We start from the raw sequence: 112,350 nt of genomic DNA, 5'->3' as shown, positions 1-112,350 counted from the left end.
GACGCCGCGCCGGGCGGCATCGGGGGACGGGGGCGGGGTGGGATCAGCAGGAGGCGCGGTGAGTGAGAACCATTGTGGGGCAGAGGTTTCGGGTAGCGGGGCGGCATACTCGGAGTCGGCGGTGGGCTGCCGACGGAGGCTCGTGGGCGAGGGTGTTGAGGATTAGGAGCCGGGTATCTGGTCGAGTTGTGACCAGAGTTGTTGTGGGCCTGCGATATTCACGCCGAGCGGGGTCAGTCGGGCGCGGAGGCCGCGGTCGGCGGTGACTACGGTGATCGGGGCGATGCCGTTCTCGGTGGCGGAGGTCGCCTCCGCGACGATGGTGTCGTCGCCCGAGCCGGGGGCGGCTACCGTGCGGACGGGCGAGAAATCTTCGGCGGCAACGGGTTTCGTTGCGCCCTCAAGGATGACGAGGATGGTGGAACCGGCGGGTAGGTGTCGGGTCCAAGCGGCGAGGCGGGTGAGGAGGCGGCGGGCGGCGGCGGGGCGGTCGCGCCACCAGCCATCGGGGCGGGAGCCGATCACGTTGGCGGCGTCGATGATCCAGAGGCGAGGGTCGGTGGTCATCGGGCGGTCACCTGGCGACGGATGTCGAGGAGGTGGTGGCGGAGTTCGTGCTCGGTGTGCAGGGCGATCCAGCGGAGCGAGCGCAGCGATTCCGCGGGGTAGGTGAAGACGAGGGTGCGCTCCCAGTCGGCCTCGCCGAGGCGGTTCAGCGCATTGGCCAGGAGCAGGGCGGCGTCGCGGAGTTGCCGAGCCACGTCCTGGGGGCGCTGGTCGGCGTAGCCGTCGTGGTCGACGCGCTCGTCGCGGCCCATGGGAGTGGCGGTCGGGGTGTCGGTGCGGCGGGCGGCGAGCACGCGTTCACGCATGACCAGCAGGACGTCACGGACGTGACAGGCGTATTCGAGGGGCGACCACACGCCGGGATCGGCGCGCCGCCGCAGCAGCGACGGGTCGAGCGCCAGCAGCTCGGCGTAGTCGGCCGCGTAGGCGACGGCGCGATCCGCGACCTCGGCGGCTCGGGCCAGGTCGTAGTCGAATCCGCATTCGGCGCAGGCGTCCACGGGCTCACGGTATGCCAGGGCCCGCGAGCCGCCGCGACGGGGCGGCGCGGGAACGGCTGCGGTCCTGTCGGACAACGGTTTTCGTTCGGCTCCCCGATCGCGGGGAGTGTGCGAGCATAGTGCCCATGCTCATTGTGGTCACGCGGAGCGGCGGGCTCACCGGTAAGCCGAAGACCGCCGAACTGGACACCGCCGGACGCGACGACGCCGCCGAATGGGAGGACCTCGCCCGGCAGGTGCTCGCCGCCGGGTCGGACACCCCGGCGACGCCGGTCCCGGACGGCTACGTGTACCGGATCGTCGTCGACGGGCGAACCGTCGAATGCGCCGATCCGAACCTGACGCCCGAACAGCGCCGCTTGATCACCGGCGTGCTGCAATCGGCCCAGTGACGTCCGATTCGTTCAAGACCTTCCGCGGTCGTGGGCGCTTTACTGAGGCGACCACGAACGGAAGGAGTCTCGTATGCGGATCGGCATCGCCGCCGTCACCCTCGGGGTCGATGATCTGGAACGGTCGCTGCGGTTCTACCGCGACGGCCTGGGCCTGACCACCGAAGGCATCATCGGCACCGAATTCGCCAGGGACGCAACCACTCCCGGCGGCGCGGTGGCCATGTTCACCCTCGCCGACGGGCTCATCCTGTCGCTGTACGGCCGCGCGGACCTCGCCCTGGACGCGGACATCCCCGTCGAACGCGTCGCCGGGTCGCCGATGAGCCTCGGCGTCTTCGTCGACCACCGCGACGACGTCGATCACACCCTCGAGCGCGCCGAACGGGCGGGCGGGCGGATCGTGCGAGCGCCCCTGGAACGACCATGGGGCATCTACGCGGGCTACTTCGCCGACCCGGACGACCATCTGTGGGAGGTCGTGCACTTTATGGGTGGGACGGCGGGTTGACTCACTCCCCCGGCGAGAACAGCTCGGCGCACAACCGCGCGAACTCCGAGTAGGTGAGCTTGCCGTTGAGGTCGTAGTCCAGTTCGTTCAACAGCTCCCGGATCTGCTCGCCGCTGCGCTTGCCGCCGACCGCCCGCACCATCGCCTCCAGCTCCCCCACCTCGACGGCCCCGCTCCCGTCCTGGTCGAAGACCCGGAACACCGCCTCGAAATCCTGTTGCTCGGCCACGGGTTCACTATCGCAGATCGCGCGCTCACCGCCGATAGCGCGTGGTCCCGGCCGAATCACGGGTATTGCTCACCAGTTTGGCGAAGCATTCGTCGGCGACGATGCCGTGGTCGTCGCACCAGCCGTTGGCGGGCGCGGCGTCGGGGAAGGTGACCCCGGCGACGGTGACCCACCAGCCGCGCAGGTCGAAGGTCTGCCATTCGTCGCTCCAGAGCAGCCGGACCTCGGGGTAGCGCAACCGCAGACGCAGATGCTGATTCAGGATCTCCACGGCGGACCAGGTGACCACGCGACCGTCCACGTCCGGGGCGACCAGCCCGATCCGCTTGGACGACAGTTGCGGCACCCAGCGATCGGCGAGGTCCTGGGCGATCACGGCCCGGTCGGCGTCGGCCTGCGCGCGCAGGGCGTCCAGCGCGGCGGACTCGGCGTCCCCGGCGGTGGCGGCGGGTGTCCCCGCGCTCGGCGCGCTCCCTGCCGCCGCGTCACGGTATTCGCCTTGCGCGGGACCGTGACTCGTGCCCGCGTCGGCGCATTCGACGAGCACGGTGCGGCCGCCGCCGATCGCCTGCGCGCTCGACCCCGATCGGCCGTCGAGCGAGGTCGGCAGCCGCCAGAAGGCGCCGAGCGGAAACCGGAATTCGTGCTCGACGGAGACGGCGGGGTCCGGGAGGTACAGCGGTGTGCCGGAGAAGTCGAAGACGCCCGAGGCGACGGGATGACCGCCGTCGGTGAGACTGATCCGCAGCGCGTCGGTGGAGACGATGTCGCCGTGCGGGCAGCGGGCCCGCAACTCCATGCGGACGACGAGGCCGCTCTGCTCGGTGCGATACCCGACCGGCGTCAGCACGGGCGGCTGCCCGCATCGGGTGACCGAACGCGTTCCGGCGCGGGGTGTTTCGCCCTCGGTGGGGTAGTTCCACGAGGATGCTGCCGAATCGCTCATCGGGGTGGTCCGATGGGTGACCCACCAGGTGGCGTCGCCGGACACCACGAGGACACCGACGACTACCAGCACGGGGAACCAGACCCCGCCGTGCCGTGCTGGTTTGGTCGAATTCGTCTCTCGCACAGGCGAAGTCAGTCCCGCTGGACGCGCAGGCAGAGCCGCATCCGCCCCTTGCCCGGGCTGGCCCGAATCCGCCCCTTGCGCGGGCAGAGCCGAATCCGGCTCTCGCGCAGGCAGAACCGCATCCGCTTCCCACGCGGACAGGGCCGCATCCGGCCCTCCCGCGGGCAGTGCCGAATTTGCCTCTCGCGCAGGCACAGCCGAACCCGCTTCCCACGCGGGCAGAGCCAAGTTTGCCCCTCGCGTGGGCAGAGCCGAGTTCGCTTCTCGCGCGGGCGGAGACGAATCTGCTTCTCGCGCACGCAGATCCAGGTACATCAGGGTCTGGGCGGCTCGGAACAGGGGGAACGCTATGGCTGTCGCTAGCAGGAGGTACAGCGGGACGAACACCACGACCGTCGCTGACGGGAGGGTGATCGTGACGAGGCCGATGGGCACGAAGGATACGGCCAAGACGGCTGTCATCAGGATCGCCCACAATATGTGCAGCGCGAGGATGCGGCCGAAGCACTGGCGTACCAGGGTGGCCGAACGTTGTAGTGACGCAACGACTCCCAGGCCCTCGAGGGTCATGACCACCGGGGCCAGACCGAACAGCACCCCGAGGGCGAAGACGGCGATTCCGACGACCGGCAGGACGACCAGATTGCCGCCCGCGAACAGGATCACGGGCAGCGCGAGCCAATCCGGCGCCAGGATCAGGAGGTAGAACACGACCATGAGGCGGCACAATGGCAGGAATCTCGGCCGGACCCGCGCGATCACCGCCCCGAGCCCGACGTTCTCCCCTCGGATCGCGTGCTCGGCCGCGACGACGCACACCCCGTTGATCGCCGCGTCCGCGGGAATGCCCACCGCGAACAGCGCCGCCACGAACACGGCCAGCGTCCCGAGCATCGCGGCGACCAGACCGTTCAGCGAACTCCCGGCCCCCGAGACGGCGAAGCCGATCACGGACGTGCACACCGACCACAGCGCGACCAGCGCCACGACGATCGCCCCGAATGTGAACCCGATCGACACCTTCCAGTTCAGTCGCGTCGCGCCGATCGCGCCGCCGACCAGATCGCCGAACGACATCGGCCGCGAGCCGAACGTGTTGTCCCGCAAGCCCATTGGGTGCCTCCCCAACCGCCGGGCCGCCGCCGCTCATCCGCGGCGATCCCGCGGTTTCGATGCTATCCAGGGTGCGGGCGCGCGTCCGTCGTCCGTTCGGCCGACAGGTGCGCCGGAGCCGTGAGCAGCCGGTCGAGGTGGTCGCGCGACCAGGCGCACAGGCCGTGGACCGTGCGGAGCAGGTCGCGGCCCGGCTCGGTGAGGGTGTAGTCGACGCGCGGGTTGGGGGTGGCGTGGTCGAAACGGGTTATGAGCGCGTGGTTTTCGAGGCGGCGCAGGGTTTGGGTGAGCACCTTGGCGCTGACGCCGGGGAGAGCGCGGTGCAGTTCGCGGAAGCGGTGGTGACCCGCGGCGATCTGTTCGAGGGTGGCCAGGGCCCACTTCGTGGACAGGACGGCGTGCACGCGGCGGGCGATCGCGTGCGCCGGATGGTCCTCGGCGTTCTCGGGCATGGGCGGTTACCTTCGAGTGCGTACTGTCGGGAGCGGTGCGGTCACCGTAGCGTGCGCAATGTGCGAATCCTGAAGACCTATGCCCGGTTGTTCGTGGCCGATCTCGACACGTCGCTGCCGATCTACGAGGAATTGGCCGGGGCAGCGGCCGATCTCCGCGTCGATTTCGAGCGCGCCGAACTCGCGGCCGTGGGCGACTTCCTGCTCATCGCGGGCGAACCCGAGCACACCGATCGCTATCGCGGCACCGTCGGGCCGGTGGTGGTCGACGATCTCGACGAGCTGATCGATCGGCTCCGCGCCGCGGGGGCCGTCGTGCGCGACGGCCCCCGGATCAGCCCGACCGGGCGATTCGCCTACCTCCGGCATCCGGACGGGGTCGACATGGAGTACGTCGAATGGTCGCCGGAGGTGCGGGCGCGGGTGCTCGGCGACGACGCCTAACCAACCGCGACCTTGCCGCGGGTGGTGGTCTTGCGGGCCTTGGTCGTCTTGCGGGCCGGTTTCGGATCCGCGGCGGGCGCGGCGGCGAGGACCTCGCGCAGGAACTGACCGGTGTAGCTCTCGCCCACGGCCGCAATGTCTTCCGGGGTGCCCTCGGCCACGACCGTGCCGCCGCCGGAACCGCCCTCGGGGCCCATATCGATCACCCAGTCGGAGGTCTTGATGACGTCCAGGTTGTGTTCGATGACGATGACCGTATTGCCCTTGTCGACCAGACCGTTGATCACGCCGAGCAGTTTGCGGATGTCCTCGAAGTGCAGACCCGTGGTCGGCTCGTCGAGGATGTAGACCGTGCGGCCGGTGGACCGCTTCTGCAATTCGGCCGCGAGCTTGACGCGCTGGGCCTCGCCACCCGACAGCGTCGGCGCGCTCTGCCCGAGCCGGACATAACCCAGGCCGACGTCGACGAGGGTCTTGAGGTAGCGGTGGATCGAGGTGACCGGCTCGAAGAACTCGGCCGCCTCCTCGATCGGCATGTCCAGCACCTCGGCGATGGTCTTGCCCTTGTAGTGCACCTCGAGCGTCTCGCGGTTGTAGCGCGCGCCGTGACAGACCTCGCACGGCACGTACACGTCGGGCAGGAAGTTCATCTCGATCTTCAGCGTGCCGTCGCCCGAACACGCCTCGCAGCGGCCGCCTTTCACGTTGAACGAGAATCGGCCGGGCTGGTAGCCGCGCACCTTCGCCTCGGTGGTCGCCGCGAACAGGGTGCGGATCTTGTCGAACACGCCGGTGTAGGTGGCCGGATTCGACCGCGGGGTGCGGCCGATCGGGGACTGGTCCACCTGCACCAGCTTGTCGAGATGGTCGAGGCCGTTGATGCGGGTGTGCCGACCGGGGACCTGGCGCGCGCCGTTGAGCTTGTTGGCGAGCACCGTCGCGAGGATGTCGTTGACGAGGGTGGACTTGCCCGAGCCGGACACGCCGGTGACGGAGGTGAGCACGCCCAGCGGGAAACTCACGTCGATGCCGCGCAGATTGTGCTCGTTCGCGCCGACGACGGTGAGCTGCTTCTTCTTGTTCACCGGCCGCCGCACCAGCGGCACCTCGATGCGTTCGCGGCCCGAAAGATACGCTCCCGTCAGCGAATTGGGGTCGGCGAGCAGGCCGGGATACGACCCGCTGTAGACCACCTGGCCGCCGTGCTCACCGGCGAGCGGGCCGATGTCGACCACCCAGTCCGAGGCGTGGATGGTGTCCTCGTCGTGCTCGACGACGATGAGCGTGTTGCCGAGATCCCGTAGGCGCGTGAGGGTTTCGATGAGACGGCGGTTGTCGCGCTGATGCAGGCCGATGGACGGCTCGTCGAGCACGTACAGCACGCCGACCAGACCCGAACCGATCTGGGTGGCGAGCCGGATGCGTTGCGCCTCACCGCCGGACAGCGTGGCCGCCGCGCGCGAGAGCGTGAGGTACTCGAGGCCGACGTCGAGCAGGAAGCCGAGCCGGGCCTGGATCTCCTTGAGCACCTGGCCCGCGATGGCCGCCTCGCGCTCGCCCAGTTCGAGGGAGTTGAGGAACCGGGAGCAGTCGCGGATGGAGAAGTCGCAGACCTCGGCGATGGACTTGCGGCCCCCTTCCGCGTTCAGGGTGACCGCGAGGATCTCGGGGCGCAGGCGGGCGCCGTGGCAGACCGGACACGGGACGTCGCGCATGTAGCCGTCGTAGTGTTCCTTCATCTGCTCGGACTCGGTGTTCTCGAGCCGCCGTTGCAGGAAGGGCATGACGCCCTCGAAGTCGGCGTAGTAGGACCGCTTGCGGCCGTAGCGGTTGGTGTAGGAGACGTGCACCTGATCGGAACTGCCCTCCAGCACGGCCTTTCGCGCCTTGGCGGGCAGCTGGTTCCAGGGGGTGTCCATGGAGAAGCCGATCGCGTCGGCCACGCCCTGGAGGAGGCGGTTGAAGTACTCGGCGGTCTGGCCGCGCGACCACGGCGCGATCGCGCCACCGGCGAGGCTCAGCTCCGGATCGGGCACCACCAGATCCGGGTCGACCTCCTTGCGGATGCCCAGGCCCGCGCAGTCGGGGCAGGCGCCGTAGGGCGAGTTGAACGAGAACGAGCGCGGCTCCAGATCCTCGATGTCGAGGGGGTGCCCGTTGGGGCAGGCCAGCTTCTCGGAGAAGCGGCGTTCGCGGTCGTGGGCGTGCTCGTCGCGGTCGACGAAGTCCAGCACGACGATGCCGTCGGCGAGCCGCAGCGCGGTCTCGATCGAATCGGTCAGGCGCTGTTTGGAACTCGGCTTGACGGCGAGGCGGTCGACCACCACCTCGATGTCGTGCTTCTCCTGCTTCTTCAGCTTGGGCGGGTCGGTCAGCGGATACACCACGCCGTCGACCCGCACGCGCGAGTAGCCCTGGGTGTTGAGCTGGTCGAACAGGTCGACGAATTCGCCCTTGCGCGTGCGCACCACGGGGGCGAGCACCTGGAAGCGGATGCCCTCCTCCATCGCCAGCACCTGGTCCACGATCTGCTGCGGGGTCTGTTTGGCGATCAGCTCACCGCAGACCGGGCAGTGCGGGGTGCCCGCGCGGGCGTACAGCAGGCGCAGGTAGTCGTAGACCTCGGTGATCGTGCCGACCGTGGACCGCGGGTTGCGGTTGGTCGACTTCTGGTCGATCGACACGGCCGGGGACAGGCCCTCGATGAAGTCCACATCGGGCTTGTCCATCTGGCCGAGGAACTGCCGCGCGTACGCCGACAGCGACTCGACGTACCGGCGCTGCCCCTCGGCGAAGATGGTGTCGAACGCGAGACTCGACTTGCCGGAACCGGACAGCCCGGTGAACACGATGAGGCTGTCGCGGGGCAGGTCGAGATCCACCCCCTTGAGGTTGTGCTCCCGCGCTCCACGCACCGTCAGGCGATCCGCCACAGGCCGTCCCTTCTCACTCGTGTTCGGCATCCAGATTCATCCCGGCCGCCATGCTAGGCACACCCACCGACAAGTTCCGGCGCGCAGGCGCCGACCAGGCGCGAAGCGGGATCTCGGCGGACGCCGACGGATTGCCCGGCCGCACGACAGCGACCGCCCACCCAGAGTACCCACCCAACCCCACCACCCCCAGGCGCACGAACCCAGCCGCACCCTTTATCCGAATCCGCACCCGTTGTAGGGCCCTGTACGGGGTGCGGATCCGAATAAGGGGTGCGGCTGGGTTCGTATACCTGGGTTCGTGGGGCTGGGGACACGCCCGGGGGATGGGCGGGGGTGGAGTGGGCATTCGGCGGGTGTAATGAACGTCGAGCGGTACCCGATGAAGTGCCCGAGCCACGACCGGCTTGATCCATGTCCCGTTGCAGTGACACCGATGATCAGGGGGTACGTGTGGAAGCAGGTGACGAGCGGTACCGATTCCTGGTGGAGCACAGCCCCGACGGGATGATCGTGCACGAACGCGGCGTCATCGTGTACGCGAATCCGGCGATGGCCCGGTTACTGGGCGCCGACGGGGTGGAGCGGCTCATCGGGCAACCGCTCGCGCGGTTCCTCGATCGCCAGTCGGCCCTCGTACTCGACCGCACCGGCCTGGCCGCCGACACCCCAAACACCGCAACCCAAGCGGCCACCACACCAAACACCGCAACCCAGGCCGCCGCCACGCCCGACCCCGCGACGCCAGCCGCCGCCACGCCCAACAGCGCTACCCGGGCCGCCACCACGCCCGAGACCGCACCCCAAACCGCCGCACATAACACCGCACCCCAGGCCGCCACCACACCCAACGCCGCAACCCGGGCCGCCGCGACACCCGAGACCGCAACCCAGACCGTCGCCACACCTGACACCGCACCTCAGGCCGCCACCACACCCGACGCCGTGCCCCGGGCCGCCACGACACCCGACACCGGTACCCAGGCCGCCACACCCGACACCGCAACCCAGGCCCCCACCACACCCAACCTCGTGACCCGGGCCGAGGTGACCCTGCTGTGCTGGGACGGGAGCACCGTGCCCGTGGAGGCCGTGTCGGTCGCCACGGTGTGGGAGGGGCGCGCGGCGTATCAGGTCGTCGTCCACGATCTCACCGCGCAGCGGCGGGCCGAGGCTGGGCAGCGGCGGGCCGAGCAGCACTACACCACCGTTGTGTCCCAGCTCGAGGAGGGGGTGGTGGTGATCGATCGGGCGGGGCGGATCGAATCGATCAATCCGGCGGCCGCGCGGATCTTCGGGCGTCCCGACGACGATCCGGTGGGCCGGACCATCGACTCGCTCGGGCTGGATCTGCTCGATGCCAATGGGCAGCCGTTGGCGATGGCGCGGCATCCGGTCGCGCGGACGCTGGCCACCGGGGAGACCATCTCGCGGTATGTGTTCGGGATCGATCGGGCCGACGGGCAACGTCGGTGGCTGTCGGGGTCTAGCCGATTGCTCAATCCGGGGGATCCGCACTCGTCGGCGGTGTCGTCGTTCAACGATGTCACCGAATTCCGTGCCAGCAGAAGGCAATTGGAGTATCAGGCCACGCACGATCCGCTCACCGGGCTGGCCAACCGGTCGCTGGTGCTGGCGCGGCTGGCGGCGGCGCTGGGGATCAGCGAGGAGCGACCGGTCTCGACGGTGTTGTTCATAGACCTGGACGGGTTCAAGCGGATCAACGACACCCTCGGGCACGCCATCGGCGACACCGTGTTGCAGATCGTCGCGCAGCGCTTGCAGCGCGGGCTGCGGGCCGAGGACGTGGTCGGCCGGATCGGCGGCGACGAGTTCCTGGTGCTGCTGTCGGGCAGCACGACGCCCGCCGACCTGGATCGGCTCGTGGCCCGGCTGCGGGCCGGCATGGCCGAGCCGATTATCGCGCGCGGGCATCGCATTCGCGTCGAGGCGTCGATCGGCGTCACCCCGCTCTGTCCCGGCGACGCCCGCAGTCCCGAAGCCGTGCTGCACGATGCGGACGTGGCGATGTACCGTGCGAAACCGAACGGTCATCGTGAGGGCGACGCCCTCGGGCGGAGACCGAACAGCACCCACGCGTCCTGAAAGACCCGCCGATGATTCTCGAACACGCGCTGCTTCCGGTTTCCCCTCATCGCACCGCGGAGTTCGAGGCGGCCTTCGCCGAGGCCCGCGCGCTCATCGCCGCGACACCCGGATTCCGCTCGCTCACGCTGTCGCGATCGATCGAGAGTCCGGGCACCTATCTGCTGCTGGTGCAATGGGATCGAGTCGAGGATCACACCGAGGGATTTCGCGGCACGCCGCGGTACGAGCGGTGGCGGCAATTACTGCACCACTTCTACGAGCCCTTTCCGGTCGTCGAGCACTTCACCCCGGTTCTCGACGCGACACCACCGAACACCGGCAGCGCAACACCACCGAACACCACCGACGCGCACCCCCGCACCGGGCACGCGACACCACCGAACACCACCAACGCGCACCCCCGCCCCCGGCACCCGACACCGCCGGGCTGACCTCGGGTTACGGCGAGTGCGACGAACCCGAACTAGACTCGACAACTCTGTTTTCTGCTCGCGCGCGGCCCCCATTTCCGGCCGACTGTGGTGACAAGGAGTTCCATTTTGCCCGACCGCCTCACCGAGGACAGACAGGCGAACGACCGCGCGGCGGAAATCGAGCGCGAGCAGGTCCACCTCGCCCGGCTGTACCAGCGGCTCGACGAGATGCGCGCCTACGCGCAGCGCCGACTACGGGAAGTGCTGCTCGAAACCGGCGGCACCCCGCAGGCGCGCAGCGAACGGGAGTCGTTCACCCAGCTCTATTCCGAGGATCTCGCGAAATACGATGCGGCCGAACACGGTTTGTGTTTCGGCCGGATCGATCTGGCCGACACCGAGAACGACGCGCAACGCTATATCGGCCGCCTCGGCATTCTCGACGAGGACCACGATTACGCGACGCTGTTGCTGGATTGGCGTGCCCCGCTAGCGCGTCCGTTCTATCTCGCGACGACCGCCAAACCGGACGGGGTCACCCGGCGGCGGCACATCCGGTCCCGCAATCGTGAGGTCACCGCGGTCACCGACGAATACCTCGATCTCGACACCGCCCAGCGGGCCGGAGCCGTGGACTCCGACGAGGGCGGGGTGGGCAGCGAGAGCGCGCTGCTGGCCGCGCTGAACGCCGCCCGCACCGGGCACATGAACGACATCGTCGAGACCATCCAGAGCGAGCAGGACGCCATCATCCGCTCCGAGCACAAGAGCGTGCTCGTGGTGCAGGGCGGTCCGGGCACCGGCAAGACGGCGGTGGCACTGCATCGTGCGGCGTATCTGCTGTACACCTACCGGCAGCAGCTGGACAAGGCCGGGGTGCTCATCATCGGGCCCAACACCACGTTCCTCGACTACATCGGACAGGTGCTGCCCTCGCTCGGCGAGACCGGGGTGCTGTTGTCGACCATCGGCAATCTGTATCCGGGAGTGCGTGCGACACTGGAGGATTCGCTGCGCGCGGGCGAGCTGAAGGGTTCGCTGGACATGCTCGAGGTGCTGAAGAAGGGCGTGCGCGACTGGCAGCAGGTGCCCGGCGAGCCGATCCGGCTGCGCTTCGACGGGTACGACCTCACCCTCGACCGCAAGATCGTCACCAAGGCGCGCGGGCGGGCCCGGTCCTCGCGGCGGCCCCACAATCTGGCGCGGCCCGTGTTCGCGGCGTCGGTGGTCGACGCGCTGACCGAACAGCTGGCCCAGACGATGGGCAAGGATCTCACCGGCGGCCGAAACCTGTTGAGCCAGGCCGATCTCACCGAGATCCGCGACGAGATGCGCGCCGACGCCGAGATCCAGCGCGCGATCGCCGGGCTGTGGCCGATCCTGTCACCGCAGGAGGTGCTGGCCGGGCTGTGGGCCGATCCGAAGCGGCTCGCGCGGGCGGCCGATCAGCTGTCCGAGGAGGATCGCGCGGCGCTGTACCGGCCCGACGACGGCAACTTCAGCGCCGCCGACGCGCCGCTGCTGGACGAGCTGGCCGAGTTGCTGGGCGTCGACGACACCGAGGAGCGCGAGCGGGCCCGGCGACGCTGGCGCACCCAGCTCGCCGAGGCGCAGGACGCCCTGGACATCCTCACCGGTTCCGCGCCGCAGGATCTCGAGGACGAACTCGATCCGGAGATCCTCATGGCCTACGACCTGATCGACGCGAGCCAGCTGGCCGAGCGCCAGCAGGTGCGGACTCGTCAGACCACCGCCGAACGCGCCGCGGGCGACCGCACCTGGACCTACGGGCACGTGATCGTCGACGAGGCCCAGGAGCTGTCGGAGATGGCGTGGCGAATGGTCATGCGGCGCATACCGAATCGCTGGATGACCGTCGTCGGCGACGTCGCCCAGACCGGCGACCCCGCCGGGGCATCGTCGTGGCAGCGGATGCTCGAACCGTATGTGGCCAACCGCTGGAAGCTCACCGAGCTGACGGTCAACTACCGCACGCCCGCCGAGATCATGGCCGTCGCCGCCGACGTCCTCGCCGCCATCGACCCCGACGCCACCGTCCCCCGCTCGGTGCGCGAATCCGGTTGCGCGCCCGAGGCTTTCCACGTCTCGGCCACCGACCGGCCCGAGCGGGTAGCGAAGCTGGTGGCCGAGGAGGCCGACCGGCCCGGCATCACGGCCGTACTCGCTCCGCACGCGCTGGTGCCCGAATTCGCCGACCTCGCGGGCGATTCCGTGCGGGTGCTGAGCGTGGCGGAGGTCAAGGGCCTGGAGTTCGACGCGGTGGTCCTGGTGGAACCGCAGGGGATTCTGGACGAGTCGCCTCGGGGGCTCAACGATCTGTATGTCGCGTTGACGCGCGCGACGCAGCGGCTGTCCGTGGTGCACAGCGCGGAGTTGCCGGAGGTGCTGGGGGCGTTGCGGGGGTGAGGAAGCCCTGTGCTCCGGCCCTGGGGGCCGAAGCACAGGGACAATGAAGCCCACCCCCTACAGGAAAGCGCTCAGCTCAACCCGGCGGGGCCTGGGGACGGGCCTCAGCGGACGGTGTGGACGATGAGGACGTCGGTGCGGGACTTGCGGGCCACGTCGGAGGGGACGGAGCCGAGGAGGCGGCCGGCGAGGGTGTTGAGGCCGCGGTTGCCGACGACGAGGAGGTCGGCGTCGAGTTCCTTGACGAGGTTGAGCAGGGATTCGACCGGCTCGCCGACGATGGCGCGTTCGACGATGTCGGTGGCGCCCGCGGCGGTCGCGCGGTCGCGGCCCGTGCGCAGGATCTCGTTGGTGGGCGCCGAGCCGCGGACCTGGTAGGCCTCGTCCTTGAGCACATCGGCCGCCGCGGCGACGTCCCGATCATCGGTCGGGTAGTAGGCGCAGGCGATGTAGAGCGTGGCGCCCGCGGCACCCGCGAGTGCCGCGGCCTTCTCGACGGCGACGTACGACGAGTCGGAGCCATCGGTACCGACGACAATGGTCCGATAGGCGGTCATCTGTCCTCCAAACGTCCAAAGGGATCGGATGCCGTCGCGATACGCCCGTACTCCCGGGTAACGCGCGGCAACTGCGCTAGACGATAACCTTTACGGCACCGGAAATATCCCGAATCGCAACACATCACACCGGCGCGTCGAGTAACGCTCGTCACCGCCACCTGCCGGTTTCCGCTCACGAACCGAACGGTCTTGCGCCACTGGGATTTTCGTCACAATCCGCCGCGAGCCGTCGGCCTCGCGCACGGGAGGGACCGGCGAGTAGTGACGATTCACAATGCTCGCCGGTGCCCCGCGCGAAATGCCTCAGCCGAGATGGAAAAGCGGCCCGGTGATGGTCAACCCCAGATCCCGGGTGTGCGCGAAGAACGCGAACAGCATCAGACACGCACCCGCCAGGGCCACATTCTTGTTGAAATTCACCATCTCGCCCTGCCGCGCCTGCGGATCGGACTCCTTCCAGAACGCGTGCATCAGGAACGCGGTCGGCAGCAGGAACACCAGCAGCAGGAGCGCGCCCAGATCGGCCCAGATCCCCAGCAACACACTCAACCCGCCGAGCAGCAGCAACACCCCGGTGCCCAACACGGCCAGCCGCGCCGACGGCACACCCTTGCTCGCCGCGTACCCGCCCATGGCCTCGGCCTGGGTGAGGTGGCCGACCGCCGAACTCAGGAACAGCAGGACGAACAGGATCCGCCCGATCAACACCACTACATCCATCGCCAACTCCCGTCGTTGTCGGCAACTCACCTGTCGACACGGGGAGTACCCGAATTCACGCCGGGCCTATCGAACTCCGCGCGTATTCCAGCGGCGGCATTCCGACCTCGGCGGCGAACTCGCGGGAGAAATGAGCCTGATCGAAGTAGCCGAGGTCCAGCGCGAGCGCGGCCAGATCGCCGGTCCGCCCCTCGGCGAGCAGCTGCGCGCCGTCCTGTAACCGGTAGCGTCGCAGCACCCATTTGGGCCCGGCCCCGACATATCGGCGGAACAGCCGTTGCAGCGTGCGGACGGGAATGCCGAACCGTTCGGTCACCTGGTCGACGCGGGTGAGGTCGCGGTCGGCCTCCATCGCCGCGATGACGCGCAGCACCAGCGCATAGGACTCGTCGGCCGGGACGCGCCGCGCCGCGTCGGCGAGGAACCCCTCGACGACGTCGCGGCGGTCGGTGGCCTCGGTCGCCGACAGCACCTTCTCGGTCAGCCCGACCGCGTCGGGCAGCACATCGGTGAGTTCGACCGCGGTGTCGCGGAACGAGCCGACCTCGAGCCCGGTGAAGGCCCCGAACCCGCCGGGCCGGAACTTCACCCCGAACGTCTCCCCCAGCCCGGACAGCTCCCGCGTGTACTTCACCGTGCAGACGCCGTTGACCCAGCCGCCGGAGCGGGAGTGGGTCCGCTCGAAGGTGACGTTGACGCTCGGGAAGGGCAGCACCTCGGCGGTGTAGTCGGGCCGCCCACGCAGATCCCACGCGACGAACCAGTACCACTCCACGAACCGCGCGGTCTCCTCTCCGGCGGGCAACCGGCCGAGACTGCGGTGCCGCTCCTGTTCGCGCGGCCGCAGAATGCCCTTGGCCACCTCGGGCGGCGGCACCGGAACCCGTTCCGGCGCAACGGCTTTCGTGGACCCCTCCCCCGGGGTCACGACGGATTCCCGGCGTGTCGCGTTCTTACAAGATCCGCGCGGCCCGGCCGGGCAGAGTGGGAGCCATGACGAACACAGTGAATCCGATTCCCGAGGGCTACCACTCCATCACCTGCTTCCTCGCCACCTCGGACGCCAACAAGGCGATCGAGTTCTACCGGGCCGTCTTCGGCGCCGAGGTGCTCAGCCGCAACGATCTGCCCGACGGACAGGCCGCGCACGCCGAACTGAAGATCGGCGATTCGACCATCCAGGTCGGCATGCCCGTCCCCGAGCACGGCCTGCGCGCCCCGGCCGACGACTGGGTGCACACCAGCATCGTGCACTACTGCCCCGATGTGGACGCGGTGACCAAGCTCGCCCGCGAACACGGCGCCCGCCACGTCGACGAGCCGGCCACCTTCGTCACCGGCGACCGCTACGGCGCGGTCATGGATCCGTTCGGGCACCGTTGGGTGGTGATGACCCGCGTCGAGGACGTGCCGCGCGACGAGGCCGAGCGGCGCGTGAACGAGTGGATGGCCCAACAGGGCTGAGCCGCAACTCATTTCAGCCCGGCCGCGTCCATTCCCCGCAGCTCCTTCTTCAGGTCGGCGATCTCGTCGCGCAGGCGACCCGCCAGCTCGAACTGGAGTTCGCGGGCGGCGTTCATCATCTGGGCGGTCAATTCCTTGACCAGATCGGCCAATTCGGCCCGCGGCATGGCCTTGATGTCGCGGCCCTCGTAGACACCGGCGCTGACCGCGCGGCCGGGCTCGCCCTGAGCCCGGCGGCCGCGGCTGGCGTTGCGGCCGGAGCCGCCCACCTCGACCACCTCGGTCTCGTCGGCCTCGCGGTAGACCTGATCGAGGATGTCGGCGATCTTCTTGCGCAACGGCTTCGGGTCGATGCCATTGGCCTCGTTGTAGGCGATCTGCTTGGCGCGGCGGCGTTCGGTCTCGTCGATGGCCTGGCGCATCGAGTCGGTGATCTTGTCGGCGTACATGTGCACCTCGCCGGAGACGTTGCGCGCCGCGCGGCCGATGGTCTGGATGAGGCTCGTCGTCGACCGCAGGAAGCCCTCCTTGTCGGCGTCGAGGATGGCCACCAGCGACACCTCGGGCAGGTCCAGACCCTCGCGCAGCAGGTTGATGCCGACCAGCACGTCGTAGTCGCCCAGCCGCAGCTGCCGCAGCAGCTCGACCCGGCGCAGCGTGTCGATCTCCGAGTGCAGGTAGCGCACCCGCACGCCCATGCCGAGCAGATAGTCGGTGAGGTCCTCGGCCATCTTCTTGGTGAGCGTGGTGACCAGCACCCGCTCGTCGCGCTCGGTGCGCAGCCGGATCTCGTGCACGAGGTCGTCGATCTGACCCTTGGTCGGCTTGACCACGACGTGCGGGTCGACCAGGCCGGTCGGGCGGATGACCTGCTCGACGAATTCGCCGCCGGTCTGGCCCAATTCGTAGGGGCCGGGCGTGGCCGACATGTACACCGTCTGCCCGATGCGGTCGGCGAACTCCTCCCACGTGAGCGGGCGGTTGTCGACCGCGGACGGCAGCCGGAAGCCGTATTCGACCAGGTTGCGCTTGCGCGACATATCGCCCTCGTACATGCCGCCGATCTGCGGGACGGTCACGTGCGACTCGTCGATGATCAGCAGGAAGTCGTCGGGGAAGTAGTCGAGCAGGGTGGCCGGGGCCGATCCGGCGGGGCGGCCGTCGATGTGGCGCGAGTAGTTCTCGATGCCCGAGCAGAATCCGACCTGGCGGATCATCTCCAGGTCGTACTGGGTGCGCATGCGCAGCCGCTGGGCCTCGAGCAGTTTGCCCTGGCGTTCCAGCTCGGCGAGCCGCTCGGCGAGTTCGACCTCGATGTCGCGCACCGCGCGTTCCATCCGCTCCGGCCCGGCGACGTAATGGGTGGCGGGGAAGATGCGCAGCCGGTCGACCTGCCGCACGACGTCGCCGGTGAGCGGATGCAGATAGTAGAGCGCCTCGATCTCGTCGCCGAAGAACTCGATGCGGACCGCGAGCTCCTCGTAGGACGGGATGATCTCGACCGTGTCGCCGCGCACCCGGAAGCTGCCGCGGGTGAAGGACATGTCGTTGCGGGTGTACTGCACGTCGACCAGCAGCCGCAGCAGCTTGTCGCGGTCGACCTCGCCGCCGACCTCGAGCGGGACCGAGCGGTCGAGGTAGGACTGCGGCGTGCCCAGGCCGTAGATGCACGACACCGAGGCGACCACCACGACGTCGCGGCGCGAGAGCAGATTCTGCGTGGCCGAATGCCGCAGCCGCTCGACGTCGTCGTTGATCGAGCTGTCCTTCTCGATGTAGGTGTCGGTCTGGGCGATGTACGCCTCGGGCTGGTAGTAGTCGTAGTAGGAGACGAAGTACTCGACCGCGTTGTGCGGCAACATCTCCCGCAGTTCGTTGGCCAGCTGGGCGGCCAGCGTCTTGTTGGGGGCCATCACCAGGGTCGGCCGCTGCACGCGCTCGATGAGCCAGGCCGCGGTGGCCGACTTGCCGGTGCCGGTGGCGCCGAGCAGCACCACGTCCTTCTCCCCCGCGCGCAGGCGGCGCTCGAGCTCCTCGATCGCGGCGGGCTGATCGCCCGCCGGGCGATGCTCGCTGACCACCTCGAACCGGCCGTCCGCCCGCTCGATCTCGCCGATGGGCCGGAACTCCGAATGCGCCAGCGGTGTGTTCCCCTCGGCGGGAATCTCGGTTGCGAATGCCATGTCACCAAGCCTAGGACGACCCACCGACAACAAACAGGAGCTCGCTCGCCGGGGGCCGGTCGGAGCGACGCGCCTAGACGAGGGCGTGACTCATCTCACGTTTCAACACGGCGAAGCATGGGTTGCCCACACCTCCCGAAGCGCGCGAGACCAGGGCCCGAGAGACCGCCGCCGAGTCCGAAACGGGAACATTCGCTACCCCTGGGCAATTGACACGGCACGGCCGATCCAAGGACGACGGCACGCCGCGAGCCGACGAACGGCGAATTCCGACACACGAGCCGGTCACACCGAAAAGCACTGCACCCGAACACTTTTCGAGAAAGCTCCGCGAAACGGGCACGCCGGAACGCCGCATCCGGCACCGCGTTCGGGCCGAACCCTCCTGCGCGGCAATATCTTCGGCCCACTCGCCGGATCATCCCGCCTTTTCCGCCCCACCCTCGATGCCCACCCTCCGACGGCGAGAAACGGCACCCCGACGTACCGGCTCCGGGCAGCACGCGAGCAATGCCGCCACACCCGCCTCACTCGAGGTTGCTGGCCCCCGTCGAGCACCACCGCGGCAACGAGAATCGGCCACATTTCCCCCGCACTGGATTGTCCGAATTGTCCGGTGCCCCAAGCCGGCTCACCGGTGATAGCGATTCCGCGACAGGACAATTCCGGTCTGTTCACGTTCACACGCCGGGGGTTGCTGGGGTGTACTCTGATCCGGTCCGAGATTCGGCAAGGATCGAGAAGGGCGGCGCGTCATGGCCGGTTTTCATCTCTCACTTCTCGCGATGCCCGCGCTGGCCGGACTCGTGGGACGCACCCGAGCCCCGCGCAGCACCGCGTCCGATGGAGTAGTACCCATGTTGTTCTCGAAGCGACCCAGTGGTGCCGGTTCCACCGCCGTCACCTCCCCCGCGACGCCCGCTCCCCACCGCCCCCGCGTGGAGTACGTGGATCTGAGCGACCTCACCAGGACCGATGCGCGCGGCTTCGTGCATCCGGTGGACAGTTGCCATGTCGAACCGTTCGGTTTGTATCTGGTGTGTCCCGCCGACATCCCGCCCAACCGCTACACCGAGACCTGGGTGCTGCCCGACCTCTCGCTCCAGGTGACGATGCATCACGTCAACGCGTGTCACGATCGGGATCCCATCTACCACATCTACGTGGGCGAATTCGCGCGCATCGAGCCCAAACGCTGGCGGGCGGTCTACCACTACATCGATATCGTCGCCCGCAACGGCCGCGTCCCCGAACTGCGCGGGGTCGACGAGCTGTTCGCCGCGCACGCCGCCGGGCACGTGGATGCGGCGACCGCTCAGCAAGCCTTCGAGCGCGCGACCGCGGTCGTCGACGGCATCGCCTCCCACGATCACCGCTTCGAGAGCTGGCTCGCCACCCGCGGCGTCACGCTGAGCTGGCTCTGAGCCGCGCCGGCCGCGCGGGCATAATCGTCTGCGCGGGCGAGGCGTTCGCCGGTGCTGGAACCGGACGCGAGAGGCGGCGTGGATGACGGGGGCAACGGATCAGGCCGGGGTGGATCTGCACCGGCCGAAGGTCGAGTACTTCAACCTCGCCGACATGATCAATATCGACCGCAAGGGTTTCCACCGTCCGGTCGATCGCTACGAGGTCACCCCGTGGGGCCTGTACATGGGCCGCCCCGCCGACCACGTCGAGTTCCGCTACCTCGAGTCGTGGCTGCTGCCCGAACTCGGATTGCGCGCCACGAAGTTCCACCACAATCCCGGGCACGAGCGCGATCAGGACTACTACGTCGACATCGGCGAGTTCCGCGAGCTGGAGCCGGGCCGCTGGCGGTCGATCGATCTGTATCTCGACATCGTGGTCCGCAACGATCGCGACGCGGTCCTGCTCGACGTGGACGAGCTGCTCGTCGCGCACGCCGCGGGCTACCTCGACCTCGCCGAGGCGCAGGGGGCGATCGCCACCGCGACCGCCGCCCTCGACGGCATCGCCGCGCACGGCCACAACTTCGATCGCTGGCTGGCCGCGCGCGGGATCGAACTGACCTGGCTCAGGGATTGAGCGCCGCCCACGCCAGCGCGCGCGGGTAGGCGTCGTCGAACCACGGCGTCTTGACGTCGAGATACGCCTGGATCGCCGGCTCCCCGGTCAGCCCCGCCGCGGCGGCCTCGGCCTTGCGTTTCACCGCGAGGTACTCCTCGCGGGCGGCCGGTTCGGCGCGCAGCCATTCCCGGAAGATCAGGCCGAAGCGCTGATTGGGCCAACCGTCCACGCGCACATGGATATTCGCGGGGCGGCCCGGATCGGCGTTGACGTGCAGCCGCTTGCCCCACCGCGCGGGATCGGCGCCGGGCTTCGGATCGTCGCGGTCGTATTCCGGGACGAGGGGAAAACCCGCCCGCTGCAACGGTTCTCGCAACGCGTCGGCGGCGTCGAGATCGGCCACGGTGATCTGGAGGTCGAGCACGTCCTTGGCGGGCAGGCCGGGCACCGCCGTGGAGCCGATATGGTCGATGCGCCGGGCCGCCGCGCCGCACGCCAGCGCCAAACGGGCGATGAGCCGCTGAGCCGCGTCCGCCCAACCCGGATCCGGCGCGACCAGGCGCACCTCGGCGCGCGGGGGCCGGGTGTGGGTGCGGAGATTGCGCTCGAACGGCACCAGCCGCTCGTCCCAGAGCGCGGCGACCCGGGGAGCCAGGTCGGCGGGGTCACCGTTGTTGTCCAGCAGCACATCCGCCGCGGCCCGGCGCTGATCGTCGGTGGCCTGGGCCTTGATCCGGGCCTGCGCGTCCGCGCGGGAGATACCCCGGAATTCCTCGAGCCGATGGATGCGCGTCTCGACATCGGCCATCACCACGACGACCAGATTCACCAGTGCGCCGATGCCGTTTTCCACCAGCAGCGGAACATCCTGCACCACAATCGAGTCCGCGGGCGCGGCCGCGATGAGTTCGGCGGTGCGCTCACCCACCAGCGGATGGGTGATGGAATTCAGGCGGGTGCGCGATTCGTCGTCGGCGAAAGCCTTGGCCGCCAACGCGGGCCGGTCCAGGCTGCCGTCCGCGGCGAGAATCTCGGGACCGAACGCCTCCACCAGAGCGGCCAGCCCGGGGGTGCCGGGCGCCACCACCTCGCGGGCGATGACGTCGCTGTCCACGAGCACCGCACCCCGTTCGACCAGCAGCCGCGCCACCGTCGACTTGCCCGCGCCCATGCCTCCGGTGAGACCGATTCGCAACATTCGATCAGTCTCGCATCCCGCGCGCGCACCCGCCGCACGCACCCCGCGCGGACCGAGCGCGGCTGGTACCCACGGCGACAGTCACTTTCACGCATTTCCCGATGAATTGCCCATTCCGTGACTGGGGAGTTATCGAACCGACACTTTTTCGTCCGTATCCGGACCGTAGGTTCACAACTTTCCGACACGCCGGGGTCGAAGTTACGCAATATATGGCGCCACACACTTTTGTTCCGCTAATCTTTCGCCGCAGGCGATCCAGGCAGTTCGAGTTAGCAAAGGAAGACCATTGGGCACCAAAAACATCCAGACGGGTCGCCACCGACTGGGTATCCCGGGCAAGGTGCATTGCATCCACCTGCCCGCCGTCGCGACCGCACTCGCGGAGTACCGTCGCCCCTGGCTGACCGCCCTGCTCAGCCCCGCCCGCCACAGCTTCGCCGCCATGCGCCTGCGCGCCCTCGCCCCGAACCGCTGGATTCCCGCCACCGCCAACTGATTTCGCGCGGGGGCCGTTGTGCGCGGATACGCCGAGCGGATAGGCGGCCCGAAAGGCGCTGCGCCTCAGACGATTCCGCTCGGCTGGCGACGGGTCCCCGGCTCCTGGCTCGGCATCGAATTCGGCGGCACCGGATACGGGATGCCCTTGTCGGCCGTGCCCAGCGCGAGGTTCGGCCCGCACTGTTCCAGTGCGGCGGCCGCACCGGGATTGGGATCGGTGATGCGGGGCGGCACGGCGTCGGGGGTGGCGGCGAAATCGAAGGCCGAGGTCATATCGCCGGTGACCGAGCGCCGCCACGCCGTGAGGTTGGGGACGTCGACGCCGAAACGCCGTTCCAGCAAGCGCAATTGGGAGGTGTGGTCGAAGGGCTCCGAGGCGATCAGGCCGCCGCGCGAGTACGGGGAGATGACGAAACACGGCACCCGGTAGCCGAGGCCGATCGGCCCCGCCACGCCCTTGGCGGCCGGGACGCGGGCCAGATCGACGGTGAGGAACTCCCCCGGCGTGCCGGGCGGCGCGGTCGGCGGGGTGACGTGGTCGAAGAAGCCGCCGTTCTCGTCGTAGCTCACGATCAGCGCCGTCTTCTCCCACACCCGGGGATTCGAGGTGAGGATGTCGAGCACCTGCATGATGCCGACCGCGCCCAGCGCCGGGGGCAGCGCCGGATGCTCGCAGTTGAACAGCGGCGGGATCACCCACGACACCGCGGGCAGCCGGTCCGCGGCCACGTCGGCGGCGAAGTCGCTCGGATACACCGGGGCCTTACCTCGTTGCGCCAGTTCGGAATTCGGGTCGGCGGCCTGTTTGAAGCAGCCCATCATGCCGTCCAGGATCACCGACGAGATCGGGCCCACGTCGCGGTTGTTGTAGATCTTCCAGCTCACCCCGCCCTCGGACAGGTTCTCCGGGAAGGTCCGCCAGCTGTAGGCGTTCTGCGGGATGAGCGTGGGCGTCTCGACGAGCGGACCACCGGCCAGCCCGTCCGGGTCGATGGTCGCCGACACCCAGTACAGCCGGTTCGGGTCGGTCGGGCCGAGCACCGAGCAGTGGTAGTGATCGCACAGCGTGAAGGCGTCGGCCAGCTCGTGATGCACCGGGATGTCGGCGCGGGTGTAGTAGCCCATGGCCGCGGGCGCGTTCGCCGGACCCACGCTGGCGATCGACATCGGCATCCAGCCGTCGTTGCGCCCGCCGTTCCAGGACGCGTGCATACCCGCCCAGCTGTGGTCGGGATCGTTGACGCACTCCCCGTCCAGCGTCGCGCCGCGGGTGGTGTCGAGGCGGAACGGCTCGACATAGCCGTCCGGGGTCGGCCCGACGCCCGGCGCCCAGCCGTACTGCCGCCACACCGCCGACCGATCGTCGAATCCCCGTGCGCCCGAGAGCGTTCCGAAGTAGTGGTCGAAGGACCGGTTCTCCTGCATCAGCAGCACGAAGTGCTCGATGTCGCCGAGCCCGCCCGTGCCCGCCGGATCGGCCGCGTGCGCGCGCTCGATGATCGGATTCGCCCACGACGCCAGCGCCCCCGCCCCACCGGCGGCCAGCGCCTTCGCCAGGAAATCACGCCGGTTGATGCCGTCGAACAGCCCCATACGGTCAGACCCTTTCGCGGAGGTGGGCACGATCGGCGCTGACGCTACCGCAGCGGACCCCCGGGAGCCACCGGCGTGCCGGGAAACATCGGACAAAGAAATGGCCCCGGTCGGATGACCGGGGCCATTTGTGCCTAACGCGGCGAATTACGCGTTGCCGGAGAGCTTCTCACGCAGCGCGGCAAGCTGCGCGTCGCTGGCCAGCGAACCACCCGCGGGCTCCGACTGCGCGGACGAGGAACGCTCGCCGCTCTCGGAGGAGTAGTTCGACGGGGCGCCGTTCGCGGCCTCGGCGGCGGCGTCGGCGGCCATCTTCTCCATCTGCGCGGTGTGCATCTTGTGGCGACGCTCCGCCTCGGCGTAGCGGGACTCCCACTCCTCGCGCTGCTTCTCGTAACCCTCGAGCCACTCGTTGGTGTCGGGGTCGAAGCCCTCGGGGAAGATGTAGTTGCCCTGGTCGTCGTAGCTGTCGGCCATGCCGTACTTCGACGGGTCGAACTCGGCGTGGTAGTCCTCGTTGGCCTGCTTCAGCGACAGCGAGATCCGGCGGCGCTCCAGGTCGATGTCGATGACCTTGACCATCGCGTCGTCGCCGACCTGCACGACCTGATCCGGCACCTCCACGTGGCGCTCGGCCAGCTCGGAGATGTGCACCAGGCCCTCGATGCCCTCCTCGACGCGGACGAACGCGCCGAACGGAACGAGCTTGGTGACCTTGCCGGGCACGATCTGGCCGATGGCGTGGGTGCGGGCGAACTGACGCCACGGATCTTCCTGAGTCGCCTTGAGCGACAACGAGACCCGCTCGCGATCCAGGTCGACGTCGAGCACCTCGACGGTGACCTCCATGCCGACCTCGACCACCTCGGAGGGGTGATCGATGTGCTTCCAGGACAGCTCCGACACGTGCACCAGACCGTCGACGCCGCCGAGATCGACGAACGCGCCGAAGTTGACGATCGAGGACACAACGCCCTTGCGGACCTGGCCCTTCTGCAGCTGGTGCAGGAACTCGCTGCGGACCTCGGACTGGGTCTGCTCGAGCCAGGCGCGGCGGGACAGGACCACGTTGTTGCGGTTCTTGTCCAGCTCGATGATCTTGGCCTCGATCTCCTTGCCGACGTACGGCTGCAGATCGCGGACGCGGCGCATCTCCACCAGCGAAGCCGGGAGGAAGCCGCGCAGGCCGATGTCCAGGATCAGACCGCCCTTCACGACCTCGATGACGGTGCCCTTGACGGCCTCGTCCTTCTCCTTGAGCTCCTCGATCGTGCCCCACGCCCGCTCGTACTGCGCGCGCTTCTTCGACAGGATCAGGCGGCCTTCCTTGTCCTCCTTGGTGAGGACCAGGGCTTCGACCTCATCGCCCACGGAAACGACCTCGGCCGGGTCGACATCGTGCTTGATGGAAAGCTCGCGGGAAGGAATGACACCTTCGGTCTTGTAGCCGATGTCGAGCAGGACCTCGTCCCGATCGACCTTGACGATGGTGCCTTCGACGATGTCGCCGTCGTTGAAGTACTTGATCGTCTTGTCGATCGCGGCGAGGAAATCCTCGGCAGAGCCGATGTCGTTGACGGCAACCTGCGGCGAGGTGGTCGTAGTGGGCATGTGTTGGGTTGCTCCGGACGGATTGTGGTCGGTAGAGGACATTGGAACTTTCGGTTTTGCCGTGAAATCACAGCCAGGGGACTACGTTGGACATGCACAGCACATCGCTGCCGCACTGCACAACGCTGTACTCGACGCATGTAACCTCACAGCACGCGCGGCTCCGGTACGAAATACTGAAGACACTCGCGGGGAACAGCGTACGCGAGGTGCGATGCGACAAGCAAACAAGGGTCCCCCTGGGCAAACTGGATACTCTTAACATGATGCCCGAAGATCATCCGGTCGCGCTCGACGAGGATCGGCACGCCCAGGCCAACGCCCTCCTCGGCACCACCGGAGTGACCCGCCGCGAGATCGATTCCCAGGCCAGCCAGCGCGCCAACCGGCGATGGTGGGACGCCGACGCCGCGCAGTATCACGACACGCACGCCGACTTCCTCGGCGTCGACTCCCCCGGCGGCGAATTCGTCTGGTGCCCCGAGGGTCTGCACGAGGGCGACTGGCATCTGCTCGGCGACGTCGCGGGCAAACGCGTGCTGGAGATCGGCTGCGGTTCGGCGCCCTGTTCCCGGTGGCTCGCGGGGCAGGGCGCGCGGCCGGTGGGCCTGGATCTGTCGCGGCGGATGCTCGAGCGCGGCGTGGCGGCCATGGACCGCGGCGGGCCGCGGGTGCCGTTGGTGCAGGCCGGGGCCGAGGCGCTGCCGTTCGCCGACGCGTCGTTCGATCTGGCCTGCTCGGCCTTCGGCGCGATTCCGTTCGTGGCCGATTCGGCGCTGGTGATGCGCGAGGTGGCTCGGGTGCTGCGGCCGGGCGGGCGCTGGGTGTTCTCGGTGAATCATCCGATGCGCTGGGTGTTTCCCGACGATCCCGGCCCGGAGGGGTTGTGCGCGCGCATCTCCTATTTCGATCGCACCCCCTATGTGGAGGTGGACGCGGACGGCGCTCCGACCTACGCCGAACACCACCGCACGATGGGCGACCGGGTGCGCGAGATCGTGGCCGCGGGTCTGGTCCTGCTCGACATCGTCGAACCGGACTGGCCCGAGTGGCTCGACCGCGAGTGGGGTCAGTGGAGTCCGCTGCGCGGCGAGATCTTCCCGGGCACAGCCATTTTCGTGACCGAGCGACCCGAGCGCTAGACCTGCCGCAGCGGCATGGTCTCCGCCGGGGCCGCGCCGACGGACACGGCCTCGGGGGTGGACGCGGCGGCCGGACCGGCGAACGCGGGCAGGGCCGCGAAGCGCGGATCGATCCGGGCCGTGCGGCTGGCGTAGGAGATCCAGCCGCGGGCGCGGGTGAGCGGGTGGTCGGGGAACTGCGGATCCCAGCGCGCGTCGTCGGCGGCGTTGTAGGGCAGCTTGCCCTTCACCTCGGGCGCGTACGGATGCGGCGGGAACATGTTCTGGAAGCCGACCTTCGGCACGATCGCCGCCTCGCGGGTCCCGGAGCGGCCGGTCTCCACGCACATGATCTTGAGGATCGCGCTACAGGTCGCCTTCGGCACCACGATGCCCGCGGTGAAGCCCAGCCCGGACCGCTCCGCGAGCGGGAACTTCTCCAGCCGCACCAGCGCGGGCTGCCCGTCGACGGTGACGGCGTGCGCCTCGATGAGGCAACCGAACTCGGCCTGTAGCTCGGTGAGCCTGCGCCGCAAGGTATCCGGGTCGTCCAACGACGCGGGCAGATCCGGCACCTGATCGATATAGGTGAGGGTCACCAGATCGCCGGTGGCCGGGTTGCCCCATCTGGTCTGGTCGAGCTGCTGTAGTCCTTTGGTATCGAACGCGATCGGCACGCGACCACGGTACCGATTCGTGGCCTTTTCGCACTTCCAGTGGTGTTTCGTGCCCAACACGTGACCGTCTGGTAATAAATTCCGGACAAAGCGGGTAGGGGGTCTTTTCTAACCCCTGTTTTTAGGGGACCGACCGGCCTGCTCCAGGGCCATCCGCAACGCGTACTCGATCTGGGCGTTGACGCTGCGCAGGTCGTCGGCCGCCCACTTGGCGATGGCCTCGTGGACGGCCGGATCGAGCCGCAGCAGCACCTTCTTCGGCTCGCGCTTGACCATCAGGAGTAGAGCGAGCCGGTGTTGACGACGGGCTGGGCGGATCGGTCGCCGCACAGCACGACCAGCAGATTCGACACCATCGCGGCCTTGCGCTCCTCGTCGAGTTCGACCATGCCCTCGCGGGCGAGCCGATCGAGGGCCATGCCGACCATGCCGACCGCGCCCTCCACGATACGGCTGCGCGCGGCGACGATCTGCGACGCCTGCTGACGGACGAGCATGGCCTGGGCGATCTCGGGCGCGTAGGCGAGGTGGGTGATGCGGGCCTCGAGGATATCGATCCCGGCGAGGGCGGTGCGCTCGCTGAGTTCGGTGGTCAGCTCCTCCGCGACCTCGGTGCCGTTGCGCAGGCTGGTGCGGTTCGGGTCGTCGGAGTCGTAGGGGTGCACGGTCGCCAGGTGCCGGACCGCGGCCTCGGACTGGGTCTGCACGTACTCCTCGTAGTCGTCGACGGCGAAGGCGGCCTTGAAGCTGTCGACCACGCGGTAGACCACCACCGCGGCGATCTCGACGGGGTTGCCGTCGTTGTCGTTGACCTTGAGCTTCTGGGTCTCGAAGTTGCGGACCCGCAACGAGATTCGGCGCTTGTTGGTCAGCGGGACGACCCAGAAGAAGCCGGGATCGCTGACCGAGCCGATGTAGCGGCCGAAGAACTGGACGACCTTGGCCTCGTTCGGGCCGACCGTGGTGAGCCCGGACAGCAGCAGGACCGCCAGCCCGACCACCACGAACAGGATGACCGCGCCCGCGGGCGAGCCGCCGTCACCGTCGGCGGTGGCGGAGGTGACCGCCACACCGCCGAACAGCCCGGCCCCGCCCACGACGAGCAGCACCAACAACATGAGGAACCCGTTCACCCGAAAGGCCGGACGAAGCTCCATGACATCCTCCCAATATTGAAGTGATATCACGAAGATAGCACGATGTTGCGGTTCGCGCGAAAGAGGTTGCCCGGGTCGTAGGTCGCCTTCAGCGCGGCCAGCCGGGCGTAGGTCGACTCGGTGTAGCCCGCCCGGGTCTGCCGCTCGTCGGCCCAGTCGCCCGCGCCGTAGAGGAAATTCAGGCTGTGCCCGATCGCCCACGGCGACAAGGCTTTTCCGATGCCGTCGTGCAGACCGCGGATCTCGTCGCCGCCGGGTTCGGTGATGAACCGGGCGAGGTGGTCCGCGTCGCGGTGGTCGACGGTGGCGGGTCCGGGCCGGCGCAGCGCGCCGCCGAGGTGGCGCAGGTTGGCGACCACGGGCGCGTCGGCGGTCGCGTCCAGGAACGCTTGCGCCGCATCGGCGTTCAGCTCCGACAGCAGCAGGTTGGTGGCGGTGTAGGCGTGCGGGAAGTCGGGGTCGCTGTAGATGGTGTGCGTCTCGGTGTAGGGCATGGCCCGCAGGTCGTCCTTCAGGCGAGTCCCGATGCGCCGCAACGGTTCGACCAGGCGGTCGCCGTCCGGACCGACGTGCGCGATATTGATCGTGGCGATGTAGCGGCCGCGCAGCGGAGCGGGAACGGGCGGGATGTCGGGCATCGTCATGAGCGTCAGACCCGAGGTCGTCTCGTCCGGAACGTCCTGGGTCCACAGCCGCCACGCCTCCAGCGCCGGTTCCACCAGATCCGTATCGAAGATCAGCTGCCCGCCGTAGACCGAGGTGAGCGGGACCAGTTCGAGTTCCAGCGCGGTGACCACGCCGAAGTTTCCGCCCGTGCCCAGCACCGCGCCGAAGAGTTCATCGCCGGAAGGCAGCGTGCGCACCCGCCCGTCGGCGGTGACCAGTTCGATCGCGCGCACGCGGTCGGCGGCGTAGCCGAAGGTGCGGGCGAGGATGCCGAGCCCGCCGCCGAGGTGGTAGCCGACCACGCCGACCGAGAGGGACGAGCCGTTGAGCGGGGCCAGTCCGTGCGGCGCGGCGGCATCGATGAGCGCGCCCGCCCGCACCCCGGCCGCGACCTTCGCGGTGCGCGCGACCGGATCGATCTCGATCCCGGTCATCCGGCGGGTGCTGACGAGCACGCCGCCGTCGAGCGGCACCGACAGGCCGTGGCCGGTGGCCTGCACGCCGATCGGAAGCCTATGGCGCGCGGCGTATTCCACGGCGGCGCGGACGTCCTCGGTGTGCCGGGCCCCGACCACGAGGGCCGGGCGATGGGTGTAGGCCGTCTGGAATCCCGCGATCTCCGCGGCGTAGCCGTCGTCCCCGGGACGGAGGATCGGGCCGGAGCAGATGAGGTCGTTGTTCGTCATGTCCTCGACGATTCCGCAGTCCGGGCGAGAAGTGAAACAGATAGATCTTCTGGAAACTAGAATGAATGCTTATGGAGCTTCGCCAGTTGCGCTACTTCGTCACCGTCGCCGAGGAGGCCCACTTCACCCGCGCGGCGGCCCGCCTGCATCTGGCCCAGCCCGGCCTGTCGGCGCAGATCCGGCAGCTGGAACGCGAACTGGGACAACCCCTTCTGGACCGCTCCGGCCGCACGGTCACCCTCACCGACGCCGGCGCGGCCGTCCTCCCGCACGCCCGCGCCGCGCTCGCCGCCGCCGATCGGGTCCGCGACACCGTCGACGAGTTCACCGGGCTGTTGCGCGGCCACGTCCGCCTCGGCACGATCTCCGGCGTCGCGTCCGGCGAACTCGACATCGCCTCGGTCCTCGCCGCCTTCCACCACGACCATCCCCAGGTCGAGATCACCCTCACCGAGACGAGTTCGGACGCCATGCTCGACGCTCTCGCGCGCGGCGCGCTCGATATCGCGCTCATCGGATTGACCGGCGCGCCAATCGATTCCAGAATCGAGACCGATATCGTCTACGACGCCGCCGTGCAGGCCGCCGTCCCGATCGACGATCCCGGCGCTCGGGACCGAATCCCCTTGCGGGAGTTGCGGGATCGGCCGCTGATCTGCCTCACCCGCGGCACGGGCATCCGGGGCGTGTTCGAAAGGGCCTGCGCGGCGGCGGGTTTCGAACCGAATGTGGCCTTCGAGGCCGCCGCGCCGCCGCTGTTGCTGCGGCTGGCCGCCCGCGGTCTGGGCACCGCCATCGTCCCCGCCCTCACCCCCGCCGAGGCCGCGACCTTCGCGGTGCGCACGCTGGCGATCACCGACCCGGAGCTGCGCGGGCGGCTGGCCCTGGCGTGGCGGGCGGACCGCTCCGGCTCGCCCGCCACGAAAGTCCTGCTCGGCCAACTGCGTATCGCGCTGGCGCGGTGACTCACAGGATTCGGGACAGGAACGCCTTCGTCCGTTCGTGCCGCGGATTCGCCAGCACCTCGCGGGGATCACCGGCTTCGACGACCACGCCGCCGTCCATGAACACCAGCTGATCGGCCACCTCGCGGGCGAAGCCCATCTCGTGGGTCACCACGATCATCGTCATCCCCGAGGCGGCCAGTTCCCGCATGACGCCCAGCACCTCGCCGACCAGTTCGGGGTCCAGCGCCGAGGTCGGCTCGTCGAACAGCATGAGCTTGGGGTCCATGGCCAGCGCGCGGGCGATCGCCACCCGCTGCTGCTGACCGCCGGACAGCTGGGCGGGATAGGCGTCGGCCTTGTCGGCCATGCCCACCCGGTCCAGCAGTTCGCGGGCCCGGGCGCGGGCGTCCTGTTTGCGCAACCGCTTGACCTGGGTGGGCGCCTCGATGATGTTCTCGATCGCGGTGCGGTGCGGGAACAGGTTGAAGTGCTGGAACACCATGCCGATGTCGCGGCGCTGCGCGGCGGCCTGCCGGGGGCTCAGCTCGTAGAGCTTGCCGTTCTTCTCGCGGTAGCCGATCAGGTCGCCGTCGACGTACAGCCGCCCGGCGTTGACCTGTTCGAGGTGGTTGATGCAGCGCAGGAACGTCGATTTGCCGGAACCGGACGGGCCGATCAGGCACATCACCTCGCCGCGCGACACCTCCAGCGAGACGCCCTTGAGCACCTGCAACGCGCCGAAGTTCTTGCAGACCTGCTGGGCCTGGATCATGGGAGTCGTTGCGGCCGTACTCATTTCCCGACCTCCGAGGGCATCGCCCGGGCCAGGGCCGCCAGTTGTTTGTTGGTCAGCTGACGGCTCGAACCCCGCGCGAAGTACCGCTCCAGATAGAACTGGCCCACCATGAGGATGCTCGTGACCACGAGATACCAGGTGGCCGCGACCAGCAGCAGCGGGATGGGCTGGAAGTTCACGCCGTAGATGTCGCGGGCGCGGCCGTACAGGTCGGTGGTCAGCGGGATGGCGGCCACCAGCGAGGTGGTCTTCAACATGCTGATCAGCTCGTTGCCGGTCGGCGGGATGATCACCCGCATCGCCTGCGGCAGCACGGTCCGGCGCATGGTCTGACTCCACGACATGCCCAGCGCGAAGGACGCCTCGCGCTGCCCCTCACCCACGGAATTGATTCCCGCGCGGACGATCTCGGCCATGTAGGCGGCCTCGTTGAGGCCCAGGCCGAGCATGGCGAAGAAGAACGCCGCCGACCAGCCCTGAATGTTCAGATGCGCGAAATGCGGTCCGCCGAACGGGATTCCGAGATCGATCGTCTTGTACAGCGAGGGGAACAGCCCCCAGAACACCAACTGCACGTACACCGGCGTCCCGCGGAAGATCCACAGATACACCCAACCCACCGCGCGCAGAACGGGATTCGGCGACAGCCGCATGACCGCGAGGATCATGCCCAGCACCACGCCGATCGCCATGGCCAGCACGGTCAGCTCGAGGGTGACCAGTACGCCCTGGCCCGCGATCCGCGAATCGAACAGATACTTGCCGTAGGTGTCCCACCGATAGGCCGGGTTGGTGGCCGCGCCGTAGACGAACAGCGCGACCAGCACCAGGATGATCGCCGCGGCGATCCAGCGGCCGGGATGCCGCAGCGGCACGGCCTTGATCGGGGCGGGCTCGGCGGACTCGTCGAAGTCCTGGGGGCTCACCGGATATCAGCTCTTCGCGCCGTTGATCTCGGACTTGGTGATCGCGCCCTCCTGGACGCCCCAGTTCTCGGCGATCTTGCGGTAGTCACCGGAGTCCATCAGATGCTGCACGGCCTCCTGCAACACGGCCGCCAGCGGGGAGCCCTTCTTCACCGGCCAGCCGTAGGGCGCGGATTCGAAGATCGAACCGGCGGGTTCGATCTTGTCCTGGTTCTGCTTGATGGCGTACGCGGTGACCGGCGAGTCGGCGGACATGGCGTCGACCTGACCGAGCACCAGCGCGGTCGACGCGGCGCTCTGCTCGTCGAACGGGACCTTCTGGATCTCGGGCTTGCCGGCGTCGGTGCACGCCTTGCTCTTGGCCGGGATCTCGTCGGTGTCCTCGATCGTGGTGCGCTGCACGGCGACCTTCTTGCCGCAGGCGTTGTTCGGGTCGATCGCCTTGCCCTTCTGCTGGGCCCACTGGATGCCCGCGGAGAAGTAGTCGACGAAGTCGACGGTCTTCTGGCGTTCGACGTTGTCGGTGAACGAGGACATGCCCACGTTGTAGGTCCCGGCCTCGATGGCGGGGATGATCTTCTCGAAGTCGGACTCCTTGTAGTCGGCCTGCACGCCGAGCACGGTCGCGACCGCGTCCATCAGGTCGACGTCGAAGCCGACGATCTTGCCGGAGCCCGGATCCTTGTACTCGTTCGGCTGATACGGGATGTTCACGCCGACGACCAGTTTGCCCGACTGCTTGACGTCCGCGGGCAGCTTGGCGGCGATGGTGTCGACCTTCGAGACCTGAACCTTGTCCACCTTCGGACCGTTGTCCTCGGTGTTCTTGGTACAGCCCGTCAACGCCAGCGCGCCACCGGCGACGAGACACGCGGCTCGCAGGAGAAATCCACGACGAACAGACACAGCAGCCCTCCATGTTCGGGTGGGCGACAACCGGGCGTCGCCCGCCGTTCGAAATCTAGGCGATTCGGACCGACTGTGCCGGTCGGTTACCGAAGGTTAATGCGCGCCGGAGGCACGCGTGGCGGTTACCCGCCGAGTTCGGGACCTTATCACCAGCGGTTCAGCCGGGCGCGCACGTGCTCGGTGAATTCGGTGGTCGAGGCCAGGCCGCCGAGGTCGGCGGTCGCCACGCCGGAGGCCAGGGTGGCCGCGATCGCCCGGTCGATGTGGTCGGCGGCCCGGGTCAGGGCCGGATCGGCGCGGCGGGCGCCGAGCAGCCGCAGCAGCATGGCCGCGGACAGTTGCAGCGCGGCCGGATTGGCGCGATTGTGTCCGGCCAGCGTCGGCGCGGCGCCGTGCACGGCCTGGGCCATGGCCTGGGTGGCCGAGCAGTTCAGCGAGGCGGCCAGGCCCAGCGAACCGCTCAGTTCGCCCGCGAGGTCGGACAGGATGTCGCCGAACAGGTTCTCGGTGACGAGCACGTCGTAGTCCCCCGGGGCGCGGACCAGATGGGCGGCGGCCGCGTCGACGTGTTCGTCGGTCACGGTCAGCCCCGAATACCCTTGTGCCACTTCGCGACACACGTCCCGGAACAGGCCCATGGTCAGCGGCAGGACATTGGCCTTGTGCACGATGGTGAGCCGCTTGCGCCGGGTCGCGGCGAGGGCGCACGCCTCGTGCGCGATCCGCTCGCACGCCGCGCGGGTCACCACGCCCACCGACAGCGCCACATCCGGGGTCGGGCGGAACTCGCCCGATCCGGCGACCATATTGCGGTCGGCGTAGAAGCCCTCGCTGTTCTCCCGCACGATCACCAGATCGATATCCGGCGCGGCGGCCCGCACGCCCGGAAACGCCCGCGCCGGACGGATATTCGCGTACAGCCCGAACCGTTTGCGGATCGCGCCGCCGGGCGGGGTGCCGGCGCGGTGTTCGGGAGCGTAGGCGGCGTTGTCGTGCGGGCCCAGGATCCACCCGTCCAGTCCGGCCAGCGCGTCGAGCGTGAGATCCGGTAGCGGCGAACCGAATTCGTCGATGGCGGCCTGTCCCATCGGCAGCGGCACCCACGCCACGCCCGCGCCCAGCGCGTCGTCGACGACCAGCCGGGTCGCCCGGACCACCTCCGGCCCGATCCCGTCCCCCTCGATCAGCCCCAGTCGTATCTCCGCCCGTTCGCTCACGGGTCCATCCTGACCGGTCCGCCGCGCGGCGCGAACACCGGATACCGCGAACCGCCGCACGGACACTCGGGGGCGGCGTATGTTCGCGAGATCATGGTGCAGTCGGTGGAATTGCTGGTGGACGACGCGACCGACGCGGAGATCCGCCGCCAGTGGTCCCTGCTCACCGAGGCGGGCCTGCCCGGCCCGTCCCCCGACCACCGCCCCCACATCACCCTCGCCGTCGCCCGCCAGATCTGGCCCCGCCTCGAGGACGCCCTCACCACCCTGACCTTCCGCCCGATCCCCCTCCGCCTCGGCGGCCTGCTGATCTTCGGCTCCCGCCACCCCATCCTGGTCCGCCCCCTCGTCCCCACCGAACCCCTCCTCGACCTGCAACGCCGAGTCTTCGCCGTGATAGCCCAATGCCCCGGCATCCCCGCCAACGTCCGCCCCGACGCCTGGACCCCCCACATCACCCTGGCCCGCCGCCTCCGCCCACAACAGGTGGGCGAGGCGTTCCACGCGGTGTCGAGCGATCGGGAGTTCGCGGGGGTGGGGGTGGGGGTCAGACGGTGGGACGGGGATCGGCGGCGGGAGTGGTCGGTGTTGTCATGATCCGGCAGGAGCGCGCGACCCTCGGATCGCCCTGCGCGGCGACGCGGCCGGTATCGATGAGATCGATGAGCCGTTGTTGCAGAACGTAATCCATCACCGGATACGCCTGCGTGCCCATGACCTCGGCGATGACCGCGGTCATGGGCGTGGCCTCGGCGGGAATCGCGGCGAGCAGACGCTCGTCGAAATGGGTGACGGGCGCCGAGCGCAACCCCTGTTCCGACATCACCCGGAACGGGGCGTTCTCCGCCTCGAGGTCCGACCACGAGCGAGCCAGGTCGGCGCGTTCGTCGTCGGTGACCGGGCGCTCGCTTCCCAGCAGCGCCGCGAGCCGTTCGGGCGACATCTCCGCCACCGAATCCGCTTGCGCCGCCGAGACATCGATCGCGTGGAGCGAACCGGTATCCGCACGGCCCGCCACCATCCGGTGCAACGCGACCTCCTGGGCGCGGCGCCGACCGGTCCACACCACGGCTCTCGACCCGGACAATCGCTGCCTCAGCCGCTGCTCGGCGTCGGTGACCTCCGTGCGCAGTTCCTCCGCGAAATCGCCGGTGTATGCCTCGGACCACCACTGTCCGCGCCGCGACAGCGCGTCGATCGGGCCGCAGCTCAGATCGTCGTGATACGCCAGTACCTCGGCGTCGTCACCGGCCATTCGCAGCGCCGCCCGAATTCCGCCCGCCGCCGCGGCGCCCGCCGCCACATGAACCGTCCGCATGATCACTCGACTCCCCCCTGATCGGATTGCGTTCCGCTACCAGAGTGCCACCGAACGGCGCGGCCCGCCGCTTACCCCGCTACCGTCCTGGGTACCCGCCAAGGAACGGTGAGCAGCCGACGGAAGAGAACCGGAGTTCGTGACGTTGCATCCGGTACACACAACGAGAGGATCCCATGGCCACCCAGACTCTGACCGAGCAGAACTTCGACGAGATCGTGACCGGTAACGACATCGTTCTGGTCGACTTCTGGGCCGAATGGTGCGGGCCGTGCAAGCAGTTCGCGCCGACCTTCGAGTCGTCCTCGGAGCAGCATCCCGACGTGGTGCACGGCAAGGTCGACACCGAGGCGCAGCAGGGGCTGGCCGCGGCGGCGCAGATCCGGTCCATTCCGACCATCATGGCCTTCAAGGAGGGCGTGCTCGTCTTCGCGCAGCCGGGCGCGTTGCCCGCGGCCGCGCTCGAGGACCTCGTCACGCAGGTGAAGGCGCTCGACATGGACGAGGTGCGCAAGCAGCTGGCCGAGCATCAGGCCCAGGAGCAGTAGTCCCGAAACGGCAAGCGCCGCATCACCTTTCCGGTGATGCGGCGCTGTCGTATGCGGTCAGCGACCGAGCTGGTTGATGCCCGCGATCATGGCGCGGACGGTCGACTCGGGGCCGTCGTCGGCGAGGGCGGCGCCCCAGCCGCGGCGGCCGTTGGACTCGCACTGCACGAAAGTCGCTGTGCCCGAGGCGGTTCGGCGCTGATGGAACTTGAGGATCTCGACCGGGTAGCCCTCGTCGTAGAGAGCCGAGGTCAGCGCCGCGACCGGGCTACCGGCCGTGATCACGGTCCGTTGCCGGCCCGCGAAGTCGAGGGTGGCGGTGTAGGTCGCCACCGGCAGGCCCTGGTCGAGGCGGGTCCAGTCGCTGAGCTTGATCGGTCCGGTCGGGCCGCAGTAGCGATCGTGGAACTCGGTGGGGGTCAGTCCGGCGCATTCGGCCCGCAGGCCCTTGGGTGCGGCGGAGATGAAGTCGCGCGTGTCTATGGTGATGGTCATTGGACTCAGGTCTTCCCGAAGCTTCGTCGTGTCTGATGACAGAGGGAGGGGACCAGCTGGAGCAAATCTGTACGGCCGCAGCGAGGGGGCCGGTCCGAATTCAGACCCCGCTACGGCGAAGTACTACGAGAAGTCGACCGGCAGCCATCATCGCGGTGAGCGAGAGACGCGCGGCGCTGTCGCGGTCGGCGACATCGAGCGCTGCGCTGCGGCTGGCGGCGGGGTTCGGCACGTGAACGAGGATATGGACTCGCCCCCGCCATGGCAACCATTTTCACCCGGAACCCAGGAGTAACTTCGTCACAATCTTCCGTAAACGCCACACCAATGCCCGATGACCTGCTAGGCAACATCCAGCGCCCCCTCTTCGGGCAGGCCCGAGCCCTGCGACACGCCCACGGCAACTCGCTGGCCAACCACCGCGTCGGTCCGTTTTCGGGTGATTCCGATCGGGCGGCGCGACCCGCCGTCCACCATCTCCTCGGCGCCCACCGCCGCTGCCGCCACTAGATCCAGGAATGCGCGGCCTACGTCGAGCGCGTCCGCGAGCGAGGCTGAGCGACACCGTTTGTCGCGCCGCTCGGCGAGCGTCAGGCCAGAACCGGGCGGGCGCGGTCGGTGGCGAGCAGGACGGCGATCGCGCCGAGGGCGGTGCCCGTGATCCAGCGCTGGGTGCGCACCCAGACGGGGCGGCCAGCGAGGAAGGCCGCGATCGCGCCAGCGCCGAGGACGATCAGGGCGTTGACGGTGAGGGCGATGGCGATCTGCACCGCACCGAGGCAGAGGCTCTGGGCCCAGACGCGCCCGTGGGCCGGATCGACGAATTGCGGGATGAGCGCCATGTACATGATGGCGATCTTGGGATTGAGCAGATTCGTCACCAGCCCCATGGTGAACAGCCTGCGGGTCGGGTCCGGCGGGAGCTCGGACGCCTCGAAGGCGGATACGCCGCCCCGCAACGTCTTCCACGCCAGATATCCCAGATACGCCGCCCCGGCCAACTTCACCGTGAGATAGAGCCCGGGCACCACGGCGAACACAGCGGTGATCCCGGCCGTCGCCGCCACCAGATAGACCAGGAACCCGACGGCCACCCCCGACAACGACACCAGCCCGGCCCGCCGCCCCTGCGACACCGTCCGCGACACCAGATACATCATGTTCGGCCCGGGCGTCAGCACCATCCCCAACGCGGCCGCCGCCACCCCCAGAACCGCCGTCGTCTCGATCATGAACCCATCCTCACCCGCAGCCGCCGACCGTGTCGCGAGCCAGTCGGAGACCGCTGGACGTCCCGAACGGATGCGCCCACACCGGTTCCCGTGGATGATCGGAGACATGAAGACCAGGCTCAGCTGCCCCTGCGGGGAATACATCACCGGCACCGACGAGGACGACCTCGTCGAGAAGACCAAGGCCCACCTCGCCGAGAACCACCCCGGCCACGACTACTCCCGCGACGAGATCCTCTTCATCGCGTACTGATCGCCCGGCTCAGTGGGCCGCCGCGTCCCAGCTGCGGCCCACGCCCACCGACACCTCCAGCGGCACCGACAGGTCGATCGCCTTCGCCATGTGTTCGCGAGCAAGGGTTTCCAGCGCCTCGCGTTCCCCGGCGGCGACCTCGAAGAGGAGTTCGTCGTGGATCTGCAACAGCATCCGCGACTTCAGGCCGGAGGCGTGAATCGCGTTCTGCACGTTGATCATCGCGACCTTGATGATGTCGGCGGCCGTGCCCTGGATGGGGGCGTTGAGGGCCATGCGTTCGGCGGCCTCGCGGCGCTGGCGGTTGCTGGAGTCCAGGTCGGGCAGGTAGCGGCGGCGGCCGAAGAGGGTTTCGGTGTAGCCGACCTTGCGCGCCTGGTCGACGGCGTCGCGCAGGTAGTCGCGAATATTGCCGAACCGGTTGAAGTACACCTCCATCTGGGCCTTGGCCTCCTCGGCGCTGATCTTGAGCTGCTGGGACAGCCCGTACGCCGACAGCCCGTAGGCCAATCCGTAGGACATCGCCTTGATCCGGCGGCGCATCTCCGGATGCACCTCGGAGATCGGGATGTCGAACGCCTTGGACGCGACGAACGTGTGCAGGTCCTCGCCGGAGTTGAACGCCTCGATCAGGCCCGCGTCCTTGGACAGGTGGGCCATGATGCGCATCTCGATCTGGCTGTAGTCCGCGGTCATCAGCGATTCGAAACCGGGACCGACGACGAAGGTGTCGCGGATGCGGCGGCCGGTGTCGGTGCGGATCGGGATGTTCTGGAGATTCGGCTCGGTCGAGGACAGGCGTCCGGTCGCGGCGATGGTCTGATTGAACGTGGTGTGGATGCGCCCGTCGTCGGCGACCGACTTGAGCAGGCCGTCCACGGTCACCTTCAGCCGGGTCGCGTCGCGGTGGGCGAGCAGATGTTCCAGGAACGGATGCTCGGTCTTCTCGAACAACGATTCCAGCGCATCGGCGTCGGTGGTGTAGCCGGTCTTGGTGCGCTTGGTCTTCGGCATGTCGAGCTCGTCGAACAACACCACCTGCAACTGCTTGGGCGAACCGAGGTTGATCTGCTTGCCGATCACCTCGTAGGCCGCGTTGGCGGCGTCGGTGACGCGCCCGGCGAATTCGGACTGCAACCGCTCGAGCGCGTCCACGTCGACCGCGATGCCCGCCTCCTCCAGCTCGGCGAGCACGCCCAGCAGCGGAAGTTCCATCTCGGTGAGCAGTTTCGTGGACTCGATGCCGCGCAACTCCTCGTCGAAGGCGTCGGCGAGGTCGGAAACCGCTCGCGCGCGCAGGATCTCGCCCTGCGCCAGCTCGGCGTCGACCTGTTCGGAATCGTCGAGCAGCGACAGCTGGGCGTCCTCGGCGGCGTCGATGCGCAGCTCCCGCGACAGGTACCGCAGCGACAGATCGTCGAGATTGAACGTGCGTTGCCCGGGCCGGACCAGATACGCCGCCAACGCGGTATCGCTGGTGAGCCCCGCCAGCGTCCAGCCCCGCGCCCGCAGCGCGTGCATGGCGGCCTTGGCCTCGTGCACCGCCTTGGGCACCGCGGGATCGGCCAGCCACGCGCCCAGCGCCCGCTCGTCCTCGGGCGTCAGCGACACCGCGTCGAAGTAGCCGCCCTCCCCGTCGGCGGCCGCGATGGCGATCGCCCGCACGTCGCCCTGCACGGGGGTGCAGGTACCGGCGACCGAAACACCGTGGCGCACACCGGCTTTCGCGTGCTCGGCCAGCCAGTCCGCGACCGCGCCGGGTTCGACCGCGCCGCCGCTGATCTCGAAGCCCGACTCGGCCTCCGGCTCCGGCGGCGCGAGCGTCTCGAACAGCCGATCCCGCAGCACCCGGAATTCCAGATCGTCGAACAGCCGGTGGATCTTGTCCCGATCCCACGGCTGCTGGGCGAGCTGGTCGGGGGTGTAGGGCAGCGGCACGTCCTTGACCATCTCGGTCAGCTGCCGATTGAGCACCACGCTGGACAGATTGGCGCGCAGCGCGTCGCCGACCTTGCCCTTGACCTGGTCGACCCGGTCCACGAGCGTGGCCAGATCGCCGTACTCGCGCACCCATTTGGCGGCCGTCTTCTCCCCCACGCCCGGGATGCCGGGCAGGTTGTCGCTCGGGTCGCCGCGCAGCGCCGCGAAATCCGGGTACTGCGCGGGGGTGAGCCCGTACTTCTCCTCCACCGCGGCCGGGGTGAACCGGGTCAGCTCCGAGACGCCCTTGCGCGGATACAGCACGGTCACGTCGTCGTTGACCAACTGGATCGCGTCGCGGTCGCCGGAGACGATGAGCACCCGGAACCCTTGCGGCACGGCCTGACTGGTGAGGGTCGCGATGATGTCGTCGGCCTCGTAACCCTCGAGCGCCATGGTCGGGATGCCGAGCGCGCCCAGCACCTCCTGCGTGATCTCGACCTGACCGCGGAACTCGTCGGGGGTGGTGATCCGGTTGGCCTTGTACTCCGGGTAGGTCTCGGTGCGGAAGGTCTTGCGGTTCACGTCGAACGCCGCGGCCACGTGCGTGGGTTTCTCGTCGCGCAGCAGGTTGATCAGCATGGCGGTGAACCCGTACACCGCGTTGGTGGTCTGGCCGGTGACGGTCTTGAAGTTCTCCGCGGGCAGCGCGTAGAACGCGCGGTAGGCCAGCGAGTGCCCGTCCAGCAGCAGGAGGGTGGGCCGCTCACCCGGGGTCGCTGCGGACGCACTGCTCTGACGCTGATCGGTGGTGGCTGGGGTCACGGCACAGAGTCTAGGGACCGGCACCGACAACCCGTGACGCCACCACCGCCGCGCCTCACGCCACGCCGAGGTAGGCCGACTTGACGGCCGGATCGGTGAGCAGTTCCCGGCCCGTGCCGGTCTTGGTGACCTCGCCGGTCTCCAGGATGTAGGCCCGGTCGCTGCGCACGAGCGCCTGCTGGGCGTTCTGCTCGACCAACAGCACCGTGGTGCCCTGGGCGTTGATCTCGCCGATGATCCGGAAGATCTGCTGGATCACCATGGGCGCCAACCCCATCGACGGCTCGTCGAGCAGCAGCAGCTTGGGCCGGGCCATCAGCGACCGCCCGATCGCCAGCATCTGCTGTTCGCCGCCGGAGAGCGTGCCGCCGACCTGTTTGCGCCGCTCGGCCAGCCGCGGGAACAGCTCGAACACCCACTCCAGGGTCTTGCCGTACTCCGAACGCTCCTGGAACGGCCGGGCGTGGCAGCCCATGTCGAGGTTCTCCTGCACGGTCATCCCCGGGAACACCCCGCGCCCCTCCGGCGCCTGGATCAGCCCGGACTTCACCCGATCATGGGCCTTGACGCGGGTGATATCGCGGCCCTCGAACAGGATCCGCCCACCGGTCAACGGCAGCAGCCCCGACAGCGCGCGCATGGTGGTGGTCTTGCCCGCGCCGTTGGCGCCCAGCAGCGTCACCAGCTCGCCCTGGTCCACCCGCAGCGAAACCCCGTGCAGCGCTTGGATTCTGCCGTAGTTGACCACCATGTCCTCGATCACCAGCAGCGGTTCGCCGCTGGGCGCGGGGACCGGATGCAGCGGCGGCTGGGCCACCGGCTCGGCGACCTGCGCGGCGATGTCGGCGACCGCCTCGGTCGACCCCGCCTCGGCGATCTGCTCGTCGGCCACGCCCAGATAGGCGGCGACCACGGCGGGATCGTCGCGGATCTCGGTGGGCAGCCCGTCGGCGATCTTGCGGCCGAACTCGAGCACCACGATCCGGTCGGTCACGCCCATGACCAGCCGCATGTCGTGCTCGATGAGCAGCACGGTGAACCCGTCGTCGCGGATCTTGCGGATCAGATCCATCAGCGCCGACTTCTCGCTGGGATTGAATCCGGCGGCCGGTTCGTCCAGGCACAGCAGCTTCGGTTCGGTCGCGAGCGCGCGGGCGATCTCGAGGCGGCGCTGATCGCCGTAGGAGAGGTTGCGCGCCTTCTCCACCGCGCGCGGCGCGATGCCCACGAACTCCAGCAGCGCCATCCCGCGTTCGATGGCGTCGCGTTCCTCGCGCCGATGCCGCGGACTGCGGAACACGGCCCCCGGCACCGAGGTTCGATGCCGGGCGTCGGTGCCGACCACCACGTTCTCCAGCGCGGTCATCTCGCCGAACAACCGGATGTTCTGGAAGGTGCGGGCGATGCCGAGGCGGGTGATCTCGTTGCGCTTGCTCTTGGTGAGCGGTTTGCCGTCGAAGTACACCGTGCCCGCCGACGGGCGGTACACGCCGCTGATCGCGTTGAAGCAGGTGGTCTTGCCCGCGCCGTTGGGTCCGATGAGGCCGAGGATCTCGCCGCGGCGGATCTCGAAACTCACATCGTCCAGCGCGGTCAGGCCGCCGAAGCGGACCGTCAGACCCTCGGTGCGCAGCAACGGTTCCCCGACCGCGGTGAGGATCTCCCGTTGCGGCGCAACGACTTCCGCGACGGTCTCGGCGTCGGCGAACTGGGGCAGCACGGCGGTGACGTCCACATCGCCCGCCGTGGGCGCCGGTTCGGTCTCGCGGTAGCCCGCGGCCATGTCCTCGTTGTCGAACAGCGCGCCACCCGCGCCCGGCCCGGTCATCGGCCCGCTCCGATCGGTTCGGGTTCGGCCGGTCGCCGAACCGCCTGTACCACCTGCCTACCGTAGGTCAGCAGTTTCTGCCGCACCGGGAACAGGCCCTGCGGCCGCAGGATCATCATGACCACCAGGGCGATACCGAAGTACAGATACTTCAGATCGCCGAGGGACTGCGCCCCGCCCTTGCGGAACAGCAGCACGCTGCCCAGCAGCAGCGCCGCCAGCACGCCGGTGACGATCATGCCGAGCACCACCCCGCGCCGGGGCCACACGGGCAGCCACTCGCCGCGGAACCGGTACAGCAGATACAGCGCGGCGAAGATCAGCACGTCGATCAGCAGATAGACATAGCCGGTGGTCTCGTCGGAGACCATCTTCACCGAGGCCAGCCGGGCCGGGAGGTAGGCGATGATGAACGCGCCGACCAGCACGCCGAGCTTGTTGCCCTGCCCGCCGATGACGACCGCGCACAGGAACAGCATCGAGTTGACGACGTTGAACTGCGTCGGATTCACGAACTGCACCTGCCCGGCGTACATCGCGCCGGAGATGCCGCCCACGGCCGCGCCGATGGTGAACGCCCACAGCTTGTACTTGAAGGTGGGCACGCCCATGATCTCGGCGGCGTCCTCGTCCTCGCGGATCGCCACCCACGCGCGGCCCACCCGGCTGCGTTCGAGATTGCCCACGACCAGCAGCATGACCACGATCAGGACCATGCCGAACCAGTACCACCAGGTGCCGTAGCCCGCGCGGTCCAGCAGGTTCATGCTGTCGGGGTTGCCGCCGTTGCCCGCGGAGAACCAGCCCTTCGGATGGTTGTCCGACTCCCCCAGATGCGGGTAGGCCACCTCGGACAGGCCGAGGCTGCCGTTGGTGATCTCGTTGAGGTTGTCGGCGAGCAGGCGCACGATCTCACCGAAGCCGAGGGTGACGATGGCCAGGTAGTCCCCGCGCAGCCGCAGCGTCGGCGAGCCGAGGATCAGCCCGGACAGCGCGGTGACCACCACCGCCAGCGGAAGGCACGCCAGCCACGCCCATTTCGGGTCCAGCCAGCCGCCCGCGGTCTGGTTCCAGGGGCTGTTCTTGCTGGTGAGCAGCGCGACCGTGTACGCGCCGACCGCGTAGAAGCCGACATAGCCCAGATCCAGCAGACCCGCTTGCCCGACAACGACATTCAGGCCGATCGCGACGAGACAGTACATCGCGACCTGGGCCATGACGAGGCCGAAATTGTAACTGGGCGTATCGATTCCGGGCGGCGGGAACAGCGGCAGCAGGGCCAGCAGCGCCAGCACCGGGACGCCGACGCCCCATTGCGCGGGGCGGCTCAGCCCCTCCCACCAGCCGCGCAGGGCATCGCCCACGCCGTGCCGCGAAACCGGTTGCGGCGCGGGGGGTTTGGTGACGGTGACGCTCATGCCCGAGCCCTCCCGAGACTTTCGCCGAGGATGCCGGTCGGGCGCACCATCAGCACCAGCACCAGCACCACGAACGCGACCACGTCGCGCCACTGCGTACCGAACAGGATCTGGCCGTACTGTTCGACCACGCCCAGCAGCAGCCCGCCCAGCAGCGCGCCGCGCAGATTGCCGATGCCGCCGAGCACCGCGGCGCTGAACGCCTTGATGCCCAGGATGAATCCGCCCAGATAGATGATCCCGTTGGGCACCTTGAGGGTGTAGAGCAGCGCCGCGCCGCCCGCGAGCACGCCGCCGATGAGGAAGGTCAGCATGATCACCCGCTCGCGCGACACGCCCATCAGCGTCGCCGTGTCGGGGTCCTGCGCGACCGCGCGGATGGCCCGCCCGAACCGGGTCCGGTTGATCACCACCTCGGTGCCGACCGCCAGGGCCACCGCCGCCAGCACGATGATGATCATGACATTGGTGACCGTCGCGCCGAGGAAGCTGAACTGCGGGGTCTGCTCCACGAGCCGAATCGGTTGCTGCGCATTGGTTCCGCCCAGCTTCGGATTGATCTTGGGCAGAATGAAATGCACGAATTCCTGCAATACGAACGACATTCCGATCGCCGTGATGAGGAAGGCCAGCGGCCGCGCCCCGCGTTTGCGCAACGGCCGATACGCCACGCGCTCCAGCCCGACGGCCGCGCCGCCGGACACCAACATTCCGATGATCATGGCCGCCACCAGATAGACGCACGTCAACACGACGCCCTGCGTATAGGCGTCGGGCGCGGCGGCGAAGCCCAGCAGCATCAGCCCGATCAGCTGCCCGAACATGCCGAGCATGAACACCTCGGAATGCGCGAAGTTGATCAGGCGCAGCACGCCGTAGACCAAGGTGTAGCCGACGGCGACCAACGCGTAGATGGCCCCGTAGGTGATGCCGTCGACGGTGAGCCGCCAGAAATTGTCGAACAGCCCCTGGTAGTCGAACCCGATCGAGGCACCCAGTAGGTGCGTCGCATCGGCCAGTGCGGTCGTGGTCATACTCTCCAACCCTCATTCACGCCCGGGACGACAACAGCACGCGCGGGGCAGAATCCGGCAGACGCCCCGCACGTGCTGTCTCCTCGTCGGGCTACTTCACCTGGTAGATCCACACCACCGCGTTGGTCAGCTCACCCGCGTCGTTCCACTTGTAGTGGCGGCCACCCGTGCCGTCACCCTCGTAGCCGCGGACGTAGCCGAGCACGTCCGGCCGGGTCACCTTGCCGCTGTCGATCGCCTTGAGCAGGATCGTGGCCAGGTCGTAGGCCTCGACCGAGTAGACGCCCGACTTCTGGCCGTTGAGCGCCTGGTACTCCTTCTCGAACTGGTCGGGCGCCGGACCGCAGGGGCAGGTCAGCACCGCGTCCTTGGCGGCGCTGCCGGCCTGGGTGAGGAACTGCGGATCGTTGACGCCGTCGGGGCCGACGAAGGTCGCCTTCACCCCACCGGACTTCAGCTGCGCGGCCAGCGGCGCGCCCTCGGCGTAGTAGCCGGAGTAGAACACCGCGTCCGGGTTCGCCGAGGAGATCTTGGTGACCGTGGCCGAGAAGTCCTTGTCGCCGGTCTTCACGCCCGCCGCGCAGGACGGATCGGCGGCCGAGCCGAGGCCCGCGGTGATGGACTTGGCCAGGCCGGTGCCGTAGTCGCTGTCGTCCTGGACGACGCAGACCTTCTTGTACTTGGCGGCCAGGTACTTGCCGACCGAGCTGCCCTGCACGTCGTCGTTGGCCAGGCCGCGGAAGAAGGTCTTCCAGCCGTTGGTCGACAGGGTCGCGTTGGTGGCCGAGGAGGTCAGCGCCGCCAAGCCGCTGTCGGAGAGGATCTGGCCGGTCGCCTTGGTCTCACCGGAGAAGGCGGGACCGACCAGGCCGACCACCGACTTGTCGTTGATGACCTGCGGGATGACCGAGGTGGCCTTCTGCGGTTCGCCCTCGGTGTCGAACAGCTTCAGGTCGACCTTGCAGTTCGGGTTGGCCTTGTTGTGCTTGTCGATCGCGAGTTTCGCGCCCATCGAGATATTGATGCCGAGGGCGGCGTTCGGTCCGGTCTGCGCGCCCGCGAAGGCGATCGCGGTGCCGGGGGCGCAGGTGGCCTTGCCGTCACCGGCCGGGTCGGCCGCGGTGGCGCTCGACGACGCCGAACCCAGCTTGCCACTCGCGTCGACCGGGCCCAGCGGCTGGATCGACAGGCCGCTGCTCCCCCCGCTGGTGCCCGACTCCGTGCCACCGCTGTTGTTCGTGGATTTCGAACTGCATCCGGTCAGCACCAGCGCCGCGGCAGCGGCGATCGCCAACAAACCTCGCGTGGTACGACCGCGCCTTGTCGAACTGAGCACGTTTCACCTCTAATCCTGCCCATCCGCCCGGGATCACCGGGTGGAAGCCGACCAACGTCGGCTCGGGACAGAACTTAGCGGCGCGAGGTTAGCTCCGCATCACATTCGAGTCATTCGCGTGACTTCGAGCCCCAGTATTTACCTCACCGTGTTGCGGGAGCGTTAATTTCCCGCAATCACGACTTCGGGGCCAGGTTCTCCAATACGACCTCGGCGACGGCTTTCATCGTCGTGCGGCGATCCATCGCGGTGCGCTGAATCCACTTGAACGCCTGCGGCTCGGACAGCCCCTGGGTCTGCATCAGCACACCCTTGGCGCGCTCGACCAGTTTCCGGGTCTCGAGCCGGTCGGACAGGTTGGCGACCTCGCTCTCGAGCGCCGTGATCTCGTGGAACCGGCTGGCGGCCAACTCGATCGCGGGCACCAGATCCGATTTGGTGAACGGCTTGACCAGGTACGCCATCGCCCCGGCGTCGCGGGCCCGCTCGACCAGGTCACGTTGGCTGAAGGCGGTCAGAATGACCACGGGCGCAAGGCGTTTCGAGGCGATCTCGGCGGCCGCGTCGATCCCGTCGCGGCGCGGCATCTTCACGTCCATGATGAGCAGATCGGGCCGCAACTCCTCCGCGAGATCCACCGCCTGCTGGCCGTCCCCGGCCTCGCCCACCACCTGATACCCCTCTTCGGACAGCATCTCCACCAGGTCCATGCGGATGAGAGCCTCGTCCTCGGCCACCACCACGCGCTTCGCGGCGGAGACCGCATCCTTCTTAGCGCCCCCTGCTGACGTTCCCATAGACAGACCCCTCGTGGTTCCGATGCCGACACTCCTCGCCCACCGCGACCACACGCCCACCCACGCCGGCCCGGCACACGCCCGAGTGCCCTAAAGCGTACCGTTCAACCCCGGAAGCAACCCATCTACCCAGCGCAAAGCCCCAAGGCCAGACCCGATTGGGTTCCCCCGCCCCCACCCGCTATGCTTTTCCCCCGGTGCGCCGAGTTGGCGGAACTGGCAGACGCGACGGTCTCAAAAACCGTTGTCCGTGAGGACGTGTGGGTTCGAGTCCCACACTCGGCACCAGGTGGTAGGGGGTTGGTCATCGCCCTCCCCCAGGACATCTCAAGCAGTCCGCAGAGCGTCCGCAGCGGTCCGCAGTTGCTCCACCGCGGCGCGCGCCCCGACGTCCATCCCCTCAGCGACGGCGGCGAGGTCGTCCGAGAACAGATGACCGTAGAGGCCCAGCGTCATGGTCGCGGTCTTGTGGCCCAGCATCCGTTGCGCCACTTTGATATTCGCGCCCGCGCTGATTCCCAACGATGCCGCGGTATAGCGAGCCGATGCGGCACAAGGCCTTCCAGCCCCACCGTCGCCGCAGCCTGATCGAACACCCAGCGGAAATCGCTGGACTCCCGATGGCCCCCTGGTGGCTGAGGAACAGCAGCGCGTCCACACCGCGCCCGTCGAGCGCTCGGTCGAGTTCCCTCGCCGTTTCCGATCGGCTCCCAGCGCCCACAGACACAGCATGGTTGAAGACGACACCGGAGAACTCATCGAAACGGTTCGTCAGCAGTATGTGACAGCGGAAGCCCGAACAATCATGGTTTCAGATGCTCGTATCCGCGGGACCGCTATGACGCCTTCCTATTCCGAGTGGCTCTGCAATCCAGCGGAGATTCGGCGGAGAATCCTTAAGAAATATCGCGGGTTTGGCTAGGCACAGCCAGACCAGCAGCAATTCATCGTCGAACCCAAGCTTGGCCTACGTCGTCCAGATTTCACCACGAGACGAACTCTGCATCTTTGGAATCAAGTTCCATTCTGTTCAGCTACGTCCCTCCGCTAATGCGATTTCTGCCATCACCTCGTAACCCACGGTCGCGCAGAGCGACCTCAAACAACACCGCCGGCGCAGCGCATCGGTCGCATCAGAGCGAAGCAAGGCACGACGGGAACCGTGCGCTGCCCGCTCTTCTACGACTCGTCTAAAATGACTCAGCGCTTATGTGCGCCTGGCTCGAACCGAGTATGCACACTAACTGTCGAATCGGCGAACGAGGGTGACAACACCCGCTCCCGCCACCTTTTCAGTTTGAGGTCCTACTCGATCGTAGAATTCGCCGTTCCAAGCCACCGGTGCCGTGCCAGCTTCAGGCTCCAGCCTCCAGATGAGATAATCCTTATAGCGGAAGGGCTGAAGAGTCTGCGCAAGCTTGGTCGCGAATTCTGGCTCAAGTTTCGATCCTCTGATTCGATCGGTCAACCATCGAAAGTGTTCGTCTAATGAGCGATTCATTTTGGTAAGCTCGTGTTGCGTGCCAGTCACATAAAACTTGCCGTCAAGGATATGAGCGGAAACTTCGGCAAACGCTGGATCGCCTTAGCGTCCATAAGATTGTCCGCCACGCCAAAAAAGATCATTCCTTTGGTTCCTGGCCCCCGATTGGCCATCGCGCTTGCGGTGCGCATGACTTTCTCGAAGCTTTCGTCATCGAACATGCGGTCACCGGATATTTTACAGAAGCCCTGCTTAAGCTCAAATAGGGAGTCCTCAGTTAACGCCATCCGTAGCGTAGACTCAAACTGAAGCGCTTGCTCCTGCAACTTGACGTCTTTTCCGTCGACACTTGGCTTGAAGTGCGGACGAAGCCTTCCTTTGACGCTGTTGAATAGTGCCATTTTCCGCTCCGCGCCCCAGTTTCCGCCGCCTGGTATGCTGAGATCCCCGCCCCAGAAATGTTTAAGAGCACCGAGCAGATCAGCATTACTCTTCGGAACTAGATTCTCTACATGCAAGAGCTGATCAATCGCGATGAACACCGCGTGGAATTGGCGCGGGACACCGCGATTCTTATCTTGCGCTACAGCCCATTCCGCGAAGGCTTCCCCCTTCTCATCGAGGGCTGAGTCGATCAGATCGAGCGTTTCCATGAATCGCGATTGCACATAACTACTGCCCATAACCGCAAGTCGGGGCTGCACTACACCTTGCGAAGTCGAAGCACGACCTGGAGTGTCCCCGTATGCAGAGTTCCGATACTCGCTCCCGGAACTCGCTGGCGGATCTAGAATAATATCAAGAAGGATATCGAGTACCAGTTCCTCATCTCGCGATTCTCGAACGGCCTCTCGCCCCAAGATTCCATGCTTCACCCAGAAAATATCTGTGTCGCGAATCCCGTAGGGTAGATCGCGGTTAGTTATACTAATTTTCGGCATCTCAGATAGATGTACGTAGTCACTCAGAGAGGCATCCCCTCTTACCTCGGCACTTACCCTTCTCACTAACTGAGCAATCTCAGCAGTAGCGCCAGCCTGCCTAATCTCTTGCAGACTCAGGTAGCGGCCCGATGAGTTGATTCTACGAAAGACCTCATCTACCGAAGAGCCGCTTGCAGATCTGTAAGTCGATATCGGAAGCGGGTAGTTTGTAAAGGCAAGGCAAATTTTTCGATCAAGAATCGGACCTTGCTGTTTCAACTCGCCCCGATCCTTCTTGAACTTCGTATCCGCCAAGGTTTCGAGGTCGAAGTACTGCCCTTCAAAAGAAAACTCATTTTCAAAAAAAGAAAAGATTGCATTCAAGCGCTGAAGGCCGTCGATAACTTCCAGACGAGGCTTTCCTTCGTGGATAGTTTCAGCGAGCAGAATCAATGGTATCGGCAACTGATTCAGCACGGAGTCGATCAGCTTCTCTTTTTCCTCGACGGCCCACACCAGCTTGCGCTGATACCGGCGGTTCACAAGATATCGGCCTTGGACAAATTGACTGTACAGCTTTTGCAGACTCTCTCCTTGAACTGAAAGCTCAGTCGTGCTCGCAGAATCAGCCACTACATCTCCTCCCAGTGCACCGTCGCAACATAATACTGCGTCCTGTCGCTGTTCGGTGAGAACGCGCGCGGGCAGTCGAGAAAGCTCAAGTCGGGCTCGCCGATACGGCCCAGGACCAGAGGGAAACGGAGTGTTGGCGTCGGCGCTACAGTACCTGGACCAGGATCTGGTCCGCTCGCGTCCCGCGAACTGAGAGCCACAACGCTCTGGCCAGGGTTCGCGGCGGCCATCTGCGGTTAGGCTCGGATCCGGACAGCGATTTCAGCCGACTCGAAGGGCGGGTTCGTGGACAAGCTGACGGAAATTCTGGCAAAAAGACCGAATATCCTCCTCGACTTTGACGGCCCGGTCTGCGACCTGTTCGCCCACCTCACCGAACGCCAGGCCGCCCGCGAACTCGTCACGGCCCTGAACTCCCCGCTGCTCGACCAGGTCGCGGACGCCAACGACCCCTTCGACATCCTCGAATACATCGCCCACCGCAACCCCGACCTCGCGGCGAAGATCGAACGCCGGCTCGCCGACATCGAGGTGCGGGCGGCGGGCTCCGCGCCGCTCGCCGCGGGGGCCGATGAGGTGATCCGGCGCGCGGCCGGGCGCGGCGTCGTCGCGATCGTCAGCAACAACGCCCCCGAGGCCATCGACACCTATCTGAGGGCACAGGGGTTGCGCGAGTGCGTGGCGGGCGTGTTCGGGCGGACCTCCGCCGATGTCTCGGGGCTGAAGCCGAGCACTCGCCTGCTCGACGAGGCGATGACCACGCTCGGAATAGACTCGGACACTTGCGTTTACGTCGGCGACTCCACCACCGACATCGAAGCCGCGGACGGGGCCGGGATGCCCGCCATCGCCCTCGCGAGCGGGAGTGACGATCGAGACGAACTCGCTTCGCACAAACCGGTGGCCCTCATCGAGTCCATGACCGAGCTGCGGGACGCGTTGGCCGACTAGCCTCCTTCCGCCCGGAATGGCAGGATCCCCGGCGTGCTGAAGCGATGGACCGGCGCGGCCTTGGTCGCGGTGACAGCCCTGCTGGCCGGATGCTCGACGGGCGAACACACCGATCCCCACCCGGACCGAGGCTTCACCGACCTCGAAACCCGATACGGTGCCCGCCTCGGCGTCTATGCCACCGCCCGCGACAAGACCGTCGCGCACCGCGACACCGAGCGCTTCGCCTTCGACTCCACCTTCAAACCCCTGGCCTGCGCCGCCCTCCTCCACGAACACCCCTTGGCCACAGGCTATTTCGACCGAACCATCCACTACACCCGCGACGACCTCGTCCCCTACTCCCCCACCACCGAGACCAGACTCGACACCGGCATGACCGTCGCCGAACTCTGCGAGGCCGCCATCACCCGCAGCGACAACACCGCGGGCAACCAGATCCTGAAACTCCTCGGCGGCCCACCCGCCCTCACCGCGTTCCTGCGGACCATCGGCGACGACACCACCCGCTCCGACCGCTGGGAAACCGACCTCAACACCTCGATCCCGGGCGACGACCGCGACACCACCACCCCACGAGCCATCGCCGCCGACTATCGGAAACTCGTCGTCGAGAACACCCTCGGCGTCCCGGAACGCGACCTCCTCGAGTCCTGGCTCATCGCCAATACCACCGGCGCACAACGCATCCGAGCCGGACTCCCGAGCACCTGGACCGTCGGCGACAAGACCGGCACCGGCGACTACGCCTCCGCCAACGACATCGCCGTCGCCTGGACCGACCGCGGCGAACCCGTCGTCATCGCCGTCCTCACCGTCAAACCGGACCAACGAGCCCAGCCCGACAACGCCCTGCTCGCCGACGCCGCCCGTATCGTCGCCGACGCCCTGCGCTGAACCTTTCGGATCGAAACCCCGTACATCCGCGTAGGGCGAACGAATAGTGGAGGCACGCGGGACATGCGGGTGAACCGGCTGACGGCGGATCTGTCGGCGTATCCGGATCTGGTCGTCATCTATCTGGGCATGCGGGTGCGCAAGCCGCGCGGGATGCTGCGGCTGCTCGGGCTCGGGCCGAAGCTGTATCGGTCGCACAAGGACCGGCCCGACGGGCTGCTGTCGCACGAGGACATCATCTGGTCGCTGATCCCGCCGCACTGGGGCGCGCGGCAATACTGGCGCGATCTGGACAGCCTCGAGCGGTGGACCCGGTCCGAGCCGCACCGGGATTGGTGGCAGCGGTTCCTGCGCGACTCCGGCGGAACCGGGTTCTGGCACGAGGCGTACTTCGCGCGGGGCGGGATCGACGCCATGTACGACGACATGACCACCCCGACCGGACTCGCCCGCTTCGCGCCCACGGTGCCGTCGCGCGGACGATTGTTCTCCACGCGCGGCCGGGTGCGGGCCGCCGATCCGAAAGTCGCCCCCGTCGTCGCGGAAAACGCCATTTACCCGGATAATTCCGGATGAGAAGAAATTGCGGGCAACCATTCGGCCAACGCCGGTACACAACTCGCTACCAATTGATGAACATCTGACCAAAAACGGGCGGGGCAGGCTTATCGCCCTTCATATCGGGTACCGGCCCGGCTTACCGTAACAGCCATGCACGTCCTGTTCGTCTGCACCGGCAATGTTTGTAGGTCGGTGATCGCCGAGCGTGTCACCCGCGCGCTCGCGGCCGAACACGGACTGACCGACCTTACCGCGGAGAGCGCGGGCACGCGGGCCCTCGTCGGATTCGGCGTGGAACCGCTTGCCGCCCAGACCATTACCGGTCTCGGCGCGAACGCCGACGATTTCCGCGCCCGCAAACTCAAAGCGGCGATGATCGAACGCGCCGATCTCGTGCTGGCGATGACCGAGCAAATCCGCGACGAGATCATGAGACTCGTCCCCGCCGCGGCCGGGCGCACCTTCACGCTGCTCGAGGCGCACCGCATCGCGAAGGTCAGCGGGGCGCGCACCATCGCCGAGATCGACCGGGCCCGAGACGATCTCGCGCTCGTGGGACGGGAGAACATCCCGGACCCGGTGGGGTTGTCGGCCGACAGGTTCTGTGAGACCGGCGACCGGATCGCCGAGGCGGTCGTGCCGCTCATGCTGGCCCTGCACGCGCATCGAGTCCACGAGGACGGCGGTTTCGACACCCGCGGGCGGCCGCGGCTGGTGGTGTTACCCGGGGGCCGGGACGACCGGCCGACGCACGAACCGCTGCCGCGCATCGGCCGACACGCCTGACGCGTTTCGAAACATGGGCGGGACACGCATGTGTCCTCCCCATTCCGGGTAATGAGGGATTACACTCCCCGCGGAACGATTCCGATGGTCCGACACAAGAACAGGACTCAGACATGCCGAAACGCATTTCGGATGTTTCGCTCCATGTTTATGTGACACCGGAAGCCCTCGAACGCGTCGTCGACACCGTGCGCCGAGTCGTCGACGATCATGTGGCCGACCGGGACGTGTTCGCCTGGCGGTTCACCCTGCCCGTCGACCCCGACCAACCCGACCACACCGTGCTGGAAACCCAATGGCGCCTGGATCATCCGGGCGCCGACCCCGGCGCCCGCCGCACCTACGAGATCGCCCTCAGCCTCGTCGGCGACCAGCGCCTGCTCACCGAGGCCGACCTCGCCACCCTGGAACGGAAACTGATCCTCGGCATCTGCGCGGTCGACGCGGTCCCCCATTCCATCCACGCCCTGCACCGCGAGAGTTTCGATCTCGAGGAGAACCGGGAACTGATCTAGCGGCGCGGCGGGAAGTGCCGGATGACGCCCTCCTGCACCACCGTCGCGAGCAATTCGCCTGCGCGCGAATAGAAGTGGCCCGTGGCCAGCCCCCGCGAGCCCGCCGCCACCGGCGACTGGGTGGCGTAGAGCGCCCAGTCGTCGAAGCGGAACGGGCGGTGGAACCAGATGGAGTGGTTCACGGTGGCGGCGACGATGCGGTCGAAACCCCAGGACAGGCCGTGGGTGGTGATGATCGAGTCCAGCACCGTCGTGTCGGACGAATAGCCCAGTGTCGCAACGTGAATCAGCGGGTCGTCGGGCAGGTGGCCGTCGGCCTTCATCCACACCCGGTTGTATTCCAGTGTGCCGCCGGTGTTCTTGAGCACCCACGCCGGATCGTTGGTGTAGCGCATATCGATCGGATGCGGCGCGTTGACGAACATCTGCAAGCGGTCCTCGAGCCCGACGAAGGACTCCTCCACGCGCGGCAGCTGTTCGGGGTCGGGGACCTGCGGCTGGGGGGCGGCGTGTTCCAGGCCCTTGGCCCAGTCCTGGAAGGCCGCCAGCATGACGAACAGCTCCTGATCGTCCTGATACGCGGTGACCGTGCGATTGGCGAACGCGCGGCCGTCGCGGTGGCGCTCCACGCGGTACTCGATCGGCTTCTTCACATCGCCGCCGCGCACGAAGTGCGCGTTGACCGCGTGCACCGGGCGTTCCGGTCCGACCGTGCGACCGGCGGCCACGATGGCCTGCGCCACCAGCTGACCGCCGAAGGTGCGACTCCACACCTTCTCCGGGTGGTGGCCGAGGAAATGGTCCTCCCCCAGCTGCTCCAGGTCCAGCAGACCCAGCAGCACCTCCAGGTCGCTCGTACCGGTCGGAACCGATTCGCCCAGTGACGCGCTGCTCACCTCAGTGGTCCTCCTCGCCGATGCGATGCACGTGAATCAGGTTGGTGGAACCCACGGTACCGGGCGGGGACCCGGCCACGATCACCACCAGGTCGCCCTTCTGATAGCGGTTGAGCGACAACAGCTCCTTGTCGACCTGACCGATCATCTCGTCGGTGGTACCCACCGGCGGCACGAGGAACGTCTCGGTGCCCCAGGTCAGCGCGAGCTGGCTGCGCACCTCCGGCAGCGGGGTGAACGCCAGCAGCGGCAGCGGCGTGTGCAGCCGGGCCAAGCGGCGCACGGTGTCGCCGGACTGGGTGAACGCGACCAGCGCCTTGGCGTTGAGCCGCTCGCCGATGTCGCGGGCCGCGTAGGAGATGACGCCGCGCTTGGTGCGCGGCACATGCGTCAAAGGCGGTACGCGCGTGGAGGATTCGGATTCCACCGCGTGCACGATGCGGGCCATGGTCCGCACCGCCTCGATCGGGTACGCGCCCACCGAGGTCTCGCCGGACAGCATGACCGCGTCGGCGCCGTCGAGCACCGCGTTGGCCACGTCCGACGCCTCGGCGCGGGTCGGGCGGGAGTTGCCGATCATCGATTCGAGCATCTGGGTGGCCACGATGACCGGTTTGGCGTTCTCGCGGGCCATCTGGATCGCCCGCTTCTGCACCAGCGGCACCTGCTCGAGCGGGAGTTCGACGCCCAGGTCGCCGCGGGCGACCATGATCGCGTCGAAGGCCAGCACGATCGCCTCGAGGTTGTCGATGGCCTCGGGCTTCTCCAGCTTGCCGATCACCGGCACGCGGCGGCCGACGCGGTCCATGATGTCGTGCACCAGCTCGACGTCCGACGGCGAGCGCACGAACGACAGCGCGATGAAGTCCACGCCCAGGTTCAGCGCGAATTCCAGGTCGGCGATGTCCTTTTCGGACAGGGCGGGCACCGACACGTCCATGCCGGGCAGCGAGACGCCCTTGTTGTTGGAGACCGGGCCGCCCTCGGTGACCCGGCAGACGACGTCGTTGCCCTCGACGCGGGTGACGGTGAGGCCGACCTTGCCGTCGTCGACGAGCAGGCGGTCACCGGCCTTCGCGTCCTGCGCGAGCTGTTTGTAGGTGGTGGAGACGCGGTCGTGGGTGCCCTCGACGTCGTCGACGGTGATGCGCACCTCTTCCCCGGTGGCCCAGGTGGTGCGCTCGTCGATGAAACGGCCGAGGCGGATCTTGGGGCCCTGTAGATCGGCGAGAATGCCGACGGCACGGCTCAATTGGTCCGCGGCCTTGCGGACCTTGCGGTAGTTTTCGGCGTGATCGGCGTGTTCGCCGTGGCTGAAGTTCAACCGGGCCACGTCCATGCCGCTTTCGACAAGTTCGCGGAGCCGGTCCTCGGAGGCGGTCGCCGGTCCGAGGGTGCACACAATCTTTGTCCGTCGCATCACGGGCTCGAGCCTAGTCCTGCCCGGGCCCGGACGCTGAGCGGGCATACCCTTCGCTATCAATCGAGGAAAACATGACGAGCGTCACCGGGCCACGTGCCGCGCGAGCCGGGTTTCCAACCGCGTTTGCGCAAATCCGAGTATCAAACAAATTATCCAGTAGTACACCGCCGCGACACCGTAGAGGGTGAAGTAGTCGAACGTCGGCGCGGCCGCCAATTGCGCCACCCGCAACAGTTCAGTCACCAGAATGGTGGACGCCAGCGAGGTGTCCTTCACCAAGGAGATGAGCGTATTGGACAGCGGCGGCACGGCGATGCGCGCGGCCTGCGGCAGGATGATCGAGGCGAGCGTCTGGACGTGCGAAAGGCCCAGCGCCTGAGCCGCTTCCCACTGCCCCTCGGCCACCGAGAGAATCGACGCGCGGATCACCTCGGCGGCGTAGCCACCCACATTCAGGCTGAAGGCGATGACCGCGGCGGGAAACGGATCGATCACGATGTTCAGTTCGGGCAGCCCGTAGAACACGACGAACAACTGCACGAGCAACGGCGTGCCGCGAATGATCGATATGTAGAACCGGGCCGCCGCGGACACCGGCCGGATCGGCGACATGCGCGCGAGCGCGACCGCCAGCGCGATCACGAGGCCGACGGCGAAGCTGATCGCGGTGAGCGGCAACGTCTCGGTGACCGTCGCCTCGAGCATCGGCCAGAGGTTGTGCCGGATCAGCGCCCAGGTTGCGGAGTCCATACCCGTTGACAGGGTTACCGATTACTTGCTGACGTCGGTGCCGAAGTACTTCTCCGAGATCTTGGCGAGGGTGCCGTCGGCGCGCAGGGCGTCGAGGGCGCCGTTGATGTCGTCGACGAGTTTGCCCTCGTCCTTGCGGGCGGCGAACGCCTGGTGGCTGGTCTCACCGGTCTTGCCCGCGACCTTCACGCCGGTGTCGCCGGTCTTCTTGGTGTATTCGGCGACGGCCAGGGTGTCGTTGACGGTCGCGTCGACTCGCCCCTGCTTGAGCAGCTGGATCGCCTGCACGAAACCCTCGACGGCCTCGACCTTGCAGCCCGCGCCCGAGGCGACCTTGCTCCAGTTGCTCGTCGAGGACTGCGCGCACGTCTTACCCGACAGATCGGCCAGGGTGGCGATCGACCCATTGCCCGCGCCGGTGACGAGCACACCGTCGGAGGTGGTGTACGGCTGCGACAGCGCGTACTTGTTCTGCCGCTCGGCGTTCACCGTCACCTGATTGGCGACCAGATCGAACCGCTTGGACTCGAGCCCCGCGAAGATCGCGTCCCACGGCGTCTGCACGAATTCGACCTTCTTGCCGAGCTTCTCGCCCACCGCCCGCACGACCTCGACGTCATACCCCGTGAGCTGCCCGTCCCCACCCTGAAAACTGAACGGCGCGTACGTCCCCTCGGTCCCCACCTTCAACACGTTCGGATCATCGCTCCCACACGCAGTGAGCAGCCCCGTGGCGGCGGCGACGACGAACACGGCGGCGAACAGCTTGCGGCGCAATGGGGTACCTCTCTCCGGGGGAGAGGTGAGTGTACGACATGAGGATGCGAAATCCGAGGATTGCGCTCAGCGCGATTCGATCCCCTCGCCCCTCCCCCATGTTTCCGAGCGAAGCGAGGAACTAACTCTCCTGCAACGGCAACCCATTCGGATCGCGAACTTTCCCCGTCAAGATCATCACCCCATCGATGATCCCCCAGATATGCCCCACCCCACAGGTCACCACACTCACCACCAACTGGGCCACCCCGATCCCCGGATACCCCAGATAGAACCGCCCGACCCCGAAGAACCCGAGGAAGAACTGCAACAACGCCGCCACGAGCTTCGACTTGTCGGAGTACGGCTCGCCATACACGTTGCGCCCGTAGGGCGCCGCCGGATCTACCCCCGGCGGCACGGCCGCGGACGGATACCCGTACTGCGGCTGCGGATAGGGCGCCGGGCCGTACGGCGGCTGGTCGTACGGCGGCGGCGCACCGGGCCCCGTCCCCGCCGGTCCGTACTGCGGGCCATAACCGGGCTGTTGCTGATAGGGATCGGTCACTGCTCGTTCTCCTCGCTATTTCGGGCCGGAGTCACCCGCCTTCGCGGGATCGGATTCGGCCGCATCGCTCGCCGATTCATCGCCGCCGGGCTCGGATTCGTTGCCGGAATCGGATTCCTCGATGTCCGGCTCCGGCTCGGTCGCCGCCGCGGTCGCCCCCGAGGTAGTCGAATCGACTTGGGGCGCAGCGCTTTCCGCGCCCCGCGCCCGCAAGCGCCCGATCTGCCACGGCCACGGCCGGTCGGTGCCGGGTTGCAGGGCCGCGGCCGTCTCCCGTCCCTTGGTGGCGAGCAGGAAATAGGCGATGGCGCACACGAATACGATGATCGAGGTGTAGGTGTTGATGCGCAGCCCGAACACGTGCGTGGCCTCGTCGTCGCGCAGCAGCTCCACCCAGAACCGGCCGAAGGTGTAGAGCGCCACGTACAGCGCGAACAGACGACCGTGCCCGATTCGATAGCGCCGGTCCAGCCAGATCAGCACCGCGACGCCCAGCAGATTCCACAGCAGCTCGTACAGGAACGTCGGCTGCACGATCCGCTCCACCACGCCGGTGGACACGCCGTTCATCATGTCGAGCTGCCCGTCGGTGCCGAACCGCTCGTAGATCTCCAGACCCCACGGCAGATCCGTACGCCGCCCGTAGAGCTCCTGGTTGAAGTAGTTGCCCAACCGCCCCACGGCCTGCGCCAGCAGGATCGGCGGCGCGATCGCATCCCCGAAGGCGGGCAACGGGATTCGATACACCCGGCACCCGATCCACGCCCCGACCCCGCCGAGCAGCACCGCCCCCCAGATCCCGAGACCGCCCTCCCACACCTTCAACGCGTTCAGCGGATGCCCACCGTCACCGAAGTACTTCTGCCAATCGGTCGCCACGTGATACAGCCGCCCCCCGACCAACCCGAACGGCACCGCGAACATGGCCACGTCCAGCACCGCCCCGCCCTGCCCCCCACGCTGCTGCCACCGCTTCTCCCCCCACCAGATCGCGAGCACGATCCCCGCGATGATGCACAGCGCATAGGCCCGCACCGGCAACGGCCCGAGGTACCAAACCCCCCGCGGCGGACTCGGTATATAGGCCAGCACACCCACCGAACCGGCGTGCGCAACAACACTGTCTGCCAGGACTGCACAAGTCACGCGCCCCACCGTAACGGAATCCGGCCGAGCCGCGGCGCCGGGTCAGGGCTCGTGCGAGTCGAGCTGTTCGAGAGCAGCCGCGTCCGCGACATCCTGCGGACGGCCCGACGCCCTCTTGTTGGCGATCAAGTCCGCCATCGAGAGAAACGGCACGACCTGATCCCCGATCGTCACCTGCTCCCGCCGGTCCCAGCAGGGATCGAATTCGACTCCATCCACCGAAGTGAGGATGTCGATGCGCTTCGGCGGATGGCCGAGTTGCACGACCACGCCCTCTTCGAGGAAGTCGTCGGCACGCAGACCCAGCGATCCGAAGCCGAATGCGCGCAGTGCCGCGACGAGGTGATCGGCATTGCCCGGATCCAGCCACACCCAGATGTCCAGATCCTTGGTGAAGCGCGGATGCCCATGGGCCGCTACGGCGTAACCGCCGACTACGAGGAACCGGACGTCATTTTCGACGCACGACGCGATGAACTCGCTGAAGTCGCGGTCCAGTTCCATCCGGCCCCCAACCGTAGTAATCGGCTCGAAGTTCCTCCACGTGCGCGACCCGCTCGGAGACCGGACGTTTGCGCCACCACGCCCTGTCCGGATCCTTGTCGTGGAGGCGTCGGCGCACGACGACCTTGGAGATGGAGTCCACGCGCCCAGCTTACCCAGCGATCACCCGGACACCCGGGCAGCCCGCACGACCCACGCTGATTTCGCGGTCAGGACGCGACGGTCGCCGAGCGCACGCCCTCGGCCAATTCGGCCGTCAGCGTCCGCACCGCGTCCAGGCTCTCCGCCGCCGCCGAGACCAGAGCCGAACCCACGATCACCCCGTCGGCATAGGCGGCGATCTCGGCGGCCTGGGTGCCGTTGCGGACGCCGAGGCCGACGCCGATCGGGATGTCGGAGTGGGCGCGGACGCGGGCGCACAGTTCGGGGGCCATCGAGGAGACGGTGTCGCGGGCGCCGGTGACGCCCATGGTGGAGGCGGCGTAGACGAAACCGCTGGTGGCCTCGAGGGTGGCGACCAGGCGCTCCTCGGTGGAGGAGGGGGCGACGAGGAAGATGCGGTCCAGGTCGTGGGCGCGCGACGCGGCGAACCAGCCGTCGGCCTCCTCGGGGATGAGATTGGGGGTGATCATGCCGAGGCCACCCGCGGCGGCCAGATCGCGCGCGAAACGGTCGACGCCGTACTGCAACACGGGATTCCAGTACGTCATGACCACCGGCCTGCCGCCCGCCGCGCTGATCGCCTCGACCACGGCGAACACGTTGCGCACCCGCACCCCGCCGCGCAACGCCTGTTCGGTGGCGGCCTGGATGGTGGGCCCGTCCATCACCGGATCGGAGTAGGCGACGCCGACTTCGATGATGTCGCAACCGGATTCGACCATGGCGGTGCAGGCGGCGATCGAACCGGCCAGATCCGGGAACCCGGCGGGCAGGTAGCCGATCAGCGCGGCCCGGTTCTCGGCACGGCAGGCGGCGAAGGTGCTGCCCAGACGACTCACTGCACGGTCTCCTCGTCGAACAGCCCGAACCAGCGGGCCGCGGTGTCCATGTCCTTGTCGCCGCGACCGGACAGGTTCACCAGCACGATCGCGCCCTCGCCCAGTTCCCGGCCCAGCGCCACCGCGCCCGCGACGGCGTGCGCGGATTCGATGGCCGGGATGATGCCCTCGGTCCGGGACAGCAGCAGCAGCGCGTCCATCGCCTCGACATCGGTGATCGGACGGTACTCGGCGCGGCCGATGTCCTTGAGGTAGGCGTGCTCGGGCCCGACGCCGGGATAGTCCAAACCCGCTGAGATGGAATGGGATTCGATGGTCTGGCCGTCCTCGTCCTGCAACAGGTAGGAGTACGCGCCCTGGAACGCCCCCGGCCGGCCGCCCGTGAAAGTGGCCGCGTGCCTTCCGGTTTCGACGCCGTCGCCCGCCGCCTCGAACCCGATCAGCCGCACGCCGGTGTCCTCGAGGAAGGGGTGAAAGATGCCGATCGCGTTGGAACCCCCACCGACACAAGCGGTTACGGCGTCGGGCAGCCGACCGGTCAGCGCGAGCACCTGGGCGCGCGCCTCCAGCCCGACCACGCGCTGGAAGTCGCGCACCATCAGCGGGAACGGATGCGGCCCCGCGGCCGTACCGAAGCAGTAGTAGGTGTCGTCGGCATTGGTGACCCAGTCGCGCAACGCCTCGTTGATGGCGTCCTTGAGGGTCTGCGACCCGGTGGTCACCGACACGACCCGCGCGCCGAGCAACCGCATCCGGGCCACGTTCAGCGCCTGCCGCGCGGTGTCGACCGCGCCCATGTAGACCACACAGTCCAGGCCGAGCAGCGCGCACGCGGTCGCCGTGGCGACGCCGTGCTGCCCCGCGCCCGTCTCGGCGATGACCCGCGACTTGCCCATCCGCTTGGCGAGCAGCGCCTGCCCCAGCACATTGTTGATCTTGTGAGATCCGGTGTGGTTCAGGTCTTCCCGCTTGAGCACGATCCGCGCGCCGCCCGCGTGCTCGGCGAGGCGCGTGCACTCGAAGACCGGCGACGGCCGGCCGGTGTAGTCGCGCTGCAACCGGTCGAGTTCGTTCAGGAAGGACGGATCGACGCGCACCTTGTCGTATTCGGCGGTGACCTCCTCGATCACCGCCATCAGCGCCTCGGGCACGTGCCTGCCGCCGTAGACGCCGAAGTGGCCGCCCGGATCGGGTTCGTGGCTGCGCTGGGCGATGCCCGCGCTGGCCTGCGGCAGGGCGGTCGAGCCGTCGGTCATCGGGTGGCTCCCCGGCGCAGCGGGCGCGGGCAGGACGGATGGGTGCCCGCGGTGACCAGTTCGGAGACCGCCACGCGCGGATCGCCGCTGGTGACCAGGCTCTCGCCGACGAGCACGGCGTCCGCGCCCGCGCCCGCGTAGGCGAGCAGGTCGGCGGTGCCGTTGACGCCGGACTCGGCCACCCGAATCACCTCGGTCGGCAGGCCGGGGGCGATGCGGGCGAAGACGTCGCGATCGACCTCGAGGGTCTTGAGATTGCGGGCGTTGACGCCGATGACCGACGCGCCCGCGGTGAGCGCGCGATCGGCCTCCTCCTCGGTGTGCACCTCGACCAGGGCGGTCATGCCCAGCGATTCGGTGCGATCGATGAGCGAGGACAGCACGTCCTGTTCCAGGGCGGCCACGATCAGCAGGATGACGTCGGCGCCGTGGGCGCGGGCCTCGTGGATCTGGTACGGGCCGACGACGAAGTCCTTGCGCAGGATCGGCACGTCGACCACCGCGCGCACGGCGTCCAGGTCGTCGAGCGAGCCGTGGAAGCGGCGCTGTTCGGTGAGGACGCTGATGATGCGCGCGCCGCCGTCCTCGTACGCCTTGGCCAACTGGGCCGGGTCGGGGATGTCGGCCAGCGAGCCCTTGGAGGGGCTGGCGCGCTTGACCTCGGCGATGACCCCGACCCCGTCCTGATGCAGCGCGGCGAGTCCGTTGCGCGGCGGGGGCGCCGCGGCGGCGGCCTTCTTGACGGCCTGGAAATCCAGGAGGGCTTCCCGAGCGGCCACATCCGCACGGACCCCGTCGAGAATCGAGTCGAGTACCGTCATCTGGCTCGAATCCTTTCTGGGGAGACGGACTTGCTGCCTGAGAATCCCCCCAGGCGCTGTCTCACCGATGCTGATAAAGAGTAAATGGCTATGTTTCGCGCACCGAAGGCGGGGTGTTCGGTATGGCGACGGCGTGGCGGGGCGTTCATCGGCGGCCGGGATCGTCGTCGGTCGGGTCGGTTCCGGCGTCCAGCGCGTCCCACAGCACCCGCTCCGACAGCTGCCCCGGCTCGGCGGATTCGCTCGAATCCGCTTGCGGCGCGGCGGCTTTCGCCTGCCGCTGCGCGACCTGCCCGGCCGCGTCGGCCCGCCGGAAGACCGGATTGTCGTACCGTCCCGAGAGCCGGGGCGAGGTCTGCGGCATCCGGGCCAGCAACACTCCCGCAGCGAACGCGGCCAGCGCGCCGAGAACGCTCAGCAGCGCCGGGAACGCGGCCGTGGTGACCTGCTCGACCTGCGCCCGCGCGGGCAGTTCGGCCAGCCGCGCGGCCCGTTCGGCCACCTTGCCGTGGTGGGTGAGCAGGGCGAACCCCGGCACGGCGGCCATCGCCGCCACGACCGCGACCACCACCCCCACCAGCCGCCGCAGCCATCCACGCGTCGCCAGCACCGCCGCGACCGCCGCGAGCAACACCAGCGCAAGCGGCGTCATGGCCCCGAACCACAAGCCCCCGTTCAACTCCCGCGTCCGCGGCTCGGTCAACCCGTCCGACGACCGCAACGTCACCCAGGTCAGCCGCGACGACGCCCACAACGCCCCCGCCGCCACCACCAGCAACACCACCGCCCCGACCGGATACCGCCGTGTCTTCGCCCCCGTACCGCCCTGTGCCGGTGCGCCTTCCGACGACCCCGCCGCCCCCGCGTCCTCGGCCCGCTCGCCCCTCGTGCGCGCGTCCGCCCCCTCGGCCCCGACCCGCTCGGTGCCCGCCGCATCCGGCTCCACCCCCTCGGCGACCCCGGCCCGCTCGGTGCCCGCCGTATCGGGCTCCGCCCGCGCGGCGGCCCCGGCCGCGCCCGGCGCCTCGCTCGAATCCCCGTGCGGCGGTTCGGTTCCCGGGGAGCTCATTCGGCCTTGCCGTCAATATCGGGGGCGAACGTGCGGACGGTGCGGGCGGCGGCGACGGCCTTGAGGACGGCCATGGCCTTGTTGCGGGACTCGGCGTCCTCGTATTCGGCCTTGGAGTCGGCGACGATGCCCGCGCCCGCCTGGACGTAGGCGATGCCGTCCTTGAGCAGGGCGGTGCGGATGGCGATGGCGGTGTCCGCGTCGCCCGCGAAGTCGAGATAGCCGACCACGCCCGCGTACACGCCACGCCGGGTGGGCTCGAGTTCCTCGATGAGTTCCATCGCCCGGACCTTCGGCGCGCCCGACAGCGTGCCCGCCGGGAAGCACGCCTGCACCGCGTCGAGCGCGATCCGGCCCTCGGCGAGCGTGCCCGACACCGTCGAAACCAGGTGCATCACATGGCTGTAGCGTTCGACGTGCCGGTAGTCGGTGACGCGCACGGTGCCCGGCCGGCACACCCGGCCCAGATCGTTGCGGCCCAGATCCACGAGCATCAGATGCTCGGCGTTCTCCTTCTCGTCGGCCAGCAGATCCTTCTCGAGCAGCACATCGTCCTCGAGAGTCGTTCCGCGCCAACGGGTTCCGGCGATCGGATGGGTGGTGGCCACGCCCTCCTTCACCGTCACCAGCGATTCCGGGCTGGACCCGACGATGGAGAACGCGGTGCCGCCCGACCCGTCCGGCACGTGCAGCAGATACATGTACGGGCTCGGATTCGACGCCCGCAGCATCCGGTACAGATCCAGCGGGCTGCCGTCGTAGTCCATCTCGAACCGCTGCGACAGCACCACCTGGAACGCCTCGCCCGCCTCGATCTCCTCGACCAGCCGCCGCACCCCCGCGCCGAACTCCTCGGCCGTGCGGCGGCGCCGATAGTCCGGCTCGGGCCGGTCGAAGATCGACACCGTCGACTCGGCGGGCGCGGCCAGCGCGGCGGTCATCCGGTCCAGGCGCGCGAGCGCGTCGTCGTACGCCTCGTCTACCCGCTCGTCGGTACCGTTCCAGTTCACGGCGTTGGCGATGAGCGTGATCGCGCCCTCGTGATGGTCGAACGCGGCCAGATCGGTGGCCAGCAGCATCACCATGTCCGGCACGCGCAGATCGTCGGCGGCGTGTTCGGGCAGGCGTTCGAGGCGGCGCACGATGTCGTAGGCGAAGTAGCCGACCAGCCCGCCGGTCAGCGGCGGCAGGCCGGGCAGCCGTTCGGTGCGCAGGAGTTCGAGCGTGTCCCGCAGGGCGAGCAGCGGTTCGCCCCCCGACGGCGCGTCGGCGGGCGCCGCGCCGAGCCAGGCCGCTTCCCCGTCCACCACGGTCAACGCGCTGGGACTGCCCGCCCCGATGAACGACCAGCGCGACCACGAGCGCCCGTTCTCCGCGGACTCGAGCAGGAACGTGCCCGCCCGATCGGCGGCCAGCTTGCGATACGTCGACAGCGGAGTCTCCGAGTCCGCCAACACCTTTCGGACCACCGGCACCACGCGGTGCTCGGCCGCCAGCGCTCGGAACTGCTCGCGGGTCGTGGTGGTGGACTCTCCGAGACGGTCGGTTGCGGGGCCGTGCATTTCTTCATCATTCCAGGCACGGACAACCGGGTTTCGGCGGACCCCGCGGCATTCACACACAGCCGAGCCCGGTCCGGCCACGAATAAGTAGGACGAACACAAGCCACCCGAGAGAGGAGTTCCCCGCGATGTACCCCTCGCAGCCGACGTCGAAGGAGGGTCCGCGGCGCGCTGCCGGACAGCCGATGGGCGGCATGCCCACCCAGCCGCCCCGGATGATGAACATGAACCAGGCGCCCCCGCTCGTGCCGGGCAAGCACAACGCGCTCGCCTCGTTCGTCACCTACGTCAAGGCGCTGGAGAGCCTCGATCCCGGCAACTTCCCGCAGGAGTACGCCGAGCACACCGACCGCATCAGGGAACTGAAGCCGTTCCTCAAGGCGCACGGCATCCTCGACGTCATGCAGATCAAGAACCCGGAAGTGGCCGCCCTGCTCGGCGTCTGACCGCCTCTCGCAGCGGTGCCGGGCGCGTCGCGCGCCCGGTACTGTCCCTGTCATGAAGCAAGGCCAGCGCGCTCCCCGGTTCGAACTGCCCGATCAGACGGGCACCGCCCGCTCCCTCGACGCACTACTGGCCGACGGGCCGCTGGTGTTGTTCTTCTACCCGGCCGCCAACACCCCCGTGTGCACGGCCGAAGCGTGCCACTTCCGCGATCTCACGGCCGAATTCGCCGCCCTCGGCGCGTCCTGCGCGGGCATCAGCACCGATTCGGTGGACACCCAGGCGGGCTTCGCCGACAAGCAGGGCCTGGCCTATCCGGTGCTGTCCGACGCCGACGGCACGGTCGCCGAGCAGTTCGGCGTCAAGCGCGGCCTGCTCGGCAGGCTGGCCCCGGTCAAGCGGCAGACGTTCGTCATCGATACGGACGGAACCATTCTCACCGTGATCGCGAGCGAACTGCGGGCGAATCACCACGCGGACGCCGCGCTGGAGTTCCTGAGCCAGCGAAAGGGCTGATCCGAAACGCCATTCGGCACAACGACCCGAGCGGCGGTCGAGCGCATACCCTGAGGGGTATGACGTCGCCGACCGTGGAGCAACCTTCCGGCACCGGATCCGCGCACCCGTGGCGCAACCGGATCATCGGCCTCGGGCTGGTGATCGTGGTGCTGGTCATCGCGTATCTGGTGCTGTCCGCGTTCATTCCGAGGTGGTGGGCGCAGCGCGTCTCGGACATGTCCGGGCACGGTAGTTTCGCCAAGGGCATCTGGTCCGGGCTCGTGCTCGGTTTCGCGGGCACGCTCATACCGCTGCTGCTGTTGCTCGCGGCCGCGCTGATGTGGCGGCGGCGCGGGGGCCGGTTCGTCGCCGGGGCCGCGGCCGTGCTGGCGATCGTCGCCGCGCTCCCCAATCTCATGACGCTGTCGATCGTCGCGGGCGGCAGCAACGCCGCGCACGCCGGTGAGCGCGTCCTCGACGTCGACGCGCCGGGCTTCCGCGGGGCGACGCTCGTCGGCGCGATCGTCGCGGCCGTCCTGTTCGTGCTGCTGCTGTTCCTGCTGACCCGCCGGCGGCTGCGCAAGCGCGGAGGCAAACATCGAGCCGACACCGCAGCGCGCCCGGTCGCGCCCGCGCCGCCACCGGGCGAATACCCCGATCCGGGCGTCTGACCAGTGGTGATAGATGTCACGTCATTCGGAACGGGGTTGCCAGCGAGCGAAACCGTGGCAAACTTGAGGCCGCGAGTGACCGTGAATTGAAGTCTCGATAAGTAGTCAGATTGCCAATGAAATCACGTCACTTGGCTGCAAGAGAGGTCGCGAAGTGACGAAGTGGTTGGATCCCATCGAACAGCAAGCGTGGCGAACACTTGTCGCGCTGACGACGCGGCTGCCCGCGGCGATGGACACGCAGCTACAGCGCGAGTCGGGGGTCACTCACTTCGAATATCTGGTCATGGCAGTGCTTTCCGAAGAGGCCGGTCATCGCCTTCAGTTGAGCGAACTCGCCTATAAGGCAAATGCCTCGCTATCCCGCCTGTCGCATGTCGTGACCAAACTGGAACGGCTCGGTTGGGCCCATCGCGAGGTGCTGCCCGGCCGCCGCGGCGCGCACGCCGTACTCACCGACGCGGGCTTCCGCAAGGTGCAGGAGGCGACGCCCGGCTATCTCGACGCCGTGCGCGGGCTGGTGTTCGACGGGCTGGACGAGAACCAGACCCGGGAGCTGCTCGAACTGGCCACGGCGCTGGTCCGCCAGCTCGAGCTCGGGGTCGAGCGGGGCATCGGGCAGTCCAGCGGACGCCCCAGCCCGCCCGGGGACTGAATCCCCAGGGCCGCAAGGACTCTCAGTCGAGCAGGACGTCCCCGTCCCAGCAGGTGTGGGTGCCGGTGTGGCAGGCCGCGCCCTCCTGATCGACGATCAGCAGCAGGGCGTCGCCGTCGCAGTCGAGGCGGACCTCGTGCACGTACTGGGTGTGCCCGGACGTCTCGCCCTTGACCCAGTACTGCTGCCGCGAGCGCGAATAGTAGGTGGCCTTGCGGGTGGCCAGCGTGCGCGCGAGGGCCTCGTCGTCCATCCACGCCATCATCAGCACGGCGCCGGTGGCGCGTTCCTGCGCGATGGCCGCGACGAGCCCGGCCTCGTTGCGCTTGAGGCGGGCCGCGATGGCCGGATCCAAACTCGTGGTCACCGTACGACGATACCTTCGGCCCGCATGGCGTCCTTGACCTGCGGAATGGTCAGGTCGCCGAAGTGGAACACGCTCGCGGCCAGCACCGCGTCCGCGCCCGTGCGCACGGCCGGGGCGAAGTCGCCGACCGCGCCCGCGCCGCCGCTGGCGATGATCGGCACCGACACCGCCGCGCGCACCGCGGTGAGCATGGCCAGATCGAATCCGGCCTTGGTGCCGTCGGCGTCCATCGAGTTCAACAGGATCTCCCCGACCCCCAATTCGGCTCCGCGCGCGGCCCATTCGATCGCGTCGATGCCGGTGCTGCGCTTGCCGCCGTGCGTGGTGACCTCCCAGCCCGACGGGGTCGGCGGATTGCCCTCCGGCACGCGGCGCGCGTCCACCGACAGCACGATGCACTGCGAGCCGAACCGCTCCGACATCTCGCGCAGGATCTCCGGCGCGGCGATGGCCGCGGTGTTGACCGAGACCTTGTCCGCGCCCGCGCGCAGCAGCCGGTCCACGTCGTCGACCGTGCGCACGCCGCCGCCGACGGTGAGCGGGATGAAGATCTGCTCCGCCGTGCGCGTCACCACATCGATCATGGTGCCGCGGTCGCCGGAGGAGGCGGTGACGTCGAGGAAGGTCAACTCGTCCGCGCCCTGGGCGTCGTAGGCGGCGGCCAGTTCCACCGGATCGCCCGCGTCGCGCAGGTTCTCGAAGTTCACGCCCTTCACCACGCGCCCGGCGTCCACGTCCAGGCACGGAATCACGCGTACGGCGAGGGTCATTCGGTCCTCTCCTCCGCGGCGCTCTCGACCGCGATATCGATCATCTCGAGCAGTTCGGCGTGCACCCCGGGCGCGGCGGCCAGCACGGATTTGGAGTCCAGCGTCCACTCCTCGCCGCGCAGATCGGTGACCACGCCCCCGGCCGCGCGCACCAGCACCACCCCGGCGGCGTTGTCCCAGGGGTGATGGCCGAACACGATCGCGCCGCCGAGCACCCCGGAGGCGGTGAACGCCAGATCGATGCCCGTCGAGCCGTGCATGCGCATCCGCCCCGACAACCGGCTCAGCGCGCCGAGCAGATCGAAGCGGAACCGCCCCGGGATGCGGCCGTGGCTGTCGATGTTGAACGCCCCGAAGCCGATCATCACATCGGACAGCCGCGCGGAAGCCAAGGGCGGCAACGGTTTTCCGTCCAACAGCACCGGCCCGTCGAGGGTGGCGGCGTAACGGCGGCCGAGCAGCGGCAGCCAGGTCAGGCCGAGCACCGGTACGCCGTCGTCGACCAGCGCCAGCAGCATCCCCGACAGCGGATGCCCGTTGGAGTAGTTGAAGGTGCCGTCGATCGGGTCGAGCACCCACGCCGTGCCGGAGCTGAGTTCGGGGCCGCCGAACTCCTCGCCGTGCACCGGGATTCCGGTGTGTTCGCGCAGCCGCGCGGAGAGGGTGCGCTCGAGTTCGAGGTCCAGGGCGGTGGCGAAGTCGCCGCGGCCCTTCTGCACCGCGCTGGGCGCGCCGATCCCCTCGGCGAAACGCGCTGTGGCCGAATCCAAAATCTCGCTCGCCGTGGCGAGCACCGCGCTGCGGTCCCGGACGGTCATCGCCTCAGCGCACCGCCGCCAGCGCGTCGGGCAGCGTGAATCGGCCCGCGTAGAGCGCCTTTCCGACGATCGCGCCCTCCACCCCGTCGTCGGTCAGCTCCGCGATGGCCCGCAGATCGTCGAGGGTGGACACCCCGCCCGACGCGATCACCGGGGCCTCGGCGGCATTGGCGACCTCGCGCAGCAGATCCAGATTGGGGCCGGTGAGGGTGCCGTCCTTGGTGACATCGGTGACGACGTAGCGGGTGCAGCCGTCGCGTTCGAGGCGTTCGAGCACCTCCCACAGGTCGCCGCCGTCGCTGACCCAGCCGCGCCCGCGCAGCCGGTACTCGCCGTCGATGAGCCGCACGTCGAGGCCGACGGCGATCTTGTCGCCGTATTCGGCGATCGCGCGGGCGCACCACACCGGATCCTCGAGGGCGGCGGTGCCGATGTTGACCCGGGCGCAGCCGGTGGCCAGGGCGGCCTTCAGCGACTCGTCGTCGCGGATGCCGCCGGACAGTTCGACCTTCACGTCGAGTTCGCCGACGACCTCGGCGAGCAGGTCCCGATTGGAGCCGCGTCCGAAGGCTGCGTCGAGGTCCACGAGGTGCACCCACTCGGCCCCGGCCTCCTGCCAGGCGAGCGCGGCGTCGCGCGGCGCGCCGTAGCTGGTTTCGCTCCCGGCCTCCCCCTGGACCAGGCGCACGGCCTCACCATTGGCGACATCGACGGCGGGTAGCAGCACAAGACTCACGTGCGCAGCTTACTGGGCTGACTTCCCGTTTCCCGCATCGGGATGTCCCGTTTGGGACGCCGGTCACGCGGTGCCAGGGGTTTGACGGGCCGGTCGGCGGGAAACAGATGACAGAGGATGTGTCATGGTGCGGGGGCCCGGACACCGAGTCGTTTGTCCACGTCATCGACCACGAGGGGTGAGCCATGTCCCGGATGTGCTTGCGGCGCTTGGCGTTCGCACTGCCATCGGCGTTCGTCGCGACCATCGCCCTGGCGGCCCCGCCCGCCGGCGCCGCGCCCACCGATCCGCTGACCCAGGCGGCCTGCGATTTCGGCTGGCAGTTCACCACCTACGACTACGCCAACTACGACGACTACACCCGCCGCGTCCTGGACCGCTCCACCGGCGAGTTCCGCGGCCAGTTCGAGGGTTCCGCCGAGGACCGCCGCGCCCGCGCGGAGGCCGCGCACACCCGCGCCGAGGCCGTCGCCGTCGAATGCCGCACCGACACCTCCGATCCCGCCCACGCGCAAACCGTCGTCACCGTCGACCAGAACACCCGCAGCGACGCCACCTTCGGCATCCCCCGCCCCAACCGCACGGTCCTCCGCGTGAACCTCGGCAACGTCGACGGCCGCTGGCTCGCCGACCACGTGGATCCCGTCCAGACCTAAGGGGTTACAGCGACGCCACCCAGTTCCGCAGGAGCGCGGCCCCCGCGTCCCCGGACTTCTCCGGGTGGAACTGGGTCGCGCTCAGGGGCCCGTTCTCGACCGCGGCCAAAAACGGCCCTCCGTGTTCGGCCCAGGTGAGGCGGGCCGGGGACAGCGGGCCCTCGTCGGTCCACTCCCATTTCTGGGCGGCGTAGGAGTGCACGAAGTAGAAGCGGGTGTCGGCGTCCATGCCCGCGAACAGGACGCTGTCGGCGGGCGCGGACACGGTGTTCCAGCCCATGTGCGGCAGGATGGGGGCGGGCAGGCGTTCGACGGTGCCGGGCCATTCGGCGCAGCCCTCGCTCTCCACCCCGAATTCGACGCCGCGCGCGAACAGGATCTGCATCCCCACACAGATGCCGAGCACCGGCCGCCCCCCGGCCAGCCGCTTGCCGATGATGCGTTCCCCGCGCACCGACCGCAGCCCGTCCATACAGGCGGCGAACGCGCCGACGCCGGGCACCACCAAACCGTCCGCGGCCAAGGCGATCTCGTGGTCGGCGGTGACGGTGACGTCGGCGCCCGCGCGGATCAGCGCGCGCTGCGCCGAGTGCAGATTGCCCGAGCCGTAGTCCAGCAGCGCGACGGTCTTGCTCACAGCGTTCCCTTCGTCGACGGGACGCCCGACACCCGCGGGTCGTACTCCACCGCCGCGCGCAAAGCCCGTGCCACCGCCTTGTATTCGGCCTCGGTGACGTGATGCTGGTCGCGGCCGTAGAGCACCCGAACGTGCAGGGCGATGCGGGCATTGAGCGCGATCGACTCGAAGACGTGCCGGTTCAACACGGTCGAGTACGGCGCGCCGGGCCCGTTGGTCGGAATCACGGTGTGCAGCAGGTGTTCCGGCTCGCCGGTGTGCACACAGTACGGTCGCCCGGAGACGTCGACCGCGGCGTGCGCGAGGGTCTCGTCCATCGGGATGAACGCGTCGCCGAATCGGCGGATGCCCTGCTTGTCGCCGAGCGCCTTGCCGAGGGCCTGCCCGAACACGATGGCGGTGTCCTCGACGGTGTGATGCGCCTCGATCTCGATATCGCCCTCCGCGCGCACCGACAGATCGAAACTGGCGTGCGCGCCGAGCGCGGTGAGCATGTGGTCGTAGAACGGCACGCCGGTGGCGATGTCGGTGCGCCCGGTGCCGTCGAGATCCAGCTCGACGACGATGCTGGACTCCTTGGTGGTGCGTTCCACCCGCGCGGTCCGGTTCTCACTCATGACACCACCTCCGTCCCGACCAGCTTCGCGCTGACCCGCAGGAATTCGTCGTTCTCGGCGGCGAGGCCGATCGTGGTCCGCAGATAGCCGGGGATGCCGACGTCGCGGATGAGCACGCCCTCGTCCAGGTACTTCTGCCAGGCCGCCGGGGCGTCGGCGAACCGGCCGAACAGCAGGAAGTTCGCGTCGCTCGGGGCGACCTCGAAACCCATCTCCCGCAACGACTTCGCCACCCGGTCGCGCTGGGCGGCGAGTTCGGCGACCGAGGCCAGCGTCTCGTCGGCGTGCCGCAGCGCCGCCCGCGCGGCCGCCTGCGTGACCACCGACAGGTGATAGGGCAGGCGCACCAGCAGCAGCGCGTCGATCACCGCGGGCGCGGCGGCCAGATACCCCAGCCGTCCCCCGGCGAACGCGAACGCCTTCGACATCGTCCGGGTCACAACGAGTTTCGCCGGATAGCGGTCGATCAGCTCGATCGCGCTGGGCGCGCCGGAGAATTCGGCGTACGCCTCGTCCACGATCACCAGACCCGGGGCCGCGTCGAGGACGCGAACCAGGTCGGCGAGCGGAATGCTGTGCCCGGTGGGATTGTTGGGGCTGGTCACGAAGACGATATCGGGGCGGCGTTCACCGATGCAGGCGAGCGCGTAGTCGACGTCGAGGGAGAAGTCCGCGGCGCGCTTGGCCTCGACCCATTCGGTGTCGATGCCCTCGGAGATGATCGGGTGCATCGAGTACGACGGCACGAAACCCATTGCGCTGCGGCCGCTTCCGCCGAACGCCTGCAACAGCTGTTGCAGGATCTCGTTGGACCCGTTGGCCGCCCACACATTCGACACGTCCAGCGCCACCCCGGTCTGCCGGGTCAGGTACGCCGCGAGGTCGCCGCGCAGCGCGACCGCGTCCCGATCCGGGTAGCGGTGCAGGTCGGCGGCGGCGGCGCGAATGGCCTCGGCGACATCGTCGATCAACGCCCGGCTGGGCGGATGCGGATTCTCGTTGGTGTTCAGCTGCACCGGGACCGTCAATTGCGGTGCGCCATACGGCTTCTTGCCGCGCAGGGTTTCCCGCAGCGGCAGATCGTCGAGGGTGACGGCCGAACCGGGGGCGGTCACGACAGCGCCTCGAATCGGATCCGCACGGCCTGCCCGTGCGCGGGCAGATCCTCGGCGTCGGCGAGCGCGACGACATGTCCGGCAACGTCTTTCAGCGCGGCCTCGCTGTAGTCGACCACGTGGATGCCGCGCAGGAAGGTCTGCACGCTCAGCCCCGAGGAGTGCCGGGCGCAGCCCGCGGTGGGCAGGACGTGATTGGAGCCCGCGCAGTAGTCGCCGAGGCTGACCGGGGACCACGGGCCCACGAAAACCGCTCCGGCGCTGCGCACCCGGGCCGCGACGGCGGGCGCGTCGGCGGTCTGGATCTCGAGGTGTTCGGCGGCGTAGGCGTTGACCACGCGCAGGCCCTGCGCGATGTCGTCGACGAGGACGACGCCGGATTGCTTGCCGGACAACGCCTCCGACACGCGCTCACGATGTTTGACGACGTCCAGCTGCGCGTTGATCGCGGCGTCCACGGCATCGGCCAGCTCGACGCTGTCGGTGACCAGCACGCTGGCGGCGAGCACATCGTGTTCGGCCTGGCTGATCAGGTCGGCGGCGACGTGCGCGGGGTCGGCGGTGGCGTCGGCGAGCACGGCGATCTCGGTGGGCCCGGCCTCGGCGTCGATGCCGACCAGGCCGCGGCACAGCCGTTTGGCGGCGGTGACGTAGATGTTGCCGGGGCCGGTGATCATGTCGACCGGATCGAGGCGGGCGCCGTCGGTGTCGGTGCCGCCGTAGGACAGCAGCGCGACGGCCTGCGCGCCGCCGACCGCCCACACCTCCGCGACGCCGAGCAGCCGTGCGGCGGCCAGGATGGTCGGATGCGGCAGCCCGCCGAAGCGCGCCTGCGGAGGCGAGGCGACCACGAGGGATTCGACGCCCGCGGCCTGGGCGGGCACCACGTTCATCACGACGCTGGACGGGTAGACGGCATTGCCGCCGGGCACGTACAGCCCGACCCGTTCGACCGGCACCCAGCGCTCGGTCACCGTGCCGCCGGGCACGACCTGGGTGGTGGTGTCGGTGCGGCGCTGGTCGGCGTGCACGGCGCGGGTGCGGGCGATGGCGACCTCGAGCGCGGCCTGCACGGCCGGATCGAGTTCGGCCAGGGCCCGTTCCAGTTCGGCGGCCGGAACCCGCACCGCGGCGGGCGCGACCCCGTCGAAACGCTCGCTGAACTCGATGGCCGCGGCCACCCCGCGATCGCGGACCGCCTCGACCACCGGCCGCACCTGATGCAGCACCGAGTCGACGTCGACTCCCCCGCGCGGCAGCGCGGCGCGCAGCTCGGCGGCGGTGGGAGTACGACCGCGCAGATCGACGCGGGCGAGCTCGATGCGGGATGTCATGGCGGTGGCGAATCCTTCGTCGGTGCTGGTCATCGGAGGGCTCGAGGGCCAGCTACCAGACTATCGGGTCGGTGCCAGTGGTTATTCACCGCCGTCGGCGTGCGGATTCAGCCCGGCATGCGCCCGCGCAACGTCTCCAGCCCCTCCCCCTCGAGATCGGCGAGCGCGATCGCCCGCCCGACCATCGCCAGGGCCAGCGCCTCCCCCGGCCCGCGCACCTCCGGCCCGGACCCCTGCGACCACTCCACATCCGTGGCGACCAGCCGAAGCCCCCGGACATACCGCTTGGGCTGGGCGAACGGATCCGGATGGCTCAGCACGAACCGCAACCGCTCGGCCGGAATCTCCCGCGGCTTCCCGAGCGGCCGCCGAATGTCCTGCTGATGAACGAGCATGTCCGCCAGCCCCACCCCCGGCATGAACCGCGTGATGTGCTCCCCGGAGTTCTCCAGCCGATCCACCAACTCCGCCGTCGACAACGACCGGAACCGATCCACGAGCGCGTTGTTGGTCCCATCGAACGACAACCGGCTCCGCACCGACACCCCCGCGTAATCGAGCAGCGAAACCGAGTCGTACAACAGATGCCCCACCACATCCCGCACCCGCCACCCCGCACACAACGACGGCGCCAACCACTCCGCATCCGACAACCCACGCAGCAACGCCACCAACTCGGCGCGCTCCCCCCGCAACATCTCTCGCGTGCTCATACCCGAAGCCTAACGCCACCGCCATGATTCGGGAACGCCGGAAACCGCCCAGCCCCTGCCGGTTTCGCTCAGCGAGTATCGCTATCGATCTGCGGACCTGACTTCGAATTGATTACGCGCAGCGGCACATTCGTCTTGGTCTTGCCGCCGTAGCTGAGGCTCGACACCCGCATGTCCACGGAACCGTCGGAGTTGGGGGTGTTTCGCACGCCCTCGATCTCGGAGTAGTGCGTGATCTGGTGCTGCGACCAGTACGTCTGGAACGCATCCTCACTCCCGTACACCTGCTGAGCCGCAGGGGTGAGATGCGACCACGCCGTGTCGTAGTCGGAGTCCAGAATGGCGTTGTAGAACTGCTTTTCGATCATGGATGCGGCCAAGCCGACATCCGCGTCGCTCACGCCCTTGGTCTGCCCGAGCGCCGCGTTCGCCGACGCCGTGCTGCTGGCGCTGGCCGACGCCGCGACAGACGTCGAATTCGTCTGCGCCCCGGACGATCCCGACCCCGAGTTACTGAACATCGCCGCCAACACCACGGCCACGATCACCAGCCCCACCGCGAACCCACCCACGAACAACAGCGGTTTGCGGTTGCCCGCTGGGGCCTCCTCCAACACCTGGGACTGCACCGGATGCGACCGCGTCGGATGCGCGCCCGGGGCGGCGGGGCGCACGGGAGCCATCTCCGGCTCGGAAATCGTTGCGGCCGTTGCCATCATCTCGGCCGTGGAGATATCCGCCTGCGCCGCACGGCGATCCAGTGTCCGGGTGGCCTGGCGGCGGGTGGCTGGGCGGCGGGTCGCGAGCATGTGGGTGGGCTCGGAATCGGCGCCGTAGTCGGCGAAATCGGCGAGGTGGTCGCGGACCTCGGTCATGCTCGGGCGATCCTCGGGATCGAAGCTGAGCAGATCCAGCAGCAGATCGGTCAGCGGCCCGGCGTTGCGCGGCTGCTTGAGCTGGCCGTTGGCGGCGGCGTAGAGCAGCGCGAGCGGATTCGGGTTGGTGCCGTAGGGCGGTTCGCCCTCCAGCGCGTGGAAAAGCGTTGCGCCCAAGGCGAAGACGTCGGCGGCGGGGCTCGGCTCCGCGCCGCGCGCCACCTCCGGCGCGAGATACGCCGCGGTGCCGGAGATCAATCCGGTCGCGGTCAGCGTCACGTCGCCCTTGGCCTTGGAGATGCCGAAGTCGGTGATCTTGACGGTGTGGTTCTCCCCCAACAGCACGTTGCCCGGCTTGACGTCCCGGTGCACGATGCCCGCCCGATGCGCGGCCACCAGCGCCGAGGCCACCTGCTCACCGATCCGCGCGACCTGCGGCAGCGGCAGCGTGCCCTGCGAGGCCAGCACCACGGCCAGACTCTGCGACGGCAGGTACTCCATGATCAGGCACGGATCGCCCTCGTGGTCGGTGATGTCGAAAACCACGATGGCATTGGGGTGTTGGAAGCGGGCGGCGTTGCGGGCCTCGCGCGAGGCGCGCTGGCGCACGATGTCCTTCTCACCCGGCGGCAGACTGGGCTGGGTGAGGATCTGTTTGATCGCGACGGATCGTTCCAGACGTTCGTCGACGGCACGCCAAACGACGCCTGTGCCGCCGCTACCAATCCGTTCGACCAGGCGGTAATGCCCTGCGATCACTTGGCCGGTTTCGATGGCACTACTCCGAGTTTCTCCGCGATCCGTGACTTACCGAGGGGCGGTTGCCCGCTTGTTCCCCGGACGAGTGTAGCGGCCCCGACCGGGACCTCCGACGCCGGAGTGAGATCCGAGCGAAATATGTCCGACACCTGTGCGGTGAAGGCGAGATCACTGTGTGACGGGACCGCGACCTCCCGTGACGAAGCTCACTTCTGGTCGCGCAGAAACCGTCCCGCGGCGTCCACGGCCGGACCCGAACCGCCCGCGTCGGAGACGAACACCGCGAGCGCCAGATCACCGTCGATGCCGACGAACCAGCCGTGCGCGTGCTTGTCATCGATGTACTCGGCGGTGCCCGTCTTGCCCAACATGCCGGGGATGTCGCGCAATTGGGTGGCGGTGCCGCCGGTGATGGTCTCGCGCATCATCGCCTTCACCTGATCGGCGATCCCCGCCGGGAGCGGATCCGGATTGTGGTCGGCGACACCGGCTTTCCCGGCGACTATCGTCGGGGCGGGCACCGAACCGCGCGCGATGGCCGCGGCGAGCAACGCCATGCCGAACGGCGACGCCGTCACCTTGCCCTGCCCGATGCCCTCCTCGACCCGCAACGCCGGAGTGTCCGCGGTGGGCACCTTGCCGATGACGGTCGTCATCCCGGGCGCGGTGTAGTCGACGCCGAGCCCGAGTTGCGCGGCCGCCTTGGTGAGTCCGTCCGGCGGCAGGTTCACCGCGAGCCGCCCCATGGTGGTATTGCAGGAACGGGCGAACGCGGTGTGCAGCGGCACCTGCCCCAGATCGAAGTTGTCGTCGTTGGGAATCTGGCGCCCCTCGATGTTCTCGGTGCCCGGGCAGCTGACCACGGTGTCCGGGGTGACCTGCCCGGCCTGCAACGCCGCAGACACGGTGACGGTCTTGAAGGTCGAACCCGGCGGATACAGCCCGGTGAGCGCGATCGGCCCCTGCCCGTCGGCGGGCGCGTTCTGCGCCAGCGCCAACACATTTCCCGTGGAGGGCTGGATGACGACCATCGCCGCGGGCGTCGCGATCGGCGCGAGCGCGGCCTCGGCGGAACGCAGCATCCCCAGATCGAGGGTGCTGGCGATGTCGGCGACGGGTTTCGCGTCCTGCCCGCCGACGCGCTGCGTGCCGGTGGCGGTCTGCGCGCGCACCGCCCAGCCCGCCGCGTCGTCGGCGGCGTGCTGCCACAGCTCCGACAACCCCGACAACGTCGGCGAACTGAGCGTCTTGTCGGTGGCCAGCAGCCGCGTCTGCGGGGCGAGGGTCACGCCGGGCAGCGCGGCCAGCGGCGCGGAGATCGGGGCGAGATCGGCCTCGCGCAGGGAGATCGCGGTGACGGATTTGCCTTGCGCACCGGACAATTGGGCTTGCAGCGACTCCGGGGTGATACTCGGATCGATCGGATTCAGCAGCGCCGCAACGCCGTTCACGTCCGCGCCGGGCGCCACGTTCACCAGCGTGACCACCTGCTGGGTGAGCAACTCCGCCCCGCCCCGATCGAGCACCCGCGCCGCCGGATCGGGATAGACCGGGCCGTAACTCAGCGGTCCCGCGTCCAGTCCGGGCGCGACGGTCGCCGGATTCCAGTGGATCTTCCACCCCTCGCCCGCGCGCACCGCGGTGCCGGTGGTGGTGTAGGCCCACTCGTTCTTGCCGCCCTGACCGAGTTTCCACGTCGTGTTCAGCGTGAACGTGGCCCCGGCGTCGTTCTTGTCGACCGTGCCGACCTCGACCCGCACATCCTTGCCGAGGCTGTCGAACAGCTTGCCCAGCGTCTCCGACGCCTGCGCGGGATCGCTGGTGACCGCCGCGGCCGCCGCCGGATCCTCCCGGCCCAGCGCGTCGGCGAAGGTGTGCACGGTGCTGTTCAACCGGTCGGTCGTCTTGTCGCCCGAGCAGGCGGCGAGGGCGAGAATCGGGGCGGCGAACAGGGCGACCAGCTTCGTACTCGTGCGCACCCGCCCGACCCTACCGGCCACCCCGAGAAGCCCCCGGAAACGTACGTTTTGTCGGGTGTCATCCCGCCCGCTCACACCAAAATCCGGTGGCCGAACGCTCGGCGTCCGCCGGGGTGAGCCGATCACTCACCCCAGCCGAAAGCCGGTGGCCGACCGCTCGGCACCGGCCGGGGCCGCTCACTCACCCCAACCAAAAGCCGGTGGCCAAACGTTCGGCACCGGCCGGGGCCGCCCGCTCACCCCAACCAAAACCCGGTGGCCAACCGCTCCGCGTCCGCCGGGGTGAGCTCGATATCGAAGACCTCGGCGACGATCTTGGGCAACTCGGCCGGTTCCAGGTCGCGGATATCGGCGGTGCCGTCCGGATATTCGGTGATGAAGGTGGTGTTGTCGAGCACGTAGTGGACGTCGGGGTGGAACCGCTGCACGTAGGGCCGGGTCACGAACGGCGAGCGCGGCGAGGTGGCGACGAAGTGGTTGCCGACCACGAAGTCGATGCGGTACTGCGGGTTCAGCGTGAAGCTGTGCCGGTCGACCCACCCGTCCTTGCCGAATTGATGCAGCGTCCACAGTTCGCTGTCCAGTTCCCCGCGCCCGCGCTCGAGCCGGAAGCGCCACTGCCCCGCCGTCACCTCCCCCGCGTCCGGATTCAGTTCGAGCGGCGCCAGCGGCCCCGCCCCGAAACCGACGTCGCACAACCAGACCCGCTCGTCGTCGGCCGTGGTGACCCGCAGCAGGGCGTGGGTGGCCGGACGCACCCCGCCCGCACCCATGCTCACCCGCCCCTGCAATCCGGTGACGCCGAACCCGAGTCGTTCCAGCGCGGCCGCGAACAGCCCCACGTTCTCGTAGCAGTAGCCGCCCCGCCGACCGCGAATCATCTTGTCCTGCAACGCTTCCAGATCCAACGGCAGCGCACGCCCGAACACCGGCTCGAAGTTCTCGAACGGGATCGTGGTGGTGTGGGCGTACTGCAACGCTCGCAGCGTCGCCACGCTCGCCGTCCGCTCCCCCTCGAAGCCGATGCGCGTGAGATAGCCGTCCAGATCCAGGGCGTCGCCGTCCCAGTGATACGCCGCGTCCGCGGGCTTGTTCATCGTCACCTCCGTTGTCGATCCCTTGGGTCAACTCGTAGCGACCCCGCACTGTTCCCGTGGTCCTTACCAGTACGGATACCGCTTCCCATCCGTATCCGCGATGAAGACCACCGCGTCGGCACAATCGAGATCGTCGGGCGTGAGAGGGATGTGTCCGGGCACGATCGGCGCGCTCGCGGTGGTGGCGGCGGGCAGCGCCGCGCGCAGTGCCGGTGCCGGGAACAGGGCGCGCCCAGCGGTGACGGCGGCCAATTCGCCTTGGAGCGTGCCGGATTCGCTGTGCGGGTCGGCGTCGGTGGCGACGAAGACGTACCACTCGCCCAGGGCGGTGGCGACGAGCGCCCCGGCGCTGTCCCAGCTCACGTCGGCTGCCCCGACCGTCATGCGGGACCGCGCGCGCCGCAGGTGCGTGTTGTGGGCGAACACCAGGGTCGGTCCCCGGTGCTGCTCCCGGGCGAGGATCGCGAGGAGATTGTCGGCCATCATCTCCGCGCGCAGGCTGAGCAGGAGCGCGATGCGATCGGGACCGCGGCGCGCCAACGCCGTGTGATAGCGCAGCAGGCCCTGGGCGGTGCGGGCGTGGGCGGCGGCGAGGTCGTATCCGGCCGGGTCGGCGGCTCGCAGCGCGGCAGCGGCCCGACGCAGGGCGCTGGCGACGTCGTCGGCGAGCACACGCAGGGCGCGGAGGCGGTCGGGGTCGGCGAAGGCCAGTTCCGGATCGTAGGTGGCCCCGGCATTCGTCCACTCCCCGTCGTCACCGAGTAAATCGTCCGCGGCGCAAGCGCTTTCGGGACGCAGCGCTTCGGGCAGACAGGCGATGGCAGCGGTCAGCGACCCGCGCGGGCTCGGAAGTTCGGTCTGGTCGAACGGCACGTCGAACCCGTAGAAGTGGACGCGGTCCCCGGGCGCGCGGTCGGCATTGTGCGCGCGCAACCACTCCACGAGTTCGCGATTGCCCGGCACATTGCCGAAGCGGTGACTGAATCCGCTCCTCAGCACCGTGTCGATGGCGCCCGCGGACCCGTTCACATAGTCGTCGACGAGCGCGGCCGCGAAGAAGTCGCTCTCCAGCGCGATCGACCGGAAGCCACGCTCGACGAGGTGCGCGAGAATGTCGTTGCGCAGCAACGGAAACGCCGGAATGCCGTGCGTCGGCTCCCCGAGGGCGAACAGGGCGGGCGGCTCCCGACGCGCGCCCAGCAACTCGTCGAGCGCCCGCCCCAGACTCTCCGGATCATCGAGCGCGCGACCCATCGCACGCAGCGCGGTGACTGTGGACATGATCTCCCCTTGGTCGAAGGAACTGCCCTCGACGCTATCGTTGAAGAACCGAGTGAAACTTCCGCGATATCCACCTGGAACATCCGCCGAAAACCCTCAAAGGAACCTCTCCTGAGACCGATCGACCTGGCCCGCGAACACGGATTGTCCGCCCAGGCGATCCGCAACTACGACGCCGCAGGCGCCCTCCCACCCACCGACCGCGCCGACACCGGCTACCGCCACTACACCCCCCGCCACGCCCGCGCCCTACGCGCCTTCCTCACCCTCCGCGAGGGCCACGGCCACCAACACGCCCTCGAGATCATGCGCGCCGTCCACCGCAACGACCTCCCCGCGGCCTACCGCCTCCTCGACACCACCCACGTCACCCTCCACAACGAACGCACCACCCACGCCGAGGTCGCCACCGCCCTCACCACCCTGACCACGGCACCTCGCGATCCCGATCCGGCCGCAACATCGACCTCGCACCACCCCGACCCGGCCGCAAACTCAGCCCCATACGACCCCGACCGGGCCGCGAAATCGACCCCACACCACCCCAACCCGGCCCCACACGACCCCGACCCGGCCGCAAGATCAGCCCCACACGACCCCGACCCGGCCGAAACGTCGTCCCCACCCCTCACCGTGGGCGAACTCGCGCACCGCCTCGGCGTCCACGCGGCGACGCTGCGCGCCTGGGAGGCCGCGGGCATTCTCCGCCCCGAACGCGAAAGGTCCACGGGCTACCGGCTTTTCGGCCCGGACTGTGTGCGCGACGCCGAGATAGCCCGGCAACTCCGGCGCGGCGGCCACCCCTTGGACCAGATCGCCCGCTTCCTCGAGTCCCTGCGCGCGGCGGGCGGCGCCGAAGCGCTGCGCGCCTTCCTCGACGCCTGGCAGGACCGGCTCACCGCCCGCGGGCGGGCCCTGCTCGCGGGCGCGGCCCAGCTCGACGCCTATCTGCGCCCGCTCGAGTAGTATTCGCCCATGCGTTCGATCGACACCGCGGAGCGGCGGGCCCGACTCGCGACCCGGCATCTGCTCGCCCCGGCCCGGCGCGTCGACGATCCGGCCGCGATCGCGGCGGCGATGGTCGCCCTGCACGCCACCGATCCGGCGACGGTGTACCTGTCGGCCGCCGCGCGCGGGCGCGCCCTCGAACCGGCGGACATGGAGCGGGCGCTCTACGACGACCGGTCGCTGCTGCGCATGCTGGCCATGCGCCGCACCATGTTCGTCGTCCCGGTGGATCTGGTTCCGGCCCTTCAGGTTTCGGTGGCGGACGCGCTGGCCCACAAGCAGCGCCGCACCTACGGGCGGTATCTGGAGGGTGTGGTCGAGGGCGATGTGCAGGCGTGGCTGAGCGAGGTCGAGGCGGAGACCCATCGCGCACTGCTCGCCCGCGGCAGCGCCACCGGCGCCCAGCTCGGCGCGGCGGTGCCGCGGCTGCGCACCCAGGTCGACACCGCGCCGGGCAAGCCGTATTCCAAGCCCACCAACATCACCACCTGGGTGCTGGTCACCCTCGGTTGCGAGGGCGGCATCGTGCGCGGACGGCCGAACGGCGGCTGGACCAGCAGCCAGTACACCTGGGCGCCGATCGAATCCTGGCTCCCTGCAGGCATTCCCGCGCTGCCGATCGAGGAGGGCCGCGCGGAACTGGTCCAGCGCTGGCTGCGCACCTTCGGCCCCGCGCCCGTCGCCGACCTCAAGTGGTGGACCGGCTGGACGCTGGGCGATGTGCGAAAAGCGTTGGCGCGGTTGGACATCGCCGAGGTGGATCTCGACGGCGCGACCGGCATCGCCCTCGCCGACGACCTCGAGCCCACTCCCGCCGTCGAGCCGTGGGCGGCGCTGCTGCCCGCCCTGGACCCGACGCCGATGGGCTGGCAGGCGCGCGACTGGTTCCTGGGCCCGCACGCTCCCGCGGTCTTCGACACCAACGGCAATATCGGTCCGACGATCTGGTGGGACGGACGAATCGTCGGCGGCTGGGCGCAGCGCAAGGACGGCGAAATAGTCTGGCGCACGCTCGAAGACGTGGGCCGCGATGCGGAGAGCGCGATCGAACGGGAGGCCGAACGCATTCGCGAGTTCTTCGGCGACGTGCGCGCGATTCCGCGCTTTCGCACGCCGCTGGAACGGGAACTCACCGCCTGATAACACGCCCCTGTGGCGGATATCACGCCACGGACCTGCGGGTTCGCGTGTCGCCAGGTCATCGCGGCGATGAAATTACATCCGTCGTTTGCGATTTCGGACGCGTCCGGACAGTCGATCGTTTCGCGCCGGGCGGGGCACGGTGTTCTGTTACCGTCGCGCCATCGATTGTCGTATTCGGACGGTAGGCGGCCGCCCGAACAATTCCACCTGTTTGGGGGTAGTTCCTTGTCCTTCGTCGACGATCTCGAAACGACTTCCACGCGCGCGGACACCTTCCGCGACATCATCTTCCGCGACGCGGCCGTCGGGGTCTGCGCCCTGGCGACCACCGCGGGCACCACCGGTGACCCCGAGCGCCGCACCCGCATCGCGGACCGCATCGAGGAATCGACCGTCCTGCATCACTTCTCGCAAGCGGAACTGCGAAATCTGTTCGAGGACAATTGGCTTCGGCTCACTCTCGATCCGGCCTTCGGTCGCGCGTACGTGCTCCAGCAGATCGCCCGCGCCACCGACAGCCCGGCCCGGGCCCGCGCGGCGGTGTGGGCCGGAATCGAGCTCGCCGGGCGGGTGGACGGCCGGGGCGCCGACGCGCTGCGCGACTGCTGCCGCGTATTGCGTTTGGCCCCGGGCGAATTCGGGCTGTAGCGGTTACATGTCCAAACCGAGGTCGAGGACCCGTACCGAGTGGGTCAGCGCGCCCACCGACAGGTAGTCGACGCCCGTACGGGCGTAGTCGGCGGCCACGTCGAGGCTCAACCCGCCGGAGGATTCCAGCTTCGTCCGCGGCGCCCGCGCGTCGCGGCGCTGCACCGCCGCCTGGGTGGCCCAGAGCGGAAAGTTGTCCAGCAGCACCAGTTCCACGTCCTCGGCCAGCACCGCGTCGAGCTGATCGAGATCGTCCACCTCGACCTCGCAGGCGATCTCCGGCGCGGCCGCGCGCACCGCCCGCAGCGCCGCCACCACCGAGCCCGCCGCGACCACGTGATTGTCCTTGATCAGGGCCGCGTCCCCCAGCCCCATCCGGTGATTGACGCCCCCGCCCATCCGCACCGCGTACTTCTGCAACGCCCGCAACCCCGGCAATGTCTTCCGGCTGTCCCGAATCCGGCACTCCGTCCCCGCCACGGCATCCACCCACGCCGCGGTCGCCGTGGCGATCCCCGACATGTGCGTCACCAGATTCAACAGGGTCCGCTCCGCCACCAGCAGCCCCCGAGCGGGCCCCACGACCCCCAACACCGTCTCCCCCGCCCGCACCCGAGTCCCATCCGAAACCCGTTCGGTCACTTCGTAATTCCCGGCCCCGATCACCTCATCGAGCACGACCACCCCCACATCGATCCCGGCCACCGTCCCCGCCTCCCGAGCCACCACCCCCGCCTTGACCACGGCGTCCTCCGAAACCGTCGCATTCGTCGTCACATCGGGCCCGTACCGCAGATCCTCCTCCAGGGCCCGCCGCACGATCCCCACCACTTCATCCCTGTCGAGCCCACCGTCCAGCGTCATCATTACCTCCTGATCGAAAAGTCTTGTCTCGGGCGGCTACGACGCCCTGGGCACGGCCAACCCGGTCCACCGTCCCGGCGGATCGGCCAGCTCCGGAACGATCTGCGGCCGCCCGTCGGCCCCCAAACGGACCGGCAGGCTGCGATGCAACTCCGCGCGCGGCTCGGGATGGTCGGAACGGGTGTGGCAGCCCCGGCTCTCGGTGCGGGCGGCGGCCGCCACCAGCAGCGCCCGGGCCGTGAGGGTCAGTGCGGAATCCTCGATATCCGTAACCGATTCCGCGACAGCGGAATTCGCGTTCTCGCCCCGCAGCAGCTGGACCAGGCCCAGCACCCCGGCCCGCAGCCCCTCCCCGTCGCGGACCACCGACGCGTGATCGGACATCAACGCCTGCAACGATGTTCGATCCGCCCGGGGAAACATCGGAACCGCCGCCGCGGCGATCTCGACCCCCTCGTCCCGCCGCTCGATCGCCGCCGCCCCGACCCGCTCACCGACGACCAGCCCCTCCAGCAGACTGTTGGAGGCCAGCCGATTGGCCCCGTGCAGCCCGGTGCGCGCGACCTCGCCCGCCGCGTACAGCCCGGGAACCGTTGTGCGCCCGCAGGTATCGGTCACCACGCCCCCGCACTGGTAATGCGCCGCCGGCGCCACCGGGATCAGATCCCGCCGCGGATCGATCCCCGCCGCCAGGCACGAGGCCGTGATGGTCGGGAACCGCTCCGCGAAACCCTCGATCCCCCGCCCGTCGAGATACACGTGCTCGGTCCCGGTGGCCCGCATCCGCGCGGCCACGGCCCGCGAGACCACATCCCGCGGCGCCAGATCGCCCCGCGGATGCACCCCGTCCATGATCGCAATCCCTTGTGCGTCAATTAGTCTCGCGCCCTCCCCGCGCACGGCCTCGCTGATCAACGGCCGCCGCCCCACCCTGCCCCGCGCGAACAGCACGGTCGGATGGAACTGCACGAACTCGAGATCCGCCACGATCGCCCCGGCCCGCAGTGCCAGCGCCACCCCGTCGGCCGTCGCGCCCGCCGGATTGGTGCTGCACGCGTACAGCTGGCCGAGCCCCCCGGTCGCGAGCAGCACCGCGGGCGCGTGCACCACGCCGAAGCCCTCGTCGGATACCGCGAGCACCCCGCGCACCCCGCCCGGCCCGGTCACGACATCGACCGCCGCCGCGCCGAACAGCACCGGCAGCCCGGCCGCGTTCAACGCCCGCTGCACCTCCGCGCCCGTCGCGTCCCCGCCCGCGTGGATGATCCGCCGCGTGCTGTGCCCGCCCTCGCGGGTGCGCGAGATCTCCCCGTCGCGCCCGAGATCGAACACCGCCCCGAGGTCGGTCAGCGCCGCCACCGCGCGCCCGCCGCCCTCGACGATCGAGCGCACCGCCTCCGGATCGCACAGCCCCGCCCCGGCGACCACGGTGTCGTGCACATGCGAATCCACCGAATCCCCTTGCGGCGCAACGACGGCGATGCCGCCCTGCGCGTACTGGGTGGCGGTGTCGGTGGGCCCGCCCTTGCTCAGCGTCAGCACCCGCAGCCCGCGCAGCGAGGCGGTGCGCGCCGCGGTCAGGCCCGCGACGCCACCGCCGATCACCACGAGATCGGCCTCGGCCTCCCAGGTGAACGAGGTCATTCCCCGCCGCCGGGATTGCCGATGGCGATCATCCGCTGCACCGATTGCCTTCCGGCGGCAGCGGTTTCGGGATCCACGTGCACCTCGTCGCGCCCCTCGACCAGGCAGCGCAGCAGCGCGGCCGGGGTGATCATCTTCATGTACTTGCACGCGGCGCGGTCGTTGACGGCCTGGAAGTCGATGCCGGGCGCGGCCTTGCGCAGCTGGTGCAGCATGCCCACCTCGGTGGCGACCAGCACCTGATTCGACCGGGCCGCCCGGGCGGCGTCGATCATGCCGCCGGTGGACAGGATGTGCACCCGGTCGGCCGGGAACGCGCCCTCCCCCGCGAGGTACAGAGCCGAAGTGGCGCAACCACATTCGGGATGCACGAACAGTTCGGCGTCGGGGTGGCTGCGCGCCTGCTCGGTCAGCTCGTCGCCGTTGATGCCCGCGTGCACGTGGCATTCCCCGGCCCAGATGTGCATGTTCTCCCGGCCGGTCACCCGCTTGACGTGCGCGCCGAGGAACTGGTCCGGCAGGAACAGCACCTCGCGGTCGGGGTCGATCGAGGCCACCACGTCGACCGCGTTGGAGGAAGTGCAGCAGATGTCGGTGAGCGCCTTCACCGCGGCCGTGGTGTTCACGTACGACACCACCACCGCGTCGGGGTGCTCGGCCTTCCAGGCGCGCAACTCGTCGGCGTCGATGGAGTCCGCGAGGGAACAACCGGCACGTTGGTCCGGGATCAGCACGGTTTTCGCCGGGCTGAGGATCTTCGCCGTCTCCGCCATGAAATGCACTCCGCAGAACACGATCGTGTCCTCGGGCGCGGCCGCCGCGATCCGCGACAGCGCCAGCGAGTCACCGACGTGGTCGGCGACGTCCTGGATCTCCGGCAGCTGATAGTTGTGCGCCAGGATGGTCGCGTTGCGCTCCCGCGCGAGCCGCTTGATCTCCCGGGCCCACTCCGGGGTCGCCTCGACCCCCGTGAACCCCGACGGACCGTCCACTACATGCCCGGCAAGCATCATCGTCGCCATGGCAGGCTCCTTCCTCATGCGCTCGGCAACCGCGCCGATTCGCATACACCCGGTTTTCGACTTAGAATCGAAAACGTGCCCCATAGTAGCACCGTTCACGAATCGCTCACCGCCGTGTTCCAGGTTCGCCGCTTCCCCGCCACCATCACCGCAGGTCAGAGCATCAGCGAGGCGATCGATCCCCAGTCGGTACGCAAGACCCCCGGCTGGCACACCGAACTCGCCGTGCTGCTGTGGGAGCGCGCGATGGAACCGCAGACCGGCACCTGGTCCCTACCCGGCGGCCGCCTGCGCGACGACGAGGACCTCGACGCCTCGGCCCGCCGCCAACTCGCCGAGAAGGTCGACGTCCGCGAACTCTGGCACCTGGAACAGCTCTCGGTCTTCAGCGACCCGCACCGCGTCCCCGGCCCCCGCCGCATCGCCTCGGCCTACCTCGGCCTGGTCCCCCTCACCGCCGACCCCCGCCTCCCGCCCGACACCCGCTGGCACCCCGTCTCCACCCTGCCCGCCATGTCCTTCGACCACGGCACGGTCGTCCACCACGCCCGCGCCCGCCTCGCCGCCAAACTCTCCTACACCAACATCGCCTTCGCCCTCGCCCCCGCCCGCTTCACCATGTCCACCCTCCGCCAAATCTATTGCGCCGCCCTGGGTTACGACGTGGACACCACCAACCTCCAACGAGTCCTCACCCGCCGCAAGGTCATCACCCCCACCGGCGCCACCGCCGCCCCCGGCAAATCCGGCGGCCGCCCCGCCGCCGTCTACCGCTTCACCGACGACGGCCTCCGCGTGACGGACGAATTCGCCGCATTGCGGCCACCGGGGTGAGCGCAATCGAACCTCGCGGCAGGTAGGCAACGACCCCAGCAGGCACTACACTGCCAGTAGAGTGAAGTTATGACTTCACTTCGGTTGGAGGTGTTGCATGACGGCCGGACGCTGACGTTGTTCGGCGCGGTGATCGGCGGAGCCTGCCGGGCGAGAGACTGGCTGGCGTCCTGCGACGAACGAACCAAGGCGCAGTTCTACGTACGCTTCGAACGTTTGACCACGATCGGATATCTGCGCAGCCCGGAAGAGATGCGCAGATTGCACTGCCCGGTCTCACCCTCCGTATCCGAGATCAAGACGAGGTCCGGTCATCGCTTGTACGTCATTCGCGAAGGCAACGACTGGATTGCCACACATGGAGCAAGAAAGCCTCCGGATCGGAAAGTATGCGAACAGGCGGCCCGTGCAATCGAGATTTGGAAGGAGGCGCACACCCAATGAACACCTGGTTCCCACGTACCCCGGAATCCGATGCGCTCGTCGCCGAGGAGCGCCTTGTCTTGGCGGCCACCGAGATGGTCCATGAAGCGCTGGAGGCGACGAATACAACCAAACGTCAACTCGCCGACATGCTGGGAGTTCGGCCGACAGAGATCAGTCAGCGGCTCAGCGGCCGTCGAAACCTCACCCTTCGGAGCCTGGCCCGAATGATGCATGTGCTCGGCTACGGCGTTGGCCTCGAAGCCATCCAACGCATCGATCGCACGGCGGCGGACGCGCGCGTCGGCACGCGGATAGTCAAAACTATTGAGCCACCGACCGGTTCACGCAACCGAAGTTGGAAGCTCGGTGTACGTGTCCTGATCGGCGCGATCAAAGCCGAGGAACGTGAGTTCGTGGAGCAGCGCATCGCTCGCGTGCTCGACGAACTGCACAACCTCGATCACATTCTCGAAGCCACGGCGACCATCCCGAAGAAGAGGGAAGTGGTGGTCGGACTGACCGTCGAAGCAGAGGATGCCTTGTCCGCGAGTCAAACCGGGATCGCCGCGCTCCGAACGGCGATCCATATTGTCGGCGACAACACGCCAGGGTGGGAGGAAACGCTCGAACGACTCGTTCGAGACCTCCGCATCGATATCGATCCCTCGGAGCGCGACGAACAGGCCACCACCTGTTCCTGAGCACGAAGGAGTCCTAGCCGCAAGGGAATTGGAGACCAGACCGGATCAGCGCGTCCCGTCCAGTTCCTCGATCGTCGCCAGCGACGGTGGGCGGATTCGCTGGAGTTCGCTCGCGACCGCCTCCGCGTCCCGCAACACTCGAACCGCGTTGTGCCATGTCAGTTTCGCGATGTCACTATCCGACCACCCGCGAACGAGCAACTCCGCCACCAGATTCGGGTATCCCGACACATCGTCCAACCCCGCCGTCACGAACGCCGTCCCGTCGAAGTCACCCCCGATCCCGATGTGCTCGATCCCCGCCACCTCCCGCATATGGTCCAGATGATCCGCGACAGTCGCGACCGTCGGCACCGGCCGAGGATGCTCCGCCTCGAACGCCCGTTGACACTCCATCCCCGCCGGACTCGTATCCAGCGGATGGAACCCGTGCGCGACCATGTTCTCATCGGCTTCCGCAGTCCACCGAACCGCCTCGGGCAGAACGAATTTCGGCACGAACGTCACCATCGCGACGCCACCGTTCCCGGGCAGTGCCGCGAGCACATCATCGGGCACATTGCGCGGATGATCACACAACGCCCGCGCGGACGAGTGCGAAAAGATAACGGGCGCTTCGGAAATCGCGAGAGCGTCCCGCATCGTCTCCGGCGACACATGCGACAGATCGACCAACATCCCCAGCCGATTCATCTCCCGCACAACCTCTTTCCCGAACGCCGTCAACCCGCCCGCCTTCGGCTCGTCCGTCGCCGAATCCGCCCACGGCACATTGTCGTTGTGCGTCAACGTCATATACCGCACGCCCAGCCGATACAACGCCCGCAATGTCGCCAGCGAACAGTCGATACTGTGCCCACCCTCGGCCCCCAGCAGTGAGGCGATCCGACCGCCCGCCCGCGCGTCCTCCATGTCCTGAGCCGAGTACGCCGCCCGCAACCGATCGGGAAACCGCTCGATCAACGCCCGCACGAAGTCGATCTGTTCCAGCGTCGCGCTCACCGCGTGATCCCCGGCGAGGTCGCTGCGCACGTACACCGACCAGAACTGCGCCCCCACCCCACCGGCGCGCAGCCGATCGAGATCGGTGTGCAGCAGCGAACTCTGGTCGGCGGCCAGGTCGACGGCGTTCAGGTCGTAGCGGGCGAGAACCCGCATGGCCCACGGCAGATCGTTGTGACCGTCGACCACGGGGGCGTCGCGGAGCAGGGCGCGGGCGCGCTCGAGTGTCATCGTTCCGTTCTACCCGGCCCCGGCCCGGTCGAACCGGCGACACGACGGTTACTCCGGGTCGCGCTTGCGATGCTTGGTCCCGCGCCGATACGTACGCTTGCTCGAAACAGGTTGCGCCGCATTGGATCTGCGCAGCTCGTGACGGCGACGCCAGGCCGTCAGATCCGCGCGCTCGGGTTCGCCGAGCCGTCGGCGCGGTGTCGTGGTCATCGTCTCCCCCTCGTCGTCCTCGCCGGATGACGGTATTCGCGCCGATGCCGGGACCGCGAGCGAATTTCCGGGACCGCGCGATCCGGGTAGCGTGACCGGCATGGACTCGCTGCTGCACCGGATCCTCGACATCCCCCCGGCGTGGGTGTACGTGATCGTCACCCTGCTGGTGTTCGTCGAGGACGCCATCTTCGTCGGCTTCGTCGTTCCCGGCGAGACGGCCGCGGTGCTCGGCGGCGTCGCGGCCAGCCAGCACCACGTGGTGTTGTGGGCGATGATTCTGCTCGTGGTGGCCGCCGCCATCATCGGCGACAGCGTCGGCTACGAGGTCGGCAAGCACGTCGGCACCCGGCTGTTGCAAGCCTCGATTCTGGACCGCCACCGCGCTCGCCTGGACAAGGCTCAGGCGTTCCTGGCCAAACGCGGCGGCTGGGCGGTCTTCCTGGGCCGCTGGACGGCGTTCTTCCGCGCGGTCATGCCCGCCCTCGCGGGCACCGCCCGCATGCCGTACCCGAAGTTCCTGGCGTTCAACGCGACCGGCGGAATCGTCTGGGGCATCACCTTTGTCGTCCTCGGCTTCGTCGCGGGCCAGTCCTACGAGGTCGTCGCCAAGACGGTCGGCCGCTCGGCGGCCGGCGTGGTCGTCGCGCTCCTCGTCATCGGCCTGATCGTGTGGAAGGTCCGCGAACGCCGCCAGGAGCGCAAGCTGGAAACCGAGTACGAGGCCAGCCACCCGGCGGACTGAGTCAGCGAGAGTCGCTGTCCTGGAACGGATTCGCCCGCCCCGGGGAGTCGGAGGCCGCGGTCCCGTACGGCCCGTAACTGACATCCGACGCGTACGGCCGTGGCCCGCCGAAACTCTCGGACACCGGCGCCCCCGCCCCCAGATCCTCCGACGTCGACAGCGCCGAGCCCACCAGGATCACCAGCGAGGCGAGCAGCGGCTGCACCACCAGCGCCGTCCACCCCGTCACCGTCGGCGCGAACTCGACGATCGTGTGCACGGCCGGATGATCCGGCCGCGAATGCAGCTGCCCCGCAACGAATTCCCCGCACCGCGCCATCAACCAGGCCCCGGCCAGCGAGCCGAACAGCAAGGCGCACTGCATGATCGGCCCCCGCACGCGCCGCAGCAGCCGCCACACCGCGACCGCCGACACCAGCCCGACCACCGCCCCGATGCACACGAAGACGGCGACCGCGTCGAACCGGTGCACGCTCTCCCCCGTCAGCGCGGCCCCGCGCCCGGGCTCGAGCACCACCACCTTCTCGGTCGGCGCGAGCAGCGCCCACACCACCCCGCCGAGCGCGCTCACCAGCAGCAGCGCGGCCGTGAACCAGCCCGCGACACGCCATTCGGGATTGCGCGCGCGGGTCGGCTCGGCGGTGGATGTGTGGGCCATCAACGATGGTCCAGGCTCGTGGAGTCGATCGTCCCGTGCCGGGAGCATTTCGCCCACCAGCCGTCGGGACTCACCTGCACGATCATCCGGCGGCCGCACTCCTCGCAGAAGCGCGGGGGCTCGAGCCCCAGGGCCGCCGCGGCCGGAACCGATACGGAGACACCGGCGATCACCGGCTCACCCGTGTACGGGTTGTAGCGCTGTTTCGTCTCCACGACCACCTCGATGTGCGGTATCGGTCCCGTGCCTTCGGCCGAGGAACGACCTTACAGTGTCTCGTTCAGGGCCTTGATCGGCATCTTCAGATCCGCGAGCAGATCCAGATCCTGTTCGGCCGGACGCCCGAGGGTCGTCAGATAGTTGCCCACGATGACGGCGTTGATGCCGCCGAGGATGCCCTGCTTGGCACCGAGGTCACCGAGCGTGATCTCGCGCCCGCCCGCGAACCGCAGCATCGTGCGCGGCAGCGCCAGCCGGAACGCGGCCACGGCCCTGAGTGCCTCGGCGGCGGGCAGCACCTCGAGATCGCCGAACGGGGTGCCCGGCCGCGGGTTGAGGAAGTTCAGCGGCACCTCGTCGGGTTCCAGAGCGGCCAGCTGCGCGGCGAATTCGGCGCGCTGTTCGAGGGTTTCGCCCATACCGAGGATGCCGCCGCTGCACACCTCCATACCCGCCTCGCGCACCATGCGCAGGGTGTCCCAGCGCTCCTCCCAGCTGTGCGTGGTGACCACGTTCGGGAAGTGCGAGCGAGCGGTCTCGAGATTGTGGTTGTAGCGGTGCACGCCCATGGCGGCGAGCTGGTCGACCTGCTCCTGAGTGAGCATGCCCAGCGAGCACGCGACCTGGATGTCGACCTCGTTGCGGATCGCCTCCACCCCGGCGGCGACCTGCGCCATCAGCCGCGCGTCCGGCCCGCGCACGGCCGCGACGATGCAGAATTCGGTGGCGCCGGTCTTCGCGGTCTGCTTGGCCGCCTCGACCAGCGAGGGGATGTCGAGCCAGGCCGCACGCACCGGCGACTGGAAAAGCCCGGACTGCGAACAGAAGTGGCAGTCCTCCGGGCAGCCGCCCGTCTTGAGCGAGATGATGCCCTCGACCTCGACCTCCGGACCGCACCAGCGCATGCGCACCTCGTGCGCCAGCGCGAGCAGCTCCTCGAGCCGGTCGTCGCCGAGGCGCAGCACCTCGAGGGTCTGGTCCTGGGTGAGCCCCACGCCGCGATCGAGGACCTGCTCGCGGGCGACGGCGAGAATGTCGCTGTCGACCTCGGTCCGTGCCGGTGCCTGAGTCATGCGCGAATCCCTTCGTTCGGCCGGGTGGCCGGGCAACTTGAACGGTGTTCAGGCTAAGGTAGCGTGGGGTGCGAGTCAAAACGTGAAGGGATACGAATGCAGCTGCATCGCGCGGACGTGGTGGACGGGGCGATCGCGATCCTCGACCAGTACGGCCTGGCAGATCTGACCATGCGGCGGCTGGCGACCTCGCTCGGCGTGCAACCCGGCGCGCTGTACTGGCACTTCCCGAACAAACAGGCGCTGCTGGGCGCGGTGGCCGACCGCATTCTCGCACCCCTGGAAGACGTTGTGGCGGGCGAGAATTGGGCCGATCAGATCGGCGAGCTGGCGCATCGGCTGCGCGAATGCCTGCTGGCTTACCGCGACGGCGCCGAATTGGTCTCGGCCACTTACGCTTCCCGATTGACCACGAGCAAGGGCCGGGAACGCTTGGCGGGCGCGCTGATTCGCGGCGGGATGACGCGCGAGGAGGCCGATCTGGGCGCGTACACGCTGTTGTACTACGTGCTCGGCGAGACGGTCGACGAGCAGTCGCGCATGCAGATGGATTCGGCCGGAGCGCTGCCCGACGAGTCCTCACCGTTGTACGAGAACACCAGTGCCACAGAGCGTTTCGACTTCGGTCTGCAGTTGTTCCTGGGCGGGGTGCGGCATCTGCTGGGCGATCGGGTGCGTTAGCGCGAGGCGGCCAGCTGCTCGCCGTTGATCTGGCGGACGAACGGGACGATCTGCTCGCTGATGACCTTGTTGTACTCGCCGGGTTGTTGGCGCGGATTGGCGTGGCCGGTGGTGCGGGTGAGCACGACCAGCAGGGTGCCGTTGACGCCGCCGACGTAATCGATGAGCACCTGGTGGGTGTAGACGTCGTCGACGATGGGGTCACGGTCCGGGTTGTGCGGGCGGATGAACGCGATGGCCGGGCGCGGTTTCCCGTTCGCCGGTTTGGCCAGCGCGCGCAGGTCGTCGACCGCGCCGCTGGCGACGATCGCCTTGAACTGGGCCTCGATCAGGCCGTTGCTGGCGACGTCGGAGTTGAAGATCTTCTGTTCCAGCACGTCGGAGACGGTGTGGCCGAGCCGGTTCGCCGCGATGCCGGGCGGGATGCTGCCGTAATCGATGAAATCGTTTCGGCGAGCGTAGGTTTCGGCGAGCAGACGCAGGGTGCGGCTCTCCCGGGTACCCGGCATCCAGCCCGTCCAGCGCAGCAGATCCTCACCCTGGTCGCGGCTCTCGGGACGCACGGCGTCGAGGTTCACCGGCGTGCAGTCGAGGATGACCGCTTGCAGTCTCTTCGTACTGCCGGTGTGGATGTGCTTGCCGATCTCGAGCGAGATCACCCCGCCCATGCTGTGCCCGACGAGCACGATGTTGTCGATCCGCGCCGCGTCGGTGACCTTGACGATCAGATCGCTGATGACCTTGGTGTCGATACCGGTGTTGTCGTACCGCACCGCCCACACCGACCCCAGCTGCGTCAGCGACGGCAACGACCGCGCCGTATCGCTGGCATCGAGCGACCCGAGTCCGACCAGGTCGAACACCGCCGTATCCCGCCCCTGAACGTTCGCGGGCCCCGCGATCGGCATCACCGCCGGTTCGGTACGGGCCAACCGAGCCCGCTCGGGCGCGATATCCCCCGCCCAGTACTGCACGAACAACCCCAGTACGACCAACGGAATCAACCCCACCCGCACCAACACCTGCCGAGTCCGCCGCAACGTCACCCAATCGTGCCCCCACCGTGTTTCGGCCAGCCGCGCCCGCCGCCGCGCATCGTCGTAATCCGCGACGGTGGACGGGAGCCGGTCCTCGTGAAACATCCCTATCCACTGTAGGAGCTGTCCCCGGGGAAGATCATCCGTCGCGTGCGGTGTGTCCCCCCGCTCGGAGCCCTGTCAGCCAATGGCTATAGCACCCGATCCAGCTCTCCCCACCCCGAAGACCGGCGAGAAGATTCCCACCCCTTCCTCCCCTCACCCCCACCCCACACCCCCGCGTGACACTCCACACCCCCGCCAAGATCCCCCTCCCCCGTTTGCGAATCCCCGTGTCCGGTAACCCCTTCTGCCCAGTTCCCTCCCCAGGCGCACGAACCGAGCCGCACCCCCTATTCGATCCTCCTGCCCGGTAACCCTTCCCCAGAGTCCACTACCCCCAGGCGCACGAACACAGCCGCACCCTTTATTCGGATCCGCACCCTTTACATGGCCCGGAAGAGGGTGCGGATTCGAATAAAGGGTGCGGCTGGGGGTGCCGGTCAGGGGAGGATTTCGGCGAGGCCCAGCATGTTGCCCTCGCTGTCGCGGAACCAGGCGGCTCGTTCGCCGGTGCCCTTGCTCGGGTAGTTGCCTTCGATGGTCATGATGCCGTTCTCGGTGCCCCCGTACTCCTCGAAGACGACGCCGCGGGCGCGCAGGTCGCGGACGGTCGCCTCGATGTCGTCGACGTAGAAACCCATCTGGGTGAAGGAGCCGTTCGAGGCGCCCGCCGAGGCGAAGAGGCAGAACACGCCCGACGAGCCTTCGTAGCGCAGACCGCCCGGACGTTCCTCGACCGGCTCGAGCCCGAGCTTCTCCGCGTACCAGCGGCGGGCCCGAGCGAGATCCTGGGTGGGGATGCGCGCTTCGACGCGGGCGTTGTTCAGCACGTGCGCATGGTAGCCAGAATCAGAGCCGCGCGGTCCACCCCGGAGCGAACCACGTTCCCGCCTCGGCCGCGAACCGCTCCGGCGCGTAACGCCCCGCGCCCTCGGGAATGACCCCGACGATATCGACCCCCGTGACGGCGGGCAGATCGGTGCGATTGCATTCGGCCGCGAGATCCGGTGCGGCGGGCCAGGATCCGATGACCAGACCCGCGCAGTCGAGCCCGGCGGCGGCGAGGGCTCGGGTGGTGAGCTCGCTGTGATTAAGGGTGCCCAGCCCGGCGGCCGCGACCACGAGCACGGGAGCGGCGAGTTTCCGCGCGAGTTCGAGGAGGGTGAACTCGCCGAGGCGGACCAGCAGACCGCCCGCCCCTTCGATGAGGGTGAGGTCGGCGTCGGCGAGGGAGTCGATGGCGGCGACGGTGTCCCCGAGCGTCAGCAACGGTTGCCCGCAGCGGCGGGCGGCGGTGTCGGGGGCGAGCGGGTCGGGGTAGCGGGCCAGTTCGAGGGTTCGGGTCACACCGGACAGGCGGGCGATCTCGGCGAGGTCGCCGGATTCGCTTGGGGCGACACCGGTTTGGGCGGGTTTGCAGACGGCGACGGAGCGTCCGGCGGCGCGGGCCGCCGCGGCGAGGGCGGCGGTGGTGATGGTCTTGCCGACCTCGGTCGAGGTGCCGGTCACGATCAAGGTGCTCATACCGCGGTGTCCTCCGTTCGACTCGGGCGGGCGTCACATTCTGGTTCCCGCAGGGCGCGCGCTGTGGTCTCGGGCGGGGTGCCCATCCCCCTCGGCGTATTCGTGCTGGGTGACGGCCAATACCTCACGACCGCGCGACAATTGGTTGTGCTCATGCGAGTGTGCCCAACCCCGTCGGCGTATTCGTGCTGGGTGATAGCCAGTACCTCACGACCACACAACAATTCGGTGCGCTCATGCGGGTGCGGCCTCCGCGCGACGAGCGTCGGCCAGCACCTCGGTGAGAACCGTTGCGATGGTGGCCATTTCGGCGTCGGTGAGATCCGCGCGAGCGGTCAGGCGGAGGCGGGAGGTGCCCTCCGGAACCGAGGGCGGACGGAAGCAGCCGACGCTCAGGCCGCGTGCCCGGCAGGCTTGGGCGGCGTCGTACGCGCGTTGCGCCTCGCCGATGACCACCGAGACGACGGCCGAATCCGGTTGCGGGACTTGGGATATGCGGGCTATCTCGGCGGCTCGGGTGCGAACCCGGATGGCCATCTCGGGTTCGCGGCGCAGCAGGCGCAGGGCGGCTCGTGCGGCGCCCACGGCGGCCGGGGCCAAGCCTGTGTCGAAGATGAACGTGCGCGCGGAGTCGATGAGGTGGGCACGCACGCGCTCGTCGGCCAGGACCACACCGCCTTGTGCCGCAAGGGCTTTCGACAAAGTCGCGGTGATCACGAGGTCCGGCTGTCCTGCCAGGCCCAGTTCGTGCACGAGTCCCCGGCCGCCGGTTCCGCGCACGCCGAGCCCGTGCGCCTCGTCGACGACCAGCACCGCGCCGCGGGCCCGCGCCACGCGATGCAGCTCGGTCAGCGGCGCGAGATCGCCGTCGGCGCTGAACACCGAATCGGTGATCACCAGCGCCCGTTCCTCGGTGCGCTCGGCGAGCAGCCGATCGACCGCCTCAACATCGCAATGCGGCGCGATCTCGACCCGCGCCCGCGACAACCGACAGGCGTCGACCAACGAGGCATGACTCCCCGCGTCCGACACCACCAGCGACCCCCGCCCCGACAGCGCGGTCACCACCCCGAGATTCGCCGCGTATCCCGACGCGAACACCAACCCGGCCCGCGCCCCCACGAACTCCGCCAGCTCCGCCTCGAGCTCCTCGTGCTCGAGCGTCGTCCCGGTCACCAACCGCGACCCGGTGGACCCCGTCCCCCACTTCCGCACCGCCTCGATAGCCCCCTCCGCCACCTCCGCCCGCCGCGAAAGCCCCAAATAATCATTCGAAGCAAGATCGATCATCCCCGTCACCGGCCCCCGAGCCCGCAACTCCCGCCGCAGCCCCGCCCGCACCCGCTCCCCGGCCCGCACATCCAACCAGCCCAACGGATCATTCACAGCCAGCAGCATACTTGAACACCGTTCAAGCCCAACCCCCACCCCCAGCCACACCACCCCAGCCGCACCCTTTATTCGAATCCGCACCCGTTGCAGGGCTACACAAGGGGTGCGGATCCGAATAAAGGGTGCGGCTGTGTTGCCGCGCCTGGGGGTTGTGGGGGGTTTGAAACCGCGCCGGGCTGGTGCTCGGGGTCAGGGGTGGGGTTTGAATCTGAGGTGGAGGACGCCGTCGCCTTGGATGACCAGGTGGGGGGATTGGAGGTGGTGGTGGGTGGTGGTGTCGGTGAAGTAGCGCTTGCCGGAGCCGAAGACGACGGGGACTACGTCCATTGCGACCTCGTCTATGAGGCCCGCGGTGAAGATTTGGGTGCCTACTTCGCCCGCGTTCACGGCGACGGTTCGGTTGCCGGCGAGGTCGCGGGCCTTGGCGACGGCGGACTTCACGTCGTCGACGAAATGGTAGGAGGCTTCGGGGTGCCAGCCTTCGGGTTTGGGACGGTGGGAGACGACCACGACGTGGTCTCCGGCCGGGGGGCTGCCCTCCCAGCCGTTCACGAGGTCGAAGAGGTTGCGGCCCATGATGATCGTGCCGATCGAGGCCCACATGGTGCGGACGTAGTCGGCGGAGGCGCGGGAGACCTTGAAGCCGGCGCCCGATCCGGAGTGGTCGAAGCCTTCGTCGCGGTCGGGGGTGATCGGGGTGTCACCGTTGAAGTACCAGTCGTGGAGGGGGCCGACGTCGTCGTTGTCGTCGGCGATGAAGCCGTCCAGGGATACGACGTTGTGCATGATCACGGTGCCCACGGGTGCTCCTCGGGTTCGGCTCGGCGCTGGTAAATCCGATCTTGTCCCGTCACGGGCGGCCGGGCTTGTAAAAAATCACTCGGCGGGCATCGGGCCGTTGTCGGGCGGGAAGTCCCGGGCGGCGGGCAGTCGGCGTCGCAGGGCGAGGTATTCGGTGGGGGTGTGGCCGGTGAAGTCCTTGAACTCCTTGGCGAAATGGGCCTGGTCGAAGTAGCCCGCCGCGTGGGCGAGGGCGGACCAGTCGACCGGGCGCAGGGCGTCCACGGCGAGGATCAGACTCGCGAAGCGATAGATCCGCGCCACCCGTTTCGGCGTCACGCCCACATGCGACTTGAATTGCGCCGCAAGGTGATTGACGCTCACACCCACCGCCTCGGTGAGCGCGCCCACCGGCACGGAACCGTGACAATTCTCCAGCCGAACCCCGGTGTGCCGGACCAGGTCGAGACCACGCGCCGGTTCGAGGAGCCGTGCCAGCAACTCCTCCTCCAGGATCCGTAGCGTCTCCGTAGCCGAGCCGCACTCGCCCACCCGATCGCGAATCCGATCCGCGGCCCGCGACCACACGGCATCGGCGGGCACCCAGCGGTCCCGCAACTCGGACGCGGGCACTCCCACGAACGGCGAGAGCCCCCACGGCTTGAAATGCACCCCCACCATCCGCACCCGCTCCGGATACTCGAAGAGAAACCGCCGGGTCCACAGCCCCATGACCAATCCACCGGTGAACACCACCGGCGGCACCGCCGCATCCGAATCCCAAATCCGAACCGGCGCACCCAAATTCACGAACAAATGCGCCGACGGCATGGGCGGCACATTCATCCGCCGATACCGCGGCACCCCACTCAAGCAGTAGATGTCATCGACAAACCGATCGAGCGGCGGCCCCGGCACCCGTCCCACATACCGCATCCCCCCAGTCTCACCGCCCCTCCCTCACCCCGCCACAGATACACGCGCTCGCCGACCACTTTGCCGATGATCTTGGAGATGGTGTCCTTCGACGCACCGTAGATGTCGGCGAAACGGGCGGCGACCTCAACAGGCGTTGCCGCATGCGCACGGTCTGCGAACGACGAGTCCAGGGGCCGTGCTTGATAATCTGGTAGCGGCAGAACGATTCACCAGTGTGATCGTAGGGGAATTCATGGGGGGCATTTCGGCCGAGGCGGTGGCCGCGTTCGTTGCCGCGCTCGCGTTGGTGGTGACCACGGCGTCGGTGTTCTATCTGGCCCGGCAGACCAAGGCGGTGGCGGAGCAGAGCCGGGCGGGAATCGAGCAGGCCAGGATCAGCAACGCGATGGCGGCGATCTCCGCGAACAACGCGGTGCTGGGGGCGCTGCGGGAGGTGCATCTGCTCATGCTGCGACGGCCCGGGACCCGTCGCTACTTCTACGAGAACCAACCGTTGCCGAAACGGCACGACGCCCGGGACGAGATCGTCACGATCGCCGAAGCCCTGGCCGACGTGCTGTGCAGCGGGATCCACGCGCACCTGCGGATCCCGGCGAGCGAGAGCGCGCTGCCGTGGAACGACTACTGCCGCACCGTGATCGGGACCAGTCCGGTGCTGCGGGAGCTGGTGCGCGAACATCCGACGTATTGGCCGTATCTGCCACCGCTGCTTCCGGAATCCGCGCTCGCCCCGGAGGCCGTGCCGCCGCCTGCGGTCCCCCGGACGGCAGCGGATCCGGGCGTCCCGAGACGCCGAAATCGCCTCGGCTGGTTCGATCGAGGGGTGCTTGGACTGGGCCGTGTCCTGTAAGTCGCCGTAGCCGGAGGATGAGGGCGACGATGGTGAGTTCGGCCTGGCAGTAGGCGGCTCGATGCGAATACGCCCGGTCGGCGATGACGACGTCGGAGCGGATCCGGGGACGGCCGCGACCGACCCGCCCAACGGGGATGCCATCCGCAGTTTTGTCGCCAGCCCCGACCAGCGGTCGGGCCGAGGCTCGAGGTCATCGAGCGGCAGCGGCAGCTGGCGGTACGACCCTATGGGTGTGGGCCAAACGGCAGAGGTCGGCGGGGACGAGGACGTCGGTGCGAGACCAGAATTCGACTGGGACGCAGTCCGATTGGGGGATGTGGGTGGTGTCGGAGAAACCGTGCCGGGCCAAGAGGTCGTCCATGTCGGACGGCGTGTGGAAGCTCAGCCACGGCTCGCCGTGGTCGGCGGCGGCGGTAAGCGCAATGTCGGCATAGGCGGCGCCTCGGAAGTCTCGATGGGATGGAGGGAGGGCATATTCGAGGATGAGATGGAAAGTGGGGGTCGAGGCGACCGGCGTACCAGCCCCGCTCAGCACACCGAGCGAGGCCACCAGACCCTCGACAGCACCCGAACTGAGATACATCAACACCCCCAAACACGCGATGAGACTCGGCCGCGCAGGGTCGAAACCGGAGGACACGAGGTGCGGAACCAGCGAATCCGTCTCCAGATCCAGCGGAAGATAGACCGTCCGACCGAGAGGCTCGACACCCCGCTCGGACAGCATCCGACGTTTCGCGGACTGAGTAGCGGGATGATCGACCTCGAAAACGGTGAGACCGGCGACAAGGGCCGAACGATAGGCGAAGGTGTCCAACCCGGCACCGAGGATGACGTACTGCTCGAAACCCCCTGTCGCCAAACACTTCTCCGCGTAATAGCTCCGCGTAGTGACCTGCGCCCGCGTCCCCGCCAGCACGATGTGATCCCCACGCACACGGTGATAGGCGATCAGCTCCTCAGCCCGCTCACCGAGCATCGCCCCCGCCAGACTGTCGCGAAAGAGATACGGCTCATCGTCCACGATCAAATGGGCCGCACGGGCGGCAGCGGACATGAGCGCGGTAGCGCTGGGCTGAGTATCACGCATCGAAATCCTTCGCTCAAAGAGATGGCGAAGACCGATGGTAGACAAGGAATTTCAACTTCACCGCCATCATATCACGCGAACATGAATTCCCGATAACAGCGAAACAACCGAAACCACAACACTTTCAGGCCGAGGCCGCCGCCACCACCGCCCCCGAGATCCGCGCGATATCCCCCACGGAACTGATATACGGCGGCATCGTGTAGATCAGATTCCGAAACGGCCGCAACCACACCCCAGCCGCGACGGCGGCGTCGGTGGCCCGCCGCATATCCACCGGACGATCCAGCTCGACCACCCCGATCGCCCCGAGCACGCGCACATCCACCACCCCCGGAACCGCTTGCGCCGCAGCGAGTCCCGCCGTCAACCCGGCCTCGATCCCCGCGACCTCCACCCGCCAGTCCCGGGAGAGCAGCAACTCGATCGACGCCACCGCCACCGCACACGCCAACGGATTGCCCATGAACGTCGGCCCGTGCATCAACCCGCCGTGCCCGGCGCTGATCGTCTCCGCGATCCGGCTCGTGCACAGCGCGGCCGCCAGGGTGAGATAACCGCCCGTGAGCGCCTTCCCCACACACATCACATCCGGCGCGACCCCGGCCCGGTCCGCCGCGAAAAACGTTCCGCTGCGGCCGAATCCGGTCGCGATCTCGTCGAACACCAGCAGCACGCCGTACTCGTCGCAGAGCCTGCGCAGATCGTTCAGGTAGCGCGGATGATGGAACCGCATACCGCCCGCGCCCTGCACGATCGGCTCCACGATGACCGCCGCCAGCTCGTCGGCGTGGGCGGCCAGCAGCTGCTCCAGCGTCGAGACGTACTCGGGCACATAGTCTTTCGGGGGGACGGGGGCGAACACCTGCTCGGCCAGCACATCGGTCCACAGCGAGTGCATCCCGCCCTCGGGATCGCACACGCTCATCGGCGTGAACGTGTCCCCGTGATAGCCCCCGCGCCAGGTGAACAGCCGCCGCTTCCCGGGCCGTCCCAGCGCCCGCCAGTATTGCAGGCACATCTTCGCCGCCACCTCCACCGACACGGAACCGGAGTCGCAGAGGAACACCTTGTCCAGCCCGGCGGGGGTCAGCTCCACCAGCAGTCGCGCCAGCCGCGCCGCGGGTTCGTGGGTCAGGCCGCCGAACATCACGTGGCTCATCCGCCGCGACTGCTCGACCAGCGCCGCGTCCAGCACCGGATGCCGATACCCGTGCACGGCGGCCCACCACGAGCTCATGCCGTCGACGAGTTCGCGCCCGTCGGCGAGCCTCAGGCGGGTGCCGGACGCGCTCGCCACGACCAGCGGTTCGGTCGTGGCCGGGAAACCGCCGTAGGGATGCCAGACGTGCGCGGCGTCGAGTGCGGTGATCTCGTCGGATTTCACGGAAGTCCTCCACGACAGCGGCCTTGAACGGCGTTCAAGTTACCACCCGCGTCGAGATTCGGTTCCCCCGCGACCCGACAGCGGCTATTCTTTGACTCGGTCAAAGAATAGGAGTGTGATGACCGCCGTCACCGACATCGTCGACGCTGACCACATCGCCGCGGTCCGCGAGTTCAACCGCCGCTACACCCGGTTGATCGGCGTGCTACAGGAACATCTCGTCGACAGCGACTACTCCCTCACCGAGGCGCGAATCCTGTTCGAGCTGGCCCACTTCGGGCCGCTGGACGTGGTCGCGCTGCGCGGGGCGCTGGATCTGGATCCGGGCTATCTGAGCCGGATCCTCGCCCGCTTCGAGGAGGCGGGGCTGGTGCGGCGGCAGCGCTCGGACACCGACGGGCGTCGCCAGCGGGTGGAACTCACCGGGCGCGGCCGCGAGGTCTTCACCGAACTCGACCGGCGCTCCGACGCGGGCGTGCGCGATCTGCTCGACCGGCACTCCCCCGACCAGCGCGCCCTGTTGATCAACGCCATGCGCACGATCGCACGCCTGCTCGACGGCCGGGCCGCCGCGCCCTTCACGATCCGCGACCCGCGACCGGGCGACTACGGCTGGGTCATCGCCCGCAACGCCGCGCTCTACGCCGCGGAATACGGCTGGAACGGCGAGTACGAGGCCCTGGTGGCCCGGATCGTCGCCGACTTCCTCCAGACCCGCGAGCCGCACACCGAGCGGGCCTGGATCGCCGAGGTCGACGGCGAACCGGTCGGCAGCGTGTTCTGCGTGCGCGAGGACGACGCCACGGCCCGGCTGCGGCTGCTGCTCGTCGAGCCGTCCGCGCGCGGGCTGGGGGTGGGCAGCGCGCTGGTCGAGGAATGTGTGCGCTTCGCCACGTCGGCCGGGTACACGAGCATGGTGTTGTGGACCAACGACGTGCTCACCGCCGCGCGCCACATCTACGTGCGCGCGGGCTTCGAATTGGTCGACACCGAGCCACATCACAGCTTCGGCAAGGATCTCGTCGGGCAGACGTGGCGCAAGGCGTTGTGAATCGCGTCCGCGTTCCGATGCGGTCGCGGAACCGCCACCGAGCGGAACTCCGGTCACATCGGCAGGCGACACGCGCGGGCGGACGGCTACTGTCGATGCCATGGTGCAGCCGGATGTGAGCGAAGACGTGGCCCCCCTGGGTGTGTGGCCGGGCACGCCCTATCCGCTCGGGGCGACCTACGACGGGGCGGGCACCAATTTCTCCCTGTTCTCCGAGGTCGCCGAGCGGGTCGAACTGTGTCTGATCGACGACGCGGGCGCGGAGACGCGAATTCCGCTGGAGGAGGTCGACACCTACGTCTGGCACGCCTACGTGCCGACCATCGCGCCGGGCCAGCACTACGGCTTCCGGGTGCACGGCCCCTACGATCCCGATCGCGGATTGCGCTGCGACGCAAGCAAACTGCTGCTCGACCCGTACGGCAAGGCGTTCGCGGGCGCGTTCGACGGGCATTCCTCGCTGCACACCCACGGCGAGGATTCGTTGGGGCACACCATGACCGGGGTGGTGATCAACCCGTTCTTCGACTGGGCCGACGACCGCGCGCCGACCCGCCCCTACCACGAGACCGTCATCTACGAGGCCCACGTCAAGGGCATGACGATGACCAATCCGCAAGTGCCCGAACCGTTGCGCGGCACCTACGCGGGCATCGCGCATCCGGCGATCATCGATCATCTGAAGGCGTTGGGCGTCACCGCGATCGAGCTCATGCCGGTGCATCAGTTCATCCACGATCAGATGCTGCTGGACAAGGGGCTGCGCAACTACTGGGGCTACAACAGCGTCGGCTATCTGGCCCCGCACCAGGACTACGCCTCCGATCCCCGCCCCGGCGCGGCGGTCACCGAGTTCAAGGCGATGGTGCGCGCGCTGCACGCCGAGGGCATCGAGGTGATCCTCGACGTGGTCTACAACCACACCGGCGAGGGCAACCACCTCGGCCCCACCATCGGGCTGCGCGGCATCGACAACGCCGCCTACTACCGGCTGGTGGAGGACGAGCCCGCGTGCTACATGGACTACACCGGCACCGGCAACAGCCTCAACGTGCGCCATCCGCACACCTTGCAGCTGATCATGGACTCGCTGCGGTACTGGGTGCTCGACATGCACGTCGACGGCTTCCGCTTCGACCTCGCCGCCACGCTGGCGCGCGAATTGCACGATGTGGACCGGCTTTCCACGTTCTTCGATCTGGTGCAGCAGGATCCGGTGGTGAGCCAGGTCAAGCTCATCGCCGAACCGTGGGACGTCGGCGAGGGCGGCTACCAGGTCGGCAACTTCCCCGGCCTGTGGACCGAGTGGAACGGCAAGTACCGCGACACCGTGCGCGACTACTGGCGCGGCGAACCGGCGACGCTGGGCGAGTTCGCCTCCCGGCTCACCGGGTCGTCGGACCTGTACGAGGCCACCGGCCGCCGCCCCAGCGCGAGCATCAACTTCGTCACCGCCCACGACGGGTTCACGCTGCGGGACCTGGTGTCCTACAACGACAAACACAACGAGGCCAACGGCGAGGACAACCGCGACGGCGAGAGCTACAACCGCTCCTGGAACTGCGGCGTGGAGGGCCCCACCGACGATCCGGAGGTGCTGGCGCTGCGAGAACGCCAGAGCCGCAACATGATCGCCACCCTGGTGCTGTCGCAGGGCACCCCGATGCTGCTCTACGGCGACGAGATGGGCCGCACCCAGAACGGCAACAACAACGCCTACTGTCAGGACTCGCCGCTGGCGTGGATGGATTGGACGCTGGCGCAGAAGAATTCGGATCTGCTGGAGTTCACCCGCGCGGCCATCGCGTTGCGCACCGACCATCCGGTGTTCCGCCGCCGCCGCTTCTTCGACGGGCGCCCGGTGCCCGAGGGCGGGCCGCTCGGCGACATCGCCTGGTTCACCCCGGCCGGTAAGGAGATGACCGCCGCCGACTGGGACTCCGGGTTCGGGCGCTCGCTCACGGTGTTCCTCAACGGGGACGCCATCAAGGAACCGGGCCCGCGCGGGGAACGCGTCACCGACGACTCGTTCCTGCTGTGCTTCAATGCCCACGACGCACCGATCGACTTCACGCTGCCGGGCGGCAGGTTCGGCCAGGAGTGGACGGTCGTGCTGGATTGTTCGACACCCACCGGGGAATCGGAGGCGAGCTATCCGCCCGCGGCGACCGTCGGGGTACCCGCGCGGTGTCTGCTCGTCCTGCGCCGGACCGCGTAGCAACTGACAGCGAGATGACAGACACACACCAGCCCGACGACATCACCGGGCCGATCGCCCGCCGGACCTCGGTCCGCAGCACCTATCGCCTCCAGCTGCGGCCCGATGTGCTCACCTTCGCCGATGCCCGCGCGATCGCGGAATACCTCCAGCAGCTGGGCATCTCGCATCTGTACCTGTCGCCGATCCTGACCGCGGCGCGCGGATCGCTGCACGGCTACGACGTCACCGACCCGACCACGGTGTCGGCGACGCTCGGCGGGCCCGGCGGCCTCAAGGCGCTCGCCGACGAGGTGCGCGGGCGCGGCATGGGCCTGATCGTGGATCTGGTGCCCAACCATGTGGGCGTGGCCGATCCGCGGCAGAACCCGTGGTGGTGGGATGTGCTGCGCAACGGCAAGGGGTCACAGTTCGCGCACTTCTTCGACATCGACTGGAGTCCCGGCAACGGCGCGGGCGGGCGGCTGGCGCTGCCGGTGTTGCAGAGCGAGAACGATCCGGCCGCGCTCACCGTCGACCGCGGCGGCCCCGAACCGATGCTCGCGCTGCACGATCTGCGCTTCCCCATCGCGCCCGGCACCGACGGCGAGAACGCGCTGCGCATCCACGACAAACAGCACTACCGGCTGGTGAGCTGGAAGGCGGGGATCGGCACCTATCGGCGCTTCTTCGCGGTCTCGGAGCTGGCCGCGATCCGCCAGGAGGATCCGGCGGTGTTCGAGGTGACCCATCGCGAACTCGCCGCGTGGTGCGAGCACGACCTGATCGACGGCGTGCGCATCGACCATCCCGACGGATTGGCCGATCCCGCGGGCTATCTCGCGCGGCTGCGCCGGTTGATCGGGCCGAAGCGGCTGCTGCTGGTGGAGAAGATCCTGTCCGGGACCGAACCGCTGGACGCCACCCTGCCCGTCGACGGCACCACCGGCTACGACGCGCTGGCCGTGCTGGGCGGGGTGTTCGTCGATCCGGCCGGGGAGCGGGCGCTGACCGAGCTGTCGCGCGAGTTCTGCGGGCACGGCAGCGACGCGGCCTGGTTCGCCGATACCGAACATCGCATCAAACGCGCGGTGGCCGAGAAACTGCTGGTGCCCGAGGTGCGGCGGCTGGTGGCCGCGGTCAAACGCGACGCGGGCGCCGAGGATTTCGACACCATGGCGCTGACCAACGCCACCATCGAGGCGCTGTCGTTCGTGCCGTACTACCGCACCGACTACGCGCCGCTCGCGGGCGTGCTGGGCACGGTGATGGCCGAGATCGAGCGCCGCAACGGCGAATTGGCCGCGCCCCTGGGCGTTCTGGTGCGGGCGCTGGCGGTCGCGGGCGAGGCGGCGGTGCGCTTCCAGCAGGTGTGCGGGGCGATCACCGCGAAGTCGGTGGAGGACACCATGTTCTACCAAGCCGCGCGGCTGGTGTCGTTGCAGGAGGTGGGCGGCGATCCGGGCCGATTCTCCCGCACGCCACTGGAATTCCATCTCGCCAACGCCGAGCGCGCCCGCCGCTGGCCCGCGGCCATGACCACGCTGTCCACTCACGACACCAAGCGCGGCGAGGACGTGCGCGCGCGCATCACGGTGCTGTCGCAGATCGCCGAGACGTGGGCCGACGCGGTGCGCGCCTGGAACGACATCACCCCGCCGCCGGACGGGGCGACCTCGTTGTTCCTGTTGCAGAACATGTTCGGGGTGTGGCCCGCCGACGGGCGCGGGGTGGCGGCGGTGCCGGAGCTGCGCGAGCGACTGCATCGGTTCGCGGAGAAGGCCGTTCGCGAGGCGGGCACCCGAACCTCTTGGGAGGAGCCCGATTCCGAGTTCGAATCCGAGCTGCACGCGTGGATCGACGCGGTGATCGACGGACCGGTCGGGGTGGAACTCGGCGAGCTCGTCGCCCGGACCGCCCCGCACGCGTGGTCGGACGCGTTGGGGCAGAAGCTGTTACAGCTGTGCGGGCCCGGCATCCCGGACATCTACCAGGGCTGTGAGCTGTGGGAGGATTCGCTCGTCGATCCCGACAACCGCCGCCCGGTGGATTTCGGCGCGCGGCTGGCGATGCTGCAATCGCTCACGGGCACACCGGAATTGGACACCTCGGGCGCGGCGAAGATGTGGGTGGTCGCCTACGCGCTGTGGCTGCGCCGGGAACGGCCGGACTGCTTCGTCGGCGGCGCCTACCTCCCGTTGCAGGCCACGGGCGAGCGGGCCGAGCATCTGCTCGCCTACGCGCGCGGCAAGGCCGGTGAACCGCCGCAGGTGATCGTCGCGGTTACCCGGCACAGCGTCGCGCTCGCCGACGCTGGGTGGGGGGACACGACACTCGCGCTGCCGGAGGGCAATTGGACCGACCGGCTGACCGGGCACGTGTGCACCGGATCGGCGCGGGTGGAGAAGCTGTTCGCCCGGCTGCCGGTGGCGCTGCTCGTACGCTGACACGCCCGGCCGCCCGACACGCTGGAGAACCGCTTGGTCCCTTTTGGGACGGGTGAGACATAGCATCATCGGCTGCATCCGCACGATCATCGCGTTTCGTCAGGAGGCAGCTCGATGGAGTTCGGTTCCCGCGCGCGCCGGGTGGCATTGGGGTGTTGCGTCGCGGTCACGGTGATCGGGTCCCTCGCCGTCCCGGCCCCGGCGGCGCCGCCGCCCGCCGAGCTCCCGCCGGACCTCGTGGCGGCCCTGCGCCGGGACCTGAGAATCGATGCGGCCCAATATCTTCAGCGCATCCGGACCGCCGAGCGGCTGGACGCCTTCGCCCGCACCGCCCGCGCGGCCCACCCGCGCGCCTTCGCCGGGGTCCGCATGGACGGCGACCGCGGGGTCGTCGCGCTCGCCGAGGACGTGACCACCGCGCCCGCCCGCGCCGCCGCCGAGCGGGAGGGCTTCGCGGTGGAGTCCGTCGCCGACAGCGAGGCCACCCTGCGCGGGCGGCGCGTCGCCTTCGAGCAGTGGCTCACCCGCCAGCCGCGCGACGTGGCGGGCCGAGTGGTGAGCTACGGCATCGACGTGACCCACAACAGCCTCACCGTGCGCGTGACCGAGGGGACGACCCTCCCCGAGGAGGCGGGCCGGGTCCGCGCGATCGCCGCGGCCATGCCGGTCGCCCGCCCCCAGGAGTCCGACGGCTCCGACATCGCCGAGCCCGGTCCCGGGGTGACCGAGTCCCTGCCGGACCCACACCCCGCCCCCGGGACCACCGAGCCCCAACCAGGCACACATCCCGACCCCGGGGTGACCGAGTCCCAACCGGCCCCCCACCGCGAACCCGGGGTGAGCGAGCCCCTGCCCGAGGGCACCGGGGCGGCGGCCGTGCTGGGTGGGCAGCCCTACGCGTTCGACTACGCGGGTCGGACCGGCAAGTGCTCGTTCGGGTTCAACGGCGTCGACGCGGCGGGGAACACCGTGAATATCACGGCGGGACACTGTGATCCGGACAATCTGATCGATCCGGGGGAGCGCGGGACGGGGCCGCAGCACATCTTCGAGACGGCCTTCGACGCGCACGACAAGCGGCGCGGCGCGGCGCTCGGCTGGTTCGAGGTGTCCGAACTCGGCCCGCAGGACTACTCGGTGATCCGCATCGACGAGAACGCCGCCCCGCGCTTCCGCAACAACCTCGTCACCAGCCGCCGCGTCACCGTGCCGGGCCCGCTGCCGGGCGGTTCGGCCGCGGGCGCGCACCTGCCGACCAGCAGCACCGAGGGCGAGGCGGGCAAGCCGCCGAGCGGGGACGTCGCCATCACGGGCACGGCCGATCCGGTGGTCGGCGGGGTGGTGTGCAAGGCGGGGCTGCGCACCGGCTACACCTGCGGGCAGGTCCTCGACGTGGACATGGAACTGAACGTCAAGGAGAGCCCGGACGACGACCACGTCACCCGCCTGCGGCACATGTTCGCGGCCAATGTGTGCGGCCAGCACGGCGACAGCGGCGGCCCGGTCTTCGCCGGCGCCAGCGCGGTCGGCATCAGCAGCGCCGTCGCCATGGACCCCACCTCCCCCGAGGACGGCTGCGGCCTGCTCCCGCTGCTCATCGGGCAGCCCATCAACGCTGTGCTGCAAGCCAATCCGGGGTTGAGGATCCGGACCAGCTGAGGTTACGCCCCCATCGGCTCCAAAGTCGGTGTGGGCGTGGCCTTCTCGGTCGGCTCGTAGGGCAGGGAGCCCTCCAGTTCCCGCTCCCAGCGCAGGACGTTGGGCGGCTGGAACTGCGAGGTCGGCTGGGCGGTCGGCGACAGGTAGACCATATTCGTCGCGGGCTTGCCCAGGCGACGCCAGGAATCCCGGTAGAACCGCGCGCTGCGCGGGCGGACCAGCTTGCCCGCGAGGTTGAGCAGGCGGTAGGCGGTGGTCAGGGAGTCGTGCGGGACCACGGCGTTGTCGAAGACCTGCGAGCGAGAAATCAACTGCTCCAACCGATCCCGGTCGAAGTCCAGGCCCTGCAGTTCGGCCTCGCCGACCATCCAGCGCAGCGTCACATCCGACAACCGGCTGTCGGGATAGCCGCCGCCGATATCGGTGTGCACACCCTTGAACCACACCTGCTTGACGCGTTCGGGATCGCGCTGCTCGGCCTCGGTCACCTCCCACAGGCAGGGGGCGAAGATGCGGCGGCGCTCGTTGATGGCGAGCGCCTGCCGGGCGCACCGCACCGCCGGGGACAACCGGACGTCGTGGAAACGGTAACGCCACGAGGTGATCCCGGGCACGCCCATCGCGCCGACCGTGTCGAACACGCCCATGAACTTGATCGGCACATCCGCGTGGCAGTGCTGCTCCCGGAAGCGCACCCACTCCTGCGGATCGGGCGCGTCGGGATCCTTGCGCTGCCGATAGATTCGCAGCGCCTCCGGGTACTTGCGGTCGATCATGGCCTCCGGCGTCAGCAGGCCCAGGCGGTTGATCATCCCGGCCAGGCTGCGCGCGGTGTACGCGCCGCGGCTGAACCCGAAGATGAAGATCTCGTCGCCCGGCTCCCAGTTCAATGCCAGCTGCCAGTACATCGTGGACAGGTTGGCGTCCAGGCCGAGCCCGAACGCGCCGCCGAGCACCTTGTCGGCGAGGTAACCGCGCGAACCGGGTCCGTCGATGTAGAACACGCGCTGCCCCACGACGCCGGACGGCGAACTCGTGCGCATCCGGACCGATTCGGCGATCTTGACGATATTCGACACCGAGGGGTTGCACTCCGCGCCCCACGTGCCGTCACAGCAGACCACCAGTCGTTTC

At 68.7% G+C, this 112,350-nt stretch carries 113 protein-coding genes, 1 tRNA gene and 2 pseudogenes (2 of these 116 running past the window's edge); 41 read left to right on the top strand and 75 right to left on the bottom strand.

What is annotated here, in order from left to right:
* Positions 1-62, top strand: partial view of a hypothetical protein gene (locus tag ACFYTQ_RS17945; RefSeq protein WP_387361961.1) — the end only. It extends 1,243 nt beyond the left edge of the window; the window shows 62 of its 1,305 coding nt (coding positions 1,244-1,305); its start codon lies off the left edge, out of view; it ends in the stop codon at positions 60-62.
* 100 nt (positions 63-162) lie between these two features.
* Here ACFYTQ_RS17945 and ACFYTQ_RS17940 read toward each other — a convergent pair whose 3' ends face one another.
* Both ACFYTQ_RS17940 and ACFYTQ_RS17935 read right to left on the bottom strand, forming a co-directional pair.
* Positions 163-567 carry a hypothetical protein gene (locus tag ACFYTQ_RS17940; RefSeq protein ID WP_387361959.1) on the bottom strand — a complete coding sequence of 135 codons (405 nt, stop codon included), beginning with the start codon at positions 565-567 and terminating at the stop codon, positions 163-165.
* On the bottom strand, positions 564-1,067 hold the full coding sequence (locus tag ACFYTQ_RS17935; protein ID WP_387361958.1) for a DinB family protein: 504 nt from the start codon (positions 1,065-1,067) through the stop codon (positions 564-566). Before ACFYTQ_RS17935 ends, ACFYTQ_RS17940 begins: the two co-directional genes overlap by 4 nt.
* 125 nt (positions 1,068-1,192) lie before the next feature.
* Here ACFYTQ_RS17935 and ACFYTQ_RS17930 point away from each other — a divergent pair, with 125 nt between their 5' ends.
* Entirely contained in the window at positions 1,193-1,459 is a 267-nt protein-coding gene (locus ACFYTQ_RS17930) for a protealysin inhibitor emfourin (RefSeq protein ID WP_387361956.1), read from the top strand.
* Between the two features lie 73 nt (positions 1,460-1,532).
* On the top strand, positions 1,533-1,970 hold the full coding sequence (locus ACFYTQ_RS17925; RefSeq protein ID WP_387361954.1) for a VOC family protein: 438 nt from the start codon (positions 1,533-1,535) through the stop codon (positions 1,968-1,970).
* Between the two features lies 1 nt (position 1,971).
* Here ACFYTQ_RS17925 and ACFYTQ_RS17920 read toward each other — a convergent pair whose 3' ends face one another.
* From ACFYTQ_RS17920 to ACFYTQ_RS17910, 3 genes are all read right to left on the bottom strand, one after another.
* Positions 1,972-2,199 (bottom strand): EF-hand domain-containing protein, encoded by a 228-nt coding sequence (locus ACFYTQ_RS17920; RefSeq protein ID WP_387361952.1) that lies wholly within the window; start codon positions 2,197-2,199, stop codon positions 1,972-1,974.
* Positions 2,200-2,224: 25 nt separating this feature from the next.
* Positions 2,225-4,384 (bottom strand): hypothetical protein, encoded by a 2,160-nt coding sequence (locus ACFYTQ_RS17915; RefSeq protein ID WP_387361950.1) that lies wholly within the window; start codon positions 4,382-4,384, stop codon positions 2,225-2,227.
* Between the two features lie 62 nt (positions 4,385-4,446).
* Positions 4,447-4,836 (bottom strand): winged helix-turn-helix transcriptional regulator, encoded by a 390-nt coding sequence (locus ACFYTQ_RS17910; protein ID WP_387361948.1) that lies wholly within the window; start codon positions 4,834-4,836, stop codon positions 4,447-4,449.
* A 60-nt stretch (positions 4,837-4,896) separates the two neighbouring features.
* Here ACFYTQ_RS17910 and ACFYTQ_RS17905 point away from each other — a divergent pair, with 60 nt between their 5' ends.
* Positions 4,897-5,280 (top strand): VOC family protein, encoded by a 384-nt coding sequence (locus tag ACFYTQ_RS17905; RefSeq protein WP_387361946.1) that lies wholly within the window; start codon positions 4,897-4,899, stop codon positions 5,278-5,280.
* Here ACFYTQ_RS17905 and uvrA read toward each other — a convergent pair.
* On the bottom strand, positions 5,277-8,213 hold the full coding sequence (gene uvrA, locus ACFYTQ_RS17900; RefSeq protein ID WP_387361944.1) for an excinuclease ABC subunit UvrA: 2,937 nt from the start codon (positions 8,211-8,213) through the stop codon (positions 5,277-5,279). The two genes, ACFYTQ_RS17905 and uvrA, sit on opposite strands and share 4 nt — an antisense overlap.
* Positions 8,214-8,666: 453 nt before the next feature.
* Between uvrA and ACFYTQ_RS17895 the strand changes: the two genes are divergently transcribed.
* The 3 genes and pseudogenes from ACFYTQ_RS17895 (at position 8,667) to ACFYTQ_RS17885 (ending at position 13,162) form a co-directional block, all read left to right on the top strand.
* Positions 8,667-10,319: a diguanylate cyclase domain-containing protein gene (locus ACFYTQ_RS17895; RefSeq protein WP_387361942.1), complete on the top strand. Its 1,653-nt coding sequence runs from the start codon at positions 8,667-8,669 to the stop codon at positions 10,317-10,319.
* A gap of 11 nt (positions 10,320-10,330) precedes the next feature.
* A pseudogene (locus tag ACFYTQ_RS17890) lies at positions 10,331-10,618 on the top strand (antibiotic biosynthesis monooxygenase family protein); the annotation flags it as partial.
* A gap of 243 nt (positions 10,619-10,861) precedes the next feature.
* A complete protein-coding gene (locus ACFYTQ_RS17885) occupies positions 10,862-13,162 on the top strand; it encodes a HelD family protein (protein WP_387361940.1) in 2,301 nt (766 codons plus the stop codon).
* Positions 13,163-13,266: 104 nt separating this feature from the next.
* Here ACFYTQ_RS17885 and ACFYTQ_RS17880 read toward each other — a convergent pair whose 3' ends face one another.
* From ACFYTQ_RS17880 to ACFYTQ_RS17870, 3 genes are all read right to left on the bottom strand, one after another.
* Positions 13,267-13,719, bottom strand: a complete 453-nt coding sequence (locus ACFYTQ_RS17880; RefSeq protein ID WP_387361938.1) for a universal stress protein — start codon at positions 13,717-13,719, stop codon at positions 13,267-13,269.
* Between the two features lie 306 nt (positions 13,720-14,025).
* On the bottom strand, positions 14,026-14,442 hold the full coding sequence (locus tag ACFYTQ_RS17875; RefSeq protein WP_387361936.1) for a DoxX family membrane protein: 417 nt from the start codon (positions 14,440-14,442) through the stop codon (positions 14,026-14,028).
* 55 nt (positions 14,443-14,497) lie between these two features.
* Positions 14,498-15,370 carry a helix-turn-helix domain-containing protein gene (locus ACFYTQ_RS17870; protein ID WP_387361934.1) on the bottom strand — a complete coding sequence of 291 codons (873 nt, stop codon included), beginning with the start codon at positions 15,368-15,370 and terminating at the stop codon, positions 14,498-14,500.
* Positions 15,371-15,435: 65 nt separating this feature from the next.
* Here ACFYTQ_RS17870 and ACFYTQ_RS17865 point away from each other — a divergent pair, with 65 nt between their 5' ends.
* Positions 15,436-15,906: a VOC family protein gene (locus ACFYTQ_RS17865; RefSeq protein ID WP_387361932.1), complete on the top strand. Its 471-nt coding sequence runs from the start codon at positions 15,436-15,438 to the stop codon at positions 15,904-15,906.
* A gap of 8 nt (positions 15,907-15,914) precedes the next feature.
* Here the strand turns inward: ACFYTQ_RS17865 and uvrB are convergent, their stop codons facing one another.
* The gene (uvrB, locus tag ACFYTQ_RS17860) at positions 15,915-18,089 is read right to left on the bottom strand and encodes an excinuclease ABC subunit UvrB (RefSeq protein ID WP_387361930.1); all 2,175 of its coding nucleotides are present in this window, start codon (positions 18,087-18,089) and stop codon (positions 15,915-15,917) included.
* 857 nt (positions 18,090-18,946) lie between these two features.
* On the opposite strand from uvrB, the gene ACFYTQ_RS17855 reads away from it, so the two are divergent.
* Positions 18,947-19,513 carry a hypothetical protein gene (locus ACFYTQ_RS17855; protein WP_387361928.1) on the top strand — a complete coding sequence of 189 codons (567 nt, stop codon included), beginning with the start codon at positions 18,947-18,949 and terminating at the stop codon, positions 19,511-19,513.
* An 82-nt stretch (positions 19,514-19,595) separates the two neighbouring features.
* Positions 19,596-20,135, top strand: coding sequence for a DUF402 domain-containing protein (locus ACFYTQ_RS17850; RefSeq protein WP_387361926.1), 540 nt, complete (start codon positions 19,596-19,598; stop codon positions 20,133-20,135).
* On the opposite strand, the gene coaE is transcribed toward ACFYTQ_RS17850, so the two are convergent.
* Positions 20,125-21,315, bottom strand: a complete 1,191-nt coding sequence (gene coaE, locus ACFYTQ_RS17845; protein WP_387361924.1) for a dephospho-CoA kinase — start codon at positions 21,313-21,315, stop codon at positions 20,125-20,127. The genes ACFYTQ_RS17850 and coaE overlap by 11 nt on opposite strands.
* A gap of 289 nt (positions 21,316-21,604) precedes the next feature.
* Between coaE and ACFYTQ_RS17840 the strand changes: the two genes are divergently transcribed.
* On the top strand, positions 21,605-21,814 hold the full coding sequence (locus ACFYTQ_RS17840) for a hypothetical protein (RefSeq protein ID WP_387361922.1): 210 nt from the start codon (positions 21,605-21,607) through the stop codon (positions 21,812-21,814).
* 65 nt (positions 21,815-21,879) lie between these two features.
* On the opposite strand, the gene ACFYTQ_RS17835 is transcribed toward ACFYTQ_RS17840, so the two are convergent.
* Together ACFYTQ_RS17835 and rpsA are read right to left on the bottom strand one after the other, a co-directional pair.
* A complete protein-coding gene (locus tag ACFYTQ_RS17835; protein ID WP_387361920.1) occupies positions 21,880-23,409 on the bottom strand; it encodes a phospholipase C in 1,530 nt (509 codons plus the stop codon).
* A gap of 147 nt (positions 23,410-23,556) precedes the next feature.
* Positions 23,557-25,020: a 30S ribosomal protein S1 gene (gene rpsA, locus ACFYTQ_RS17830; RefSeq protein ID WP_387361918.1), complete on the bottom strand. Its 1,464-nt coding sequence runs from the start codon at positions 25,018-25,020 to the stop codon at positions 23,557-23,559.
* Between the two features lie 266 nt (positions 25,021-25,286).
* Between rpsA and ACFYTQ_RS17825 the strand changes: the two genes are divergently transcribed.
* Positions 25,287-26,162: a class I SAM-dependent methyltransferase gene (locus ACFYTQ_RS17825; protein WP_387362304.1), complete on the top strand. Its 876-nt coding sequence runs from the start codon at positions 25,287-25,289 to the stop codon at positions 26,160-26,162.
* On the opposite strand, the gene ACFYTQ_RS17820 is transcribed toward ACFYTQ_RS17825, so the two are convergent.
* The 4 genes from ACFYTQ_RS17820 to ACFYTQ_RS17805 all read right to left on the bottom strand — a co-directional run bounded on the left by ACFYTQ_RS17820 (position 26,159) and on the right by ACFYTQ_RS17805 (position 29,327).
* Complete coding sequence (locus ACFYTQ_RS17820) at positions 26,159-26,818, bottom strand: hypothetical protein (RefSeq protein WP_387361916.1); 660 nt, start codon at positions 26,816-26,818, stop codon at positions 26,159-26,161. The genes ACFYTQ_RS17825 and ACFYTQ_RS17820 overlap by 4 nt on opposite strands.
* 108 nt (positions 26,819-26,926) lie before the next feature.
* Positions 26,927-27,094, bottom strand: coding sequence for a hypothetical protein (locus ACFYTQ_RS17815; RefSeq protein WP_387361914.1), 168 nt, complete (start codon positions 27,092-27,094; stop codon positions 26,927-26,929).
* A complete protein-coding gene (locus ACFYTQ_RS17810) occupies positions 27,094-27,975 on the bottom strand; it encodes an SPFH domain-containing protein (RefSeq protein WP_387361913.1) in 882 nt (293 codons plus the stop codon). The genes ACFYTQ_RS17815 and ACFYTQ_RS17810 overlap by 1 nt, the downstream gene beginning before the upstream one ends.
* Before the next feature lie 26 nt (positions 27,976-28,001).
* The gene (locus ACFYTQ_RS17805) at positions 28,002-29,327 is read right to left on the bottom strand and encodes an FAD-binding oxidoreductase (RefSeq protein WP_387361911.1); all 1,326 of its coding nucleotides are present in this window, start codon (positions 29,325-29,327) and stop codon (positions 28,002-28,004) included.
* Positions 29,328-29,398: 71 nt separating this feature from the next.
* Here ACFYTQ_RS17805 and ACFYTQ_RS17800 point away from each other — a divergent pair, with 71 nt between their 5' ends.
* Positions 29,399-30,292: a LysR family transcriptional regulator gene (locus tag ACFYTQ_RS17800; RefSeq protein ID WP_387361909.1), complete on the top strand. Its 894-nt coding sequence runs from the start codon at positions 29,399-29,401 to the stop codon at positions 30,290-30,292.
* Between the two features lies 1 nt (position 30,293).
* Here the strand turns inward: ACFYTQ_RS17800 and ACFYTQ_RS17795 are convergent, their stop codons facing one another.
* The 4 genes from ACFYTQ_RS17795 to ACFYTQ_RS17780 form a co-directional block, all read right to left on the bottom strand.
* Positions 30,294-31,070 (bottom strand): amino acid ABC transporter ATP-binding protein, encoded by a 777-nt coding sequence (locus ACFYTQ_RS17795; RefSeq protein WP_387361907.1) that lies wholly within the window; start codon positions 31,068-31,070, stop codon positions 30,294-30,296.
* Positions 31,067-31,996 (bottom strand): amino acid ABC transporter permease, encoded by a 930-nt coding sequence (locus ACFYTQ_RS17790; protein ID WP_387361905.1) that lies wholly within the window; start codon positions 31,994-31,996, stop codon positions 31,067-31,069. The genes ACFYTQ_RS17795 and ACFYTQ_RS17790 overlap by 4 nt, the downstream gene beginning before the upstream one ends.
* A gap of 6 nt (positions 31,997-32,002) precedes the next feature.
* On the bottom strand, positions 32,003-32,902 hold the full coding sequence (locus tag ACFYTQ_RS17785; protein ID WP_387361903.1) for an ABC transporter substrate-binding protein: 900 nt from the start codon (positions 32,900-32,902) through the stop codon (positions 32,003-32,005).
* 149 nt (positions 32,903-33,051) lie between these two features.
* Positions 33,052-34,122, bottom strand: a complete 1,071-nt coding sequence (locus tag ACFYTQ_RS17780; protein WP_387361901.1) for an isocitrate/isopropylmalate dehydrogenase family protein — start codon at positions 34,120-34,122, stop codon at positions 33,052-33,054.
* A gap of 93 nt (positions 34,123-34,215) precedes the next feature.
* On the opposite strand from ACFYTQ_RS17780, the gene ACFYTQ_RS17775 reads away from it, so the two are divergent.
* On the top strand, positions 34,216-34,719 hold the full coding sequence (locus ACFYTQ_RS17775) for a 2'-5' RNA ligase family protein (RefSeq protein ID WP_387361900.1): 504 nt from the start codon (positions 34,216-34,218) through the stop codon (positions 34,717-34,719).
* Here the strand turns inward: ACFYTQ_RS17775 and ACFYTQ_RS17770 are convergent.
* A complete protein-coding gene (locus tag ACFYTQ_RS17770; protein ID WP_387361898.1) occupies positions 34,670-35,440 on the bottom strand; it encodes a DUF3658 domain-containing protein in 771 nt (256 codons plus the stop codon). The two genes, ACFYTQ_RS17775 and ACFYTQ_RS17770, sit on opposite strands and share 50 nt — an antisense overlap.
* Before the next feature lie 176 nt (positions 35,441-35,616).
* Here ACFYTQ_RS17770 and trxA point away from each other — a divergent pair, with 176 nt between their 5' ends.
* A complete protein-coding gene (gene trxA / locus ACFYTQ_RS17765; protein ID WP_387361896.1) occupies positions 35,617-35,988 on the top strand; it encodes a thioredoxin in 372 nt (123 codons plus the stop codon).
* A 57-nt stretch (positions 35,989-36,045) separates the two neighbouring features.
* Here trxA and ACFYTQ_RS17760 read toward each other — a convergent pair whose 3' ends face one another.
* Positions 36,046-36,483 carry a 2-keto-3-deoxygluconate kinase gene (locus ACFYTQ_RS17760; RefSeq protein WP_387361894.1) on the bottom strand — a complete coding sequence of 146 codons (438 nt, stop codon included), beginning with the start codon at positions 36,481-36,483 and terminating at the stop codon, positions 36,046-36,048.
* Between the two features lie 327 nt (positions 36,484-36,810).
* On the opposite strand from ACFYTQ_RS17760, the gene ACFYTQ_RS17755 reads away from it, so the two are divergent.
* Entirely contained in the window at positions 36,811-36,993 is a 183-nt protein-coding gene (locus tag ACFYTQ_RS17755; protein ID WP_387361892.1) for a hypothetical protein, read from the top strand.
* Positions 36,994-37,073: 80 nt separating this feature from the next.
* Here the strand turns inward: ACFYTQ_RS17755 and ACFYTQ_RS17750 are convergent, their stop codons facing one another.
* Positions 37,074-37,715: a LysE family translocator gene (locus tag ACFYTQ_RS17750; protein WP_387361890.1), complete on the bottom strand. Its 642-nt coding sequence runs from the start codon at positions 37,713-37,715 to the stop codon at positions 37,074-37,076.
* A 106-nt stretch (positions 37,716-37,821) separates the two neighbouring features.
* Between ACFYTQ_RS17750 and ACFYTQ_RS17745 the strand changes: the two genes are divergently transcribed.
* Positions 37,822-37,968 carry a DUF1059 domain-containing protein gene (locus ACFYTQ_RS17745; protein ID WP_387361888.1) on the top strand — a complete coding sequence of 49 codons (147 nt, stop codon included), beginning with the start codon at positions 37,822-37,824 and terminating at the stop codon, positions 37,966-37,968.
* A gap of 9 nt (positions 37,969-37,977) precedes the next feature.
* Here ACFYTQ_RS17745 and polA read toward each other — a convergent pair whose 3' ends face one another.
* The 7 genes and pseudogenes from polA to ACFYTQ_RS17710 all read right to left on the bottom strand — a co-directional run bounded on the left by polA (position 37,978) and on the right by ACFYTQ_RS17710 (position 47,126).
* Positions 37,978-40,713: a DNA polymerase I gene (polA, locus tag ACFYTQ_RS17740; protein ID WP_387361886.1), complete on the bottom strand. Its 2,736-nt coding sequence runs from the start codon at positions 40,711-40,713 to the stop codon at positions 37,978-37,980.
* Between the two features lie 55 nt (positions 40,714-40,768).
* Entirely contained in the window at positions 40,769-41,464 is a 696-nt protein-coding gene (locus ACFYTQ_RS17735; protein ID WP_387362302.1) for an ABC transporter ATP-binding protein, read from the bottom strand.
* 168 nt (positions 41,465-41,632) lie between these two features.
* Positions 41,633-42,496, bottom strand: a pseudogene (locus ACFYTQ_RS17730) (ABC transporter ATP-binding protein); the annotation flags it as partial.
* Between the two features lie 41 nt (positions 42,497-42,537).
* Positions 42,538-43,959: a branched-chain amino acid ABC transporter permease gene (locus ACFYTQ_RS17725; protein WP_387361884.1), complete on the bottom strand. Its 1,422-nt coding sequence runs from the start codon at positions 43,957-43,959 to the stop codon at positions 42,538-42,540.
* Positions 43,956-44,993, bottom strand: a complete 1,038-nt coding sequence (locus ACFYTQ_RS17720; RefSeq protein ID WP_387361882.1) for a branched-chain amino acid ABC transporter permease — start codon at positions 44,991-44,993, stop codon at positions 43,956-43,958. Before ACFYTQ_RS17720 ends, ACFYTQ_RS17725 begins: the two co-directional genes overlap by 4 nt.
* Before the next feature lie 91 nt (positions 44,994-45,084).
* On the bottom strand, positions 45,085-46,290 hold the full coding sequence (locus ACFYTQ_RS17715; protein ID WP_387361880.1) for a branched-chain amino acid ABC transporter substrate-binding protein: 1,206 nt from the start codon (positions 46,288-46,290) through the stop codon (positions 45,085-45,087).
* A 215-nt stretch (positions 46,291-46,505) separates the two neighbouring features.
* Positions 46,506-47,126 carry an ANTAR domain-containing response regulator gene (locus ACFYTQ_RS17710; RefSeq protein ID WP_387361878.1) on the bottom strand — a complete coding sequence of 207 codons (621 nt, stop codon included), beginning with the start codon at positions 47,124-47,126 and terminating at the stop codon, positions 46,506-46,508.
* A 201-nt stretch (positions 47,127-47,327) separates the two neighbouring features.
* Between ACFYTQ_RS17710 and ACFYTQ_RS17705 the strand changes: the two genes are divergently transcribed.
* Positions 47,328-47,414, top strand: a tRNA-Leu gene (locus ACFYTQ_RS17705).
* Positions 47,415-47,453: 39 nt separating this feature from the next.
* On the opposite strand, the gene ACFYTQ_RS17700 is transcribed toward ACFYTQ_RS17705, so the two are convergent.
* The gene (locus tag ACFYTQ_RS17700; RefSeq protein WP_387361877.1) at positions 47,454-47,648 is read right to left on the bottom strand and encodes a hypothetical protein; all 195 of its coding nucleotides are present in this window, start codon (positions 47,646-47,648) and stop codon (positions 47,454-47,456) included.
* A gap of 1,005 nt (positions 47,649-48,653) precedes the next feature.
* Entirely contained in the window at positions 48,654-50,165 is a 1,512-nt protein-coding gene (locus ACFYTQ_RS17695; protein ID WP_387361875.1) for a DUF262 domain-containing protein, read from the bottom strand.
* Between the two features lie 285 nt (positions 50,166-50,450).
* Between ACFYTQ_RS17695 and ACFYTQ_RS17690 the strand changes: the two genes are divergently transcribed.
* The 5 genes from ACFYTQ_RS17690 (at position 50,451) to ACFYTQ_RS17670 (ending at position 53,875) form a co-directional block, all read left to right on the top strand.
* Complete coding sequence (locus ACFYTQ_RS17690) at positions 50,451-51,116, top strand: HAD family hydrolase (protein ID WP_387361873.1); 666 nt, start codon at positions 50,451-50,453, stop codon at positions 51,114-51,116.
* Positions 51,117-51,149: 33 nt separating this feature from the next.
* Positions 51,150-52,013: a class A beta-lactamase gene (gene bla, locus ACFYTQ_RS17685; protein ID WP_387361871.1), complete on the top strand. Its 864-nt coding sequence runs from the start codon at positions 51,150-51,152 to the stop codon at positions 52,011-52,013.
* 63 nt (positions 52,014-52,076) lie between these two features.
* Positions 52,077-52,589, top strand: a complete 513-nt coding sequence (locus ACFYTQ_RS17680; protein WP_387361869.1) for a phenylacetaldoxime dehydratase family protein — start codon at positions 52,077-52,079, stop codon at positions 52,587-52,589.
* A gap of 135 nt (positions 52,590-52,724) precedes the next feature.
* Positions 52,725-53,360, top strand: a complete 636-nt coding sequence (locus tag ACFYTQ_RS17675; protein ID WP_387361867.1) for a low molecular weight phosphatase family protein — start codon at positions 52,725-52,727, stop codon at positions 53,358-53,360.
* 152 nt (positions 53,361-53,512) lie between these two features.
* Positions 53,513-53,875 (top strand): hypothetical protein, encoded by a 363-nt coding sequence (locus tag ACFYTQ_RS17670; RefSeq protein ID WP_387361865.1) that lies wholly within the window; start codon positions 53,513-53,515, stop codon positions 53,873-53,875.
* Here ACFYTQ_RS17670 and ACFYTQ_RS17665 read toward each other — a convergent pair.
* From ACFYTQ_RS17665 to ACFYTQ_RS17610, 12 genes are all read right to left on the bottom strand, one after another.
* Positions 53,872-54,771: an acyl-CoA thioesterase gene (locus ACFYTQ_RS17665; RefSeq protein WP_387361863.1), complete on the bottom strand. Its 900-nt coding sequence runs from the start codon at positions 54,769-54,771 to the stop codon at positions 53,872-53,874. The two genes, ACFYTQ_RS17670 and ACFYTQ_RS17665, sit on opposite strands and share 4 nt — an antisense overlap.
* Before the next feature lies 1 nt (position 54,772).
* The gene (gene pyk, locus ACFYTQ_RS17660) at positions 54,773-56,194 is read right to left on the bottom strand and encodes a pyruvate kinase (protein ID WP_387361861.1); all 1,422 of its coding nucleotides are present in this window, start codon (positions 56,192-56,194) and stop codon (positions 54,773-54,775) included.
* Positions 56,195-56,275: 81 nt separating this feature from the next.
* On the bottom strand, positions 56,276-56,944 hold the full coding sequence (locus tag ACFYTQ_RS17655; protein WP_387361859.1) for an amino acid ABC transporter permease: 669 nt from the start codon (positions 56,942-56,944) through the stop codon (positions 56,276-56,278).
* A 21-nt stretch (positions 56,945-56,965) separates the two neighbouring features.
* Complete coding sequence (locus ACFYTQ_RS17650) at positions 56,966-57,721, bottom strand: amino acid ABC transporter substrate-binding protein (protein ID WP_387361857.1); 756 nt, start codon at positions 57,719-57,721, stop codon at positions 56,966-56,968.
* 121 nt (positions 57,722-57,842) lie between these two features.
* The gene (locus ACFYTQ_RS17645; RefSeq protein ID WP_387361855.1) at positions 57,843-58,268 is read right to left on the bottom strand and encodes an NINE protein; all 426 of its coding nucleotides are present in this window, start codon (positions 58,266-58,268) and stop codon (positions 57,843-57,845) included.
* A 15-nt stretch (positions 58,269-58,283) separates the two neighbouring features.
* Positions 58,284-59,414, bottom strand: coding sequence for a prolipoprotein diacylglyceryl transferase (lgt, locus tag ACFYTQ_RS17640; protein ID WP_387361853.1), 1,131 nt, complete (start codon positions 59,412-59,414; stop codon positions 58,284-58,286).
* A gap of 42 nt (positions 59,415-59,456) precedes the next feature.
* Positions 59,457-59,918 carry a hypothetical protein gene (locus ACFYTQ_RS17635; RefSeq protein ID WP_387361851.1) on the bottom strand — a complete coding sequence of 154 codons (462 nt, stop codon included), beginning with the start codon at positions 59,916-59,918 and terminating at the stop codon, positions 59,457-59,459.
* A gap of 209 nt (positions 59,919-60,127) precedes the next feature.
* On the bottom strand, positions 60,128-60,919 hold the full coding sequence (gene trpA / locus ACFYTQ_RS17630) for a tryptophan synthase subunit alpha (RefSeq protein ID WP_387361849.1): 792 nt from the start codon (positions 60,917-60,919) through the stop codon (positions 60,128-60,130).
* Complete coding sequence (gene trpB, locus ACFYTQ_RS17625) at positions 60,916-62,175, bottom strand: tryptophan synthase subunit beta (RefSeq protein ID WP_387361847.1); 1,260 nt, start codon at positions 62,173-62,175, stop codon at positions 60,916-60,918. The genes trpA and trpB overlap by 4 nt, the downstream gene beginning before the upstream one ends.
* Positions 62,172-62,996 carry an indole-3-glycerol phosphate synthase TrpC gene (gene trpC, locus ACFYTQ_RS17620; protein WP_387361845.1) on the bottom strand — a complete coding sequence of 275 codons (825 nt, stop codon included), beginning with the start codon at positions 62,994-62,996 and terminating at the stop codon, positions 62,172-62,174. Before trpC ends, trpB begins: the two co-directional genes overlap by 4 nt.
* A gap of 145 nt (positions 62,997-63,141) precedes the next feature.
* Positions 63,142-64,065 (bottom strand): TIGR02234 family membrane protein, encoded by a 924-nt coding sequence (locus tag ACFYTQ_RS17615; protein ID WP_387361843.1) that lies wholly within the window; start codon positions 64,063-64,065, stop codon positions 63,142-63,144.
* Positions 64,062-65,627 carry an anthranilate synthase component I gene (locus ACFYTQ_RS17610; RefSeq protein WP_387361841.1) on the bottom strand — a complete coding sequence of 522 codons (1,566 nt, stop codon included), beginning with the start codon at positions 65,625-65,627 and terminating at the stop codon, positions 64,062-64,064. The genes ACFYTQ_RS17615 and ACFYTQ_RS17610 overlap by 4 nt, the downstream gene beginning before the upstream one ends.
* Before the next feature lie 128 nt (positions 65,628-65,755).
* Here ACFYTQ_RS17610 and ACFYTQ_RS17605 point away from each other — a divergent pair, with 128 nt between their 5' ends.
* The 4 genes from ACFYTQ_RS17605 (at position 65,756) to ACFYTQ_RS17590 (ending at position 67,895) form a co-directional block, all read left to right on the top strand.
* The gene (locus ACFYTQ_RS17605; protein WP_387361839.1) at positions 65,756-66,073 is read left to right on the top strand and encodes a hypothetical protein; all 318 of its coding nucleotides are present in this window, start codon (positions 65,756-65,758) and stop codon (positions 66,071-66,073) included.
* Positions 66,074-66,125: 52 nt separating this feature from the next.
* Complete coding sequence (locus ACFYTQ_RS17600) at positions 66,126-66,587, top strand: peroxiredoxin (protein ID WP_387361837.1); 462 nt, start codon at positions 66,126-66,128, stop codon at positions 66,585-66,587.
* 59 nt (positions 66,588-66,646) lie between these two features.
* A complete protein-coding gene (locus ACFYTQ_RS17595) occupies positions 66,647-67,240 on the top strand; it encodes a permease (RefSeq protein ID WP_387361835.1) in 594 nt (197 codons plus the stop codon).
* 154 nt (positions 67,241-67,394) lie between these two features.
* Positions 67,395-67,895 carry a MarR family winged helix-turn-helix transcriptional regulator gene (locus ACFYTQ_RS17590; RefSeq protein WP_387361833.1) on the top strand — a complete coding sequence of 167 codons (501 nt, stop codon included), beginning with the start codon at positions 67,395-67,397 and terminating at the stop codon, positions 67,893-67,895.
* A 22-nt stretch (positions 67,896-67,917) separates the two neighbouring features.
* Here the strand turns inward: ACFYTQ_RS17590 and hisI are convergent, their stop codons facing one another.
* The 4 genes from hisI to priA are packed head-to-tail and all read right to left on the bottom strand — an operon-like array spanning position 67,918 to position 70,586.
* Positions 67,918-68,262, bottom strand: a complete 345-nt coding sequence (gene hisI, locus ACFYTQ_RS17585) for a phosphoribosyl-AMP cyclohydrolase (RefSeq protein WP_387361831.1) — start codon at positions 68,260-68,262, stop codon at positions 67,918-67,920.
* Complete coding sequence (hisF, locus tag ACFYTQ_RS17580) at positions 68,259-69,032, bottom strand: imidazole glycerol phosphate synthase subunit HisF (RefSeq protein WP_387361829.1); 774 nt, start codon at positions 69,030-69,032, stop codon at positions 68,259-68,261. The genes hisI and hisF overlap by 4 nt, the downstream gene beginning before the upstream one ends.
* The gene (locus tag ACFYTQ_RS17575) at positions 69,029-69,850 is read right to left on the bottom strand and encodes an inositol monophosphatase family protein (RefSeq protein WP_387361827.1); all 822 of its coding nucleotides are present in this window, start codon (positions 69,848-69,850) and stop codon (positions 69,029-69,031) included. The genes hisF and ACFYTQ_RS17575 overlap by 4 nt, the downstream gene beginning before the upstream one ends.
* Before the next feature lie 4 nt (positions 69,851-69,854).
* Positions 69,855-70,586 carry a bifunctional 1-(5-phosphoribosyl)-5-((5-phosphoribosylamino)methylideneamino)imidazole-4-carboxamide isomerase/phosphoribosylanthranilate isomerase PriA gene (priA, locus tag ACFYTQ_RS17570; protein WP_387361825.1) on the bottom strand — a complete coding sequence of 244 codons (732 nt, stop codon included), beginning with the start codon at positions 70,584-70,586 and terminating at the stop codon, positions 69,855-69,857.
* 185 nt (positions 70,587-70,771) lie between these two features.
* On the opposite strand from priA, the gene ACFYTQ_RS17565 reads away from it, so the two are divergent.
* Entirely contained in the window at positions 70,772-71,242 is a 471-nt protein-coding gene (locus tag ACFYTQ_RS17565; RefSeq protein WP_387361823.1) for a hypothetical protein, read from the top strand.
* Positions 71,243-71,246: 4 nt separating this feature from the next.
* Here the strand turns inward: ACFYTQ_RS17565 and hisH are convergent, their stop codons facing one another.
* From hisH to ACFYTQ_RS17520, 9 genes are all read right to left on the bottom strand, one after another.
* On the bottom strand, positions 71,247-71,879 hold the full coding sequence (gene hisH / locus ACFYTQ_RS17560) for an imidazole glycerol phosphate synthase subunit HisH (protein ID WP_387361821.1): 633 nt from the start codon (positions 71,877-71,879) through the stop codon (positions 71,247-71,249).
* Positions 71,876-72,496 carry an imidazoleglycerol-phosphate dehydratase HisB gene (hisB, locus tag ACFYTQ_RS17555; protein WP_387361819.1) on the bottom strand — a complete coding sequence of 207 codons (621 nt, stop codon included), beginning with the start codon at positions 72,494-72,496 and terminating at the stop codon, positions 71,876-71,878. The genes hisH and hisB overlap by 4 nt, the downstream gene beginning before the upstream one ends.
* Positions 72,493-73,611, bottom strand: coding sequence for a histidinol-phosphate transaminase (locus ACFYTQ_RS17550; RefSeq protein WP_387361818.1), 1,119 nt, complete (start codon positions 73,609-73,611; stop codon positions 72,493-72,495). Before ACFYTQ_RS17550 ends, hisB begins: the two co-directional genes overlap by 4 nt.
* Positions 73,608-74,945, bottom strand: a complete 1,338-nt coding sequence (gene hisD / locus ACFYTQ_RS17545) for a histidinol dehydrogenase (RefSeq protein ID WP_387362300.1) — start codon at positions 74,943-74,945, stop codon at positions 73,608-73,610. Before hisD ends, ACFYTQ_RS17550 begins: the two co-directional genes overlap by 4 nt.
* 107 nt (positions 74,946-75,052) lie before the next feature.
* A complete protein-coding gene (locus ACFYTQ_RS17540) occupies positions 75,053-75,658 on the bottom strand; it encodes a maleylpyruvate isomerase family mycothiol-dependent enzyme (RefSeq protein ID WP_387361816.1) in 606 nt (201 codons plus the stop codon).
* Positions 75,659-75,726: 68 nt separating this feature from the next.
* Positions 75,727-77,292: a serine/threonine-protein kinase gene (locus tag ACFYTQ_RS17535; RefSeq protein ID WP_387361814.1), complete on the bottom strand. Its 1,566-nt coding sequence runs from the start codon at positions 77,290-77,292 to the stop codon at positions 75,727-75,729.
* Between the two features lie 206 nt (positions 77,293-77,498).
* Positions 77,499-79,271, bottom strand: a complete 1,773-nt coding sequence (locus tag ACFYTQ_RS17530) for a penicillin-binding transpeptidase domain-containing protein (protein WP_387361812.1) — start codon at positions 79,269-79,271, stop codon at positions 77,499-77,501.
* Positions 79,272-79,507: 236 nt separating this feature from the next.
* A complete protein-coding gene (locus ACFYTQ_RS17525; RefSeq protein WP_387361810.1) occupies positions 79,508-80,368 on the bottom strand; it encodes an arylamine N-acetyltransferase in 861 nt (286 codons plus the stop codon).
* Positions 80,369-80,431: 63 nt separating this feature from the next.
* A complete protein-coding gene (locus ACFYTQ_RS17520) occupies positions 80,432-81,649 on the bottom strand; it encodes an erythromycin esterase family protein (RefSeq protein ID WP_387361808.1) in 1,218 nt (405 codons plus the stop codon).
* A gap of 111 nt (positions 81,650-81,760) precedes the next feature.
* On the opposite strand from ACFYTQ_RS17520, the gene ACFYTQ_RS17515 reads away from it, so the two are divergent.
* The 3 genes from ACFYTQ_RS17515 (at position 81,761) to ACFYTQ_RS17505 (ending at position 84,448) form a co-directional block, all read left to right on the top strand.
* Positions 81,761-82,615 (top strand): MerR family transcriptional regulator, encoded by an 855-nt coding sequence (locus ACFYTQ_RS17515; protein WP_387362298.1) that lies wholly within the window; start codon positions 81,761-81,763, stop codon positions 82,613-82,615.
* A 9-nt stretch (positions 82,616-82,624) separates the two neighbouring features.
* Positions 82,625-83,797 (top strand): winged helix DNA-binding domain-containing protein, encoded by a 1,173-nt coding sequence (locus tag ACFYTQ_RS17510; protein WP_387361806.1) that lies wholly within the window; start codon positions 82,625-82,627, stop codon positions 83,795-83,797.
* Positions 83,798-84,025: 228 nt separating this feature from the next.
* A complete protein-coding gene (locus tag ACFYTQ_RS17505) occupies positions 84,026-84,448 on the top strand; it encodes a Tellurite resistance TerB (protein WP_387361804.1) in 423 nt (140 codons plus the stop codon).
* Between the two features lie 3 nt (positions 84,449-84,451).
* Here ACFYTQ_RS17505 and nadC read toward each other — a convergent pair whose 3' ends face one another.
* The 3 genes from nadC to nadA are packed head-to-tail and all read right to left on the bottom strand — an operon-like array spanning position 84,452 to position 87,978.
* Entirely contained in the window at positions 84,452-85,312 is an 861-nt protein-coding gene (gene nadC / locus ACFYTQ_RS17500) for a carboxylating nicotinate-nucleotide diphosphorylase (RefSeq protein ID WP_387361803.1), read from the bottom strand.
* A gap of 36 nt (positions 85,313-85,348) precedes the next feature.
* On the bottom strand, positions 85,349-86,956 hold the full coding sequence (locus ACFYTQ_RS17495) for an L-aspartate oxidase (RefSeq protein ID WP_387361801.1): 1,608 nt from the start codon (positions 86,954-86,956) through the stop codon (positions 85,349-85,351).
* Complete coding sequence (nadA, locus tag ACFYTQ_RS17490) at positions 86,953-87,978, bottom strand: quinolinate synthase NadA (protein WP_387361799.1); 1,026 nt, start codon at positions 87,976-87,978, stop codon at positions 86,953-86,955. Before nadA ends, ACFYTQ_RS17495 begins: the two co-directional genes overlap by 4 nt.
* Positions 87,979-88,053: 75 nt before the next feature.
* On the opposite strand from nadA, the gene ACFYTQ_RS17485 reads away from it, so the two are divergent.
* The 3 genes from ACFYTQ_RS17485 (at position 88,054) to ACFYTQ_RS17475 (ending at position 89,939) form a co-directional block, all read left to right on the top strand.
* Positions 88,054-88,812, top strand: a complete 759-nt coding sequence (locus tag ACFYTQ_RS17485) for an NUDIX domain-containing protein (protein WP_387361797.1) — start codon at positions 88,054-88,056, stop codon at positions 88,810-88,812.
* Between the two features lie 69 nt (positions 88,813-88,881).
* On the top strand, positions 88,882-89,256 hold the full coding sequence (locus ACFYTQ_RS17480) for a hypothetical protein (RefSeq protein ID WP_387361795.1): 375 nt from the start codon (positions 88,882-88,884) through the stop codon (positions 89,254-89,256).
* Entirely contained in the window at positions 89,253-89,939 is a 687-nt protein-coding gene (locus tag ACFYTQ_RS17475) for a helix-turn-helix domain-containing protein (RefSeq protein WP_387361794.1), read from the top strand. Before ACFYTQ_RS17480 ends, ACFYTQ_RS17475 begins: the two co-directional genes overlap by 4 nt.
* A 45-nt stretch (positions 89,940-89,984) precedes the next feature.
* On the opposite strand, the gene ACFYTQ_RS17470 is transcribed toward ACFYTQ_RS17475, so the two are convergent.
* Both ACFYTQ_RS17470 and ACFYTQ_RS17465 read right to left on the bottom strand, forming a co-directional pair.
* On the bottom strand, positions 89,985-91,172 hold the full coding sequence (locus tag ACFYTQ_RS17470; RefSeq protein ID WP_387361793.1) for a dipeptidase: 1,188 nt from the start codon (positions 91,170-91,172) through the stop codon (positions 89,985-89,987).
* A 48-nt stretch (positions 91,173-91,220) separates the two neighbouring features.
* Complete coding sequence (locus ACFYTQ_RS17465; RefSeq protein ID WP_387361792.1) at positions 91,221-91,382, bottom strand: hypothetical protein; 162 nt, start codon at positions 91,380-91,382, stop codon at positions 91,221-91,223.
* A gap of 100 nt (positions 91,383-91,482) precedes the next feature.
* Between ACFYTQ_RS17465 and ACFYTQ_RS17460 the strand changes: the two genes are divergently transcribed.
* Entirely contained in the window at positions 91,483-92,127 is a 645-nt protein-coding gene (locus ACFYTQ_RS17460) for a DedA family protein (protein ID WP_387361791.1), read from the top strand.
* Between the two features lies 1 nt (position 92,128).
* On the opposite strand, the gene ACFYTQ_RS17455 is transcribed toward ACFYTQ_RS17460, so the two are convergent.
* The 3 genes from ACFYTQ_RS17455 to bioB are packed head-to-tail and all read right to left on the bottom strand — an operon-like array spanning position 92,129 to position 94,077.
* On the bottom strand, positions 92,129-92,785 hold the full coding sequence (locus tag ACFYTQ_RS17455; RefSeq protein WP_387361789.1) for a DUF2567 domain-containing protein: 657 nt from the start codon (positions 92,783-92,785) through the stop codon (positions 92,129-92,131).
* A complete protein-coding gene (locus ACFYTQ_RS17450; RefSeq protein ID WP_387361787.1) occupies positions 92,785-93,000 on the bottom strand; it encodes a hypothetical protein in 216 nt (71 codons plus the stop codon). The genes ACFYTQ_RS17455 and ACFYTQ_RS17450 overlap by 1 nt, the downstream gene beginning before the upstream one ends.
* A gap of 51 nt (positions 93,001-93,051) precedes the next feature.
* Entirely contained in the window at positions 93,052-94,077 is a 1,026-nt protein-coding gene (gene bioB, locus ACFYTQ_RS17445; protein ID WP_387361785.1) for a biotin synthase BioB, read from the bottom strand.
* Between the two features lie 96 nt (positions 94,078-94,173).
* On the opposite strand from bioB, the gene ACFYTQ_RS17440 reads away from it, so the two are divergent.
* Complete coding sequence (locus tag ACFYTQ_RS17440) at positions 94,174-94,758, top strand: TetR/AcrR family transcriptional regulator C-terminal domain-containing protein (protein WP_387361783.1); 585 nt, start codon at positions 94,174-94,176, stop codon at positions 94,756-94,758.
* Here the strand turns inward: ACFYTQ_RS17440 and ACFYTQ_RS17435 are convergent.
* The 6 genes from ACFYTQ_RS17435 to ACFYTQ_RS17410 all read right to left on the bottom strand — a co-directional run bounded on the left by ACFYTQ_RS17435 (position 94,755) and on the right by ACFYTQ_RS17410 (position 100,529).
* Complete coding sequence (locus ACFYTQ_RS17435) at positions 94,755-95,900, bottom strand: alpha/beta fold hydrolase (RefSeq protein WP_387361781.1); 1,146 nt, start codon at positions 95,898-95,900, stop codon at positions 94,755-94,757. The two genes, ACFYTQ_RS17440 and ACFYTQ_RS17435, sit on opposite strands and share 4 nt — an antisense overlap.
* Positions 95,901-96,337: 437 nt before the next feature.
* Positions 96,338-96,727, bottom strand: a complete 390-nt coding sequence (locus ACFYTQ_RS17430; RefSeq protein ID WP_387361780.1) for a VOC family protein — start codon at positions 96,725-96,727, stop codon at positions 96,338-96,340.
* A 19-nt stretch (positions 96,728-96,746) separates the two neighbouring features.
* On the bottom strand, positions 96,747-97,421 hold the full coding sequence (bioD, locus tag ACFYTQ_RS17425; protein WP_387361778.1) for a dethiobiotin synthase: 675 nt from the start codon (positions 97,419-97,421) through the stop codon (positions 96,747-96,749).
* Positions 97,422-97,655: 234 nt separating this feature from the next.
* The gene (locus ACFYTQ_RS17420) at positions 97,656-98,819 is read right to left on the bottom strand and encodes an 8-amino-7-oxononanoate synthase (RefSeq protein WP_387361776.1); all 1,164 of its coding nucleotides are present in this window, start codon (positions 98,817-98,819) and stop codon (positions 97,656-97,658) included.
* 183 nt (positions 98,820-99,002) lie between these two features.
* Positions 99,003-99,614, bottom strand: coding sequence for a dihydrofolate reductase family protein (locus tag ACFYTQ_RS17415; RefSeq protein ID WP_387361774.1), 612 nt, complete (start codon positions 99,612-99,614; stop codon positions 99,003-99,005).
* A gap of 75 nt (positions 99,615-99,689) precedes the next feature.
* Positions 99,690-100,529, bottom strand: a complete 840-nt coding sequence (locus ACFYTQ_RS17410) for a helix-turn-helix domain-containing protein (RefSeq protein ID WP_387361772.1) — start codon at positions 100,527-100,529, stop codon at positions 99,690-99,692.
* A 235-nt stretch (positions 100,530-100,764) separates the two neighbouring features.
* Here ACFYTQ_RS17410 and ACFYTQ_RS17405 point away from each other — a divergent pair, with 235 nt between their 5' ends.
* Positions 100,765-101,382 (top strand): hypothetical protein, encoded by a 618-nt coding sequence (locus ACFYTQ_RS17405; protein WP_387361770.1) that lies wholly within the window; start codon positions 100,765-100,767, stop codon positions 101,380-101,382.
* Positions 101,383-101,575: 193 nt separating this feature from the next.
* Here ACFYTQ_RS17405 and ACFYTQ_RS17400 read toward each other — a convergent pair whose 3' ends face one another.
* A complete protein-coding gene (locus ACFYTQ_RS17400; RefSeq protein WP_387361769.1) occupies positions 101,576-102,475 on the bottom strand; it encodes a class I SAM-dependent methyltransferase in 900 nt (299 codons plus the stop codon).
* Between the two features lie 124 nt (positions 102,476-102,599).
* Positions 102,600-103,862, bottom strand: a complete 1,263-nt coding sequence (locus tag ACFYTQ_RS17395; RefSeq protein WP_387361767.1) for an adenosylmethionine--8-amino-7-oxononanoate transaminase — start codon at positions 103,860-103,862, stop codon at positions 102,600-102,602.
* Between the two features lie 118 nt (positions 103,863-103,980).
* Between ACFYTQ_RS17395 and ACFYTQ_RS17390 the strand changes: the two genes are divergently transcribed.
* From ACFYTQ_RS17390 to ACFYTQ_RS17375, 4 genes are all read left to right on the top strand, one after another.
* Positions 103,981-104,913 (top strand): GNAT family N-acetyltransferase, encoded by a 933-nt coding sequence (locus ACFYTQ_RS17390; protein WP_387361765.1) that lies wholly within the window; start codon positions 103,981-103,983, stop codon positions 104,911-104,913.
* A 100-nt stretch (positions 104,914-105,013) separates the two neighbouring features.
* Entirely contained in the window at positions 105,014-107,131 is a 2,118-nt protein-coding gene (gene glgX, locus ACFYTQ_RS17385) for a glycogen debranching protein GlgX (RefSeq protein WP_387361763.1), read from the top strand.
* 14 nt (positions 107,132-107,145) lie between these two features.
* On the top strand, positions 107,146-109,557 hold the full coding sequence (gene treY, locus ACFYTQ_RS17380) for a malto-oligosyltrehalose synthase (protein WP_387361761.1): 2,412 nt from the start codon (positions 107,146-107,148) through the stop codon (positions 109,555-109,557).
* Positions 109,558-109,671: 114 nt separating this feature from the next.
* Positions 109,672-111,216, top strand: a complete 1,545-nt coding sequence (locus ACFYTQ_RS17375) for a hypothetical protein (RefSeq protein WP_387361759.1) — start codon at positions 109,672-109,674, stop codon at positions 111,214-111,216.
* 2 nt (positions 111,217-111,218) lie between these two features.
* Here the strand turns inward: ACFYTQ_RS17375 and ACFYTQ_RS17370 are convergent, their stop codons facing one another.
* Positions 111,219-112,350, bottom strand: the 3' portion of a protein-coding gene (locus tag ACFYTQ_RS17370; protein WP_387361757.1) for a DUF2235 domain-containing protein. 2 nt of this gene lie beyond the right edge of the window; the window shows 1,132 of its 1,134 coding nt (coding positions 3-1,134); only part of the start codon is in view: it crosses the right edge, with 1 base visible at position 112,350; its stop codon occupies positions 111,219-111,221.

The sequence above is a fragment of the Nocardia sp. NPDC004068 genome, assembly GCF_042874315.1.
Classification (GTDB): domain Bacteria; phylum Actinomycetota; class Actinomycetes; order Mycobacteriales; family Mycobacteriaceae; genus Nocardia.
This window is presented reverse-complemented; position numbering and strand designations above follow the sequence as displayed.

Excerpts from the sequence above, each read along its gene's own strand:
- ACFYTQ_RS17520 (WP_387361808.1), bottom strand. The coding sequence starts at position 81,649 with ATGTCCACAGTCACCGCGCTGCGTGCGATGGGTCGCGCGCTCGATGAT.
- ACFYTQ_RS17750 (WP_387361890.1), bottom strand. The coding sequence starts at position 37,715 with ATGATCGAGACGACGGCGGTTCTGGGGGTGGCGGCGGCCGCGTTGGGG.
- ACFYTQ_RS17435 (WP_387361781.1), bottom strand. The coding sequence starts at position 95,900 with ATGTTTCACGAGGACCGGCTCCCGTCCACCGTCGCGGATTACGACGAT.
- ACFYTQ_RS17855 (WP_387361928.1), top strand. The coding sequence starts at position 18,947 with ATGTTGTTCTCGAAGCGACCCAGTGGTGCCGGTTCCACCGCCGTCACC.
- ACFYTQ_RS17455 (WP_387361789.1), bottom strand. The coding sequence starts at position 92,785 with ATGGCCCACACATCCACCGCCGAGCCGACCCGCGCGCGCAATCCCGAA.
- nadA (WP_387361799.1), bottom strand. The coding sequence starts at position 87,978 with ATGGCGACGATGATGCTTGCCGGGCATGTAGTGGACGGTCCGTCGGGG.
- ACFYTQ_RS17605 (WP_387361839.1), top strand. The coding sequence starts at position 65,756 with ATGTACCCCTCGCAGCCGACGTCGAAGGAGGGTCCGCGGCGCGCTGCC.
- ACFYTQ_RS17470 (WP_387361793.1), bottom strand. The coding sequence starts at position 91,172 with ATGACACTCGAGCGCGCCCGCGCCCTGCTCCGCGACGCCCCCGTGGTC.
- treY (WP_387361761.1), top strand. The coding sequence starts at position 107,146 with ATGACAGACACACACCAGCCCGACGACATCACCGGGCCGATCGCCCGC.
- uvrB (WP_387361930.1), bottom strand. The coding sequence starts at position 18,089 with ATGGCATTCGCAACCGAGATTCCCGCCGAGGGGAACACACCGCTGGCG.
- ACFYTQ_RS17390 (WP_387361765.1), top strand. The coding sequence starts at position 103,981 with ATGACCGCCGTCACCGACATCGTCGACGCTGACCACATCGCCGCGGTC.
- coaE (WP_387361924.1), bottom strand. The coding sequence starts at position 21,315 with ATGTTGCGAATCGGTCTCACCGGAGGCATGGGCGCGGGCAAGTCGACG.
- hisD (WP_387362300.1), bottom strand. The coding sequence starts at position 74,945 with ATGACATCCCGCATCGAGCTCGCCCGCGTCGATCTGCGCGGTCGTACT.
- ACFYTQ_RS17675 (WP_387361867.1), top strand. The coding sequence starts at position 52,725 with ATGCACGTCCTGTTCGTCTGCACCGGCAATGTTTGTAGGTCGGTGATC.
- ACFYTQ_RS17440 (WP_387361783.1), top strand. The coding sequence starts at position 94,174 with ATGCAGCTGCATCGCGCGGACGTGGTGGACGGGGCGATCGCGATCCTC.
- ACFYTQ_RS17720 (WP_387361882.1), bottom strand. The coding sequence starts at position 44,993 with ATGACCACGACCGCACTGGCCGATGCGACGCACCTACTGGGTGCCTCG.
- ACFYTQ_RS17735 (WP_387362302.1), bottom strand. The coding sequence starts at position 41,464 with ATGGTGGTCAACTACGGCAGAATCCAAGCGCTGCACGGGGTTTCGCTG.
- ACFYTQ_RS17775 (WP_387361900.1), top strand. The coding sequence starts at position 34,216 with ATGGTGCAGTCGGTGGAATTGCTGGTGGACGACGCGACCGACGCGGAG.
- ACFYTQ_RS17375 (WP_387361759.1), top strand. The coding sequence starts at position 109,672 with ATGGAGTTCGGTTCCCGCGCGCGCCGGGTGGCATTGGGGTGTTGCGTC.
- ACFYTQ_RS17835 (WP_387361920.1), bottom strand. The coding sequence starts at position 23,409 with ATGGGGCTGTTCGACGGCATCAACCGGCGTGATTTCCTGGCGAAGGCG.
- ACFYTQ_RS17875 (WP_387361936.1), bottom strand. The coding sequence starts at position 14,442 with ATGGATGTAGTGGTGTTGATCGGGCGGATCCTGTTCGTCCTGCTGTTC.
- ACFYTQ_RS17915 (WP_387361950.1), bottom strand. The coding sequence starts at position 4,384 with ATGGGCTTGCGGGACAACACGTTCGGCTCGCGGCCGATGTCGTTCGGC.
- ACFYTQ_RS17565 (WP_387361823.1), top strand. The coding sequence starts at position 70,772 with ATGTCCCGGATGTGCTTGCGGCGCTTGGCGTTCGCACTGCCATCGGCG.
- ACFYTQ_RS17610 (WP_387361841.1), bottom strand. The coding sequence starts at position 65,627 with ATGCACGGCCCCGCAACCGACCGTCTCGGAGAGTCCACCACCACGACC.
- ACFYTQ_RS17595 (WP_387361835.1), top strand. The coding sequence starts at position 66,647 with ATGACGTCGCCGACCGTGGAGCAACCTTCCGGCACCGGATCCGCGCAC.
- rpsA (WP_387361918.1), bottom strand. The coding sequence starts at position 25,020 with ATGCCCACTACGACCACCTCGCCGCAGGTTGCCGTCAACGACATCGGC.
- ACFYTQ_RS17525 (WP_387361810.1), bottom strand. The coding sequence starts at position 80,368 with ATGAACAAGCCCGCGGACGCGGCGTATCACTGGGACGGCGACGCCCTG.
- ACFYTQ_RS17475 (WP_387361794.1), top strand. The coding sequence starts at position 89,253 with ATGAACACCTGGTTCCCACGTACCCCGGAATCCGATGCGCTCGTCGCC.
- ACFYTQ_RS17745 (WP_387361888.1), top strand. The coding sequence starts at position 37,822 with ATGAAGACCAGGCTCAGCTGCCCCTGCGGGGAATACATCACCGGCACC.
- ACFYTQ_RS17930 (WP_387361956.1), top strand. The coding sequence starts at position 1,193 with ATGCTCATTGTGGTCACGCGGAGCGGCGGGCTCACCGGTAAGCCGAAG.
- ACFYTQ_RS17800 (WP_387361909.1), top strand. The coding sequence starts at position 29,399 with ATGGAGCTTCGCCAGTTGCGCTACTTCGTCACCGTCGCCGAGGAGGCC.
- ACFYTQ_RS17600 (WP_387361837.1), top strand. The coding sequence starts at position 66,126 with ATGAAGCAAGGCCAGCGCGCTCCCCGGTTCGAACTGCCCGATCAGACG.
- ACFYTQ_RS17460 (WP_387361791.1), top strand. The coding sequence starts at position 91,483 with ATGGACTCGCTGCTGCACCGGATCCTCGACATCCCCCCGGCGTGGGTG.
- ACFYTQ_RS17540 (WP_387361816.1), bottom strand. The coding sequence starts at position 75,658 with ATGAGCACGCGAGAGATGTTGCGGGGGGAGCGCGCCGAGTTGGTGGCG.
- ACFYTQ_RS17725 (WP_387361884.1), bottom strand. The coding sequence starts at position 43,959 with ATGAGCGTCACCGTCACCAAACCCCCCGCGCCGCAACCGGTTTCGCGG.
- ACFYTQ_RS17825 (WP_387362304.1), top strand. The coding sequence starts at position 25,287 with ATGCCCGAAGATCATCCGGTCGCGCTCGACGAGGATCGGCACGCCCAG.
- nadC (WP_387361803.1), bottom strand. The coding sequence starts at position 85,312 with ATGACGCTGGACGGTGGGCTCGACAGGGATGAAGTGGTGGGGATCGTG.
- ACFYTQ_RS17805 (WP_387361911.1), bottom strand. The coding sequence starts at position 29,327 with ATGACGAACAACGACCTCATCTGCTCCGGCCCGATCCTCCGTCCCGGG.
- ACFYTQ_RS17400 (WP_387361769.1), bottom strand. The coding sequence starts at position 102,475 with ATGCGTGATACTCAGCCCAGCGCTACCGCGCTCATGTCCGCTGCCGCC.
- ACFYTQ_RS17925 (WP_387361954.1), top strand. The coding sequence starts at position 1,533 with ATGCGGATCGGCATCGCCGCCGTCACCCTCGGGGTCGATGATCTGGAA.
- ACFYTQ_RS17710 (WP_387361878.1), bottom strand. The coding sequence starts at position 47,126 with ATGGGAACGTCAGCAGGGGGCGCTAAGAAGGATGCGGTCTCCGCCGCG.
- ACFYTQ_RS17810 (WP_387361913.1), bottom strand. The coding sequence starts at position 27,975 with ATGGAGCTTCGTCCGGCCTTTCGGGTGAACGGGTTCCTCATGTTGTTG.
- ACFYTQ_RS17815 (WP_387361914.1), bottom strand. The coding sequence starts at position 27,094 with ATGGTCAAGCGCGAGCCGAAGAAGGTGCTGCTGCGGCTCGATCCGGCC.
- ACFYTQ_RS17850 (WP_387361926.1), top strand. The coding sequence starts at position 19,596 with ATGACGGGGGCAACGGATCAGGCCGGGGTGGATCTGCACCGGCCGAAG.
- ACFYTQ_RS17575 (WP_387361827.1), bottom strand. The coding sequence starts at position 69,850 with ATGACCGTCCGGGACCGCAGCGCGGTGCTCGCCACGGCGAGCGAGATT.
- ACFYTQ_RS17465 (WP_387361792.1), bottom strand. The coding sequence starts at position 91,382 with ATGACCACGACACCGCGCCGACGGCTCGGCGAACCCGAGCGCGCGGAT.
- ACFYTQ_RS17865 (WP_387361932.1), top strand. The coding sequence starts at position 15,436 with ATGACGAACACAGTGAATCCGATTCCCGAGGGCTACCACTCCATCACC.
- ACFYTQ_RS17880 (WP_387361938.1), bottom strand. The coding sequence starts at position 13,719 with ATGACCGCCTATCGGACCATTGTCGTCGGTACCGATGGCTCCGACTCG.
- ACFYTQ_RS17755 (WP_387361892.1), top strand. The coding sequence starts at position 36,811 with ATGCCCGATGACCTGCTAGGCAACATCCAGCGCCCCCTCTTCGGGCAG.
- ACFYTQ_RS17680 (WP_387361869.1), top strand. The coding sequence starts at position 52,077 with ATGCGGGTGAACCGGCTGACGGCGGATCTGTCGGCGTATCCGGATCTG.
- ACFYTQ_RS17510 (WP_387361806.1), top strand. The coding sequence starts at position 82,625 with ATGCGTTCGATCGACACCGCGGAGCGGCGGGCCCGACTCGCGACCCGG.
- ACFYTQ_RS17410 (WP_387361772.1), bottom strand. The coding sequence starts at position 100,529 with ATGCGGTATGTGGGACGGGTGCCGGGGCCGCCGCTCGATCGGTTTGTC.
- trpB (WP_387361847.1), bottom strand. The coding sequence starts at position 62,175 with ATGACCGACGGCTCGACCGCCCTGCCGCAGGCCAGCGCGGGCATCGCC.
- ACFYTQ_RS17480 (WP_387361795.1), top strand. The coding sequence starts at position 88,882 with ATGACTTCACTTCGGTTGGAGGTGTTGCATGACGGCCGGACGCTGACG.
- ACFYTQ_RS17795 (WP_387361907.1), bottom strand. The coding sequence starts at position 31,070 with ATGAGTACGGCCGCAACGACTCCCATGATCCAGGCCCAGCAGGTCTGC.
- ACFYTQ_RS17910 (WP_387361948.1), bottom strand. The coding sequence starts at position 4,836 with ATGCCCGAGAACGCCGAGGACCATCCGGCGCACGCGATCGCCCGCCGC.
- ACFYTQ_RS17655 (WP_387361859.1), bottom strand. The coding sequence starts at position 56,944 with ATGGACTCCGCAACCTGGGCGCTGATCCGGCACAACCTCTGGCCGATG.
- bioB (WP_387361785.1), bottom strand. The coding sequence starts at position 94,077 with ATGACTCAGGCACCGGCACGGACCGAGGTCGACAGCGACATTCTCGCC.
- hisB (WP_387361819.1), bottom strand. The coding sequence starts at position 72,496 with ATGAGTGAGAACCGGACCGCGCGGGTGGAACGCACCACCAAGGAGTCC.
- ACFYTQ_RS17760 (WP_387361894.1), bottom strand. The coding sequence starts at position 36,483 with ATGACCATCACCATAGACACGCGCGACTTCATCTCCGCCGCACCCAAG.
- bioD (WP_387361778.1), bottom strand. The coding sequence starts at position 97,421 with ATGAGCACCTTGATCGTGACCGGCACCTCGACCGAGGTCGGCAAGACC.
- glgX (WP_387361763.1), top strand. The coding sequence starts at position 105,014 with ATGGTGCAGCCGGATGTGAGCGAAGACGTGGCCCCCCTGGGTGTGTGG.
- ACFYTQ_RS17405 (WP_387361770.1), top strand. The coding sequence starts at position 100,765 with ATGGGGGGCATTTCGGCCGAGGCGGTGGCCGCGTTCGTTGCCGCGCTC.
- ACFYTQ_RS17940 (WP_387361959.1), bottom strand. The coding sequence starts at position 567 with ATGACCACCGACCCTCGCCTCTGGATCATCGACGCCGCCAACGTGATC.
- hisF (WP_387361829.1), bottom strand. The coding sequence starts at position 69,032 with ATGACCCTCGCCGTACGCGTGATTCCGTGCCTGGACGTGGACGCCGGG.
- trpC (WP_387361845.1), bottom strand. The coding sequence starts at position 62,996 with ATGACGGTACTCGACTCGATTCTCGACGGGGTCCGTGCGGATGTGGCC.
- ACFYTQ_RS17420 (WP_387361776.1), bottom strand. The coding sequence starts at position 98,819 with ATGCTGCTGGCTGTGAATGATCCGTTGGGCTGGTTGGATGTGCGGGCC.
- ACFYTQ_RS17770 (WP_387361898.1), bottom strand. The coding sequence starts at position 35,440 with ATGCGGACGGTTCATGTGGCGGCGGGCGCCGCGGCGGCGGGCGGAATT.
- ACFYTQ_RS17635 (WP_387361851.1), bottom strand. The coding sequence starts at position 59,918 with ATGGAACTGGACCGCGACTTCAGCGAGTTCATCGCGTCGTGCGTCGAA.
- trxA (WP_387361896.1), top strand. The coding sequence starts at position 35,617 with ATGGCCACCCAGACTCTGACCGAGCAGAACTTCGACGAGATCGTGACC.
- ACFYTQ_RS17495 (WP_387361801.1), bottom strand. The coding sequence starts at position 86,956 with ATGACCTCGTTCACCTGGGAGGCCGAGGCCGATCTCGTGGTGATCGGC.
- ACFYTQ_RS17615 (WP_387361843.1), bottom strand. The coding sequence starts at position 64,065 with ATGAGCTCCCCGGGAACCGAACCGCCGCACGGGGATTCGAGCGAGGCG.